Source organism: Leeia speluncae (genome assembly GCF_020564625.1).
Classification (GTDB): domain Bacteria; phylum Pseudomonadota; class Gammaproteobacteria; order Burkholderiales; family Leeiaceae; genus Leeia; species Leeia speluncae.
This window is the reverse complement of sequence record NZ_JAJBZT010000006.1, coordinates 57,672-173,014: the sequence shown is the minus strand read 5'-3', so window position 1 is coordinate 173,014 and position 115,343 is coordinate 57,672. Positions and strand designations below refer to the sequence as shown.

At 45.6% G+C, this 115,343-nt stretch carries 119 protein-coding genes, 2 tRNA genes, 2 pseudogenes and 1 riboswitch (2 of these 124 cut by a window edge); of the genes and pseudogenes, 40 read left to right on the top strand and 83 right to left on the bottom strand.

Features of this window, described 5'->3' with window-relative positions; all coding sequences use genetic code 11:
* The 5 genes from LIN78_RS12285 to surE all read right to left on the bottom strand — a co-directional run.
* A protein-coding gene (locus tag LIN78_RS12285; RefSeq protein WP_227181134.1) for a SprT-like domain-containing protein crosses the window boundary here: on the bottom strand, nt 1-577 show its 5' portion. 236 nt of this gene lie to the left of the window's left edge; the window shows 577 of its 813 coding nt (coding positions 1-577); its start codon is at nt 575-577; its stop codon lies beyond the left edge, outside the window.
* A gap of 458 nt (nt 578-1,035) precedes the next feature.
* The gene (rpoS, locus tag LIN78_RS12280; protein ID WP_227181133.1) at nt 1,036-1,977 is read right to left on the bottom strand and encodes an RNA polymerase sigma factor RpoS; all 942 of its coding nucleotides are present in this window, start codon (nt 1,975-1,977) and stop codon (nt 1,036-1,038) included.
* 277 nt (nt 1,978-2,254) lie between these two features.
* Complete coding sequence (locus tag LIN78_RS12275; protein ID WP_227181132.1) at nt 2,255-3,259, bottom strand: peptidoglycan DD-metalloendopeptidase family protein; 1,005 nt, start codon at nt 3,257-3,259, stop codon at nt 2,255-2,257.
* Nucleotides 3,260-3,383: 124 nt separating this feature from the next.
* Nucleotides 3,384-4,013: a protein-L-isoaspartate(D-aspartate) O-methyltransferase gene (locus LIN78_RS12270; RefSeq protein WP_227181131.1), complete on the bottom strand. Its 630-nt coding sequence runs from the start codon at nt 4,011-4,013 to the stop codon at nt 3,384-3,386.
* A gap of 19 nt (nt 4,014-4,032) precedes the next feature.
* Nucleotides 4,033-4,782 (bottom strand): 5'/3'-nucleotidase SurE, encoded by a 750-nt coding sequence (surE, locus tag LIN78_RS12265; protein ID WP_227181130.1) that lies wholly within the window; start codon nt 4,780-4,782, stop codon nt 4,033-4,035.
* Nucleotides 4,783-5,414: 632 nt separating this feature from the next.
* On the opposite strand from surE, the gene LIN78_RS12260 reads away from it, so the two are divergent.
* Nucleotides 5,415-7,691: an arginine/lysine/ornithine decarboxylase gene (locus tag LIN78_RS12260; RefSeq protein WP_227181129.1), complete on the top strand. Its 2,277-nt coding sequence runs from the start codon at nt 5,415-5,417 to the stop codon at nt 7,689-7,691.
* 73 nt (nt 7,692-7,764) lie between these two features.
* Here LIN78_RS12260 and LIN78_RS12255 read toward each other — a convergent pair whose 3' ends face one another.
* Nucleotides 7,765-7,989 carry a hypothetical protein gene (locus LIN78_RS12255; protein ID WP_227181128.1) on the bottom strand — a complete coding sequence of 75 codons (225 nt, stop codon included), beginning with the start codon at nt 7,987-7,989 and terminating at the stop codon, nt 7,765-7,767.
* 160 nt (nt 7,990-8,149) lie between these two features.
* Here LIN78_RS12255 and LIN78_RS12250 point away from each other — a divergent pair, with 160 nt between their 5' ends.
* Entirely contained in the window at nt 8,150-8,368 is a 219-nt protein-coding gene (locus tag LIN78_RS12250; RefSeq protein ID WP_227181127.1) for a hypothetical protein, read from the top strand.
* Between the two features lie 72 nt (nt 8,369-8,440).
* Here the strand turns inward: LIN78_RS12250 and LIN78_RS12245 are convergent, their stop codons facing one another.
* The 3 genes from LIN78_RS12245 to LIN78_RS12235 all read right to left on the bottom strand — a co-directional run bounded on the left by LIN78_RS12245 (nt 8,441) and on the right by LIN78_RS12235 (nt 13,579).
* On the bottom strand, nt 8,441-10,279 hold the full coding sequence (locus LIN78_RS12245) for a phosphoenolpyruvate carboxykinase (GTP) (RefSeq protein WP_227181126.1): 1,839 nt from the start codon (nt 10,277-10,279) through the stop codon (nt 8,441-8,443).
* A gap of 78 nt (nt 10,280-10,357) precedes the next feature.
* On the bottom strand, nt 10,358-12,328 hold the full coding sequence (locus LIN78_RS12240; RefSeq protein ID WP_227181125.1) for an aminotransferase class I/II-fold pyridoxal phosphate-dependent enzyme: 1,971 nt from the start codon (nt 12,326-12,328) through the stop codon (nt 10,358-10,360).
* 132 nt (nt 12,329-12,460) lie between these two features.
* Entirely contained in the window at nt 12,461-13,579 is a 1,119-nt protein-coding gene (locus LIN78_RS12235; protein ID WP_227181124.1) for an enoyl-CoA hydratase/isomerase family protein, read from the bottom strand.
* A gap of 296 nt (nt 13,580-13,875) precedes the next feature.
* Here LIN78_RS12235 and LIN78_RS12230 point away from each other — a divergent pair, with 296 nt between their 5' ends.
* Together LIN78_RS12230 and LIN78_RS12225 are read left to right on the top strand one after the other, a co-directional pair.
* Nucleotides 13,876-14,712, top strand: coding sequence for an HDOD domain-containing protein (locus LIN78_RS12230; RefSeq protein ID WP_227181123.1), 837 nt, complete (start codon nt 13,876-13,878; stop codon nt 14,710-14,712).
* Nucleotides 14,713-14,938: 226 nt separating this feature from the next.
* On the top strand, nt 14,939-15,871 hold the full coding sequence (locus LIN78_RS12225; RefSeq protein WP_227181122.1) for a DHH family phosphoesterase: 933 nt from the start codon (nt 14,939-14,941) through the stop codon (nt 15,869-15,871).
* A 74-nt stretch (nt 15,872-15,945) separates the two neighbouring features.
* Here the strand turns inward: LIN78_RS12225 and LIN78_RS12220 are convergent, their stop codons facing one another.
* Nucleotides 15,946-17,097, bottom strand: coding sequence for a methionine aminotransferase (locus LIN78_RS12220; RefSeq protein ID WP_227181121.1), 1,152 nt, complete (start codon nt 17,095-17,097; stop codon nt 15,946-15,948).
* A 211-nt stretch (nt 17,098-17,308) separates the two neighbouring features.
* Here LIN78_RS12220 and LIN78_RS12215 point away from each other — a divergent pair, with 211 nt between their 5' ends.
* The 4 genes and pseudogenes from LIN78_RS12215 (at nt 17,309) to LIN78_RS12200 (ending at nt 21,049) form a co-directional block, all read left to right on the top strand.
* Entirely contained in the window at nt 17,309-17,530 is a 222-nt protein-coding gene (locus LIN78_RS12215) for a ParD-like family protein (RefSeq protein WP_227181120.1), read from the top strand.
* The gene (map, locus tag LIN78_RS12210) at nt 17,527-18,321 is read left to right on the top strand and encodes a type I methionyl aminopeptidase (RefSeq protein WP_227181119.1); all 795 of its coding nucleotides are present in this window, start codon (nt 17,527-17,529) and stop codon (nt 18,319-18,321) included. Before LIN78_RS12215 ends, map begins: the two co-directional genes overlap by 4 nt.
* A 508-nt stretch (nt 18,322-18,829) precedes the next feature.
* Nucleotides 18,830-19,363 carry a DUF4405 domain-containing protein gene (locus LIN78_RS12205; RefSeq protein ID WP_227181118.1) on the top strand — a complete coding sequence of 178 codons (534 nt, stop codon included), beginning with the start codon at nt 18,830-18,832 and terminating at the stop codon, nt 19,361-19,363.
* Between the two features lie 646 nt (nt 19,364-20,009).
* Nucleotides 20,010-21,049 (top strand): annotated as a pseudogene (locus LIN78_RS12200) (IS481 family transposase).
* 139 nt (nt 21,050-21,188) lie between these two features.
* Here the strand turns inward: LIN78_RS12200 and LIN78_RS12195 are convergent.
* From LIN78_RS12195 to LIN78_RS12135, 14 genes are all read right to left on the bottom strand, one after another.
* The gene (locus LIN78_RS12195; RefSeq protein WP_227181117.1) at nt 21,189-22,550 is read right to left on the bottom strand and encodes a jacalin-like lectin; all 1,362 of its coding nucleotides are present in this window, start codon (nt 22,548-22,550) and stop codon (nt 21,189-21,191) included.
* A 120-nt stretch (nt 22,551-22,670) separates the two neighbouring features.
* Entirely contained in the window at nt 22,671-23,093 is a 423-nt protein-coding gene (locus LIN78_RS12190; protein WP_227181116.1) for a hypothetical protein, read from the bottom strand.
* Complete coding sequence (locus tag LIN78_RS18460) at nt 23,090-23,296, bottom strand: DUF7940 domain-containing protein (protein WP_444543521.1); 207 nt, start codon at nt 23,294-23,296, stop codon at nt 23,090-23,092. Before LIN78_RS18460 ends, LIN78_RS12190 begins: the two co-directional genes overlap by 4 nt.
* Before the next feature lies 1 nt (nt 23,297).
* Nucleotides 23,298-23,750, bottom strand: coding sequence for a CHAP domain-containing protein (locus tag LIN78_RS12185; RefSeq protein WP_227181115.1), 453 nt, complete (start codon nt 23,748-23,750; stop codon nt 23,298-23,300).
* A gap of 61 nt (nt 23,751-23,811) precedes the next feature.
* Entirely contained in the window at nt 23,812-24,789 is a 978-nt protein-coding gene (locus tag LIN78_RS12180) for a hypothetical protein (RefSeq protein ID WP_227181114.1), read from the bottom strand.
* On the bottom strand, nt 24,786-25,166 hold the full coding sequence (locus tag LIN78_RS12175) for a hypothetical protein (RefSeq protein WP_227181113.1): 381 nt from the start codon (nt 25,164-25,166) through the stop codon (nt 24,786-24,788). The genes LIN78_RS12180 and LIN78_RS12175 overlap by 4 nt, the downstream gene beginning before the upstream one ends.
* Complete coding sequence (locus tag LIN78_RS12170) at nt 25,166-25,576, bottom strand: hypothetical protein (protein WP_227181112.1); 411 nt, start codon at nt 25,574-25,576, stop codon at nt 25,166-25,168. Before LIN78_RS12170 ends, LIN78_RS12175 begins: the two co-directional genes overlap by 1 nt.
* Before the next feature lie 8 nt (nt 25,577-25,584).
* A complete protein-coding gene (locus tag LIN78_RS12165; protein WP_227181111.1) occupies nt 25,585-27,603 on the bottom strand; it encodes a hypothetical protein in 2,019 nt (672 codons plus the stop codon).
* 13 nt (nt 27,604-27,616) lie between these two features.
* Complete coding sequence (locus LIN78_RS12160) at nt 27,617-28,318, bottom strand: hypothetical protein (RefSeq protein WP_227181110.1); 702 nt, start codon at nt 28,316-28,318, stop codon at nt 27,617-27,619.
* Between the two features lie 60 nt (nt 28,319-28,378).
* Nucleotides 28,379-28,885, bottom strand: coding sequence for a hypothetical protein (locus LIN78_RS12155; RefSeq protein ID WP_227181109.1), 507 nt, complete (start codon nt 28,883-28,885; stop codon nt 28,379-28,381).
* Nucleotides 28,885-31,944, bottom strand: coding sequence for a tape measure protein (locus tag LIN78_RS12150; protein ID WP_227181108.1), 3,060 nt, complete (start codon nt 31,942-31,944; stop codon nt 28,885-28,887). The genes LIN78_RS12155 and LIN78_RS12150 overlap by 1 nt, the downstream gene beginning before the upstream one ends.
* 276 nt (nt 31,945-32,220) lie before the next feature.
* Entirely contained in the window at nt 32,221-32,547 is a 327-nt protein-coding gene (locus tag LIN78_RS12145; protein ID WP_227181107.1) for a hypothetical protein, read from the bottom strand.
* Nucleotides 32,548-32,612: 65 nt separating this feature from the next.
* Nucleotides 32,613-33,584: a BRO-N domain-containing protein gene (locus tag LIN78_RS12140; protein WP_227181106.1), complete on the bottom strand. Its 972-nt coding sequence runs from the start codon at nt 33,582-33,584 to the stop codon at nt 32,613-32,615.
* Nucleotides 33,556-33,717 carry a hypothetical protein gene (locus LIN78_RS12135; RefSeq protein ID WP_227181105.1) on the bottom strand — a complete coding sequence of 54 codons (162 nt, stop codon included), beginning with the start codon at nt 33,715-33,717 and terminating at the stop codon, nt 33,556-33,558. The genes LIN78_RS12140 and LIN78_RS12135 overlap by 29 nt, the downstream gene beginning before the upstream one ends.
* Nucleotides 33,718-33,838: 121 nt before the next feature.
* Between LIN78_RS12135 and LIN78_RS12130 the strand changes: the two genes are divergently transcribed.
* Nucleotides 33,839-34,099: an Arc family DNA-binding protein gene (locus tag LIN78_RS12130; RefSeq protein ID WP_227181104.1), complete on the top strand. Its 261-nt coding sequence runs from the start codon at nt 33,839-33,841 to the stop codon at nt 34,097-34,099.
* A 328-nt stretch (nt 34,100-34,427) separates the two neighbouring features.
* On the opposite strand, the gene LIN78_RS12125 is transcribed toward LIN78_RS12130, so the two are convergent.
* The 19 genes from LIN78_RS12125 to LIN78_RS12035 form a co-directional block, all read right to left on the bottom strand.
* Nucleotides 34,428-35,159 (bottom strand): phage tail tube protein, encoded by a 732-nt coding sequence (locus LIN78_RS12125; RefSeq protein WP_227181103.1) that lies wholly within the window; start codon nt 35,157-35,159, stop codon nt 34,428-34,430.
* Nucleotides 35,160-35,265: 106 nt separating this feature from the next.
* Nucleotides 35,266-36,681 carry a hypothetical protein gene (locus LIN78_RS12120; protein ID WP_227181102.1) on the bottom strand — a complete coding sequence of 472 codons (1,416 nt, stop codon included), beginning with the start codon at nt 36,679-36,681 and terminating at the stop codon, nt 35,266-35,268.
* Nucleotide 36,682: 1 nt separating this feature from the next.
* On the bottom strand, nt 36,683-37,027 hold the full coding sequence (locus LIN78_RS12115) for a hypothetical protein (RefSeq protein ID WP_227181101.1): 345 nt from the start codon (nt 37,025-37,027) through the stop codon (nt 36,683-36,685).
* Complete coding sequence (locus LIN78_RS12110) at nt 37,027-37,524, bottom strand: hypothetical protein (RefSeq protein ID WP_227181100.1); 498 nt, start codon at nt 37,522-37,524, stop codon at nt 37,027-37,029. The genes LIN78_RS12115 and LIN78_RS12110 overlap by 1 nt, the downstream gene beginning before the upstream one ends.
* A 7-nt stretch (nt 37,525-37,531) precedes the next feature.
* Nucleotides 37,532-37,720, bottom strand: coding sequence for a hypothetical protein (locus tag LIN78_RS12105; protein ID WP_227181099.1), 189 nt, complete (start codon nt 37,718-37,720; stop codon nt 37,532-37,534).
* Complete coding sequence (locus LIN78_RS12100; RefSeq protein ID WP_227181098.1) at nt 37,717-37,920, bottom strand: hypothetical protein; 204 nt, start codon at nt 37,918-37,920, stop codon at nt 37,717-37,719. The genes LIN78_RS12105 and LIN78_RS12100 overlap by 4 nt, the downstream gene beginning before the upstream one ends.
* A 59-nt stretch (nt 37,921-37,979) precedes the next feature.
* A complete protein-coding gene (locus LIN78_RS12095) occupies nt 37,980-38,333 on the bottom strand; it encodes a hypothetical protein (RefSeq protein WP_227181097.1) in 354 nt (117 codons plus the stop codon).
* A complete protein-coding gene (locus LIN78_RS12090) occupies nt 38,330-38,761 on the bottom strand; it encodes a hypothetical protein (RefSeq protein WP_227181096.1) in 432 nt (143 codons plus the stop codon). The genes LIN78_RS12095 and LIN78_RS12090 overlap by 4 nt, the downstream gene beginning before the upstream one ends.
* A gap of 2 nt (nt 38,762-38,763) precedes the next feature.
* Nucleotides 38,764-39,234: an HK97-gp10 family putative phage morphogenesis protein gene (locus tag LIN78_RS12085; protein ID WP_227181095.1), complete on the bottom strand. Its 471-nt coding sequence runs from the start codon at nt 39,232-39,234 to the stop codon at nt 38,764-38,766.
* The gene (locus LIN78_RS12080) at nt 39,234-39,551 is read right to left on the bottom strand and encodes a phage head closure protein (RefSeq protein WP_227181094.1); all 318 of its coding nucleotides are present in this window, start codon (nt 39,549-39,551) and stop codon (nt 39,234-39,236) included. Before LIN78_RS12080 ends, LIN78_RS12085 begins: the two co-directional genes overlap by 1 nt.
* Before the next feature lies 1 nt (nt 39,552).
* Nucleotides 39,553-40,098 carry a head-tail connector protein gene (locus LIN78_RS12075; protein ID WP_227181093.1) on the bottom strand — a complete coding sequence of 182 codons (546 nt, stop codon included), beginning with the start codon at nt 40,096-40,098 and terminating at the stop codon, nt 39,553-39,555.
* Nucleotides 40,099-40,100: 2 nt separating this feature from the next.
* Nucleotides 40,101-40,418 (bottom strand): hypothetical protein, encoded by a 318-nt coding sequence (locus LIN78_RS12070; protein ID WP_227181092.1) that lies wholly within the window; start codon nt 40,416-40,418, stop codon nt 40,101-40,103.
* 60 nt (nt 40,419-40,478) lie between these two features.
* The gene (locus LIN78_RS12065; protein ID WP_227181091.1) at nt 40,479-41,801 is read right to left on the bottom strand and encodes a phage major capsid protein; all 1,323 of its coding nucleotides are present in this window, start codon (nt 41,799-41,801) and stop codon (nt 40,479-40,481) included.
* An 87-nt stretch (nt 41,802-41,888) separates the two neighbouring features.
* Complete coding sequence (locus LIN78_RS12060) at nt 41,889-42,830, bottom strand: S49 family peptidase (RefSeq protein ID WP_227181090.1); 942 nt, start codon at nt 42,828-42,830, stop codon at nt 41,889-41,891.
* Complete coding sequence (locus LIN78_RS12055; protein ID WP_227181089.1) at nt 42,827-44,083, bottom strand: phage portal protein; 1,257 nt, start codon at nt 44,081-44,083, stop codon at nt 42,827-42,829. Before LIN78_RS12055 ends, LIN78_RS12060 begins: the two co-directional genes overlap by 4 nt.
* A 2-nt stretch (nt 44,084-44,085) precedes the next feature.
* Complete coding sequence (locus tag LIN78_RS12050; protein ID WP_227181088.1) at nt 44,086-44,241, bottom strand: hypothetical protein; 156 nt, start codon at nt 44,239-44,241, stop codon at nt 44,086-44,088.
* Nucleotides 44,238-46,019 carry a terminase large subunit gene (locus LIN78_RS12045; protein WP_227181087.1) on the bottom strand — a complete coding sequence of 594 codons (1,782 nt, stop codon included), beginning with the start codon at nt 46,017-46,019 and terminating at the stop codon, nt 44,238-44,240. Before LIN78_RS12045 ends, LIN78_RS12050 begins: the two co-directional genes overlap by 4 nt.
* Nucleotides 45,929-46,765 (bottom strand): hypothetical protein, encoded by an 837-nt coding sequence (locus LIN78_RS12040; RefSeq protein ID WP_227181086.1) that lies wholly within the window; start codon nt 46,763-46,765, stop codon nt 45,929-45,931. The genes LIN78_RS12045 and LIN78_RS12040 overlap by 91 nt, the downstream gene beginning before the upstream one ends.
* Before the next feature lie 159 nt (nt 46,766-46,924).
* The gene (locus LIN78_RS12035) at nt 46,925-47,290 is read right to left on the bottom strand and encodes an HNH endonuclease (protein ID WP_227181085.1); all 366 of its coding nucleotides are present in this window, start codon (nt 47,288-47,290) and stop codon (nt 46,925-46,927) included.
* A 781-nt stretch (nt 47,291-48,071) separates the two neighbouring features.
* Between LIN78_RS12035 and LIN78_RS18420 the strand changes: the two genes are divergently transcribed.
* Together LIN78_RS18420 and LIN78_RS12025 are read left to right on the top strand one after the other, a co-directional pair.
* Nucleotides 48,072-48,203 (top strand): YHYH domain-containing protein, encoded by a 132-nt coding sequence (locus LIN78_RS18420; RefSeq protein ID WP_227181084.1) that lies wholly within the window; start codon nt 48,072-48,074, stop codon nt 48,201-48,203.
* The gene (locus tag LIN78_RS12025) at nt 48,148-48,609 is read left to right on the top strand and encodes a hypothetical protein (protein ID WP_227181227.1); all 462 of its coding nucleotides are present in this window, start codon (nt 48,148-48,150) and stop codon (nt 48,607-48,609) included. Before LIN78_RS18420 ends, LIN78_RS12025 begins: the two co-directional genes overlap by 56 nt.
* A gap of 61 nt (nt 48,610-48,670) precedes the next feature.
* Here the strand turns inward: LIN78_RS12025 and LIN78_RS12020 are convergent, their stop codons facing one another.
* The 9 genes from LIN78_RS12020 to LIN78_RS11980 all read right to left on the bottom strand — a co-directional run bounded on the left by LIN78_RS12020 (nt 48,671) and on the right by LIN78_RS11980 (nt 53,724).
* Nucleotides 48,671-49,486: a BRO family protein gene (locus tag LIN78_RS12020; protein WP_227181083.1), complete on the bottom strand. Its 816-nt coding sequence runs from the start codon at nt 49,484-49,486 to the stop codon at nt 48,671-48,673.
* 76 nt (nt 49,487-49,562) lie between these two features.
* The gene (locus LIN78_RS12015) at nt 49,563-50,036 is read right to left on the bottom strand and encodes a hypothetical protein (RefSeq protein ID WP_227181082.1); all 474 of its coding nucleotides are present in this window, start codon (nt 50,034-50,036) and stop codon (nt 49,563-49,565) included.
* Nucleotides 50,033-50,359 carry a hypothetical protein gene (locus tag LIN78_RS12010; protein WP_227181081.1) on the bottom strand — a complete coding sequence of 109 codons (327 nt, stop codon included), beginning with the start codon at nt 50,357-50,359 and terminating at the stop codon, nt 50,033-50,035. Before LIN78_RS12010 ends, LIN78_RS12015 begins: the two co-directional genes overlap by 4 nt.
* The gene (locus LIN78_RS12005; RefSeq protein ID WP_227181080.1) at nt 50,352-50,525 is read right to left on the bottom strand and encodes a hypothetical protein; all 174 of its coding nucleotides are present in this window, start codon (nt 50,523-50,525) and stop codon (nt 50,352-50,354) included. Before LIN78_RS12005 ends, LIN78_RS12010 begins: the two co-directional genes overlap by 8 nt.
* Nucleotides 50,525-51,316: an ATP-binding protein gene (locus LIN78_RS12000; protein ID WP_227181079.1), complete on the bottom strand. Its 792-nt coding sequence runs from the start codon at nt 51,314-51,316 to the stop codon at nt 50,525-50,527. Before LIN78_RS12000 ends, LIN78_RS12005 begins: the two co-directional genes overlap by 1 nt.
* On the bottom strand, nt 51,313-52,107 hold the full coding sequence (locus tag LIN78_RS11995) for a DnaT-like ssDNA-binding domain-containing protein (RefSeq protein WP_227181078.1): 795 nt from the start codon (nt 52,105-52,107) through the stop codon (nt 51,313-51,315). Before LIN78_RS11995 ends, LIN78_RS12000 begins: the two co-directional genes overlap by 4 nt.
* Nucleotide 52,108: 1 nt before the next feature.
* Nucleotides 52,109-53,101 carry a primase/helicase family protein gene (locus LIN78_RS11990; RefSeq protein WP_227181077.1) on the bottom strand — a complete coding sequence of 331 codons (993 nt, stop codon included), beginning with the start codon at nt 53,099-53,101 and terminating at the stop codon, nt 52,109-52,111.
* The gene (locus LIN78_RS11985) at nt 53,094-53,279 is read right to left on the bottom strand and encodes a hypothetical protein (protein WP_227181076.1); all 186 of its coding nucleotides are present in this window, start codon (nt 53,277-53,279) and stop codon (nt 53,094-53,096) included. The genes LIN78_RS11990 and LIN78_RS11985 overlap by 8 nt, the downstream gene beginning before the upstream one ends.
* Nucleotides 53,269-53,724 carry a phage regulatory CII family protein gene (locus LIN78_RS11980; protein WP_227181075.1) on the bottom strand — a complete coding sequence of 152 codons (456 nt, stop codon included), beginning with the start codon at nt 53,722-53,724 and terminating at the stop codon, nt 53,269-53,271. Before LIN78_RS11980 ends, LIN78_RS11985 begins: the two co-directional genes overlap by 11 nt.
* An 80-nt stretch (nt 53,725-53,804) precedes the next feature.
* On the opposite strand from LIN78_RS11980, the gene LIN78_RS11975 reads away from it, so the two are divergent.
* The 10 genes from LIN78_RS11975 to LIN78_RS11930 all read left to right on the top strand — a co-directional run bounded on the left by LIN78_RS11975 (nt 53,805) and on the right by LIN78_RS11930 (nt 60,252).
* On the top strand, nt 53,805-54,029 hold the full coding sequence (locus LIN78_RS11975) for a hypothetical protein (protein WP_227181074.1): 225 nt from the start codon (nt 53,805-53,807) through the stop codon (nt 54,027-54,029).
* Between the two features lie 394 nt (nt 54,030-54,423).
* A complete protein-coding gene (locus LIN78_RS11965; RefSeq protein WP_227181072.1) occupies nt 54,424-55,215 on the top strand; it encodes a S24 family peptidase in 792 nt (263 codons plus the stop codon).
* Nucleotides 55,216-55,274: 59 nt separating this feature from the next.
* Nucleotides 55,275-55,997 (top strand): HipA family kinase, encoded by a 723-nt coding sequence (locus LIN78_RS11960; protein ID WP_227181071.1) that lies wholly within the window; start codon nt 55,275-55,277, stop codon nt 55,995-55,997.
* On the top strand, nt 55,994-56,803 hold the full coding sequence (locus LIN78_RS11955) for a DUF3037 domain-containing protein (protein ID WP_227181070.1): 810 nt from the start codon (nt 55,994-55,996) through the stop codon (nt 56,801-56,803). Before LIN78_RS11960 ends, LIN78_RS11955 begins: the two co-directional genes overlap by 4 nt.
* A gap of 775 nt (nt 56,804-57,578) precedes the next feature.
* Nucleotides 57,579-57,785: a crAss001_48 related protein gene (locus tag LIN78_RS11950; protein WP_227181069.1), complete on the top strand. Its 207-nt coding sequence runs from the start codon at nt 57,579-57,581 to the stop codon at nt 57,783-57,785.
* A gap of 282 nt (nt 57,786-58,067) precedes the next feature.
* The gene (locus LIN78_RS11945; protein WP_227181068.1) at nt 58,068-58,229 is read left to right on the top strand and encodes a hypothetical protein; all 162 of its coding nucleotides are present in this window, start codon (nt 58,068-58,070) and stop codon (nt 58,227-58,229) included.
* A 91-nt stretch (nt 58,230-58,320) separates the two neighbouring features.
* Nucleotides 58,321-58,752 (top strand): hypothetical protein, encoded by a 432-nt coding sequence (locus tag LIN78_RS11940; protein ID WP_227181067.1) that lies wholly within the window; start codon nt 58,321-58,323, stop codon nt 58,750-58,752.
* A gap of 2 nt (nt 58,753-58,754) precedes the next feature.
* Nucleotides 58,755-59,375, top strand: coding sequence for a 3'-5' exonuclease (locus LIN78_RS11935; protein ID WP_227181066.1), 621 nt, complete (start codon nt 58,755-58,757; stop codon nt 59,373-59,375).
* A gap of 38 nt (nt 59,376-59,413) precedes the next feature.
* The gene (locus LIN78_RS18415; RefSeq protein WP_373307756.1) at nt 59,414-59,650 is read left to right on the top strand and encodes a hypothetical protein; all 237 of its coding nucleotides are present in this window, start codon (nt 59,414-59,416) and stop codon (nt 59,648-59,650) included.
* 260 nt (nt 59,651-59,910) lie between these two features.
* Nucleotides 59,911-60,252, top strand: coding sequence for a hypothetical protein (locus tag LIN78_RS11930; protein ID WP_227181065.1), 342 nt, complete (start codon nt 59,911-59,913; stop codon nt 60,250-60,252).
* A 73-nt stretch (nt 60,253-60,325) separates the two neighbouring features.
* Here the strand turns inward: LIN78_RS11930 and LIN78_RS11925 are convergent, their stop codons facing one another.
* Complete coding sequence (locus tag LIN78_RS11925) at nt 60,326-61,012, bottom strand: response regulator transcription factor (protein WP_227181064.1); 687 nt, start codon at nt 61,010-61,012, stop codon at nt 60,326-60,328.
* An 891-nt stretch (nt 61,013-61,903) separates the two neighbouring features.
* Here LIN78_RS11925 and LIN78_RS11920 point away from each other — a divergent pair.
* The 3 genes from LIN78_RS11920 to LIN78_RS11910 are packed head-to-tail and all read left to right on the top strand — an operon-like array spanning nt 61,904 to nt 63,395.
* A complete protein-coding gene (locus tag LIN78_RS11920) occupies nt 61,904-62,824 on the top strand; it encodes a DNA cytosine methyltransferase (RefSeq protein ID WP_227181063.1) in 921 nt (306 codons plus the stop codon).
* A 60-nt stretch (nt 62,825-62,884) separates the two neighbouring features.
* Nucleotides 62,885-63,136, top strand: coding sequence for a hypothetical protein (locus tag LIN78_RS11915; protein WP_227181062.1), 252 nt, complete (start codon nt 62,885-62,887; stop codon nt 63,134-63,136).
* A gap of 28 nt (nt 63,137-63,164) precedes the next feature.
* On the top strand, nt 63,165-63,395 hold the full coding sequence (locus tag LIN78_RS11910; RefSeq protein ID WP_227181061.1) for a helix-turn-helix transcriptional regulator: 231 nt from the start codon (nt 63,165-63,167) through the stop codon (nt 63,393-63,395).
* Here the strand turns inward: LIN78_RS11910 and LIN78_RS11905 are convergent.
* The 3 genes from LIN78_RS11905 to smpB form a co-directional block, all read right to left on the bottom strand.
* Nucleotides 63,382-64,575, bottom strand: a complete 1,194-nt coding sequence (locus LIN78_RS11905) for a tyrosine-type recombinase/integrase (RefSeq protein WP_227181060.1) — start codon at nt 64,573-64,575, stop codon at nt 63,382-63,384. The genes LIN78_RS11910 and LIN78_RS11905 overlap by 14 nt on opposite strands.
* Before the next feature lie 308 nt (nt 64,576-64,883).
* A complete protein-coding gene (gene guaA, locus LIN78_RS11900) occupies nt 64,884-66,440 on the bottom strand; it encodes a glutamine-hydrolyzing GMP synthase (protein ID WP_227181059.1) in 1,557 nt (518 codons plus the stop codon).
* A 163-nt stretch (nt 66,441-66,603) separates the two neighbouring features.
* Entirely contained in the window at nt 66,604-67,059 is a 456-nt protein-coding gene (gene smpB, locus LIN78_RS11895) for an SsrA-binding protein SmpB (RefSeq protein ID WP_227181058.1), read from the bottom strand.
* Between the two features lie 824 nt (nt 67,060-67,883).
* Between smpB and aceA the strand changes: the two genes are divergently transcribed.
* The 3 genes from aceA to pdxH all read left to right on the top strand — a co-directional run bounded on the left by aceA (nt 67,884) and on the right by pdxH (nt 70,927).
* Nucleotides 67,884-69,182 (top strand): isocitrate lyase, encoded by a 1,299-nt coding sequence (gene aceA / locus LIN78_RS11890; protein WP_227181057.1) that lies wholly within the window; start codon nt 67,884-67,886, stop codon nt 69,180-69,182.
* Nucleotides 69,183-69,330: 148 nt separating this feature from the next.
* Nucleotides 69,331-70,188 carry a DMT family transporter gene (locus LIN78_RS11885; RefSeq protein WP_227181056.1) on the top strand — a complete coding sequence of 286 codons (858 nt, stop codon included), beginning with the start codon at nt 69,331-69,333 and terminating at the stop codon, nt 70,186-70,188.
* Nucleotides 70,189-70,288: 100 nt separating this feature from the next.
* Entirely contained in the window at nt 70,289-70,927 is a 639-nt protein-coding gene (gene pdxH / locus LIN78_RS11880) for a pyridoxamine 5'-phosphate oxidase (RefSeq protein ID WP_227181055.1), read from the top strand.
* Nucleotide 70,928: 1 nt separating this feature from the next.
* Here the strand turns inward: pdxH and LIN78_RS11875 are convergent, their stop codons facing one another.
* Nucleotides 70,929-71,831: a LysR family transcriptional regulator gene (locus LIN78_RS11875; RefSeq protein ID WP_227181054.1), complete on the bottom strand. Its 903-nt coding sequence runs from the start codon at nt 71,829-71,831 to the stop codon at nt 70,929-70,931.
* 198 nt (nt 71,832-72,029) lie between these two features.
* Between LIN78_RS11875 and LIN78_RS11870 the strand changes: the two genes are divergently transcribed.
* Entirely contained in the window at nt 72,030-74,195 is a 2,166-nt protein-coding gene (locus LIN78_RS11870) for a malate synthase G (protein WP_227181053.1), read from the top strand.
* Nucleotides 74,196-74,311: 116 nt separating this feature from the next.
* On the opposite strand, the gene LIN78_RS11865 is transcribed toward LIN78_RS11870, so the two are convergent.
* Nucleotides 74,312-74,515, bottom strand: coding sequence for a hypothetical protein (locus LIN78_RS11865; protein WP_227181052.1), 204 nt, complete (start codon nt 74,513-74,515; stop codon nt 74,312-74,314).
* Nucleotides 74,516-74,608: 93 nt separating this feature from the next.
* Nucleotides 74,609-75,505, bottom strand: coding sequence for an NUDIX hydrolase (locus LIN78_RS11860; RefSeq protein ID WP_227181051.1), 897 nt, complete (start codon nt 75,503-75,505; stop codon nt 74,609-74,611).
* A 132-nt stretch (nt 75,506-75,637) separates the two neighbouring features.
* Here LIN78_RS11860 and LIN78_RS11855 point away from each other — a divergent pair, with 132 nt between their 5' ends.
* Entirely contained in the window at nt 75,638-77,227 is a 1,590-nt protein-coding gene (locus LIN78_RS11855) for a methyl-accepting chemotaxis protein (protein ID WP_227181050.1), read from the top strand.
* A gap of 81 nt (nt 77,228-77,308) precedes the next feature.
* Here the strand turns inward: LIN78_RS11855 and thiD are convergent, their stop codons facing one another.
* From thiD to LIN78_RS11820, 7 genes and pseudogenes are all read right to left on the bottom strand, one after another.
* The gene (thiD, locus tag LIN78_RS11850) at nt 77,309-78,121 is read right to left on the bottom strand and encodes a bifunctional hydroxymethylpyrimidine kinase/phosphomethylpyrimidine kinase (RefSeq protein ID WP_227181049.1); all 813 of its coding nucleotides are present in this window, start codon (nt 78,119-78,121) and stop codon (nt 77,309-77,311) included.
* Nucleotides 78,118-79,197 (bottom strand): thiamine phosphate synthase, encoded by a 1,080-nt coding sequence (thiE, locus tag LIN78_RS11845; RefSeq protein ID WP_373307755.1) that lies wholly within the window; start codon nt 79,195-79,197, stop codon nt 78,118-78,120. Before thiE ends, thiD begins: the two co-directional genes overlap by 4 nt.
* Nucleotides 79,188-80,018, bottom strand: coding sequence for a thiazole synthase (locus tag LIN78_RS11840; protein WP_227181048.1), 831 nt, complete (start codon nt 80,016-80,018; stop codon nt 79,188-79,190). Before LIN78_RS11840 ends, thiE begins: the two co-directional genes overlap by 10 nt.
* 2 nt (nt 80,019-80,020) lie before the next feature.
* Nucleotides 80,021-80,218 (bottom strand): sulfur carrier protein ThiS, encoded by a 198-nt coding sequence (thiS, locus tag LIN78_RS11835; RefSeq protein WP_227181047.1) that lies wholly within the window; start codon nt 80,216-80,218, stop codon nt 80,021-80,023.
* Nucleotides 80,218-81,330, bottom strand: a complete 1,113-nt coding sequence (thiO, locus tag LIN78_RS11830; protein ID WP_227181046.1) for a glycine oxidase ThiO — start codon at nt 81,328-81,330, stop codon at nt 80,218-80,220. Before thiO ends, thiS begins: the two co-directional genes overlap by 1 nt.
* Nucleotides 81,327-83,129 (bottom strand): annotated as a pseudogene (gene thiC, locus LIN78_RS11825) (phosphomethylpyrimidine synthase ThiC); the annotation flags it as partial. The gene thiO and the pseudogene thiC, both read right to left, overlap by 4 nt.
* A 161-nt stretch (nt 83,130-83,290) precedes the next feature.
* Nucleotides 83,291-83,388, bottom strand: a riboswitch (TPP riboswitch).
* A gap of 52 nt (nt 83,389-83,440) precedes the next feature.
* Nucleotides 83,441-83,731 carry a putative quinol monooxygenase gene (locus LIN78_RS11820; protein WP_227181044.1) on the bottom strand — a complete coding sequence of 97 codons (291 nt, stop codon included), beginning with the start codon at nt 83,729-83,731 and terminating at the stop codon, nt 83,441-83,443.
* A gap of 345 nt (nt 83,732-84,076) precedes the next feature.
* On the opposite strand from LIN78_RS11820, the gene LIN78_RS11815 reads away from it, so the two are divergent.
* Genes LIN78_RS11815 through LIN78_RS11805 form a run of 3 tightly spaced genes read left to right on the top strand, consistent with a single transcriptional unit; the run spans nt 84,077 to nt 89,010 of the window.
* Nucleotides 84,077-85,129, top strand: coding sequence for an HD-GYP domain-containing protein (locus LIN78_RS11815; RefSeq protein ID WP_227181043.1), 1,053 nt, complete (start codon nt 84,077-84,079; stop codon nt 85,127-85,129).
* A gap of 17 nt (nt 85,130-85,146) precedes the next feature.
* On the top strand, nt 85,147-86,295 hold the full coding sequence (locus tag LIN78_RS11810) for an FIST signal transduction protein (protein WP_227181042.1): 1,149 nt from the start codon (nt 85,147-85,149) through the stop codon (nt 86,293-86,295).
* A gap of 18 nt (nt 86,296-86,313) precedes the next feature.
* Entirely contained in the window at nt 86,314-89,010 is a 2,697-nt protein-coding gene (locus tag LIN78_RS11805) for a hybrid sensor histidine kinase/response regulator (protein ID WP_227181041.1), read from the top strand.
* Between the two features lie 30 nt (nt 89,011-89,040).
* On the opposite strand, the gene LIN78_RS11800 is transcribed toward LIN78_RS11805, so the two are convergent.
* The 3 genes from LIN78_RS11800 to LIN78_RS11790 form a co-directional block, all read right to left on the bottom strand.
* A complete protein-coding gene (locus tag LIN78_RS11800) occupies nt 89,041-89,457 on the bottom strand; it encodes an EscU/YscU/HrcU family type III secretion system export apparatus switch protein (RefSeq protein ID WP_227181040.1) in 417 nt (138 codons plus the stop codon).
* A 111-nt stretch (nt 89,458-89,568) separates the two neighbouring features.
* A complete protein-coding gene (gene fliK, locus LIN78_RS11795; RefSeq protein WP_227181039.1) occupies nt 89,569-90,702 on the bottom strand; it encodes a flagellar hook-length control protein FliK in 1,134 nt (377 codons plus the stop codon).
* 13 nt (nt 90,703-90,715) lie between these two features.
* On the bottom strand, nt 90,716-91,072 hold the full coding sequence (locus LIN78_RS11790) for a DUF2802 domain-containing protein (RefSeq protein WP_227181038.1): 357 nt from the start codon (nt 91,070-91,072) through the stop codon (nt 90,716-90,718).
* Nucleotides 91,073-91,304: 232 nt separating this feature from the next.
* Between LIN78_RS11790 and LIN78_RS11785 the strand changes: the two genes are divergently transcribed.
* Together LIN78_RS11785 and LIN78_RS11780 are read left to right on the top strand one after the other, a co-directional pair.
* Nucleotides 91,305-91,380 (top strand) — tRNA-Glu (locus LIN78_RS11785).
* Nucleotides 91,381-91,401: 21 nt separating this feature from the next.
* Nucleotides 91,402-91,477: transfer RNA gene (locus LIN78_RS11780), tRNA-His, on the top strand.
* An 80-nt stretch (nt 91,478-91,557) separates the two neighbouring features.
* Here the strand turns inward: LIN78_RS11780 and LIN78_RS11775 are convergent.
* The gene (locus tag LIN78_RS11775) at nt 91,558-92,346 is read right to left on the bottom strand and encodes an AraC family transcriptional regulator (protein WP_227181037.1); all 789 of its coding nucleotides are present in this window, start codon (nt 92,344-92,346) and stop codon (nt 91,558-91,560) included.
* A gap of 342 nt (nt 92,347-92,688) precedes the next feature.
* Here LIN78_RS11775 and LIN78_RS11770 point away from each other — a divergent pair, with 342 nt between their 5' ends.
* Together LIN78_RS11770 and LIN78_RS11765 are read left to right on the top strand one after the other, a co-directional pair.
* A complete protein-coding gene (locus LIN78_RS11770) occupies nt 92,689-93,636 on the top strand; it encodes a dihydrodipicolinate synthase family protein (protein ID WP_227181036.1) in 948 nt (315 codons plus the stop codon).
* Nucleotides 93,637-93,739: 103 nt separating this feature from the next.
* On the top strand, nt 93,740-95,311 hold the full coding sequence (locus LIN78_RS11765) for an aldehyde dehydrogenase (NADP(+)) (RefSeq protein WP_227181035.1): 1,572 nt from the start codon (nt 93,740-93,742) through the stop codon (nt 95,309-95,311).
* A 117-nt stretch (nt 95,312-95,428) separates the two neighbouring features.
* Here the strand turns inward: LIN78_RS11765 and arsA are convergent, their stop codons facing one another.
* Genes arsA through LIN78_RS11750 form a run of 3 tightly spaced genes read right to left on the bottom strand, consistent with a single transcriptional unit; the run spans nt 95,429 to nt 98,031 of the window.
* Nucleotides 95,429-97,204 (bottom strand): arsenical pump-driving ATPase, encoded by a 1,776-nt coding sequence (gene arsA / locus LIN78_RS11760; RefSeq protein ID WP_227181034.1) that lies wholly within the window; start codon nt 97,202-97,204, stop codon nt 95,429-95,431.
* Between the two features lie 14 nt (nt 97,205-97,218).
* Nucleotides 97,219-97,578, bottom strand: a complete 360-nt coding sequence (gene arsD, locus LIN78_RS11755; protein ID WP_227181033.1) for an arsenite efflux transporter metallochaperone ArsD — start codon at nt 97,576-97,578, stop codon at nt 97,219-97,221.
* 12 nt (nt 97,579-97,590) lie between these two features.
* Nucleotides 97,591-98,031 (bottom strand): protein-tyrosine phosphatase family protein, encoded by a 441-nt coding sequence (locus LIN78_RS11750; protein ID WP_227181032.1) that lies wholly within the window; start codon nt 98,029-98,031, stop codon nt 97,591-97,593.
* A gap of 150 nt (nt 98,032-98,181) precedes the next feature.
* Here LIN78_RS11750 and LIN78_RS11745 point away from each other — a divergent pair, with 150 nt between their 5' ends.
* A complete protein-coding gene (locus tag LIN78_RS11745; protein WP_227181031.1) occupies nt 98,182-98,370 on the top strand; it encodes a hypothetical protein in 189 nt (62 codons plus the stop codon).
* Nucleotides 98,371-98,631: 261 nt separating this feature from the next.
* Here LIN78_RS11745 and LIN78_RS11740 read toward each other — a convergent pair whose 3' ends face one another.
* From LIN78_RS11740 to LIN78_RS11715, 6 genes are all read right to left on the bottom strand, one after another.
* The gene (locus tag LIN78_RS11740; RefSeq protein ID WP_227181030.1) at nt 98,632-99,456 is read right to left on the bottom strand and encodes an HNH endonuclease; all 825 of its coding nucleotides are present in this window, start codon (nt 99,454-99,456) and stop codon (nt 98,632-98,634) included.
* On the bottom strand, nt 99,453-101,201 hold the full coding sequence (locus LIN78_RS11735; protein ID WP_227181029.1) for an AAA family ATPase: 1,749 nt from the start codon (nt 101,199-101,201) through the stop codon (nt 99,453-99,455). Before LIN78_RS11735 ends, LIN78_RS11740 begins: the two co-directional genes overlap by 4 nt.
* Nucleotides 101,202-101,399: 198 nt before the next feature.
* A complete protein-coding gene (locus LIN78_RS11730) occupies nt 101,400-102,383 on the bottom strand; it encodes a hypothetical protein (RefSeq protein WP_227181028.1) in 984 nt (327 codons plus the stop codon).
* Nucleotides 102,384-102,788: 405 nt separating this feature from the next.
* Nucleotides 102,789-103,298 carry a flavin reductase family protein gene (locus LIN78_RS11725; RefSeq protein ID WP_227181027.1) on the bottom strand — a complete coding sequence of 170 codons (510 nt, stop codon included), beginning with the start codon at nt 103,296-103,298 and terminating at the stop codon, nt 102,789-102,791.
* 107 nt (nt 103,299-103,405) lie between these two features.
* Nucleotides 103,406-104,434: a methionine synthase gene (locus LIN78_RS11720; RefSeq protein ID WP_227181026.1), complete on the bottom strand. Its 1,029-nt coding sequence runs from the start codon at nt 104,432-104,434 to the stop codon at nt 103,406-103,408.
* A 33-nt stretch (nt 104,435-104,467) separates the two neighbouring features.
* Entirely contained in the window at nt 104,468-105,448 is a 981-nt protein-coding gene (locus LIN78_RS11715) for a DUF1852 domain-containing protein (protein ID WP_227181025.1), read from the bottom strand.
* Nucleotides 105,449-105,612: 164 nt separating this feature from the next.
* Here LIN78_RS11715 and LIN78_RS11710 point away from each other — a divergent pair, with 164 nt between their 5' ends.
* Both LIN78_RS11710 and LIN78_RS11705 read left to right on the top strand, forming a co-directional pair.
* Complete coding sequence (locus LIN78_RS11710; RefSeq protein WP_227181024.1) at nt 105,613-106,518, top strand: LysR family transcriptional regulator; 906 nt, start codon at nt 105,613-105,615, stop codon at nt 106,516-106,518.
* 96 nt (nt 106,519-106,614) lie between these two features.
* Nucleotides 106,615-107,085, top strand: a complete 471-nt coding sequence (locus LIN78_RS11705; protein ID WP_227181023.1) for a DUF4124 domain-containing protein — start codon at nt 106,615-106,617, stop codon at nt 107,083-107,085.
* 38 nt (nt 107,086-107,123) lie between these two features.
* Here the strand turns inward: LIN78_RS11705 and LIN78_RS11700 are convergent, their stop codons facing one another.
* The gene (locus LIN78_RS11700) at nt 107,124-107,753 is read right to left on the bottom strand and encodes a LysE family translocator (protein ID WP_227181022.1); all 630 of its coding nucleotides are present in this window, start codon (nt 107,751-107,753) and stop codon (nt 107,124-107,126) included.
* A gap of 317 nt (nt 107,754-108,070) precedes the next feature.
* Here LIN78_RS11700 and LIN78_RS11695 point away from each other — a divergent pair, with 317 nt between their 5' ends.
* Nucleotides 108,071-109,675 carry an esterase/lipase family protein gene (locus tag LIN78_RS11695; protein ID WP_227181021.1) on the top strand — a complete coding sequence of 535 codons (1,605 nt, stop codon included), beginning with the start codon at nt 108,071-108,073 and terminating at the stop codon, nt 109,673-109,675.
* Between the two features lie 72 nt (nt 109,676-109,747).
* Here the strand turns inward: LIN78_RS11695 and LIN78_RS11690 are convergent, their stop codons facing one another.
* The 3 genes from LIN78_RS11690 to LIN78_RS11680 all read right to left on the bottom strand — a co-directional run.
* Nucleotides 109,748-110,092: a cupin domain-containing protein gene (locus LIN78_RS11690; protein WP_206126642.1), complete on the bottom strand. Its 345-nt coding sequence runs from the start codon at nt 110,090-110,092 to the stop codon at nt 109,748-109,750.
* Nucleotides 110,093-110,193: 101 nt separating this feature from the next.
* Entirely contained in the window at nt 110,194-111,129 is a 936-nt protein-coding gene (locus LIN78_RS11685; protein WP_227181020.1) for a diguanylate cyclase, read from the bottom strand.
* Nucleotides 111,130-111,131: 2 nt separating this feature from the next.
* On the bottom strand, nt 111,132-115,343 hold the 3' portion of the coding sequence (locus LIN78_RS11680) for a PAS domain S-box protein (RefSeq protein WP_227181019.1). It continues 702 nt past the right edge of the window; only the last 4,212 of its 4,914 coding nucleotides appear in the window; its start codon lies beyond the right edge, outside the window; it ends in the stop codon at nt 111,132-111,134.

Genomic DNA, 115,343 nt, shown 5'->3' with positions numbered 1-115,343 from the left:
CCGGCGGCAAAGATACCTCCACTTCAACGCCCGCCGCTTTTAATGCCTCTTGCTTTTGTACTTGCACCTCAGGCATTGAAGGCAGCTGACGATCAAACCACGGCAACTCAAATCCGCCATCTACAAAAGATTTACACGCAGCCAAAAACTGCCCTTCCGGCAAAATGTAATGGCTCATGGTCCGACCGGTTTTTTTGCCACCTGGCAAACCATTATCTGATGGCATTAAGCCAATCGATTCCATTTTATTTGCCCATTCCTGATTATGAGCAGTGGATGGAGTGGCTGTACCAAAATGATGCTGCCAGTGGTGCACCATTTCGTGCACTAGCGTAGACAATACCGCCTCAACTGAACGCAGTGTAAAAAAACCTGGGTGCAACCCCATCTCATCTAGCATTTGCCCAGACTTTGAAATAAACCGATCTGCTTGATGATAACCATACACCCGACTAGAAGATCTTAGCGTGATCAAACAAGGTGGCAAGCTATTATCAAATAGTTGCTCATTAAAAAAATCGAAAGCAGATTGCAATGAACCATAGAAGTCCATTGTAGGGCATGCGGTAGCACTCATTCATTTACACCAAATCAAAAAACAAAAACCCGCACTTTGCGTGAGAGATGAAAAAACCGTGACGGAAGCCTTAATTATACCGCAGCAAATAGGTCGTGTTGCGATTTCACAACACGATTATCTCACAATGATGCATTGCACAAAAAGAACTGGACATTCAGTCAGATAAGGAGGAATATGGGAACCGTCAGAGGTTAACGCAAGTTGATGTCTGACAGTGTCTCCTCTTTTCTCCTTTGGAGTTTGTAGCGCAGTTTTCGGACTGCGCTTTTTTCTTTTGTACTCCCAGAATCCTTAACATTTAAAAATCCTATATCTATCAAGGTTTTACCTGCTTATCTAGCCATACAAATAAAAAACCCCGACAAGCTTGGCCGGGGATTTTAGCAGTAATATCACATTTACTTCATGATTAGAAAACAGCCGTTTCAATTACTATTTTCTTATTTTAGTAATTTTTACAGAAACGCTTCTTTAGTCACGCCATGACGTTTGAGCATTTTGCGTAATGTTGTAGTCGCTTCAATTTGAATTTGACGAACACGTTCACGTGTCAAACCAAGCTCAGCAGCCAAGTCTTCTAGTGTGTATACATCGTTATCATTAAAGCCGTAGCGTTTTTCGATCACAATGCGTTGGCGATCATTTAATTTCATCAACCAAGACTGAACCACTTCTTGCATTTCGCTAGAATGGAAAATATCCTCTGGTGAACCGCCTTGCTCATCAGCGATCGACTCACCAACAGTCAACATTGGATCAATATCTAATGGTGCATCTAAAGAAGTCACACGTTCATTTAGCGCAAGCATAGATTGCACTTCATCTACACTCTTACCCAATAAATGCGCAATATCTTCAAAACTAGGATCTTTGCCAGTAGTAGACTCTAAGTGACGTTGCGCACGTAAATAAACGTTTAGCTCTTTAATCACATGCACTGGCAAGCGAATAGTGCGAGACTGGTTCATGATTGCGCGTTCTACGCTCTGACGAACCCACCAAGTTGCGTAAGTAGAAAAACGGAACCCACGTTCTGGGTCAAATTTTTCCAACGCATGCATTAGGCCAATATTGCCTTCTTCGATTAAATCGAGAAGATTCATCCCGCGATTTGCATAGCGTTTTGCAATATTGACGACCAAACGTAAATTGCGTTCGATCATTTCGCAGCGAGCAGCATCGTCACCCTGAACTACACGGCGTGCAAGCGCCAGTTCTTCATGAGGTTTTAGCAGCGAATTCTGACCAATTTCATTGAGATACATTTGAGTCACATCACTTAATGCTTCAATCGCATATTCCTGCTCGTGATGCGCGACTTCTTCATCTTCATGAACTTCTGATAGCTCTGCTTCGTCTACCATTTCTTCATCAACCAGATAGAGATCCTTAGCCATGGTTCCCTCCTCCATGTGTAGCCTCGTTGGTCTTGGCGCGCATGCGCTGCTATTTCTGCACCTTATAAAAGGGTGACAGTTTTGACGATTATAATCCTCTCGAAATTAATTACTAGTGGTTTGATTAAATAATTTTAAAAAATTGATTTAACTCAATTCCTAATAATTAGCCTGCAAAATGTGAATTGGCAAAGTCTCACTACTTCTTTATTACATTTATTTCAATTGTTAATAGAATTAGAATTTAATTTATTAACAATAATAATTCTCAATATAACTATTTGTTTGGCAGCATTTTAGCTGGGTCTACCGGCTTACCATAGCGGCGAATCTCAAAATGCAGCTTTACTTGATCTGAGTCTGAATCACCCATTTCAGCAATTTTTTGTCCACGCGTTACTTTGGCTCCTTCTTTAACAAGCAGCTTATCGTTGTGCGCATAAACGCTTAAATAATCACTTTCATGCTTAATAATCACGAACTTACCATAGCCACGTAGTGAGCTACCGGAATACACCACCTTACCATCCTCTGCTGCAACAACGGGCTGACCTTTCTTACCAGAGATGTCTAGACCTTTTAATTGTTTAGACTCATTAAACTGCCCAACTACTTTACCGGCAGTTGGCCACATCCATGTCAGTCCATCCACGGTATTGGTTCCATTGCCTGACTTACCGTCAGTTGACACAGGCGTTGAAGCAGTTTTTTCCGGCTCTTTTGTATAGACAGGATCTTTAGCTGGCGTAGTTTTATTAATTACCGGCTTGTCTGACACCGCATTTGAATTACTCGCTTGAGCGATGACTGTTTTATTCGCTTCCGAATAAGGTAATTTAATTGCCTTCGGAGAATCAATATTTGAATTAGTAATCGGCTTATTAATGACAGGCGCATCAATTAAAGGTTTAGTCACCACACCATTGGCAGGAGGAACCAAAGAAAGCGTCTGACCAACCTTAATATCATTAATATTGTCGAGATTGTTCCACTCGGCTACATCACGGTATGCCAAGCCATACTCTAGAGAGATACGGTAAAGATTTTCGCCTTTTTGCACCGTATGCGTTTTAGGACGAGGATCTGTAGAAACTCGCTTCTCAGCGGATGCAGATTTTGCCACCACTGGCGCGGTTTTATTGACTATTGGAGTAGCTGCTTGCTCGTCCCCCGTACGCTTTCTAGATTCGATCGGAGCGGATTTTCCTGTATTTGAACAACCGGCTAACAGCATCCATGCACTACCAACCATCAAGGCGCTTTTGGCGAAACGAAAAAGCAAGGTTAACTCCTATTTAATATCTGATTAATATCTGAATAATAATCCCCTTGCCTAAATAGCCATTGTGATTTCAATACTATTCAATCAAATCAACGGGGATAGAAAATACCATTATCATACACCATTAACCTAAGCCAGGCAGTAATGGCACGAATTTGACGGGTTCCAATATTTGCTGTTGCAACCCTTCTTCGGTTAAATCAAAACAATGCAATTTTTGCTCATTCAGGCCAATCGGCATAATCAATCGTCCACCAGGAGCTAATTGGCTAACCAACTCTTCAGGCACATGACTAGCAGCTGCAGTCATCAAAATCGCATCATAAGGCGCCGCTTCCGGCAAGCCTAAGTGGCCATCAGCATGTTTTAATCTAACGTTTGTAAATTTGAACTCTCGCAATCGTAGCCGTGTACGATCTAACAAGGGGGCAATACGTTCGACTGAATAAACCTCTTTCGCTAACTTAGCCAAAATAGAGGTTTGATAGCCGCAACCTGTACCAATCTCAAGCACACGCCCTAGTTTCTTACCGTTACGTAGCAAACTAGTCATTTTGGCAACAATATAAGGCTGAGAAATCGTTTGGCCAAACCCAAGTGGCAATGACACATCGTCATACGCTCTACTCATCAATGCTTCATCGACAAATAAATGGCGAGGAAGTTCGGCCATCACCGCTAAAACCACCTCATCAGCAATTCCTTGCTGCCTAAGTCTTTCTACCATGCGCAAACGCGTGCGCTGGGAAGTCATTCCAATTCCTAAGGGCTGATTATTGGCCATTTGACAACCACTCATTCATTTCTGCTAATTGTTGCTTTGCGCTTAAATCCATTTGTAGCGGGGTAATTGATACTTTTAATTGGCTGATCGCATGAAAATCCGTTCCAGGGCCATTGTCTTGTTCTTTTCCTGCCGGGCCCACCCAATAAATGTCTTCACCTCTTGGGTTTTTAGCGCGAATCACTCCTTCTGCTTTATGCCGTTTCCCCAATCGGGTCACTTCAAACCCGGTTAGTTCATCAAACGGCACATCAGGGATATTGATATTCAGTAATCGCATTTCGGGGAATGGGTTATCCATCCACTTTTCTACCAAGATGGCAGCGACTCTGGCTGCTGTATCAAAATGGGTAGCGTGCTTTCCTACCAACGAGAATGCCATCGCAGGGATGCCCAGCAAAAAACCTTCGGTGGCAGCAGCAACCGTGCCGGAATACAAGGTATCGTCCCCCATATTGGCGCCATGATTAATACCAGACAACACAATATCCGGGGTAAGCTCTGGAAAACCGGTTACCGCTAAATGCACACAGTCTGTTGGTGTTCCATTCACATACTCAAAGCCATTACTGGCTTTTTTTAGCATTAATGGACGATCTAGCGTGAGCGAATTACTCGCACCGCTTCTATCTTGCTCTGGTGCGACGACCCTCACCTCTCCCATTACACGAACGGCAGAAGCTAAATGAGAGATGCCTGACGCAAAGTAACCATCATCATTACTAATGAGTATCTTCATGAAAATACCTAAGAGAAGAATTTACCTATATAACTAGTTATAACTTTTTTATATTGCATCTGTTTTGAGCAGAGGGTTTTCACTGCAAAAACAGAAAAATCGCCTATATTGAAGAAACAAATGACGATTGAGCGGTTTAGTCGGGAACTATTTACAAGTTGGCAGACTAATCACCTATATGAGCAGTTTGGTGGCATTGCTGATTCGATTCTACGAATAAAACCACCTCCCCAAGCGACCTTTCAGTTTACCAGAGTAGAACGAACGCGGGGATGATTCCGACCTAGATTTGTGCTTTTTTCCATCGTCACTGGTTTGAAATAGTTTGTAGGTAAGCTACTAAAACAAACTAAAATCTAAACAATTCATTAGCAAACATCGGCAACAGATTGCATCTCTTTAATCAACCGCTGAAAAACTAATCAAGTTATCGATTTTCTTCATTGATTCGCCGCAAAATGGCCTGCACAATTTCAGCCAAACGGAATAAAATTACAGATAATTGACCTATGCGCAACAGTAAATTGCAAGATTGATAATTTATCATTAAAAGGTCATGAAAGTATGACACAATCCGCGCGTTTCAAGACCCTCCATCTACAAGCGCAGTTCGCGATAGAAGGCTAGTAACCATGAAGTTTCGTTTCCCCGTCGTTATCATTGACGAAGATTTCCGTTCTGAAAATACAAGCGGTATTGGTATTCGTGCACTTGCACAAGCCTTAGAATCCGAAGGAATGGAAGTATTGGGCGCCACCAGTTATGGCGATCTTTCTAGCTTTGCACAACAACAAAGCCGAGCTTCTGCATTTATTCTGTCGATTGATGACGAAGAATTCGTGTCCGAAAAAGGAACCGAATCAAGTGCTTTACAAGCATTGCGTAGCTTTATGGAAGAAATTCGTTTCCGCAATGCAGATATCCCGATTTTCTTATATGGCGAAACGCGCACTAGCCGCCATATTCCTAATGAAATTTTGCGTGAATTGCATGGCTTCATTCATATGTTTGAAGACACGCCTGAATTCATGGCACGTACCATTATTCGTGAAGCGAAAAAATACCTTGATGGCTTAATGCCTCCATTTTTCCGCGCACTCACCAATTACGCACAAGATGGCTCTTATTCTTGGCACTGCCCAGGTCACTCTGGTGGCGTTGCGTTTCTGAAGAGCCCAGTTGGCCAAATGTTCCACCAGTTTTTTGGTGAAAACATGCTGCGTGCCGATGTGTGTAATGCGGTAGATGAGCTTGGTCAGTTACTTGACCACACAGGCCCTGTTGCTGCATCAGAACGTAATGCAGCGCGCATCTTTAATGCAGACCATTTGTTCTTTGTGACAAACGGTACATCGACATCAAACAAAATGGTGTGGCACGCAACCGTTGCACCGGGCGATATCGTGGTGGTTGACCGTAATTGCCATAAATCGATCCTACACTCGATTATTATGTGTGGCGCAGTGCCTGTCTTCTTGACACCAACTCGCAACCATTACGGCATTATTGGCCCGATCCCGTTAGATGAATTCCGCCCAGAAAATATTCTGAAGAAGATCGAAGCAAATCCGTTTGCTCGTGAAGCACTGGCTAAAAACCCAGATAAGAAACCACGTATTTTGACCATCACCCAAAGTACCTACGATGGCGTGTTGTACAACGTGGATATGATTAAAGAAGTGTTGGGCGACTTTATCGACACCCTTCACTTTGATGAAGCTTGGTTGCCTCATGCTACTTTCCACGATTTCTACCATGGCATGCATGCTATTGGTCGTGATCGTCCACGCAGCAAAGACCCAATGGTGTTTGCAACGCAAAGTACGCACAAACTACTTGCAGGATTGTCTCAGGCTTCCCAAATTTTGGTACAAGAATCTGAAACACGTCAGTTAGACCGTCATCGATTTAATGAAGCCTACTTGATGCACACATCGACTAGCCCGCAATACTCGATTATCGCATCTTGTGATATCGCAGCGGCCATGATGGAAGCACCAGGTGGAACCGCGTTAGTTGAAGAATCGATCACCGAATCACTAGACTTCCGCCGCGCAATGCGCAAAGTGGATGAAGAGCTAGGTGCAGATTCTTGGTGGTTCAAGGTCTGGGGGCCAGATTTCTTGTCTGACGAAGGCATGGCTGAGCGCCAAGATTGGGTACTGAAGGCTAACGAACGCTGGCATGGTTTTGGTAATCTGGCAGAAGGCTTCAACCTGCTAGACCCAATTAAAGCAACGCTGATCACCCCAGGATTGGATGTGGATGGCTCATTTGCAGATGAAGGTATCCCTGCGGCCATCGTGACCAAATACTTGGCTGAACATGGTGTGATTGTTGAGAAGACAGGTTTGTACTCGTTCTTCATTATGTTCACCATCGGTATTACCAAAGGCCGCTGGAACACCTTGGTGACCGAGCTACAGCAATTCAAAGATGCTTACGACCGTAACCAACCACTATGGCGCACCATGCCAGAGTTTGTGGCGAAATACCCGCAATACGAGCGTGTCGGTCTTCGTGATTTGTGTAACCAGATTCATGGCATTTACAAAGCAAACGATGTAGCCCGTTTGACGACAGAAATGTACTTGTCTGATATGGAGCCAGCACTCAAGCCATCTAAAGCATATTCTAAGATGGCACACCGTGAAATCGAGCGCGTTTCCATTGATGAACTAGAAGGCCGTATCACTAGTATCTTGTTGACCCCTTACCCACCGGGCATTCCGCTATTGATCCCTGGTGAGCGATTCAACAACACGATTGTGAAGTACTTGAAGTTTGCACGTGACTTCAATTCACAATTCCCTGGTTTTGAAGCAGATATCCACGGCTTTGTAGTAGAAGAAGTGAATGGTGAAAAGCAATACTTTGTAGATTGCGTGATGGATGACAAGGCGTTTTAATTAGCCTCATCACCTAATTTCATTGTAAAAAAATGGCAACGACGTGATTCGTTGCCATTTTTTTTAATTTATTCTACATCAATGGATTTAAAAGAGGATGCTCACCGAAAATCTCGCCTGAACGGCACTTCGCTTCCAATGCATAGGCTTCCTCACCAGAACTGCTCGTAGCAAACTGGAAACTTAGCTTTTCTAGAATATAATTTTTTGTCAGTTGATCTAGCGTTAATTCACCAGTAGCAAATGCAGCTAGCTGTTCCTTTTTTAATGCTGGTATAACTAAAGAAAAGCTTTTCATTTACTATCATGCCTATGAGAAGGTAAGGGGTACTTGTACAAATATACCCTATTAAAATATTCATTAACTCAAAAGATTTTGCCATTTCTTTGTAATATTAGCTTGCTAAACTTCTTTTCAATGATGCAGTGCAGCACAAGTGAATTGAAAAGGAATGCAAATGAAAACCCCATTTTTTTGGTTACTCGATATTTTTTCAAGATCTAGCCAGTCTTTTATTCGTCGTGACATGATGGTAAACAAAGTGACTAGCTATGGCTGGTTAAGCCAAACAGATGGCATGGTCATTGCCGTACATGAAGAATATGCTGAAGTACGTTGGCCTAGAGGTGAGCGTACTTTAGAACTTGTTCACCACTTACAACCAATCGTTGGTTAAGCTTCGTTGAACAAAAAAATCCCCAGCCAAGACTGGGGATTTTGTTTTAAAGCTTCGCAACTGCCGGTAACCTTACTTGGCAGCAAGACCTGCTTCTCTATCAACAGATAATGCAAGCAAATCACGTTTCAATGCAAAGTCTTTTGGTAGTCGATCTTGCAACTGATCAAACCATTCTTTGTGCAAAATCAGTTCTTTTTGCCAAGCAGCAACATCAACTTCGGTTAGCGCATTGAACTGTTCTTTGGTGACATCACTGCCAGTCCAATCGATATCTTCGAATTTTGGCATCCAACCTAACGCGGTCTCGCGTGCTGATACGTTGCCTTGGCAAATATCGACAATCCACTTCAATACGCGCATATTGTCACCAAAACCTGGCCACATAAATTCGCCTTTTTCATTCAGACGGAACCAGTTAACGCAGAAGATATTTGGCGCGTGCTCTACTTTGCTACCCATCTTCAACCAGTGGTTGAAGTAGTCACCCATGTGGTAACCGCAGAATGGCAACATCGCGAATGGATCACGGCGCACGACACCTTGCTGACCAACCGCTGCAGCGGTGGTTTCAGAACCTAAAGTGGCAGCCATGTATACGCCGAAGTTCCAGTTAAATGACTTGTAGACTAGCGGTACAGTCGTTGCGCGGCGGCCACCAAAGATGAATGCCGAGATTGGCACACCAGCTGGGTTTTCCCATTCAGGATCAATTGATGGGCACTGGCTAGCCGGGGCAGTAAAGCGAGCATTTGGGTGAGCCGCTTTGCGACCGCAACCTGGTGTCCAGTCTTTACCCGTCCAGTCGGTTAGATGCGCTGGCGCCTCTTTGGTCATGCCTTCCCACCAAACATCACCCTCTTCTGTTAACGCCACGTTAGTGAAAATCACATTTTCTTTTAGCGTTGCCATGGCGTTGAAGTTGGTCTTTTCAGACGTACCAGGCGCGACACCAAAGTAGCCATATTCTGGGTTAATGGCGTAAAGTTTGCCGTCTGCCCCCGGTTTAATCCATGCGATATCGTCACCAACGGTGGTGACTTTCCAACCGTTAAATGACTTTGGTGGAATTAACATGGCAAAGTTGGTTTTACCGCAAGCCGATGGGAAAGCCGCTGCGACATAGGTTTTCTCACCTTGTGGGTTTTCTACGCCCAAGATCAGCATGTGTTCTGCCAACCAACCTTCATCACGCGCCATGGTAGACGCAATTCGTAAGGCAAAACACTTCTTACCTAATAGCGCATTACCACCGTAGCCAGAACCATAAGACCAGATTTCACGCGTTTCGGGGAAATGTACGATGTATTTCGTATCATTACATGGCCAACGAGCGTCTTTCTGGCCTGCTTCTAATGGCGCACCAACGGTATGCAGACAAGGAACAAACTCGCCGTTTGAACCAAGTACGTCATACACCGCTTTACCCATACGGGTCATGATGCGCATATTTAGCACCACATAAGGGCTGTCAGACAACTCTACGCCGATGTGTGCAATTGGCGAACCGAGTGGGCCCATTGAAAATGGAATCACATACAGGGTACGGCCACGCATACTGCCTTTAAATAAGCCAGTTAGCGTTTGGCGCATTTCTGCTGGATCGGTCCAATTGTTGGTTGGGCCAGCGTCTTTAGGATCTTGAGAACAAATAAAGGTGCGGTCTTCTACACGTGCTACATCAGTAGGGTCAGACCACGCTAGATAAGAATTAGGGCGCAGTTCCGGATTTAATCGGATCAAGCGCCCTTCTTCAACCATTTGCTTTGCGAGAGAGTCGTATTCTTCTTGGGAACCATCTACCCAGTGAATACGATCAGGTTCGGTTAAGGCAGCTATTTCTGCTACCCATTGAATCAAACGTTCGTGACGAACGAACGACGGTACTTCAATCGTTGGACGTTGAGACATGATATTAAACTTCATGTAGTTAGGGGGAACCCATATTTTACTACATTTCAGTTACATCATTTACACCAATTTTGGCAATTATTCGACCAAGGGCTTAATTATTGATTCTTCTTCGGATTTCAATACTCTAATGGTCGGAACATAGCCATCAAAGACAACACCGTGCATTTCAGTACGCTTATGGCTTTTCATCAGCCCAAGCAAGAAGGTTAAAATTTCTTCTGTAATTTCTTGCCCAGGGACTAAAGCAGGGATTCCAGGTGGATAAGGAACGATTTGATCCGCGCAAACCCGCCCAAACATGGCTTGATTGGGATGATCATCCTCGTCAATCATCGGCATCATCTCGCCTTCGGCATAATATGCATCTCTTGGCAGAAATTTTAGACGGGTAAACCCGGCAATATCTGGCGCACGGTAAAGGCGACGTGGCGCACGTTTCTCCCGCGCAATCCGCATCAATGCGTCATATAGCCTAGAAACCTTACTTCTGGTTGTCCCAATTGTCAGCAATAAAGTGACAGTATTGAAGGTCGATTTTTCAACTTGAATGTTGTAACGCTGGAATAATTCTTTCTGAAACTCTTCTGTAGTATAGCCAGAACCCGAGATATCAATCGTCACTTTGGTTGGGTCTAACTGAACGCCATCGTGCTTCACCTCGTCCGGCAAAAGGTCTTCTAATTCAAGCGCACGGAATATGCCTGTGCTGTTAATGCTCTGGCGAAGCTCTTTAGCTAATTCCAGTGTGCGGTTGAGAAGCTTAAAGCCCTCCATGGTGGCTTGTTTACGTCCTACGTCCAAACTAGCCAACATACTGTACTGCGGGCTAGTAGAGGCATGCATATTGAAATTCTCGCGGAAGATATGCTCGTTAAAATCGGGATCATTCACATGGATCATACTGGCTTGAGAAAACGCCGATAACACTTTGTGGGTGGATTGTGTCGCGTAATCGGCCCCTGCTTCTAGCGCAGTTGGGCGAAATGCAGGGTGGAAACGGGCGCAACCATACCACGCTTCATCAATAATGACCTTAATGCCTTTTTCATGCGCAGCTTTAATAATGGGCGGCAAGTCATAGCGAAGGCCATCATAGGTACAACTAGTTAAAATCAATACTTTGGCATCAGGATGTTTTTCGATAGCATCAAAGATGGCTGCTTTAGGCACCGTGCCAAAAACACCGTAAGTCTTATTCACGGAAGAGTTTAAGTAGATAGGATGTGCGCCAGATAGCACCACACCATGGTGAACAGATTTATGGCAATTTCTATCCAACAATAACTTATCACCAGGTGTCAGCAAGGTCTGGAAAATTACCTTGTTAGCTGTTGACGTACCATTGGTAGCAAAAAAGGTACGTTTAGCCCCAAATGCCTTGGCGGCGAGTTGCTGAGCATCCTCGATCACGCCTTTAGGATCAAGCAGGGAATCAAGCATATCCACAGAAACGGAAAGATCAGCGCGGAAGATATGTTCGCCCATAAATTCGTGAAAATCGTTCACCCAAGGGCTGCCGCGTAGCGAATCGCCAGAAGAATGCCCGGGCGTATGCCAGGCATCTTTAGCCATTAGCACATAGCTATGGAGCGCATCATAAAATGGCGTGCGGGCTTTTTCACCAATTTGCGCATGTAGAATGCGGAACCAACCACGGTAGTCACGTTCTTCTCTATAGAAGTAACCGGCAATAGCCTCACTAAACAAGACATCAACCACTTCGTCTTGCTGAGCCTCATCAATCATGATGTAAATGCCCACTTCTGGGCGTAATTCATGGATGCAATGCACTAACTCTAATGCACTTGCTTGGCGGTTTTCATTCTGCCTGGCTAGCGCGTAGAGATTATCGTCAATGAGAACGGTTTGAATTTCACCATCTTCGGCCAAAACGTCGAGTGCTTCGGTGGCGGTGGTTGCCCCTGTAAAAGTGATTCCAAATGGATTATCAAGATGTTTTGCAGCACTATTTAACCCATTGGTTAAACTACGCAGCACCATTTTTTCATCATTAATTACCAGCACTTTACTAATTGGCTTTGCCATTGCACCCTCTCCCAAGGGATTGCAGTTAGAAACGCTATTGTTCTTCGCTGCAATCTTCGATCACTCTGTGAAGATAAATAAAACACCACACAGAAATTGTGCAACAAAATGCTCAAATGTGCAATATAACGCTCAATTTAAATTCATTAACGGATGGTTGATGTTGGAAAAATCTGGATTCAAAAATTGATCGAGCACTTCTGTAGATACACCAGCCAAGCTAGATGCTTGCCATTTAGGTTCGCCGTCTCGATCAATTAATAGCGCCCTTACTCCTTCACTATAATCCGGATAAAGGCAACAATTGACTGATACCCACCACTCCAAGCGAAACGAATCAGCCAACGAAGCATGCTTTGCCTTTTCCTGCATTGCAAAAGCAAGATGTTGCGACAATGGGCTGCCTTTCGATAACTGAGTAAGCGCCGCATCCAACCAAGGCGTCATGCCTTTTAGGGTTAAAAGCGCAGAAACGGCTTTTGTCACTTGCTTTGCATGTAAAGCCCGGCTAATTGCTTGCCTTACCGGGAAAATATTCGCATCTGGCAATTCAAATGATTCTACTGCCGCCAAATCATTCATTAACAAGGTGATTAGATCATGATTACTGGTGGAGTTATCCGACCAAGGCAAGGAGAGCAAATCTGTTAAGCAGACGTCTTTTTGGCGATTCGCAAGACAATAGTCTGCAATGCCTAAACGCATGATGTCTCTAGGAAAAATAGAAGTGCCCGTTAAGGCAAGGAACTTGCCTAAGTTTCCCGGTAAGCGAGACAGAAACCAACTGCCACCAGCATCTGGATAAAGCCCAATATGTACTTCTGGCATCGCCATACGGCTAGTTTCAGTAATAATTCGATGTGAAGCACCTGCAAACAGCCCCCAACCACCGCCCATAACAATACCGCCACCCCACGCGATAATCGGTTTTGGGTAACGATGCAATTCATACTCTAAACCGTACTCCACCGCAAAATAGTTTTCTGCAAACGCCTTCGCCTCTTCTTTTGGCAAAGACTTCACTTGTTGATACATTTCGCGAATATCGCCACCCGCGCAAAAAGCACGCTCGGTTGAAGACGCTAATACCACTGCGACGACATCTTTGCGGTCTTTCCATTGCAGGATTTGGCTGGAAATAGTTTGCATCATCTCAAAAGACAACGCGTGCAATACCTCCGGCCGATCTAATGTCAGAAAACCAACCACATAGCCATTTGTCGTTCTCTTCTCTGCTACTTGCACGGTCATGTTGATGTGTCCTCTTTTGTTATGTGCTCATATCATACTTCCAGAATCCAAATGAAAATGATTTTTTTACACTTACATAAAATTTCAATCCAATTGAAATAAGATCTTAGCAACCCTAAATACAATTATTTATGCTTCATAACACATTGATCTAAAAACGCTTTCCAGCTTAGCTTGCGATATGCTTTATTAAATATCTCAAAATAAAGCAAAAAAGACCTTGCAGAGCGCTAATTGGCTACCTAATATGGGCTTAGGGCCTGTTGAAAACTTTTATAAAAACGGAGTGCACCAACATGAATATGGCAAGCATCTTTGAAAAAACCCATCAGCTGCCAACCATTCCTAAAGTGGTTCAGGAGCTGATTGATAGTTTTAATCAGGAAGATGTAGACATCTCTTCCATTGCGAAAAAAGTTGCCTTAGACCAGGTGCTAACAGCTAAAGTACTGCGTCTTGCCAACTCTGCCCACTATGGTGCCTCTCGAACGATTGGCTCTGTAGATGATGCAGTAGTGATTCTAGGATTTAATAGTTTAAGAACCTTGGTGATTGCCTCTGGTATTACCGGCTCGTTTAATGCGATTCCGGGCTTTGATACTGCAGCCTTCTGGAAGCATTGCCTTCACAGCGCAGCCATTGCCAAGTGGTTAGCTAAACACGGCACGAAAAAGCTCAACCAAGAACTCGCGTTTACCGCTGGTTTAATGCATGGTATTGGTCAATTATTGATTCACATTGCCTATCCTAAAGAATCTGCCACCTTGCACAAAACAGATGGTATTGGTTCATTAGAAGATCGCATCAAACTAGAACAAGCAGCTATTGGCATTGATCATGCGCAAGTAGGCGCAGAACTAGCCAAACGCTGGAACTTCCCTCTTCATATTCAGCAAGCGATTGCACTTTATGCCACACCTACTGCGCCAGAAGCAGCAGAAGCACTGTATGCTCAACTAACCCATTTGGCTGTGTTCTTGGCTACAGGCATTGAACAAGAGAATATCGAAGAAAAGCTGAAAACAGAATTCCCAGCTGCCGTAGCAGAAGTGTTTAGTTTTAATAGTGGCATGATTGAAGCAGCCCTATCCGATCTAAAAGCACTGGCACATGATATGGATGGTTTACTCTAACCCTTGTAGTTAGTGCCTCCGCCAAAGAAGCCCTTGAAAAAACAAGGGCTTCTTTTTTATTTGCTAATCAAAACATATAGATTCACTAGTGGTATCTTTTGATACTAATCATAAGAACGTCATCCAACGAATAAAAAATGAAAACCACACTTGAAAGCCCATAGAATGGTTGTCATACTGATTTGATAAATTAAGTTAATTTGCCTGTTACGGAGAATGTCGCATTATGTCGAACCAGAAATTCCGCTTGGTCACTCGCAGTGATTTCGATGGACTCGTTTGTGCTGTGTTATTAAACGAACTTGATTTAATTGATGACATTTTATTCGTGCACCCAAAAGACATGCAGGATGGAAAAATTGATATTACTGACCGTGATATCACTACCAACTTGCCTTATGTTGCTGCAGCCCATTTAGCATTTGATCACCATTTATCTGAAACCATCCGTAATACAGGTGACAACAAAAACCATATTATCGAGGCGACAGCACCCTCTGCTGCCCGTGTGGTTTACAACTACTACGGAGGCAAAGAGCGCTTTCCTGCCATTAGCGATGAAATGATGGAAGCGGTAGATAAAGCCGACTCTGCACAGTTCTCGCTTGAAGAAATTCTCAATCCAGATGATTGGGTCTTACTCAACTACCTAATGGATGCAAGAACTGGTCTTGGTCGTTTTAGAGAGTTTAGAATTTCAAATTACGCCTTGATGATGGACTTGATTGCCTATTGCAAGAATCACACCATCAAAGAAATCTTGGCGCTACCAGACGTACAAGAGCGCGTTACCCTTTTCCGTGAACACGAAAGCAAAGCAAAAGCACAGATTGAACGTTGTGCGACGATTCATCAAAATCTAGTGGTGCTTGATTTAAGAAACGAAGAAATCATTTATGCGGCTAACCGTTTCTTGATTTACGCAATGTACCCAGACACAAATATCTCTATTCATGTGATGTGGGGGCGTGAAAAACAAAACACCGTCTTTGCGACTGGTAAATCAATTGTGAACCGTTCTAGCAAGACCAATGTAGGCGAATTGATGCTTACTTATGGTGGTGGTGGACATGCCAATGCGGGGACCTGCCAAGTAGATACCGACAAAGCTGAGCAAACGCTCGCTGAATTAATTAAGAGCATTAAAGCGGCGGGCTAATTGGCTTTCACTACAAAAGTAAAAAAGGCAGATTCCACATCTGCCTTTTTTACTTTCATCGCCGTTGATATGGTTTAAGCCAACTTCAATAACCTTTCGTTCGCCTTATCTAAGGTAGCAAGTTCTTTAGCGAAGCAAAAACGAACCACCTGATCATCTTTCCCGCTCGCATAAAACGCAGAAATAGGAATACACGCCACGCCAATCTCTTTCGTTAGCCACTCAGAAAATGCCACATCCGACATCTGAGGTTGAATCTGAGTGTACTTAGCCAATTGGAAATATGTCCCCTGCCCTGGGATTAACTCAAACCCTGCTTTGTTTAAACCATCAGCAAGTAGGCGTCTTCTTTCAGCAAAGAAGCTAGCTAAACCTTTCCAATGCGCAGGTTCTTCAAGATGCTTCGCTAATGCATATTGGCTAGGCGTATGCACCGAAAATACTAGATACTGGTGAATCTTTCTAAATTCAGCCATTAATGCAGCCGGTGCAACACAATAGCCCATCTTCCAACCTGTCGCATGAAAAGTCTTTCCAAACGAATAGATGGCAAAACTTCTGCTTCTTAATGCCTCATGACTTAGCACGCTATGATGTTTCGCATCATCATGCACCAAGTGTTCGTACACCTCATCGGCTAATACTAATAAATCGTGCTTTTCTGCAATCATCGCTAGCTGATTGAGATCCTCACTAGAAAAATTGGTCGTTGCCGGATTATTTGGGTTATTGATGATGAGAAGCTTCGTCTTGTTAGAGATAGACTGTTCTACCAATGACCAATCAATCTGATAACTCGGTGCAGATAATTCTACGCGTTTCACCACCGCCCCTTGAGCAATCACTGCTGGAGCATAGCTATCGTAAGCGGGTTCAATAATGATGGCTTCATCACCCGCGTGTAAGACAGTCGCAATGACCGTAAAGATTGCCTGTGTTGCCCCTGCAGTAATCGTTATTTCGGTATCCGGATTCACACTAATACCGTGCTGAAGCGATAATTTCTGGCTAATGGCTGCCCGTAATACGGGCACACCAGTCATCGGCGCGTATTGGTTATGACCAGCGTTAGTAGCCTCTGCTAACGCGGCAGTGAGATTTGGGTGACAAGGATAATCAGGAAAACCTTGGGATAAATTAATCGCTTGGTGCTGATTTGCCAATTGGCTCATCACCGTAAAAATGGTTGTTCCCACTTCGGGTAACTTAGAAACCAGCTGCACCATAAGAGATCCTGTGAAGAAGTTAAAAGTGATCGCACATCAAGAGCAACTATCTTACGGACTTTATGACAAATAGACTACACCCAGCCTTGGTTTTGCTGGGTAGGCAGCAAATTGCAAAAGTCTTTCTTTTAAAACGGAATGAGATGGACTATCATTTAGAAAGTATATAGACCATATATATTTCGTATAACACTCAGATTAGGAAATTCTTTTGGGTATCGTAAAGATTTCTGAAGAGATGCATGAGCACCTGCGCGTGACTAGCACCGCGCTTAGCCGCTCGATTAACTCTCAAGCAGAGCATTGGTTGCGTATTGGCATGTTGGCGGAGCTAAATCCCCATTTGCAATACCACGAAATTTGCCGAATGCTCATTAATACCGAATATCAAACCGAAACTGCAAAATTGCAGTTTGTAGAGAAAGCCTCATGAACAGCAAACAAAAAGTAAAAATTAATACGCCAGCAGATATTGAAAAAGCACGCGAAGCCGGTGCCCTAGCCGCCAAAGTGCTAGAAATGATTCAAGAACATGTAAAACCAGGTGTCACCACCAATGAGCTTGATCAACTTTGCCATGACTACATCGTTAACGAATTAAAAGTAATCCCTGCGAATATCGGCTACCACGGTTATCCAAAAACCATTTGTAGCTCGGTTAACCATGTGATTTGCCACGGTATTCCATCAGACAAACCGTTAAAAAATGGTGACATTGTCAATATTGACGTGGCCATTATTAAAGATGGCTGGTTTGGTGATACCAGCCGTATGTACTTTGTTGGTGAAAGCAGCATTTTGGCCAAGCGCCTAGTAAAAACCACTTACGAAGCCATGGTTGCTGGTATTCAGGCGGTAAAACCGGGTGCAACACTAGGTGATATTGGCCATGCAATTCAAACCGTTGCACATCGCGAAGGGTTTAGCGTTGTACGTGAATATTGTGGGCATGGCATTGGCCAGATTTATCACGACAATCCGCAAGTATTGCACTATGGCAAAAAAGGTGAAGGCCTTGTGCTAGAGCCAGGCATGTTGTTTACCATCGAACCAATGATTAACGCGGGTAAACCACATATCAAAAATCTACCAGATGGTTGGACAGTCGTAACGAAAGACCACTCGCTTTCTGCACAGTGGGAACACATGGTCACAGTGACTGAGACTGGATACGATGTGCTTACCCATTGGCCAGATGGCTATGGCGAATACCAAGCGATTTAATCGTATTAAGATCGTCAGAAAAACGGGCATATTTGCCCGTTTTTTTATACCCACTATTGATAAAACCACACTATTTATAAAAAATTAACAATAAAATTACTTTGTGTTTTCAATAAATTTACATTTCTTAACAATATAATTGTATTGATAATTATTTTTATTTATTAATTTATAAAAATAGTTTTTACATCGATCCCCTTCTCCGTCCAAAAATACCTTCTCCGAACCTTCAATCAAGGTAATATGCGGCCTAGAGAACAGACAAACCCATGGTGACAAACTAATCAACATCCCTCCCTCCTTTGCATCACATTATCCAAAAGAGTTATTTCTTATTCATTTCTATTTAGCAATAATAGGTTAAGCAAATTACAAAATAGCCCTATTTTGTAAAATGCCCATTCACTTGTAAAAAGGTATTTCAATTTAAGGCAACTTAAAAACCATCTCGTTATAATGGGTTCTAAATAGAAAGATAAATAAATTTAGATGTTAGAAAGGGATGAATATGAATACCAGCACGACAACCGCCAACACGAGCAAAGCCATCAACAATCCAGGCTTTTTAAAAAAGAACGCAACCCAATTAGTTGTTCCACTTTCGATCATCGTCAGCATTACTGGCTTGATGATGTTCTTCCACATTGCCCAAGATAGCATTGAAGGTGCTCACGAATGGCTGGGGATTGCATTCATGGTGGCGATTGGCCTACACATGGCCAGAAACTTTAAGCCAATGCTAAATGTAATTAAAACCAACCGCGCAAAAGCATTTATCGCCATTGCAATCATCGTACTAGGTGCGTTTGTCTTTACACCAAAGAGCAAAGGCGAAAACCCTTTCAAACAAACCACTACCCTACTAATGAGCGCCAAGATTAGCGATGCCGCACCAGTGTTTGGTTTAAGTAATGAAGAAATGACAAAACGCCTATCTGCCGTTGCTGGCACCGCAGTGACGGGACAAGACTCTATTCAGTCTATTGCAACAAAGAGCAACCACAACCCAGTGGAGTTACTCGGTGCGGTTGTGAAGAAGTAATAAGGGAAAATGGGTTCAGCAAAGCTAAGTAATCCGTCATAAAGATAAAGCCCGCAATTTGCGGGCTTTATCTTTTAATACTGACAGCAAGCAGTTAGTTAAATCACTAGGTGATTATTCCCACTCAATTATTTTTTACACCGTAAGATCAAGTATTCATGCGGACTTTGAAAGCCATCGCACTTGAGATACCATGAAAGATACCATAATCAGAAACTTCAACTCTTTTTTAGTTGAAATTTAACTGGTTAATGTTTCTACTTTACCACACCAGAGATAGAATGCCAGATAGCAAAAAAACACACTGAGCATAAATAGAAACCCAAAACCCACTCTGTCAAGCCTTTACAACAATAGAACGCGAACGCCATCTTAATAAAAGGCGGCGGTTTCAATTCCCGCCGCCTCCACCATTTAAGAACCGTTTTTACGTGGCATAATGCGGCTGCCAGCGGCGCAGAATCAGGATATTTGAACGATAAAGCAGCGCATAGAGGCGCAAAAGAGCGCCTCAATCGTCGCACTTATATCGCACTTTACTTGAATTAGTCTCGACTTGATCTGACACATCGCCTTGCAAAGGTGAGAGTTACCAGTTTTGATTGTGGGTGTCGAATCCTTAATCAAAACCAAAAAGGTAACTCTCATGCTCTATAGTAACAATCCCATTATCAAACACAAGACAGGTTTACTCAATCTGGCAGAGGAACTGAGCAACGTCTCCAGGGCTTGCAAAGTCATGGGCGTGTCATGTGATACATTTTATCGTTATCGCGAACTAGTAGACGATGGCGGAGTAGACGCACTGATCGAAAAAAGTCGCAGAACTCCTAATCTCAAGAATCGTGTCGAAGAAGCCCTTGAACAGGCCGTAAGAGATTATGCGATTGAATTTCCTGCGCGTGACCAACACAGAACCAGCAATGAACTGCGTAAGCAAGGCATATTTGTCTCTGGCAGTGGTGTCCGCTCTATTTGGTTGCGGTATGACTAGAGAACTTTAAGAAGCGCCTGAAAGCCCTGGAAGCCAAGGTGGCTAGCGATGGCATTCAACTGACGGATGAACAGATTGCGGCGCTGGAGCGAAAGAAACACTATGATGAAGCGAGTGGTGAAATTGAAACCTCGCATCCTGGCTACCTTGGCTCGCAAGACACGTTTTATGTCGGCAACCTCAAAGGTGTCGGTCGTATCTATCAGCAAACTTATGTCGATACGTACAGCAAGATCACTCACTGTAAGCTCTACACCACGAAAACGCCTATCACAGCAGCAGACTTGCTAAACGACAAAGTACTTCCGTTTTAAGCGTTGCAACAGTTGCCAGTGCTTCGCATTTTAACGGACCGTGGCACAGAGTATTGTGGCAAGGTTGAACACCATTATTATCAGCTTTATCTGGCGATTAACGATATCGACCACACGAAAACCAAAGCGATGTCACCGCAAACGAATGGCATCTGCGAGCGGTTCCATAAGACGATTCTGAACGAGTTTTATCAGGTGACCTTCCGGAAAAAGTTGTATCAAACGCTGGAGGAACTGCAAAAAGATCTGGACGAATGGCTGTCTTACTATAACAATGAACGAACCCATCAAGGAAAGATGTGCAACGGCAGAACGCCAGTTGAAACATTGGTGGATGGGAAACGGATTTGGGCAGAAAAGAATCTGACTCGAATCTAATCTGACAGACACCAGCACAAAACTGGTAACTGTCAGATCAAGTCTGAGCTAGTACACTTTACTTAACCTTATCCGCCTAACAATTTAGATTGAGTCTAAACAGCATACACAATTCTATTTAGACTCAAAACCAAACTACTTAGATCAGGCCGCAAATACCAATTTTATCAAGGTACACATCAGATCGCCCCCAGAAACCAGTAACAAACTTGCCATTTAGAGGGATTTCAAACGGTTCTCCACCATTCTCCCCACACTCAATGAAGTTATTTTTACTGGTTTCAATTCTAAGCTTATTTATATAATCCCCAGCTCTTCCAGTAATTTTTGTAATACGCTCACCTTCCTCAAGCGTTAAGGAAACCTCTTTCGTTCCCCCTGACCCGCCATAACGCTTTCCTGGAACAGGATTATTGGAACTATCTTTTCTATCAATCTGAATTGAATCTACATAAATGCCACCGCGTAGAGTTATTTTTAAGATTTTCGGTGCGTCACTGCTATAGTCAAGAAAAGGGACTCCACCATTTCCGCCGTGACCACTTCCGTATATTTCTGATCTAATTCCTAATGCATCAATTGCACTTGCTGCACGACCTTGAAATCCTAGAATTTTCTTCCCATATTTTGGCTGTAGAACAAATTCATCTGTACCACCTGAACCACCATACGGTCCAAAAACTCGGCCCTTATTAGTAAAGAATGATATACGATCAATGTATGCACCATATCTTCCTGCTACTTTTGTTATATATTCATCGGCCTCAAGTTCAAACATATCTTCCTTGCCATCAGTCCATCCTCCTCCATGTAAACTGCCTTTTACTTCATTTCCCGACGCATCTAACCAATCTGTCTGAATGCTAAGCACAAAAGAAGAATGTCTTATTTTTATTCTTTTTATTGATGTCATATTTGTAACATCATCAGCAAAAGGAGAGCCACCACCTCCACCGAACATTGGTGTTCCAACACTCAGAGCAATATCCGATGGTAGATAGTAGACAATTATTGCGATAATTAAACCAATGAGCGCTAAAACAGCGAGTATTGCAACAATCAAACTTGCAACAGCGGCAACGACAGTTGCCACCACAATAGTAGAAGCTGTCAAAGCAGCGATCAAGCCTGCAACTGCTCCAATAATACCTACGATAGCAATAACACCAGAAATGACAAGCCCAGACCAAAGACCAAGCTGAACCAAAATATCTACAACAACATTTTTTATTGTTGCCTCTTCATCGTCAGACAAAGTAAGTCTTGAAGAATTGTTCAGATTTGTTGCAATCCGTTTTATATCTTCATTTGCAATAGCACGGGTAATAATGTCTTGCCACTGTTGAGTTGTAATCGATGAAATTTTACTAACATCATTTTCGGTCATTCCAATGTTATCAATTCGCTGCGCAAAATTTAACGCAGCTAATGGCGAGTCTATTAATAATTTTAATGCATCTGCTGGGACTGCATTTTCAAAAACTTCTACTGCATTTTGCATTTTCAATCTCTACGAGTTGTTAATAGAAATTTAAGCTTAGATCACGATATTCCATTGCGATATAACAAAGGCATTAAATAAATGTAAATTTATGTAAACGACATTAATTGACAACAGAAACTACCTCTGCAAATCATCCGCATACTGATAACAGGCCTTCAGCGCGGCTTGGAGGCGGTCTGCTCGGGCAGATTCCCCGACAAGAAAACTTGCGTCCTCTCTTGAAAGCTCGGACCCAGCGGTTCCCTTGATGTGAGCACGGGCGGTTTCTGGCATACGGCTGGGGCGGTTGTGCAGGCTGACAAGAGCAGACTGCAAGCGATTACTAATATCAGTCCTGTCTTGCTGCAATTGATTGATCGTGACATTTGTGTTCTCCTGTTGCGTTTTAAATCGCTGCATCTCTGCTGCATACGCTTTCGCGTCTGTTAGCTCCCATTCAGTCATAACTGCGGAAGCTCCTTTTAGATAGGCGACTATAGCAACAGCCAGCATAAGCAACCCGATAACAGCCCACCGATATGGAGCAGGGATTAGATTCATTCCTTTGCTCCCTGCTGTACGTTCCTAGCCAGAATCGCAGCTACAGCCACCACAACATAAAGCCAACCAGGTATGTAATCTTTAATCACCGGCAAAGCTTCCTGCAGTCCCGCTAGGAGGGGGATAACAGCCATCAATCTGACAGACCAAAATCGATGTAACGTAGTCCAATTCGTAACTTTCTTTACCTTTGTATATTTCATTTCAGAACCTCAGGAAACCTTTACACTTTGCGATTGAGCGCACCCTGCGACACACCACATAACCCTCACGAGATCCGTCATCATTCGTATTGCCTTCGATAGTATGAATATTTAAACCCTCTACCCGCTCAACAATGCCTGTATGACCAAGGCCTTTCCCAAAATCCATAATAAAAACATCACCAGGCTGGGGCACTGTCACGCGGTTCGCTGTCGACTTGTTCCACATATTTAGCACGCCGCCTGTCTTCGGAACTGTGTTAGCTATCTTCATTGCCTTTGCTGCTTGATCGTGAGACCAATAAACAAAAGCTGCACACCAGCTAGCCGCGAAGTTAATGCCTACCGATTTTAAATATCCAGATACTTCTGGCCCCCAGTTACTCCCTTTAGGCTGCTCTTGAACGCCAAGCTGAGAAACCGCCACCGCTAAAGCTTTTATACCCATACCCATAATGGATTCTCCAAATAAAAAACCCGCACATGGCGGGCCTCATATCAAAAAATTTAGTCAATCAAACCCAACAAACAGCGCCATCATTAGATGTCTTTACCTCATCAGTCATTGGTTGATAACTAGCCTCAAGATTGAGTGCAGTCACCACACCAGGTACGACTCCACCAGCAGTTACCAAGCGATGCTGGCCATTACTGTAAAAAGCAACGCAGTTACCCGCAGGCACAAAGCCGGTTTCCTCATCTTGGTCACCTTGCAGCAAGGCACTGCCAGTCAAGTAATCAGACGCAACAGTTAAATGCTCTTGTCTGCCAATGTATTCCAATGATCCGGTTGATGTATTGGTTTCATAGCTCGCCATCCCATGCACAAAAGCAAACATCGGCACGCCGACTTGACTCAATCCTAAGTAGCAAACTAGTTTTAGGTATGGATAGACACCGGCAGCAGGCATTGAGCCAGTATTTGCCGCGCCAAGAATCTCTGGCAAAGAGTCTGGCACCATGCGTATCGGAGCAGAAAGCGTCATTAACCATCCATCCGTACTTAACGTGGCCGTATAAAATGTGCGCGGTGTCAGCCCATAATAGAAGACAATAGAACGACCATCGAATGAAGCCTCTCTTACTGCGTTGTATTGATATGGATAACCAGGCAGAGACAACCATCCATCAATTGGCGTATCCGTCTGACTCAAATTACCAAACTGCCGATAGTAAAGCTTCTTTGATTGCGGATAAGCTGCTATCAGCCAATTGCCATCATCACTTGCCATCAACCAGCAATTAGCAGCAGATTCTGCACCGTAATTGGGTAAGTTCAATTCTTTACCATACAATAACTTGCCACCAGAGATCAGCGCGTAGTCTAACAATCCATCGGAACCGCTATACGCTGGCTGCCCGGGCTTTTTGAACACCGTCACCCAGCCGTTTGTTGGTTGCACATGCGGGCGAGTCGAGCCATCCGCCAAATGTAATTGTCCTGCCTTGACCCACCCATGATAACGATGACCAAACTGAAGGCCACGAATCATGATGACACCGCTATATCGACCGTGGTCCCGTCACTATTCTGTAGATGAATAGCGGTCACCACATCCAAATTGAAAGTAAACACACCATCCGTGCTGGTAAAGGTTCTTGTCTCATGGCTAACAGAACCTCCGGTTACCGTGCCACCCGAGCCACTGCTAGAGCCTCCCGTACTGCTTCCATTCGTATTCGTCCCAGCATTGCCTTCACCCTGCGTCGAGTTACCAGATCCACCGCCTGCGACCCCTGTTTGTGCTGGCACCCCGCCTCGTGAAGCAACTGAGGGCAATGGGGCTTTGACAGATTCCGTTGGCCCCGCATTAATGACCGCCTTTAAGTCTGCAACTTGCTTGCCTGAGAAATTAATACCGTTACTCATTACATCTCTACCAAATCGTTGGTACTAAGCTGTAGATTGGTATATTGACCAGCAACGGTTTGCTGACTCGTGATCCGCACCCAAAAGCTCACCGCGTTTGTCGGACCACTGAGCACCTTATTTCCCAATTCAATCGATGCACCTGCAACGGCAGTCGCTAAGCCAGCTGCTGTATTCGCTAACCGAATACTACTCACTGACTCACCCGCTTCAACTGCCTCAATGGAAAGAATGATCGGGTCGATATCGGGTGCTGTTTGCGCATAGAGGGTCTTACCTGAAGCCGGTGACCCAAAAAAGACTCGTTGATCTACTGCAGGCAAAGTCTCGTTCATATCCTGTGCGGCTGACAGCATGGTGAAAGGAACGGTCAGCCCTGCATCCATGTAAAAAGCAAAACTTAAACTCATATCGATTCCTAATTAAAAGTGACCGGATCAAATGGGATCGCCACCAAATGTTCATAGCTGAAAGAGAGGTCCAATGGGTCGGTGTCCGCCGCATCAATGGCGGGCGTATTCACTGCAACGGTATTGGTATAGCGAGGCTGATCATCTAAGATCGGGATTTCTTTGACCTTTAAGCTAATTACGACCCCGCCTTTAGAACGCCAGATATGTTCAATTAATTCTTTTTGTTGATTCGTCACGGAGCTTTCCGGTTCGGCTGCTGTTGCAATGGTTGCTGCCGTTGCCTTTTGTACAACTGTCACTACAGGCACTTCCGGCGCAGCCAATGCTTCCTCTTCTATCGTCCCTACCGCGATATCCGCAAAAAGACTAATTCGCGTCTCTGTAGAAGCTTCTCCTGTCTCAATATCAAACAAATGGACTAGGCGTGAGACTTTACCTTTCCCTTGTAAATGTCGAATATCTAGCTGTCCGGTTTGGTCTACATCCACAAAGGGCATGCAAGCGGTTTTCCATGTCACATGCGTTTGGCGATGAGTTGATAACATACTAGCCTTCGCAATCGCAGCGATGGTCTGAATGGCAAGATTCGCATCTTGGCGAGTCGCATCGGTTATTTCGGTTTGGTCGATCAAACTTGCTGGCAAACCTTGGCTATTCATTTGCACCCGAATACCGCCTTCCGACCAATCGGTGTAACTGATTGGTATTGAGGTGGTATCACTAAAATCAGACTCCCACGTACTGCTATCAAACGCTGCTTCTAAATTTCCACCAGAAACCTCGCCCTCCAGCTTGCCAAACTTATTGATGGAATCGGTCGCCTCGACACTAATTGCCCACGTTTCTGTGACGGTTTGCGCGACCTTGTGATTCAGTACAAGTCTCGCCCCCCAACAGTTAGGATCATCTGCAGCCGTGTAATGATTGACCCAGGCAAGACTGTAATCCCATACCGTCCAATCAATCGGCACAGAGATAATTTGCGAAGGCGGTTGTGACCGCCAGAACGCAGCAGACAAATGCCAAGAGGTAGAATCCACCGCACTAGTAAACAATTCCCTAGTGGGCGTTAACCACTTTGGCTGTAAGGCATACTGTGTCCCTGCAATCCTTTTCTCATAGACAAGGAAGTCGCGTAGGCTTATCCCCATATCCCATGAGACCTCATGACGATAAGTTCGCAATCGTTGATATCGATATTGAAACGCTGCTGTCACAGAATTCTTCATTTCTGCACGTCGAGAGAACTCAATCACGGGTTCCACATCTCCCCAAATGAGTGACTCATCAACGGTAAAGTGAGGGGTAACCGCCGATTGCCAGTTAGTGAGACGCGGTTGGCCATACACATCCAAGTCAAAGGAAGCCGCAACCGTCGATAGCCGATCCTCTGCATATTGGAGACTATTTGCCTCACTAGAAAATACGGCAGGAGACCAATACCCCCCCAACCATTCGGCAAGTGTTGCTCTATCTGCATTTGCCAATAATTTACGGCGATTATCTACACAAGAAAGCGTAATCACTTGCTGAGAGATGGCTAACTCGGGCAATTCCACTGATCCAGAAAACAAGCGGATACTACCGCCAGTTTTTAGCAGATCAAGTACGACTGATTGACCGGATAAGGATGCAATATCTTGTGGCCCTTCCAGTTGGCATTGCATGACCCTCTGGGTTCCTTCCTCCATCTCGACTCGACATTGGCCGATAAGATGAGCTGAGAAATCAATACCACCAATCAGCAAACGAAGAGACCAAGCCTGTGTCTCCGCCAACGCTTCTGGCGGTAACACTTGCAGCGCAATCGGCAACGTTAACTTACCTGATTGCGGTACCGTGATGTGAATCGGGAGCGTTAGACGACCATAGCGGTGTAACTGTATCGACAATGGCAAGCTTGATCGTCCATGCGCAGAACCGACAAATACAGCGAGTGGCAATACTACTTTAGTCGATCCGCCTGCATTGCTTTCTGGATAGCCATTCAATGGGGCAATGAGTAATCCACCACTGTTTAACATGATTGACCTTTACTTATAGATACAAAAGCGTATCAGGCAGCGCAATTGCTTGTGTCACGACAAATAAACTTGCAGGCCCATAACGCATCAATGGCACACCTTGCACAATCACCCCTGGCAATTGCTCACTAAATATCCATGTCCATGGAGAACCATCTGACTGAATCAGGCCGCTAGGTGGGCCATTTTGATCATCAAAGAAACTGTAAGACTCTGTACCTGCAGAGGCATCCATTAGGCACCAATCTAACGTCGAAGCCGGCACAGTGATTGGCAGATATAACCCACCGATATTTAGGCGATAAGCCCCTTGAGGCGACAGATCAACTCGCCCATTGATGGGAGTTAGTTCATTCTGCCAATCAAACTTAGGTAGACTAGCAACGGCATTCTCTAAATTCGCCAACACCACTTGCGGCATATCGCAATACACCTTGCTACCTGCCGGAAAGTCAAATGGCCCAACCGATCCAATCCAATCTGTACTGATCCGATCCGCTTTACGGGTGAGTGTAGTCCCATCCCAAAGCACCACCTCTTTCAAACTGTTATCGGGTGAAACAATCGTTAACCAGACTTGATAGTCGCCAGCTGCATTCACGAGCATGGTTTCCACTTCTGATTCAGCAAGTAGCCCCGTCAAACTTGTTGCACCAGCTAGTAACTCTGCAGATAACGTGGTTTGATAGTTGTTCATCCAAACAGACATAACCATGGAAAACTCCAAATAAAAAACCCGCACTAGGCGGGTTTCATTTCGTTCATTTATTTACGCTTACACTTCTTCTAAGGTCAATTGCCAACTGTAATCCCCACTCGCATGATTAAATGCTTCAGAGACATCCATGACACAAACCAATAGCTCTGGCCAGTACATCACCCGATAGGAAGTAGCTGCTATATTCTCGTCGACAAGAACACTTTGTCCTGATTGAGAAAAGCCAATAGGCAAGTATTCACCATTTACCTGAGCAAATGCCTTAATACCTTCATCCATTCGCCTAGCTAAAGGAATCTCAAAAGTGCGTGCAAGACTATCTATCGCCCTTGGCTGAATGCAGGAAAGTACAACTTGCCGGCCTCGATACATCCCACTATCAGATGGCCTCCAGCCATTTCCTGAGATAGTTGTTTTTAGCTTTTTCCACAAAGAGGTGACGGATAGCCGGCCATTCAATGTCCGCACAGACTTCATTCCACCATCTACATTCGCATAGTTCTGTTGAATATCATGCAAAGTATCCAGAGGAACACCTATACCATCGAATTTTAGCGAAATCATCAGACCCCCAATCTTAATCGCGCTAATTTGATCGCCCTACCCAACTCACTCGCTTGATCTGGTGTTGCACTGAGAGAAATTGAATCTCCAGAAGGCAACGTCAAATGAATTGGATGCAATGCTGAACTAGAATTCGCACCGACCATCTCAGGAATATCAGGCATTGCCGAAGCAATTCTTGATACAAGCGAAGGCGCAGAACGAACTAGCCCACCCACGGCAAACTTTGGCAACGAACCATAGCGGTTGATGTATTCCAAAGCACTTCGCCCAAGAGACGATACACTAGAGGCTTTTACGACATATTCACCGTTTGATAGCCACGATAGAATCTTGTCATCGGTCGGTCCTCCCTCCCCTGAAATATAGCCACCAGTTGCATTTTTTTGTGCAGCAGGAGTAGACGAGGCACTTGATTGCTGAGCTGTAACAGGAATCGTTATCCCAGCACCGACTTTTTCTTTAAACTTCTGCATGATCGAGTCCAGATCAAGCATTGCTTTTTCTGTACTAAAACCGATTTGGATATTCTTCACCACCTCCAACTTGGTTTCGATCTCTTTAATCATCTCAGTCGCTTTTTCTACCTGGGTTTTAGCGTTATCCTCTTGCTTTGCACCAATTTGGTCTTCAAGTTTTGCGGCTTCTTTTGCGTACTCACCTAAAATATCTGATCCAATTTTCCCAGCCGAATTGGCATCTTGAATCATCTTGGCCAGCGCATCGAATTGCTGCTTAGCTTTCTCAATATCTTCAGTTGAACCGCTTTGGTTAGCCGCTACCGCCGCCGATCGCGTCTTAGTCATTTGCTCTTGAACATCAAGAACATTGAGTTCATCGGCACTTTTTCCACCACCAGTTAAATCAGCGGAAATGGACTTCCAACGATCTGCAGCCTGCTTTCTCGCATTCACTGCATCAGATAACTGCTGCGTCGCTTTATCAAGCTGCTTTTTCTCAGCAGCCAATGCCGCTTCAAGACCGGAAATCATCCCTTTACGAATAGCATTCACACCATCCGCATACTGCGATTCCATTTGGACTCGCTTAGTCTGGTAACTACCGAGATCCTGTAGCGCCTGAGCGTATCTGGCGCGCTCGGTATTCGCCGCTGCCCATGCCTGATCATCGCCTTTTGCAATCGCCTGCTGCATCGCATTCAGGTAAAGGTCATACTTTGCTTTCAGACCTTGCCGGTATTCCGTTAAGTCCGCGCTAGTCATTGAAGAAAACTGACTTTTATCTAGAATGGCTCCGCCATAACTATTGTTATCAAGCTCCTTATGCAGTCGAATAAAATCATCGGTTAGTTTATTAATCTGCTTTTGTAGCTCGATTGCACGATCTGCCGGCCCTTTTAATGCCACGCCAAGGCCAACCACCGCCCCAACAGTCACTACCAGCGGCCAACTAGCTAGCGATGCTCCGAATAAAACCGCAGATCTAACCGCCGAACCGATCATCACACCAGCGCCACCAGATGCCGATCCGATCGCTTCAACACCAATCACCGCCCTAGCCAAGCCAGTACCAAATTGCGCCAACTTGGCTACCCCAAAAGCAGTCGCCAAAGTTGCCACGGCTGGCACAGCATAAGATGAGGCCCCCGCTAGTGCTACAGCCCCTTTTGCAAAAGTTTCAACGACAGTGACCGCCCCACTAACCGCATCACTAATTTTCTGAGCCCATTCTTCTAATTCACCGGAATCCTTTAACTCTTTGAACTTCTGAATCAGCTCATTCAGGATGTCTTTTAACTCTTTCAGCAAGCCCGCCTTGCCGATTGCATCTAAAAACTCATTCCATAAATCAATCGCATTACTGACCAAGCCATTCCATGTCGCCATCTGGTCATTTGCCGCACCTGCGGAAGCCTTACCCATTTCAGCCAGCAGTTTCTTGATTACATCGCGACCAAGCTCACCGTTAGCACTTAAGGTCATCAATTCTTCAGAGGTTTTTCCTGTTGCCTTGCTAAGCAAATCCCAGACAGGAACACCTCGCTCGACAAGCTGCATGATTTCCTCACCCTGCAACTTACCTTTTGCCCATGCCTGACCAACCGCTAACGTAATACCATTTAGGGTTTCCATGCCACCGCCAAGCTTAGCGGACTGATCTGTAATGACCTGCATGGTGCCGTCCATCGGATCTAGCCCAAAGCTACGCAACCGATTAAATGCATCTGCAACCTCAGTCACCTGAAAAGGTGTTCTAGCTGCAAAATCCTTTACCCATGCGAAGGCTTGCTGACCAGCGGCAGCAGACCCCATCACTGCCTTCATGCGGATTTCTAATTGCTCGAACTGGGCGGCAACCTCTACGACCTTCTTAACCGCATTCAATGCAGGCATCAACGCAAAATATGCGGTCGTCACCCCTAGAATTGTTTTTTGCAGTTTAGTAAAGCCTAACGTGACCGCATTTACTGGCTCAGCACCACCATTTAATTCTTGATAAAGCGTCTTTAAACGATTACCACCCGCCTCTTGAGCCCTTGCCAGCTCTTTCCAATCGGTCGTATTCGCTCGAATTAATGACTGCGATTTAACTAGGTAATTGATTTCAGCCTGAATATCCGCTGTTGATCGAATACCTAAGGCACTTCTAGCATCAGTCAATCCAAGAGGTGCAAGCTTTAACCCCTCCATTTTTGACTTTACTTGCGTGATTGCATCGGAATAGCTCTTGGTATCGATCCCCGCCGCTTTTAACTCTCCACGCAGCGTTGTTAACGCTGTTTTTTTACGATCAAAGGCGGCCTTAGCCTTTTCCGCTTCTGCCGCTGCTTTATCAATAGCTGCATTCAAAAAAGGTATGTCACTACCCGTTTTAGCCGCAGCGTCATTTAAGGCTTGAAGCTGTTTTTTTGCTTCAAACCATACATTTGCAGCAGCCCTTGCATCAGTTTGCAACCGACCATACAATTGTAGTTTTTTTAATGATCCGGACAAACTCGCCATGGTTGAATCATAGCTAGACTCGACAACCTTTAACGCCTTGGTAAAATCAGAAGCATCACCTGTCAGTCTTACCGATACAGCCAATTCTTTACTCATAAAACACCATGCCTATCATTCTTCTTCCATTTATTTTTGCTACGATACTTTTTGCGGGGTCAGCGGTTTACTTTCTCTTTAGCTTGATTGGTATCCCACCATTTGCAACCAGCATCATCATTACCGCTTGCTTTTTAATGAGCTTCAAGAGAAAAACCAATCAACGCACACACTATTGAGAACGCTGCAAAAACTCTAACGCACTCAAAAAAACATCGAATGGATATGACCAAGCATTGATATGGCCTTGGCTGATTAGATAGAAGACTGAATGAGCTAATTGCCGCCCAAACTCGTTTCTCGATCCACCGCGACCATGTTCCGCACTCGATCTTTCAAAGCGAAAAAACGCGGGTTTAGCTTGGTTAATTGCTCCTCCAGCGCATCTAGATCCGTTTGTGTTAACGCTCCAAAATCAGGACTACCCTCGACCATATAAGCCAACTCTGATAGCGTAAATTTGTCGGAGATTAGTGAGCCAACTAAATCAAACTCGCCCTCATGTGAATCGGCGTTTTTAATCATTGCCTGAATTTCTTGTACGGTCATTTCCTTTAAAAGTAACTCACCAGCATTCGTATTTAGCGACTCAACTTTACGCATTTCCTACTCCTAAAAAGAAGAAAGGCCCGGATTAATCCGAGCCCTATCAAACAACTTGTCCAATCCTAAAGGATGGGTATGATGTCAACTGACTTTCGATAAAACGGCTCGCAACTCAACTTGACCCGATGCAAGACCTTAGCTGTGGCATATGGTTCTACATATGCTGATTTCATCCTGCCAGCTAAGGGAGAGTGCAATATGCTCAAAGCTCTATAAACCTCGTCATGAACTGGCTTTACTATTTCGATGATGGACAGCAAGCAATACAGGTTGTGCGCATCATTAGCAGAGATACTGACAGTTAGTTCGGCTGTCTCTTTTGGCAAATACTCACCAAACACCGCCTCACGACTCATCAAGCTAATCACTTCTGCGAAATCATCGGGCGGCACTTCTTTATAACTAACACCAAACTTGCTTTTTACAGATGACCACAAGCGAATCGCCAGCCGTGCCTGCTTGTCTTTTGGTGCAGCTAGGACCAATGTGCGGTGATGAGCCTTAACCACCTCTTGCTGCTCAATGGTTAATCCGTTCGGTAACGCTTTACGGGTTTCTGCCTTGCGGTAGTTCGGATTAACTGCCACACCTTCATTTACATACTGATCCAGAATATCCAAGACCCACTTGCGGAAAGCTTTTGCAACAGTGGTACGGGCAAACATAGACAGTAAGTGAGCACCGCGAAGAGAGAAAATTCGCACAGTTTTGTACTGTAACTCCTTGTTTTCATTACTGACGGTCAATTTGACCGTCTGGGTCATCTCGGGAGAAAACTCATCATAATTGCGGTCGTAAATGCGACGAATTGAACTATCATCCTTATAGCCAAGAGCATTGGCAATATCCACAGACTGCAACCACTGCTGACCATCACGCTGAACTACATCAAAAGTTGTGTTGCCAAAAGTTAGTGCTGTGGTATTATTCATCTCATAGTTTCCTTTAGTCGGATACTTTGCATTCAACGCCTCACCGGTTGCCGCCAGTGGGGCGTTTCTCATTTCAGGCCGCTTGTTGTTGCTTCGCTTCATTTTTCATTGCCTCCTTGATCAAATTTCGAACGATCCAGTTCATACTTCTTTCTTGTGCATCGGCTTGCTTTTCAAGCCACTCTTTCTCTGTTTCAACTAAACGCAGGGAAAATGGTGTTTCAGGCTTCTTCATTTTAATATCCTTTTTTAATGGATCACCGTGATCCATGAATGCACTATACACTCACAATGAACCACGTGCAACACCACGGTGGTTTATTTATACGTCTAGAATATACGTGTACTATAGCTACATGACTCGCGAAGACCCTCAATTTAAACTACGCGTCCCCCAGGGGTTGCGGGATGCCATTGAAAAATCGGCAAAGCTCAACAAGCGCTCAATGAACGCCGAGATAATCGCTCGCGTTGAACAGTCGTTTTCAACAAAACAAGCTACAGGACTTGACGGCGACATTCATGAACTAATGGCCGCGCTACTTGAGAAGCTCGGACCACAGTACAAATTATCAATCAGCCTTATCGACGAAAAAGACGACTGGAAAAAACTTTAACCGTGATATAAATCACCACCATCGGATGGCATATACGAGCTGTGCAAGGCACAATAAAATCACTGCGATACCTATCAAAAGACCGAATCTATCGGCTCCAGAACTAGACATACGACCTCCTAGTTTTACATCTAACTTTTTGATAAACTTAAACAAGTTTCTAACCTTTGCTTTGGAAGGGTTGGAAAACAAAAACCCCTGTGCTGTGTCAACAGTCAGGGGTTTTGCTTTTGGGGCTGACTGTGATGAAAATTTATTCATCACAGTCTCGCTATTCCTTCCGATGCAAAAAAGGGGGGTAAAAGCAGCGATTACCGAATCCCTTACATCACACCAACTGAGAGGCCTTAAAGAACTGGCTTAACCCAGGCTGCACAATAGTCGTGTCTTTCAACACCTCACCCTTGAGTTTTAGGGTCGCGAAATCGTCACCAATAAAATCAATTGAGTCGGTTGGCGACAACTTAATGCGGTAAACCTCTACCACAACAGGCGAACCACTGGCAGCTTCGTTCATACCGTCGAACAGCAACGAAATTTCCTTACCCGACGCCGCCAGCGCCTGAATAACCGCTTGTTTCGGATACGAGTACGACACGGTTAGCGAATCGCCACTTGCAATAGCACCACCGGTCAACGGCTTAATACCTGCGCCAGTTACCACATAATCCGTACCCGCCACATAAGCAGCACCGCCAGCGGATGGCGTCACCACCACAGTGGAGGCGCCAATATGAGCAAGCGGATGCAGACAATCCAAGCCCACCACAAGCACCACTTCCGACGCCACGTTTCCGGCCGCATAAATAGAGCTTTCACCAAAAATCGCCAGCGCAAGATTCTCTGCGCTCAGTTCACGCAAATCCATCTCTACCGTGACATCTTTAATCCGGGTCACGCTAGCAGCGTTACCGCCACCGGTAGAAGTTGAATCAGCAACCGTCTTTTTGTCCTCAGAAAAACTAAACTTCAGACTTGAGCAGTTGCCGAATTCGCGAAAGCCGCGAGCGCCCACAGTAGAAGCAAGGACTTTACCCTTACCGATATAATGCTTTTCCATCACATCTCCTAGAAAATAAAAAAGCCCGCTCAAAGGCGGGCTAAATACATTTATATAAAAAACAACAACCGAGATTCAACGAGTGACACAGCCGTTATCTCAACTTCTATTGAAAATACCCTTCAATATTCACCATCCCTGCGATGACTTGCGAAGCAGTGGCCGTTGCTACCGGCATCCGCAAAATAACATCCAGATAACGACCAGCAGCGCAGGGAACTGGGGTTACAAACGATTTGCTAATACGCTCCGCTTTTGCACCAACAGCAGCACCAACAGCAAATTGTTGTGCACCCAAACCAATCCTGCTTCCCGTTGTGGTTGCCAGCGATACAGCGGTAAGATTCGTCGCCAACCCCCATGTTAATAAAGTTGGTGTTGTCGCGACTGCCGCACCGGTGTTCCATGTTTCAATGTCTACTCCTGTGATCATCAAGTCGGCAGGGGTTGGAATTTGCATCCCGAAAAGTGCATAGTCGGTGACCGCCCCTGCTACTGCTGCAAATTGGAATCTCCCCCCAAGGGTCGCATAACCGGCAGCCGTATTACCCAGAACCGCTGATGCAGGTTCTGCAGAGTTTGACCATTGAGCCAGCTGAGCCCCTGAAAATGGGTTACTTGAAGCATCGCGGTTCTGACACGCCGCCACTTGTGCAGCGGTCATTCCGAGCATTGCATCAAGCCCTGCACAGTAGACATCGGAGACAACTAAGGTTGCTGCTGTGGCAGGTGCTGTGCCAGTGTTATAACTGCGCAACATTAATGGTAGTTTTGTAATGCCAACCAGTCGTGGACCTGTTTGAGGTACTTTAATTGCCTGCTTACTCAAGATGCGACCCGTGCTAGTGTCTTGTACCGTAAAGACTGCTTCGTCGTCATCCATGAACACATCCCAAGTGTAAAACTTGGTGTTATCTACCAATGTTCGAACATCTGCACCTGTAATTTGAGAACCGTTATAAATTACTACCGGTACAATGGCTCCGGTTGCTGCCGCCTGCCAAAGCACACCATTGGTGTTCGCGGTATTAGAAGCTCCTGCATCACCAAAACCAATTTCTTGCACTGCATTTGCAAAGTGATTAAGTCTTGCTCGAATCTTTGCGTGCAAAGGCTGACGCTGAGTCTTCTGAAAATACCGGTTTGAGCGAAGTAAGTAGCCTGTGTTGATGGTGGTAATGTTGCCAGAGTTAACAACCAGACCAGCGGCAGAGGACTGCGTTGCTGCCATTGTGGCGGCAATGATAGTCCACCGAATCGGGTTTATTGTGGCGCTCTCAAAAGATTCCGAGTACAGCGGAGAATGCAGCGATGAGGCAAGCGAACCAAATCGGTCTGCCCTAGCTGGCAAGGCCATTTCATCATTCAACCCCATCATGAGCATGCCTTGGCGCTCTTGCGTAGGCTGCTCATCCTCTCGATATAGCAACGGGTTACCATCTAGGTCATACAGCAACACCCGTGCTGAGCCGAAGGCATCCATCTTTAATTTGTTACCATCAATGTCTTGAATAATTGCCATGTCATTTTACCAAATAAGTAAATGTGTGAATGCCTGCGACTGGCCCTGGGACAGCGGTTGCAGTCACTGTCATGCCACCATTGAATGTGGTGTATGAATAAATAACACAGTCCATGTCCTCTTCTCCTTGCTGAGTGATCGCTGTGATCAAGACTGAGGAGCCAATAGAGAGTGCTGAATCATTAATCACCGTTGTCACGGTATCTAGCGCGCCACTACCAAAATCTACAGAACCCAAACTGGGGGGAGAACCTCCTCCAGAGAGTCCAGCCATTTCCAGTCGCACAGTTTTTATTTCCAGTGCGATTCGCGCCGAGAGCGCTTGAAAAGCGCCAACGAGGGACATTACAGAAGTCCTGCTTCAAAAGTTGCGACAAAGTCAGCATTGACATCTCCAACGTCCGCAACACTCACTGCACCAATATTGTCTCGAGCCTGCTGTTGTTGAGTGGCATTTAAGCCCTGCGCATCATCAAATCGAACCCGGTTTCCCACCGCTGTGAGTAAGCTACTAAGTGCACTTTGGTCATTAGCAAGCTGGCTTGCAATCTCGAGTAATGTATCAAGAGCTTCTGGTGCTCCATTGATAATTGCATTTTTGGCGGCGTTTATTTCACTAATAATCTTGTTTGCAGACCATGTATGAGATGTATCGCCAGCTGCTGCTGAGTCAAGGATTTGAGTCGCGGACCCAAACACGGTAAACAACTCATTAATTGCCGCCACCAATGAACTTTTGTCCGTGGTGGACAATGAACTCAATGGACCTACACTGACTTTCAGGGACTTGCATTCTGTTGCAATCCGGAGGGCTAGGTTATTAACTTGGGTTTGTAAACTCATATTGTCCTCACACTAGTGCATTCTCAAAAAGCAAGACGGGGTCAGGATCTGCTGGGGCGACCTGACCATCATATACGCCGGGGTCACCCTTATCCCCCTTAATCCCCGGATAACCTCTTACACCAGGAGGCCCTTGCTCAATCACCTCAACTACCACCACCTGATCAAAATCAATCACAACATTAATGTCACTCACTTGATCACCCCCAAACGGTTGAAGTAGTACCAGAGGGCAACCAGCAGGCACCCCATCAGCACCAAGCCCTTTTTAACAACACCCTTACCAATTTCGGCATAAATCTGAGAAGTCATCTCATCTACCGTTTTCTTTGCTGCCCGTTCTGCGATTTCATTCAGTTGCTTTTCCGTCAGCACGAGCTGATCTTCTTGCGCCATGGTTTTCCCCATAAAAAAAGCCGCTTCTCAGCGGCTCGATTAAGAAAACTTCGTTATATTTACTGCACCAATACCTTGCCAGTTAGGTACTTACGATCGACCCCACCAGGGTGAGACACCAGCAAGTCATAAAGTACAACCACCGGAAAAGTATCCACTACCGTAGCATCAACTGCCGCAGTAATTTCACCTGTGATCAAATCAACCTGAATATCACCCGCACCGCTTGTCAATGACATGAACGGCGGACCAGCAATGGAGCGGCGCAAATTCAATTGAATAGAACACCCCGTCAAGTCAACTGGCGCATTTGATTGACGTTGCTTTAGGCGGACCTTAAAAAGAAAATCCGCACCTCTATCGATGCGGATTGCCATTCTTGCAGCGGTCATGTTTGCAATTGGATCACTCACAACTTACCCCACTCCCCACGCACGTAGAATTCATACGCCTGATCAATCTGCATTAGCTCATAGTCTGGCAACGGCGTTTGGGTCACACCTGGATCAATCAACCGCACCCGACTAACCGTCCCTGCAATCGGGACACTATCCATTAATAGATCATGAATTTGCTTTGCTCTCGCGGATCGATCTTCAAAAGAGGTTGCCGCGCCTGCCAAGGTTACAAAACTAATCACCACTAGCGGATTGCCAACATCATGTGCTTCAGCGCCCTCAGGAAATGCATTCATTAAGGTTGGAATAACGGCAACGGTTTTAATCCCTTGACTTCCAACCGCCTCAGGATTAAGCGAAAAGTATTGCTCGACGGCTAAATCTGGCAGCACAGGAGACAACACATTAAAAACGGCTTTAATAACTTTTTCAGCTTTTGTCATCGTTATAACTTACCTAATACGGCAACAGATTCTTCAACCGCTCGATCATACATAGCGGTCAACGTGGCATTTTCTGACGCGGTAGCAGCTGGCACCATAAAAGGCCTTGGCTGAATATATTTGGTACCGAATTCAAGAAACCGGCCATACCAAGGTACAACATAAATAACTTTTTTACCTTTACGCCTACCAGCCAGCTTCTTACTCAAAATGCCGCGATTTTCGACCCTTGCCCGATCAATCTTTGGCCCCACCTTTACAAGCACATCACCATCAGCAGATTTTGGCACCCATGCAATAATAGATCGACTCAAGCGACCAGTTAAACGTGGTGCCATTTGCATGGCCTCACGCTTAATCACTCCGCCACCCGCCAAGCCAACACGCTTTAATGCCGCTTTTGACAGCGCCATTTCCGGCAAAGGTTTTAAGGTATCAAAAACCCGTGTAGATTCAGCCGAAACCTTGAGCATTATCGAACCCTCTCACACATCAGAATCAACTCGCGGCGGCGGCCATCAGGATCTTGAGCTGCGACGATGTTATAAATAACACCGTTATAAACAACACGGCAGCGCTCATCTATATCAGGCCGGTACCGCATCATGATTCGGCTAGTAATCTTTGCCACCTCAATGATTTTTTCAGCGACCTCTCGCCCTGATAAATCAACCAACTCCACCCACGCAGAAGCAAATGCAACCCATTGTACTATCGGCTCACCAATACTACTTTTGCCGGTTTGTTGTCGCTCAAAACTTACTCGGTTTCTTCGTCTTCCGGCTCGCATATCAGATCTTTACCATTTTGAAACGGGAAATCAAACGATCAGTAAAAGGCACCGATGACACATTACCAACGACAGACGCCTCTCGAAACTCTGAGAAACTACCAATCTGCAATTTCATCCATTGCTTGATACTTGGTGGAACATCAGAATCATACACCCCGAACCCCGCTGTATATCTAACCTGAATCTCTACACCATCAGGCCAACATGATCTAGGCTCAATACGCCCTTCATACCCAATCACAACAAACTCATAATCAGTAAAGTCATGCCAACCATTCTGATCACGATAACGAACAAACTCAGGAGGCTGAGGCCTAGCCCACTCAAGAAACAATGGAAAACCTTGCTTAGGCACCATAGAAAACTGATCGCCTTTGGTATTAATCAAAGGACCAGACAACTCGCTTTCTGCCATGTCACGCGCTGAAACAATCCATGCTTCAATCTCAGGCTCTTCGTCAGCACTGGATAATCTTAGATGATTCACAACATCGTCAACGGATAACGGCTCTAGCAGCGACGACTCTACGATGATCATTGCCATGGTTAACCCTCAAACGGCTTAGCCTTACCCTGCTTAATCAAGCTTGCCGCACGCTCAGGTTCAAAACCGGCAATCTCACCATCGGTGTAAATACCCCAGCTACCAACCACAATAACCGGAACACGCTTAGGTACAGCATCCAAATCAATCAAGTGAAGATCAGAATCAACCGGCGTAACACCACCAGCACCCACATCCAAAAGACCAGCAGACTCCTGCCCTACAGGCTCAGCGGCAACAACAGCCTCGGAGCCCTGACCAAGAGATTGATCAGCCCCTTCATTACCCACCACAGAAACATCATTAGCTCTCTTTGCCATCTCATAACCTCCAGACAATAAAAAAGCGGGGAATCACCCCGCTTTTTCAATCAATAATGATTAATGCCACTTCACACCAGTAATCACTGACACTGATTCAGCATGTCGCAAACCGAAATCATGCTTAGTCATTACACGGATCAAGGTTTGATTTTTCTGGAAAGCCGAAACCATATTGCCCTGGCTATCCTTGTATGCAGCATCTTTCGAGTAGTCGATGGTCATGCCCAAGTCTTCGCCGATGTACGCTTCGGCGAAATCAGCAAAATAAACCTCTGACTCATCACTGCTAGCACCTAGATTACTTGGCACTTGAGTGGTGCGACCCACTGGATAGCCTTTCAGCAAGCCAGCCTCTAGCTCTGGGTAAACCTTATTACCATTACCATCGCGCAGAGAATCCAAGAAACGGTAAGTGGTTGGGCTCATCACCCAGCCAGGACTTACCAGCGCCACATCAGAATTCTCAAGACGCAGAATAGCTTTATTCAAGTCTGCATCAATGTTGGCAAGGTTTACCACGGCATTTGCAACAAAGGTATTGGCAGGCAGCACCCAAGAACGCAAACCTTTTGGCAGGTTGGCCGTGCCGTTGTCACGAATAAACGCCTTGTCTTCACGCGCCGCGATTGCACTAGTCAAATCACCAATCACGATCTGATCAACGCTCTGATTTGTGCCCGCCACGCGCAGCAGATCATTACCAATAGGCACCAGTGCGTTCAATGTCTTGCTAGACAACTCCAGATCACCGAAATCAAGGCCAGTTGCAGCCGCCTCATCATCAGCGCCTACATAACCAACAACCGCACCGCCTTGCACGCGCGGAATAGTCATTTTGCCATTCACCAACGGCACGGTACGCGCACCAAGGCGACGCACAACCGCCTTTGGACGCAACACCTCAATCACTTCAGACGATAATGACTGAGGAATTAAAATACCACCTGCACCCGGCGTAGTGGTAGATAGCGCCATCGACACATCATCACCGTAGCCACGATCCGCAGCGATTTTTGCCGCCACATGACTATTACCTCCCGCCGCCGCCAATGCAACTGCCATACGTGCAACCTTAGCACCCGCCACCTCAGGCACTCGCGGAGTGGCTGGTACTGTAGAACGGCTTGCCTGCGCTTCTACCGGAGGCGCTGCCTGACCAATACCCATAGCAACACGGTCTACCGGCTGAGCCATCTTTGCATTCATTTCCTCAACCGCTTGCTCAGCCTGAATCAATTTGGTTAACTCACCAAATCGCGCATTTAGCGACTGAAATTCAGCCTGCTGTTCAACGGTCATTTCACCAGTCGCACTAGCAATTGCCTGTGCTTTTGCATGAACCTCTGCACGCTCGCGGAGATAATTATCTAACTTACTCATACTGCCCTCACAAAAAAGACAACCAATAAAAAACCCGGCACTAGGCCGGGCTAACAATCCCCACGAAGAGGAAAACAACTTTAAAAACTACATCGCCATTTTCATGGCCATTTCATCAGCTTGCATTTGCATCCGGGTACGACTCTTATCAGCCCGCTTTGCACGCATCGCAGCAACCTCATCAACTACTCCGTTAATCGCATCCTGCGGAGCCTCCAACTTATCAGCCAGCCCCTTATCAATAATGGCCTGACCGAAGTAAACCTGAGCTTCTGTAGCTACAACATCCTCTACTTTCATACCGCGATACAAGGCAACTGCTGCAGTAAAGTCTGCATAACTGCCTTGCACCATGTCATTCAGCCATTGCAGTGCTAACTCAGAAATTGGCTCTGCTGGAGACAGGTTATTTTTGTGCGCCCCCGCGTAAACAGTCGTAATCTTTACGCCCTGTTGATCAAGCGCTGCACTTAAGTCAGCGTGCTTAGCAATCACACCAATCGACCCTGCAATTGATGTTTGACTCACAATAATTCGACCGCATGCAGATGCAATCAGATACCCAGCAGAACAAGCCATGTAATTTACAATTGCGGTAGTTGGCTTGATGCTTCTAGCTTCGTAAATCATTTTTGCCAGCTCAAAGCACCCCGGCACAGAACCACCAGGGCTATCAATATCAAAAACGATATGCTCAACCGCCACATCATTTAAAGCAGCCTGAAATTGCTCAGCAATTCGGTCATAACTAGTCATGACTTCACACGGATTCAGCTGCCCCGCCCGGCTAACCAAAATCCCATGCACGGGAATAACCGCCACACCATTATTACCAGCATCAGAAGCCGCCGACCGCTGACCGAAACCACTGGCGGCCATATCTGCGGACTCACTACTTGCAGACGGAAACGCATTCACAATATTGATTTGTAGCTCTTTTTTAGCCCAGCTAATAACCGAATCCATCACGACCGGCATGACCATTTGCGGCATATTAAAAATCATGCCCGCGATTCTCGGATGCTTCATTTATCCACCTCGTACTGATTACTTAGAATTTTTTCAACCTCATCAACCGAGGCCTTTGTCGGTCCCGTATTACCCGTAGGCAACTTTGTCGCATCAACCATGTTCAGCGGTTGCAAATAGGTTTCACCACCTTTTACCGGCGACATATTTTCCAATCGGCGAATATCATTCACCGACAACCACCCCCACTGGCGACCAACGGCATAAGCCTCGTAACGAGTTTTCAAATCACCGCGAAGCAGACCAGCAACATTGCACTCAATGTACAAATCAGCATCCGAATCCAGTAGGAAATCACGCATCATTGCCTGCTCATGCCGTTTGACCCACGGCAGTAAGCAGTAAATAACAAACTGGATAGCTTGATGCTCAATATTGCTAAAGGTCGCCTTTTCCAGATCACCGATCATATGTGGCGGAACTTTGAAAATACGGGCAATCTCGGTCACACTCATCTTGCGTGACAAGATCAACTGAGCATCTTCATTAGTCATCGCCAGTGCCTTGAAGGTCATACCCTCTTGCAGCAATGCTGTCTTACCTACGTTATCCAAACCGCCTTGCCGCTTTGCCCAATCATCCAGAATGCCATCAATGACCGCACGACTAGCAATTGGTGCAACATCGCTTGGTCGCTCGATCACCCCGGATAAGGTCGTACCATTCTGAAACATCTTGCTTGCGTGCTTATCGACGGCTAGTGCCAAACCAAGTGCGTTTTTATGCAGGTCAATCGGCGACATCCCGATATATGAGTTTGCAGAAGACCACCGAACATGGTGAATCAAGCGCATTGGCAAGACCTCACCCGTCTCTATCAGCCGATAATACGGCATCAGATCAGTGCCTTTCAGCACCTGAACACGATCAGGATCAAGCACCGTAAGGCTTTCAGGATACCCATCCTGCCCCATTTGCTTGAATACATACGCATTTCCGCGCAAACCGAGCGACAACTGCTTTTGCTCGATATGCTCAAAGCTGGTCTGAAACGCATTTGGTCGTGCCAACAACCTAGCTACCGGATGATCAAGTACTAATTCACGGCCATCTTTGTCATTTCTACGATACAGCGCTACGGGCAATTGCCCGATCGACTCGGCCAGCAACGTCACGCAGGCCTGCACGGCAGTCAACCCCATCGCCGTATCCGCATTAACAAGCACACCAGCGTCACTTGCCCCACCAAAAACGCTTGATAACCAGCCACCACTAGATGCAGCTGGCTGGCTAAACATGCCTCTAAAAAACACAGCTACCCCCTAGCGACAGCATAAGACCACCACATCAGCGATCCACCTAAAAAAATCAGGCTCGCACCAGGAGAAAAACAAGCAATTCCACCAGTAACGAGCCCAACCCCCACCAACCCAATAAAAAAGGTCAGCACATCAACTTTTCGCAGTTTCAAATACCAACCCCCATTTCATACACAGACTGAGCAGGCGCAACCGACATTTCAGCACGATTAATCGCCATAATCGTAGCCACAACACCGTCAATACGCTCTCGCGACTTCTTTTTGTTTGGTCGATAGTTATCATTTGTGTCACGAAGCAACGTCACATTACCGGCGTTCCAGCGCAGCACCGGATGGCCGTTATGCTGAATCTTTTTCTCCAACACCAACCCCTCTAGCTTTTTAGTTGGCGTAGACAAATTCCCGAAGTTTTGAGGTAGCTTCACCATCATTAAGCCAGCCTCGGTGAGTTCCACCGATATCTTGGCCGCGTTCCACTCATCGTAGCCGACCTCAACAATGTCAAACTTAGCTGCATCGTCAATAACCTGATCACGAATCATGTCCTGATCAACCATTGCACCAGGTGTAGCGATCAAAAAGCCCTGATCACGCCAAGCAAGATAAGGCACCCTGTCTTTTCTTGCCCGTAGCTGAATGTTTTCTTCCGGCACGAAAAAACGCGGCAACACATACCAATTCGGGTCGCCGTCCTGCGGAGGAAAAATCATCACCCATGCAGTTAAGTCAGTTGTGCTCGCCAGATCAAGACCACCGTAACACCGCTTACCTTTGAGAAAATTTTCGTCAAACGACTGGCTTGCACCCGCGTCCCAATGGTCGAGAGACAACCAAGTTTCGTTTGACTGAGTCCAAAGATTCAGACGCTTGGTCAGGAAGTTAGCTAGCGCAGCGGGAATGGCTATAGCCTTGCGACATGCATTCCGCAAGTCATCGGCAAACACTGAAATCCCAAAATTCGGATTGGCTTTAGGCCACATCCGCTCGTCTCGCCAATCGTCCTCGGCATCAAGGGTATAAATTACCCCACCAAAAGAATCATCTACCTCATGCCCTTCAAGGATGCTGATCAAGTAATTTCGCTGTTCAAGACAAATTGATTCACCCTGATTGAAACCAGCAGTCGTGATGGCATACATCAGAGAACACTTACGAGCACCACGAGCAGTATCCAGAACGTCCCATAAATCCCGATTCGGGTGTGCATGGAGTTCATCGACAATCGCACCATGAACGTTCAGACCATCACTTGTCTGTGCATCCGCCCCCAGTGGCACATACTTGTTTGATGTCCCTTGGATGAATAGCTTGTTTTTCTGGTTACTGATCAGCGCCCGAAGCTGGGGCGACTGTCTAACCATCATTTCAGCTTCAGAATGGGTAATCTTTGCCTGCTCAAGCTTGGTAGCCGCTGTGTAAACCTCGGCCCCCGGCTCTTTATCCATCGCAAAAAGATAAAGACCTATACCCGCTAGCTTGGTAGATTTCCCATTCTTCCGGGCAACTTCCTCATACCACGTTCGAAAACGGCGTCCACCGTCAATGCGGTACCAGCCAAAACACACCGCAATCCAAAACTTTTGCCAACCCTCCAAGCGGATCGGCTCACCAGCAAACCCCGCACCCTTCGAATGCCGGCAAAACCCGAAAAACTTGATGACGTGATCGGCTAAATCAGGCCGCCACACCAACCCCTTTGACCCAGCTGCCAGCAAATCATCGTAGTGCCGCTTAACGGCCAATCGCGTATAACGACAAACAAGCACTTCACCGGCCATCACCGCAAAGCCATATTCATCCCATGGCTGCTTTACATATCCAGCAGGAACCAACCCGCTCAATCCGGCCGCATCCGAACAAAATCCAGAATTTCCGCCAAGTCTGGACTCACGATCTGCCCCTTTGCTATCACCTTGTTCTGTGCGCATGACATCACCGTCATTCCATTCTTTTTCAGCAACTCCCGAATTTGTCGGTCAATTTTTACTCGGTTGTAACTGGCAGAGACTTCATAAGTCCGCCTAGTCTCTTCTGAAGTAGCAAAACAACGCCCACCGTTATCAGACAACCAGACCTTGCAGGAAAAAGCATCCGAAAGCGCAGCGGCCAACAGACCAAGTGATACACTCGCAGTCGAATAATCTCCGGTCGAGTACGCCAGCGATGCAACAATATCCTTCCATGCCTTCTTCTCACCGCCACGCATCGTCCAAGGCGGCGACTCAGGCAACCGAACAAGCGGCCCAGTTTCTGGAATTTCGATCTTAAATGGATCACCAAACATATCGGCTTGCTCTGCCAACCGATTGATCGCACGAATTCGACCCGCTGAAATCACACTGAGCGCCGCTGGGTCTAAGTCTTTGATGACCTCACCGCGAGCTCGCCGCTCAGCGCTAGACTCATCCGACTCCAGCGAACCGCCATTTCTGTCACGCTCATAACGCAGACCCGCGTTCAATGGCGAATGCAGCTGATCCACATACTCGCGCCACTGGTCAATCTTATCCGCGACCCGCGCCAAGTGAATGACACTGGATGACCAATCAAACGAGGCATCCTGCAAACTGCTAATCAGGTATTTGAAAATATTTTTAGATCTGGCCGACTTTAAAAAGCTAGGCGGTTTAGGTAGCCCAGAAGTCGCGCCAGCAAACGATGTTTTCCGGCTCACCACGACCTCCAAAACAAACTGGAACGAAAAAAAACAAAAAAAAGAAGAATTGGTCTCTGAGGGGGCATTTATACCCCCCCCTATGAATTTTAGTCCCGCGTAAAAAGAGAGGGGAACGTTCGGTCTTGGGGCGAAAATCCTATAGGGATACCCTACCCCCTACCCACCGGTACGACCATTCGCAGCCTCTTTTGCCGTTTTCGACTTGTGGCAGCTATCGCAAATCGCTTGCAAGTTAGACAAGGCATCAGTACCACCCGAAGACTTAGGCAAGATGTGATCGACCGCAGTAGCTGGCATCGTGTAGCCAGCCGACTGGCAAACCTGACACAAACCACAGTCACGCTCCATGACTTGCCGCCGAAGCTTCGCCCATTGCCAACCATAGCCACGCGAAGCAGATGAACCACGACCACGATCCGCAAACCGATTCATATGCGGATGATCATCACATCTTGATTGACCCACCGCCACCAATGTTCGGCAACCAGGATAAGTACAGGGCTTACGTGGTGCAGCTGGCATTGCAATATCTCCAAGCCAAACTGCAAATGAAAAAGCCCACCAGTGTTTAGCTGGCGGGCTCTAGGAATTCTAGACGAAAAAAGGCCGGAGCAAGACTCCCACCTATCGAACACCCTGCATGTGCAGTTGTTGACGTCATTCAAATTGATGAGCTGAAAGATACCACCACTTATTTTTATTCGCAAGCAGTTTCAATTTATATCTTATCCGCCAATTGCTACAACCAAGCCAACCACTGAAGTTTGAATTTCCCATGCGCGATAGTTAGTTAGTAGTTAGTTAACGAATACGTCTACGACTACGTCTAGGTGAACGGCTGTAAACAGTTGTTTACAGGTGTTTACAGCGACATCAAAGATTTACAAAAACAAAACAAATTCAAACACTTACATTAATTGATGTGCCAGATTTTAATTTTTAGTAAAACACAGTTGAAAACAACTGTTTGCAGATGTTTTCACTTGATTGCATAAAAGAAAAAACAGCTCAGATACAGAAAAGACAGTCAGTTTTAAATCGCATGAATGGTATGTTTTTTTGGAGGTTTATTTTTAAACATCCACATTGGTGACCCACTAGTCATAAGATAACATCATCCCTTTTTGTAAACACCGGTAAAGCAATGGAAAAAATTACTTCCATCATGTTGGCCTTGGGCGCCACGCTGATGTTCATAGCAGCAAAGTACTTAACAGGTTTTAAATGAAGAAGTTGACGGCCTTTTTGGGACATTGAGCACTTAATTGACCGGCTAAGAGCCTAGAGTAACAGGGGATGTAAATTGAAGTATGTAATAACACTATCTTTAGCATTACTCACAATCGTCGCATCAGCCCATTCTGGCAGAACCAACAAGAATGGCTGTCATCACGACCGCAAGCACGGCGGCTACCACTGCCACAACAGTAAGTAGACAAGTACATCCAAAGAAGCTTAGCTATTCCATGGAAGTAAAAATAGAGAAGCTCATCTTATTACGCAGATGCAAATCAATGCAACGCGCAAAGGCCTATGTTAGAAGCAAAGAAAAGAAAGGGGGAATGATGGAAGAGTGGTTATATTTAAATTTACTGCAATATAAGAGGACATTACTTACCCTAGCTATTGGAGCATTGATAACTGCAATTGCTTGGTGCTATGCCACATATCAAGTACAAAATATCCATACAACAGGACTAATACCCCTGTTTGACGCAGTTTTTCAGGATAAAGCCCAAAGCAAGGTAAACAAATCCATCTGGGGGTTAATTGCATTTGTTCTAGCCTCAACTTGGAGAATGTATAAACGTGATCGCAAGCGAAACCCATTTGGGGTATAGACAAAATAAAACCCGCCAATGCGGGTTTAAACTTAAAAATTAAAGCAATTCATTTATAGACTTATTTTTTGGGTTTATCTATTTTTTTCATTTCACGATTTGCTGACTTTAATTGCTTCTTAACATCATGAATGTTTTCTTCAATCTGAAGATTCTCAGGTTTTGACCCCGAGTTCTTTATCATCATTGACCTAACTTCTTTACCCACATCACGTGCAGTACTTGTAAGACTAATAGATCCTTTGATATTTTGGCTTTTAATTCTCTCAGCTGTTTGAGTAACACGAAATAAATTACCAGCCAATTCTGTTAAGCCCATGAAATCATAAAGAACGGCTTTAGGGTCCTTTAAACCTTTGTGAGCCTTTAAATCCGCAAGGCTCATATTATACATACCTCTAAAGCCAGCATCTTTAAAAAGACCAAATTTACTATCTTCAAGCCCTGCATTTTTAGCCACTGCAGCCATGATTTTTTCGCCAGACTTTAAGTCCTCCCTGGTTTCAAGTCGAGCCAAACTACTTTGATCAAGAGCTTGTTGCACCAACGCATCCGCAACGGCAGCAAGAGCTGTTTTTGCTTTGGCAACTTGGGGCTTTTTTGAATCCGCATGCATTGCAACAAGAAAGCATGCAAACCTTGAGAGCTTATATGTATTTACCTGCTTGCCATTATAATCAAGGACTGTTGTTTCAAATGCCTCTGGAATTTGAATACCCAGTTGAACACATGAGGAAATAGCCTTATTGATTACCTGACTAAAGGATGCATATGACTCGTACCCAAGTGCCTCCATAAATTCATGAGCGATCCAGTATCTCATGCCATTTTGCTTGGACGCCGCCTCAAATGTATCTATATCAAAAAAATCAGACATGTATCACCTACTATCTTTTAATAGATGTATTTTAGCAAACTTCATGAATGACATTTAAATATTTATTGAAATATATTCAACACAAGAGAACAACGCGTTCAATCAAATCAGCCGGAACCTTAGCCATAATTTTCTTAACACCTCCAGCAACAAATGGCAGTACCTCCTTAGAATCCATACCCAGCTTGCGAGCACAGAACCTAGAACTATCCCCCTTAATGTACCACATACCCAATACTTTTCGCTCAGAGACTGTAAGTAGATCACTACGAATAACAGCCTGCACTTCGTCATACACTTTACTAGCTGCAGCATCTACATGACGTACATCTCTCCCAGGCACACGCATCATGCACGCCAATTGACTCTGTACTGACGAACCAGCTTGCACCCCACGATTCTGCCCCATTGCCCATACCTGCATTACTCGCTCATGACGTGGATCGATAAAGCATTTTTCTTTGTATCGCGCCTCATCGGCTTCTCTTTGCTTTTGCGCTAGGCCAGACAGCTGCTGCCGTAATAGCCGGTCAATTCCACTACTCATCATGCAACCCTTCTACCTAGAATACGATTAATACCACTCATTCGAGTGCCACCATAACTAACAACCTCATCCACAGCCGAAGAAGCATTTAGATCCACATTGGGATCATTTACCGCTGATTGATTGGCTTTGCGGATAGCCATCGCCTCTTCATACAAACCATCGGCAAATGCTCTCGCTTTTACTGGATCAGCAAACCGGCAATCTGCCATGCGCTGCAAACGCGCCCTCATCTCTTTTGCGCCACTACAATTTCTTAACAACCCATGCAGCACATCAGATTTTTCCGATTTACTTACCAAGTCATAAACATAGACTTCATGCATTTGGTGGTAACTCAGTCAAATACTTAAAGATGGAAACCACTAATAAGACTGGCCAGAGAAAGAAGCAAAAAGACAAATACAAGGGCTGCCAGCCACCTTTTGCGCGCTCAAAGAACACAATCAATAGTGCAATCAATATATAAAAGAGGATCGGCACCCAATCCATTACGCCACCTCTCCAACGTGCCCACGGGCTGAAGGCCAATCAAACGTTACACAACTTCCACCATCCTCTTTAATGCGGTCATAGACCCGATAGCCGATACATTCCTGAATACCTTTTCTATCCAAATTCGATAACAAAATAAAAGGCCGACGGTTTTCATAACGTTCATTCAGAACATCAAACAAGATATTGCGCTCAGTCTCAGAGCCGAACTGCACACCCACCTCATCCAAAATCAATAGATCGCAGCTGGCAAACATAGACACAACATCGGCACCTGAGGATTGCGAACCACGCTCCCAAGTTTGTTTAAAGAGTCTGGTCATACGAAGAACAGACGTATATAAAACTGTTCTATTTGCGCTCAATAGGGCCATGCCAATTGCAGCAGCCAAATGCGTTTTCCCCGTACCTACCGCACCGCTAAAAATGGCTGAACGGCCAGTAACATAGGCATCATCAAGAAATGTTTCTGCATAACGCTTAGCAAAATCAAATGCAATTTGCTGACCTTGGCAAGTCACTCGATAGTTTGCGAAAGATCGATCCTGAAAACGTGCAGGAATACCCGCCTGCCCCATCATCGCCGACCAACGTTGTTGACGAACTTCAGCACGCTCACGCAATTCAGCTTGTTCACGCAGTTCAGCAGCCTGAGCCGCGCAAGCAGGGCACTTAGTCCAAATGCTCATTCCATAGTTTTTACTTGTGTATTGGCCATGCAATTCGCAACTGGCTTCTCGCGTTGCTGGTTCACCACTCATTTGCAGCATCTGTTCTAATGACTTCATAAAACCCCCACGCCAACTTGACCATAATCACGACTATCAACAACACTCGCCCGCTTACGCCCACCGAAAGGCTTGTCTACCCGATCTGGCTGGCGACTTCCAGCCAACAGCGACTTCCGCCGAGATAAACTACCTAACAAAGCACGCTCCCACTCCGACTGGCGCCGCTTGTCTGGACGGTCAAGCCAATACATTCGAAACTCAGCTAACACCTCGTTAAATAATTCACTCCCAAGACGAGCAACACCGGCAGTTCGACAATGAATATCCATACCAGCCGTTGGCAACCACGCTGCTTGCATCGCAAATGCTTGGCTAGCAGGTGGAGGAACCCACATTGCATGCTCTTCCAACTCTTCGAGTAAACCCACCTGAACAGGCGCCTTCACTTCATCAGTCATTGACTCATCAACCGCACATTCAGTCGCCACATGCCCAGCAAAAGCGCTGAGATCAATCTCATCCGCTTCATCTGGCAATGGATACTTTGGGCTAGATCTTGCAGCCCATCTCGTATCTACCATCTGTAAATACGGCTTACCTTTGACGGCATATACAATCACCAAACCAGCTTCGACACACTCAGATAATCGAGAGGCAATATCCACCTCACTAACTTGATCCAACCGAAGCGGGTACAACTTAGCTCGCAAAACAGAAGTCCGTGCATCAGCCAAACCATGGTCATCAACAATACTCATCAAGCGACGATAAAAATTCTCGCCCGCCTCGGTTAGCTGATCCACTCGGTCGCTAGTTAATATCCCTTCACGTATTAGTCGCGTTGGCATATCACTTCCTAAATAAGTTATGAATAAATCGAATAGCATCACGACACTGCGATCTCACCGTTTCGATTCCTTCAGCTACATGCAAATCATTAAAATCCGTCAGCCTTGGCAATACATCACCTTCTTTAGCCGCCGCACGAGGCACAGAAAACTTAGGCATAAAGGTGTACGCCTTACCAATCTTTGACGCAGCAAAACGCGCTGACAACGCACCATCATGGTCAGTTAAATAATCATCATCAGCGCCAAAGAGCACTGGTACGTTCGGAAATACAGCTCTAATATCCCGCGCAACTGCCAACAAATTGGCCGCGTCCATCGCTACAACGACAGGCACAGACCAATCCATTGCCTCAGCCAAAGAGCAACCAGTTGCCCAACCTTCACAGACAGCGATCAGATCTGGCGTAGTCCCCTGCAACAAACTAGAACCAATCACCACGCAGCTACCCTGCTTTGCCATCCCTTTGTTATATAACTTCTCAAACCCAGCTTCAGGGCTGATTTTCTGTGAGCCAACCAAACGCAAACTGCCAAACCGACGAAGAGGAATAATCAACCAACCTTTTTGCGAGTCATCCGTAATCACTCTTACTGCAGCAGGCTTAATTTGCTTTTCAATCACATAAGGATGCTGGGATGCAGTCCCCGTTTCAGCTCTACGAAATTGATTCTCAGCACGAGAGGCCGCTGCCAACGCATCTCGTACTGCCCTCTCTCTTTCCGCCTTCTCGATCGCTTCACGCTCTTGGCGAAAGCGGTTCAAATCATCTTCAGAAAGCTTTTCTGAATCTGGCTCAATAGGCCACCATGCAGCTTTATATCCACCCCAACCATGAATAATTCGCTCACCAGTCGCACTGATAAATTCACGCAAGCGGTACCATGCTTTTTTCTTTGGCCCGAACGTCACTTTGCGACCGAAGCGAAGAGGCAAGGAAGGAGCTGGACACCCTCTCGCCTCAAATTGACTAGCAATTGCCAGTTCATTCATTTACTTTTTCCCTTCGCTCTTTTTCGATCGCCTCTTGAAGACGCTTGGTTGCCAGCAATAAATCTTTAATTGCATCCAAACAAGTTTTTGCCGATCCATCTTTTCCATGTAAACGCTTAGCCGTTCTACCCGCCCAGCGCATTCGCTGGCGGCGGTAGTAGTGGTCATCAGCCGCCATACTCGCTGCCAATTTCTCTAGCCACGTAAACGGCTAGCTGTGCCAACTCCATTAATTCACGCTGTAATGTCACCGCCTTTTCACGACCAAGACCGGTAGATTTATGCAACTGGATCATCCCTGGCACACAATCAGAGAACTCTTTTGTTAACCGCTCTAAAGTGCCACTAGCAGCAACCAAACATTGATCAGTAGAAACAGGAAGCGTAGTTCGATCGCAAAGCGCAGCCATTGCGTCTACAATTTGTGGGTTTTGGGTGTAAGCGGTGATAGCCGCCGCCTCTCCCAATGTCAGGACGTGGTGATCGCAATTTGGGTTAAGCTTCATCCCTAACACGCGCTCACCAGCACCAATTGCACGAGAAATTTGTGAGATCCCACCAGGAGAGGACTTACAAACCATTTGGCTAATCGCCTCTAACTGCAATCGACAATCTTTGATCATTGTTAACCCCACCTTTAAGCACACGTAACAAAATTTCGTACAACGTCTAAACTTCAACTATTCCCAATGAGGACACCGCAATGAACGATCAGGAATACGAATTACTAAAATCAACCGCCACCACAGCTAGCGCCAATATGGTGTTAATTGGTCTGTTGATTGACTCACTAAAAAAGACACATCCAGAAACAATCAATGAATTAAGCACACAGTTAACAAAGCTATTGGCCGACAACACAGACATGGCTCAAGAAACAAAAGCATTACTGGAAGGTGATTGGCTGCCTTCAATATCAGGGGAATGAAAACCCCCGAATAAAAACGGACGTTTACCGTCCTGAATCCATCGGCCATACTGAAATCACTCTCCCCAGAGCGATGTATGGCAACTATTGATTAAGAGGCTTTTCGCAAATATGCCCAGTCAACACCAGGACAGAGCTGCTCAACTTTCAATCGACCGTCCGATTCACGTTCCAGATCGACGGCCAACTTTGCGGAGCAACTCTTCCCGTAGACAACATTTCTAAGATGCGCGTAAGTAGTCCGGCACTTAACAGCCAGAGCTTTACGGTCATCTTCAGATAGGCTTAACCAAAGTTCTCTTAATTTCATAACCACACATTAACCGAGCGGTTATTTTTTATCAATAACCGCTTGGGGATTTATTCGCGTACGCAGGCATGATTGAATAACCAAATGGACATTTACAGCATCCGCAAGGAAAATCTTGCCCATCTTATCCAGACAAAATTTGATGGTCGGCAGGTACAACTTGCTGAAAAGATGGATATCAAACCGCCAATTATTAGCAGGTGGTTATCAAGCACAACTAAAGATGGAAGAAACATCACCGAGCATTCTGCAAGAGCTATTGAGTCAGCAGCAGGGCTACCTAACGGATGGCTTGATCAGAGGCAAACCGACAGCGACCAGCCAGAAATAACCTTTGGTGTAGCAGAAGAGTCAGCACCATACTTATCACCGGCACTCGAAACAAAAATAAAGCCGATTGGCATTCGTGTTGACTCCAGCTCAAGCAAATCCGGCTTCTATTACCTTCGCCAGTTCACTATTGGCGCATCAGCAGGCACAGGACAAGTCAACTACGATATAAAAGAAGAAGACCCATTTGAGATCAGTAAAGCAGAGCTGATAGCCCAAGGCATCAATCCAGAGACTACTTATGTGATTTATGTAGAGGGGCCTTCGATGACTCTACCTGGTCATCAGAACAGCATGCCTGATGGCTCTTTAATTGGCTTCGATAGGTCAAAGACCAAAATTATCAGTGGTAAATTCTATGTCGTCAGAATTGGTGATGAGTTGCTTGTGAAGCAGGTTTTCCAAGATCAGTTCACAATTCAACTACGCTCTTTGAATCCAGACTTCCACCCATTCGACCGGGTATTGAATAAGTCTGAGGGCTGGCAAGATGTTGAGATTCTTGGTCAAGTGAAATTGATGCGCCCCGCCCTGAAGTTCTTTTAGCACGCCCAAAGTATTTACAATGGCAACAGTTCGTCAACAAACAATCAGATAAATAGGCGATGACGATCCAGATTTTAGAAATTCAAAGACAAGCACAGCAAGGGATGTCAGGCCCACATGTTTGCAAAGGGGAAGATGGCCATATTTACTATGTGAAAGGTCTAAACTCTACTCGCCGGTCTCAAATCGCAGAATGGATATGTGCACATATCGGAACAGCATTTGGTCTGCCAATCCCCCCATTCAAAGTTGTAGAGATCAGCGAGTTGCTATGGGAAGAACTACCGCATGACAAAAAGGTTATTGGCTATGGACCAGCCTTCGGTTCTAGAGGCGCACCACTTCCAAGATGGTTTGGCACCAACGATATTTCAAAAGTAGGCCAGCAAACCAGAGTAGACATTCTCGTTTTTGATTGGTGGATTAAAAACGCTGATAGATCAGACCAAAATCCAAATCTTCTCTGGAGTGAAAGCAGTGATGAGCTCGTAGTGATTGACCACAACAGTGCATTTGATGAGGAATTTTCAGCCCCTGACTTTGTTGCCACACACGTTTTCCGAGACGAATGGCCTTTGCTACGTGGTGATTTAGTAACAATGGAACACTATCGAGAAAAATGCGCCGCCGCGCTAGATGTTCTAGATCAGGCATGTAATAATTTACCTCCCGAGTGGGCTTGGGACAATTTAGAACAAGACATTGCTTGCTCTTTTAGCATTGATGCTTGTAGAAACACCCTTGAACGGGCTATTGGTAACGAATTTTGGAGGATGGAATGATGAATTTTGCATGTCGCTATTCCATAATCCGGTTTATGCCCTATCCTGAAACAGGCGAATTTGCGAACATAGGCATTCTATTAGCCTGCCCTAAAACTGGATATATAGACTTCCAAATTGATGATAGGCGCTATGCACGGATTACTGACTTTTTCCATGAACTGGGGAAAGACAGCTATCTAAGTTCAGTCAAGAGATTTAAAGCGGAACTACAAAATTACACTCAGCAAGAGTATGAAAATCCAGATGTAGTCAGAAACCTATTTGACCACATTACGCTAGCCAAAGAAACCATTCTACAGTTCAGTGAGTCTCGTGTTTTACTAACCAATGACCCAAAAAAGGCTCTGCGGGAATTATACTCTTACTATGTTATGAGAAGCTTCATACAAAAAGAGCAACATACAGAACAGCTGGAGCGCAGAGTCTCTGCAATGATTAAGGCACTAGCGTTACCGAGACCTTTTAGAAGCGAATCGATTGGACCTGATGAGTTTAAGGTTAATTTCCCATTAGCTTTACATGATGAGGATGGTCATTTAGTTAAGCTGATTAAACCTATCTATCTAGGGCATCCAGAACCGAGCAAAATTTATGAGCACGGTGACAAATGGACAACCAAAGTTAGGCGCTTAAAAAGGTTTTCAGCACTACCTGATCAGGTGCTATTTGCAGCAGAAAAACCTGCAAACTCTGAAAAATGTATCACTGCATTCAACGAAATTCGTGATGAACTACTTGATTGCGGCATCACATTTTTGCTTGCCAATCAACAGGCCGAGATTCAGAATTTTGCTACCTCATAACAAAACCCGCTTCGGCGGGTTTTTCTTTAGCTAATCACAGATCAACTTAGCACTTCCCCATCCTCATATCGTTCTCGATATGAGCAATGCACTGCCGCTCGTCAAACAAACCACCTCTAATCTCGCTAAAACTAACGGCGCATCACTCAACGATCACCCACAACACCCTCACCAGCCCTCAGCGTCAAGTCACGTAACTAAACATCCATTCCGAAAGTCATTCCCCCATACCACATGCAATCAATTGTATTTTCCTCACGAATGCAACACATCACCAAAAAAAATAACCGTTCGAATATTGCAAAATATTAACCGTATGGTTATTATTAACTTAACCAAACGGTTCTGATCTTTAATAACTTAACCGATAAACAGCAGCAAAGGCACTTGCCAATAGCTGCCTACCCGACTCCACTAGCGGTAGAAGCAAAAGCTAGTGAATAGAACTTCGTGTCACTGACTGAGATGCGGGGAGCTTAGGCGGCGCGTCCTAACCTAAGCCCATTCAGAGATTAACCAGCTTTGACCAGTCACACACGATGCAGCGCCACGACTCTCAGCGTATAGGAAGAGAGTTCATCCTTCTGGCGGTTCATGTTTATGTGAGAAAACGACTTAGCGGTAAGTTGAATTTAGAAGAGCCGCCAGAAGAATGAAGCGAACGGTAATGACGTTTCATTGGGTGAAATCCTGCACCGCCGACCTGATAGGGTAAAGAACGAAAATCCCAAAATGCGGTAAATCAGGCACAAACCACTAAACAACCGGAGGCTATATGCCAGATGTCACTTTAGAAAACCACCAACAACGCGTAGTAGAAGAGAAAAACGAACTACAAGAAAAGCTATCAAAGCTAAACGAATTCCTTGCTAGCAAAGATGTTTTAGAACTTAGTTTGAAAAATAGACTTCTCATGACAGAACAAGCTGAGTGGATGAGTAGATACCTTGCTGTTTTAGAAAAACGCATTGCTCTTTTTTAAGTAACGCGCTACTGGCATACCAGTCACCACATTTATATAACCGGAAAACGCTAGCAGCAAAGCCGGTTATCTCTTGCCAGCCAGACGCCGGCGCGGCGGCGCAAAACAGCCCGTACCTATTGAGTTAGGAGCAAACCACTTGCCGCTGGGCAAGGACTGGCAACCCAGCCCCAATTCATTACTTGCAGCAATCAGCAGCAATATTTACCGCCTCTCTCCTCTGTCCAGCTTGTGGACAATTATCGCCCGGCCTAGTGCCAGGTATTTTTTCGGAGTTACATCATGGTCAAATTTCCAGATCTGAATAAAAGCCTTCCAGAACTTCAAGACGAAGCAGCTGCTGCAGGCGGTATCCTCCAACACAATCTAAAAACCGGCCAAGCCATTATTGCTGACTTTATTGTTTCTGGCTTTCGCCCTCTGCCTGTAGTGTTTAAATCATGAAGCAAAAGCTAATCACTCTGGCACTAGCTAGCGTCATGCTAATGATGTTTATCACCGCCCAGGCATTAGATACTTTTCATAGGGTTTAATCATGCTAATGAGAAAACCACCTCGGCAAAATCCTACAACCCAACAAGTTAAAGCAGCGTTTTCAATAATGGATCGCTTATTTGCCCAATTAAGAACTGGTGAGATAGACACGATTGGCGACATACCAGTCATAAAGAGAGTCGAAGGTATCTATTCTGATTTGCGGCCCCCTCTTCTTGGCTGGATAGATACATGGGAATTCATTCTTAAAGAAACCGGCGATAGCATTGATCTAAAGCCCCTATTTGAGATTTACCTATGCCTCCAAGACGACAAGCCAATGACTAGACAGATGGTAAATGAAGGCGAAAAGGTTCAGCGGCGACTTAGGCACATTTATAGCCAGCAAGATATACATCTATTCGCTCGCATCGCCCAGCAACGACAAACCGCCTACGCCATTAACAAACATTTTTACCTTGAGAGCGAATAGCAATGCTTAACCTTTTACCTTTATGGAAGTTCATCTTCCCGACCTTCAAACCATTAAAAAAACTTACAAAAGCCATGATTGATATTGAAACAGCAGGTAAAGCCCCTGGCTGTATCGTGCTAACAATGGCTGCTGTCCTCTTTGATCAAAACGGAAAAATTTCTGAAACATTAGAACTTGCGATCAGCTATGACGAATCTAGTAGCGTTGGCCTAACCTGCGATGCAAACACCCAAGCATGGTGGCATACCCAAGCGGCAGAAACATTTAGGCTTGTTTGGGAACCAGAACATGTAACAGCAGGCAAAGAGGCTTTTGAAAAGCTATTTGAATTCTGCCAGTCTGCAGACGAAGTATGGTCTAAAGGATCTGACTTTGACTTTCCTATTATCAAAGCAGCGGCCCAAGCATTTGGGTCTGACACGAGTCTCATGTGGGACTACTGGAAGCAACGCGACCTTCGCACGATGATCAAGCTACTACCGCATGTAACACATACAAAAACAAACATTGCACATACAGCTTTAGGCGATGCCATCGACCAGACAAAACACCTTCAGAAGCTACTAGCAGAACTGAAGAAATTGACGCCTAGCAATCTTTTACACTCACTCTTCAGATAATATTAAAATCTAAAAATCTGTCCAGCTATTACCGGCCTATGAAAAAGATTACTCACATCCTGCCCAAAGATTTTGACACAGCAGCCCTAAGAAAGAGTCTTGGACTACGCCAAGACGAGTTTTGGGGGCCTGTAGGAATAGAACAGTCTCAAGGATCTAGATATGAGAGTAATCGTCGCTTACCTGATCCACTTAGGCTACTTTTACCAATTGTCTATGAATTAGAAACTCAACAGTTAGAGGATTTTAGACCAAAAACCTTACGAAAGAGATAAATCAGAACATTTACGACTGTGTATGCGCATATAGCTATACAACAATGTAACCACAAGCATTTTACATATAAAAAAAACCGCTCTGCCCCAATTTTTTTTATTTCATTGATCCCTAGCGGAAAACTAACACTCTTGGGTTGGCTAGAAAAGAAAAGGAACTAAAAAATTACAGCAATTTCAGTTTAGTGCACTTGCTCCTTATTGAAATAACATGCTATAAAAGATCAATAAGTTATATTTCTGTAATCTGGAGGCAAATGATGTCTGCTAGAAATACACACACTAACGATACAAGAGCACGACAAGCAAACGACCAATATGCTAGTGCGATTGCGAATGTCAGAGTCTCACATCATTTGTCTGATGAAATACAATATCTTGGTATAGCCATTTATTCAATTGATACAAATGAATACATAGCCACTTATCATGATGATAGCTACAAAATCCGCGTAGGATTCAGCCAGTCTCCCACAAATGCAATGATATTTGACTCTCCAGAAGAGGCTATGTTGATCGCAAAAAATATAACTTATGAGACGACACTAGCTTTCATTTTTGACACACAAAAAAAGATAATTGCTATCATTCAATATCTTTAGCAAGAATTAAATGCTTTACATAAATCACCGAATCAGCCAAAAGGTGGCTAAACGGCAATTTAATAAAACGTATTCAGATTGCCTCTAATCTATAACCATAGTTATAAACAGACTTAAGTCTTAAATTATGGGCCGAGCCAATATGCAACTTTTGCCGAAGTCGAGAAATATGCGCATCAATAGTTCGACTGTCCTCAGAACTTTCAACGCCCCATATTCGTTTACCGATATAATCTCGTGAAATAGATTTTCCTACATTCCGAAAGAAAATCAATGCAAGGTCAAATTCTTTTTTGGTAAGTGGCACTATTTTTTCATTGATTTTTGCAAAGCTACTCTTTGCACTGAACTGGTAGTCACCAAAGACAAAGTCTTTTTCTTGAAATTGGTAATGATGCGAGCGTCTATGTAACACCTTAATTCGCATTAACAACTCGCCACGGTGAAAAGGAGCCTTTACGACATCATCAGCTCCTGCTTCTAAAAATTTAACTGCAATTTCTGGATCGACCAATGGAGTAATAACTATTACCGGAGAAAAATTCATAGACTGCTGACGCATGCTGCGCAGCAGATCAAGACTCGGGTGTTGATTTGAACAAACTGCAAGTAAGATAATCTCAAATGAATTTGCAAACAACAAACTACGGCTGCAGTCAGCCTGCCCCCGAAATACCTCAATCAGTTCAACATGATCAGCAAGAAGTGCTTTTAGGTCATTAAGACATTGATCACCAAATTGAAGAATAGCGATTCTCATTTTTTACATAACCTTTGCTCTATACATAAAAAAGCAAGGCATAGTAAGTGAATAATTGCATAGATACCCTGATTCATTGCCTCATTAGCAAGATAGCATGGTAATACCATTTAACAACAGAGCGCCTATATAGATTGTTACACTCTTTAACATTTTTAAATCCAAAGAGTTTACTTCAAGCCACCAGCAACTAAGTTGCAGCCCCGATCATTACTACGATAGAACAAGAAATACCCCCGCCAAGGAAAGAAAATAAATTTTAAGAGAGATACTAAAATTGAGAACAAAATATCAGCAGCAAAAACTTAAATGTCTTCAATCATTTAATGAGCAAAATCTAGATAAATTAAGATTGTTCAGCAAAGGTTGATTAAAATCTAAAAAAAATATGTTGCAATGCAATAAATACGCTTGCTTTATCGTGTTTATAAGTGGAGAATTCACCTAGCATCATCAATAAAGCAATTGATGTTGTTTGTGTCTCCTCTTTTCTCCTTTGGGAGTTTGCAAAGCAGCCGTCTGGCTGCTTTTTTTTACCCAATAATCTCCACCTGCATTCAAACAAATTTAGTCATTACTCATCACTGATAAAATTCCGCGCTGATCAATCGCCCCTTTTTGAAGTGATGACTCAACGAATAGATCAATTAGACGCTCAAGCCAAGAGGGGTTTGAAGCGAATACAATTAAAACTCAGCCAAGTTTAAACAAGTCCAAATAGGGTATATCCAATGAATTACTACAGACAATCTAGATAGCCCTTGGACAAACAGCAACCTGTTTGCAGAAAACAAAAGCGAGGATGAGTTCTGAGTGCAAAGACGAGATCAGAACACATTTCCCCAATACCAAAGCCCCGACCAGATCGGGGCTTTTTCATGGATATTTGACATGCAATCCACTGCAATTGACCTTTTTGCAGGCTTAGGAGGTTGGTCTACCGGTGCAAGAATGGCGGGCATAAATGTACTTTGGGCGGCAAATCACTGGCCAGAGGCGGTTAAATGGCATGCAGAAAACCACCCTACCACAGCACACATTTGCCAAGACCTACACCAAGCTGATTGGACAGACGTTCCAAAGCATGACCTGCTACTAGCCTCACCATGCTGCCAAGGCCACTCAAAGGCCAGAGGAAAAACATCAGGAAACCCGCAACACGATGCAAGTAGATCCACCGCTTGGTCGGTTATCTCTGCAATTGAATTTCACCGACCACCGTTTGCTATCGTAGAAAACGTGGCTGAGTTTCTAGGTTGGGCACTTTACCCAGCATGGCTTTCAGCAATGAACGCCTTAGGCTACCAGGTGGCAGAACATGTAATTGATTGCGCAGACCTTGGTGTACCTCAAAACAGGATTCGCTTATTTCTTGTTTGTACAAAAAGCAAATCTCCTCTGCATTTGCGCCTTGAGAAACTAGAGCATGTCTCAGCCACCTCGTTTATTGATCTGACAGCGGGAAACTGGTCGCCAGTCGAGAAGCCCGGCAGAGCCGCAGCAACACTAGCCCGAATCACGTCAGGAAGAGCCGCTTACGGCGAGCAATTTGTTTTTAGCTACTACGGCAATACGAAGTCAGGGCGGTCACTGCTGCGTCCTATTGGCACTATAACGACCCGCGATCGATGGGCAATTGTAAATGGCGACAAGATGCGCATGCTAACAGCAGCCGAAACGCTTGCAGCCATGTCATTCCCTCCCGAAACAAAAACACCAAACAACCACCGCTTAACCGTACACATGGCGGGCAATGCAGTCCCGCCAGTAGCGGCCGCTCGAATTATCGAGGCAGCCTTAAAGGCGGCGTAACCAGACAATAGAAAGGCAGCAGCATGAGCACAACAAAACGAAAACTAACAGGAAATAACCATGAATCAACTTGAACATCTGGATGAAATCGCCCGCGAAGCGTGGCACGGCAAATATGATCGCATCGGCGTTTTGTCTAGCGGAGAACGCCGTTATGTCGCGCTGGCATCGGGCCGCATGCGTGAGATTTGCCCTGAAGACTCCATCGCCTACGCCGTGGACACGCTGGAACCGGAGTGGCTGGAACACATGACTGCGATTTGGCGCAACGCCTCACAACCGAAAGACAGCCACGTACCTGCAAAAAGGTAAAAGATAAGCTAGTAAAGGAGCAAACAAAATGAACTTTAAAACAATGATCGACCGCAAGACCCTGTTAACAATCGTTCCTTACTCAGATAGATCTATCTATAACATGGAAAAAGAAGGAAGATTCCCAAGACGAATTGCTCTAGGTGCCCGCAAAGTAGTTTGGGACTTGCAAGAGGTCGAAGCTTGGATTGAGTCACGCAAGCAATCTGGTGACAAAATCCAATCCCCAGGTACTAAGCCTTTTGTTAAGGCCGCTTAGCCCATCCATCAATCATGTTTGCCCAGTCTTGCAGCATCTCTCTCCGCTGCTCTGCATACTCCGCCCTATTGTAAACAGCCCTGACGCCTTTCTGCTCGTGGGCTAGACACTTCTCAATCCAATCACTGTTATACCCAGCCTCATGGAGCAATGTGCTTGCCGTGCGCCTTAGATCGTGCGGACCAAACTTGCCCAGGGGCTGGCCGTCCTTCTGTGCCTGTTCGTGCACAAGCGTAAGCACCCTATTTAATGTCGCACTGCTCATTGGTTTATCGCTATCGTATCTGGATGGCAGCACATAATCAGAGCCTCCAGAAAACGTCTTTAGTGCAACCAGTATCTCTATTGCTTGATCAGACAGGTAGACGATGTGCGCCCTTTTGGCTTTCATCCTTGCCTTTGGAATTGACCAAGTGGCATCGGTAAAGCTAATTTCTTCCCACTTCGCATTGGTTAACTCTGACTTGCGCACCATGGTCAACAACAGAAATTTTGCCGCCGATCGGATGATTGGCGTGGTGCCGACCTTTTCGAGATACTTGTACATCAGCCCGATTTCTTCGGGTGACAGCGCCCTTTCCTTGGGCTCAAATCTGGCGATCGTACTTGGCCTTACATCTTCCGCTGGATTTCTAACCTTCTCCCCACGCTCAATCGCCCACCGGAAAACATTGAGAATTACCTCACGCGCATGCACGGCAGAAGCTGGAGCACCACGCTCGACAATCGCAGTGGTAACCGATCGCACATCATCGGCAGTGATTTCGGCCATCTTCCATGCGCCAAATTTTGGTTTTAGCTCACGATTATAGATTGATCGGCGCATGTCTCTGGTAGATTCTGCCATCTCATAGCCTTTCAGCCACTTCTCAGCCCACCCACCAAAGGTATCAGCCTCTCTGACCTTATTCTTTTCTCTAGCCTTGGCCTTGGCTGGGGATTTCCCTTCCGCCAATAATCGCTTTGCCTCTCCCAGCATTTCCCGAGCCTCAGCCAAAGTGATGCCTCCGATACCATAGCAACCAAAAGTAATCGTCTCTTGGCGTCCGTGAATCGAGTAGTTATATCTGAAAGATATAGATCCAGCCTTGGTTACAGCAACATACAACCCGTCCCTATCTTGAACTTTATAGATCTTGTCTTTTGGCTTTAGGCTTTTTAACTTGGTATCGGTAAGCATGGCAATCACTCAAAACAATGTTTTGATACCATGATTTTTTAGTGTGTTTTTTGACGTATAAAACCTTTTATAATCAATAGGCTACATCAAAACGATACCATGTTCAGAGCAGAAAGCACTTCATGGCATTACCAAATGTATTCATGGCATCTATATGATAATTCCATGAATAGTACCAAGAAAAAACGATGCTTAACAGTGCCAGAGCTTGCCAGAAAATGCGAGGATAAAAATGAGAGAAGCCCGCTAGAATGCGGGCTTCAGGGGTGTTGCTTGCTTAGTGGTTCATGTCTTTGCTAGACAGAAAACTATTCCCACTCAATCGTTGCTGGTGGTTTACCAGACACATCATAAACCACGCGGTTGATACCACGTACTTCGTTGATGATACGGTTAGACACACGGCCTAGTAGTTCGTATGGTAGTTCTGCCCAATGCGCGGTCATGAAGTCGCTCGTTACGACTGCACGAAGTGCTACTACGTAATCGTAAGTACGGCCATCGCCCATCACACCCACTGATTTCACAGGCAGGAATACAGCAAACGCTTGGCTAGTTTTATCGTACCAACCAAAGTTACGCAGTTCTTCGATGAAGATGGCATCTGCACGTTGTAGTAGACCAACGAATTCAGATTTCACTTCACCCAAGATACGCACACCTAGGCCAGGGCCTGGGAACGGGTGGCGATAAACCATGTGCGGAGGCAAGCCTAATGCCACACCTAGTTCACGTACTTCGTCTTTAAACAACTCACGTAGCGGCTCTAGCAGTTGTAGCTTTAGTGTATCTGGCAAGCCGCCCACGTTGTGGTGGCTCTTAATGGTGTGGGCTTTTTTGGTTTTGCTACCAGCCGATTCAATCACGTCTGGGTAGATTGTCCCTTGTGCCAACCATTTTGCGCTTGGCAATTTGGCCGATTCTTGCTGGAATACTTCCACAAACTCACGACCAATGATTTTACGCTTTTGTTCTGGATCAGACACACCTTCTAGATGCTTCATGAAGTCTTCTGCGGCATTCACGTGAATTACTTTCACGCCTAGGTTGCCAGCAAACATTTCCATTACTTGTTCTGCTTCTTTGTAACGCAACAAACCGTGGTCTACAAACACACAAGTGAGTTGATCGCCAATGGCGCGGTGAATCAGCGCAGCAGCAACAGAAGAGTCCACGCCACCAGACAAGCCTAGAATCACTTCATCAGAACCCACTTGCTCACGAATACGAGCAACCGCAGTTTCAATGTAATCTTTCATTACCCATGATGGTGCAGCACCAGCAATTTCTAGTACAAAACGATTAATCATCGCTGTACCTTGTTTGGTATGCGTTACCTCTGGGTGGAACTGTACTGCATAGAATTTACGGTCTTCGTCAGCAATCGCAGCGATTGGGCAAGAATCGTTACTTGCAATCACTTTAAAGCCTTCAGGCACCGCTGTTACTTTATCGCCATGGCTCATCCAAACATCTAACAAACCATGACCTTGGTCATTGGTTTTGTCTTGAATGTCACGGAATAAAGCAGAGTGGCCACGTGCACGGATTTCTGCGTAGCCGAATTCACGAACATTACCGCTTTCTACTTTACCGCCCAGTGATTGCGCCATCCATTGCATACCGTAGCAAATACCTAATACTGGTACGCCTAGTTCAAATAGCGCTGGATCTGCTTGGTAATCACTCTCGTAAACTGAGTTAGGGCCACCAGATAAGATGATTGCTTTTGGTGCAAAATCACGAATGAAGTCAATGGTGACATCAAATGGGTGAATTTCACTGTAAACGTGAGCTTCACGAACACGGCGAGCAATCAGTTGGGTAACTTGAGAGCCGAAATCAAGGATAAGGATTTTGTCCATAACGGGTGATCCAATCATACTGAGCAATGTCGCTCGGGTTTTTCAAGAACAGCGATTAGCAAATAACGACAATTTACCAATCATTTACTTTTTGATTATGACAAGCATTTTGGCTTGCCATAATGACAGTGCCGGGATAGCCCGGCACTGTGTTCACCATGCATTAATCACGGTTTCTTGCATTCTTCATGACGCGATCAATTTCTCTTTTCGCATCTTTCTCTTTTTCTGTATCACGCTTGTCGTGTTGTTTTTTACCACGTCCAAGGCCAATTTCTAGCTTGATACGGCCACGTACATAGTGCATATCTAACGCCATGAGCGTATAGCCTGCACGCTCTACTTTGCCGATTAGCTTTTCCATTTCACGCATATTCAGTAATAACTTACGATCACGCGTGGAGTTTGGAACAATGTGGGTACTAGCGGTTTTTAGTGGCGTAATGTGCGCGCCCACTAAGTAAAATGCGCCACGAAGCCATTTTACATATGACTCTTTTAGCTGCACTTTTCCTTCACGAATCGCTTTTACTTCCCACCCTTCTAGGACGAGACCCGCTTCGTATTTCTCTTCAATGAAGTAGTCGTGAAATGCTTTTTTATTAGATGCAATGCTCATTTAGCACTTTTTCTTGGCGTAACAGTGTAAAAAAACCACTGAAATAAAAAGATAATTTTAACAGATTTCTGTTTTTCTCGCATCAACCTTAGTGGTTAACACGCATACATCAAAAAAATGTTGCAGTGCACTTTTTTGATGTTTAGTTGTCTAACTAATCAAAGCACGCCCACCCAATTGGCTTATCTGTTAGGAAACACGCCAATTTAGCCATTTTCTTTCGTCAACTAAGTATCGCAAGTTTTGCAACAGACTATTTTAGTTAGCCAACTTAGGTTTAGCAGGCTGATATTTTGATAAATTTTTCAAATACTTAGCATCAAACTCTATGATGATGTTGCACTGCACATTTCGTATTTTTTTGTGTAATAATGAATTCACTATCTAAACAGACACACGTGCAAATGATCTGTTTGCCATGTGTTTTAGGTAGCGCAAACGCAACCCGCTCGCGCCCCTAATAGGACGCCGGATGAGACCTCCGGCCCCCTGTGAAGATTTGCAGTGCTGTGAACCAAACGGTGCTTTATATAGATTGTATTTCTGAAACCTAGTTTCGCATTTTGTTTAGTTAGTGATTGTTTGTAATTGCAGTGCAATCAATCCATGAAAAGCTAACAACTGTTTTGAAGTACAAAGTAATGAAGCAACCGACATTGTAAAAAGCAAATGCTGCAGTCGGCATCGATGCTGGCTAGCTACCGTTTCTAGACAATCTCTATAAACGTGTACGAGACAGCAACGTGCCGTAGCGATACAAGACCCCCTCTCACCCGTCTTGTATTGGTTAACGACTGACATAGCAACCAAAAAAGGGGTTTCAGATGACTACACGTGAACAACAAATCGCCGCGCTAGAAAAAGACTGGGCAGAAAATCCACGCTGGAAAGGGATCAAACGCGGTTATTCCGCTGCTGATGTCGTTCGTCTACGTGGTTCTTTGCAAGTTGAATATACATTGGCTCGCCATGGTGCAGAAAAGCTATGGAACTTAGTCAATAACGAACCATATATTAACTGTCTAGGCGCGTTGACCGGTGGTCAAGCAATGCAACAGGTTAAAGCAGGTATCAAAGCGATTTACTTATCTGGCTGGCAAGTAGCTGCAGATAATAACGAATACGCGGCGATGTACCCAGATCAATCTCTATATCCAGTGGATTCTGTACCTAAAGTGGTTGAGCGTATTAATAATGCGTTTACCCGTGCAGACGAAATTCAATGGTCTAAAGGCCTAAATCCTGGCGATAAAGGTTATATCGATTACCACGCTCCAATCGTGGCAGATGCAGAAGCTGGTTTCGGTGGCGTACTAAACGCATTTGAATTAATGAAAGCGATGATTCGCTCTGGTGCGGCTGGTGTGCACTGGGAAGATCAGTTGGCTTCAGTGAAAAAATGTGGCCACATGGGCGGTAAAGTATTGGTGCCAACACAAGAAGCGGTACAAAAACTGATTGCAGCGCGTATGGCTGCAGACGTTTACGGTGTACCAACCCTAGTGATTGCACGTACGGATGCAGAAGCAGCTGACTTGCTAACTTCTGACTACGATGAAAACGACAAACCATTCTTGACTGGTGAGCGGACAGCAGAAGGCTTCTACAAAACCAAAAAAGGTTTGGAACAAGCGATTTCTCGTGCTGTAGCCTATGCTGACTACGCCGACTTGGTATGGTGTGAAACTGGTACGCCAGATCTAGAATTTGCGCGCAAATTTGCAGAAGCTGTTCATGCAAAACATCCAGGCAAAATGTTGGCTTACAACTGCTCTCCATCATTTAACTGGAAGAAAAACTTGGATGACGCAACGATTGCGAAATTCCAACGTGAATTGGGCGCAATGGGCTACAAATATCAGTTCATTACTTTGGCTGGTATTCACAACATGTGGTACAACATGTTCGATTTGGCTCAAGACTACGTTGCACGTGGCATGTCTGCTTACGTGGAAAAAGTACAAGAGCCAGAATTCGCCGCCCGCGACCGTGGTTACACCTTCGTATCACACCAACAAGAAGTGGGTACTGGTTACTTCGATGATGTAACAACCGTTATCCAAGGTGGTGTTTCTTCTGTTACTGCACTAACCGGTTCTACCGAAGAAGAGCAGTTCCACTAAAAACACAGCTACCTCATACATGCCTCACCGCTAGTTTTGTGCGGTGAAGCAGCGTAGAATATCAATTCCCCCGGCGCATGTAATGTGCTGGGGGTTTTGTTTTTATACCTTATGTATTAACTCTCCCCCATTGATAAGCTGATTTAGCATGAGCCATAAGCATTCGATAGAAGCGGATTTACTAATGATCTTAGTGACATTAATTGCCGCAGCGGGATGGATTTTTTCTTTAAAAACCATGGAAGTGATGCCCCCATTATTGTTTTTAGGGGTTCGGTTTTTAATTGCAGGGATAGTAGTTGGCAGTTTTGGTTGGAAACAATTTGCCACGCTCAGCAAAACACAGCTGAAATTTAGCTTTCTGATTGGCGGGATTATGTCTCTCGCCATGATGTGCTGGATGGTCGGTCTTTACCATGCCACACATGTTGGTGTTGGTGCCTTTATTACTAGCCTAGGCATGGTGATTGCCCCCATCCTAGGCATGATGATGTTTAAAACCAAGCTATCTACCCTAAACTGGGTGGCGGCTGCAATTGCAGCCGTTGGCCTTGGTTGCCTATCGCTTTCTCGAGGCATTAGCCTTTCATTTTCGGATACGCTCTTTTTAGCAAGTGCGTTTGGCTTTGCGATTCAGTTTAATCTGAACTCCCATTACGCCAAAGGGATGCCGGTAACTTGCTTAACAGGCATTCAGTTAGCACTGACGGGTTTGGTTTCTTTAATTTGTGGCTCATTCACAGAAACATACCCTGCCCATTTTGGTCACGAAACCTTACTTTGGTTGTTGGCGAGTATTTTAGTGGCAACTAGTCTGCGCTTTTTCTTGCAGATTAAAGCGCAAGGCATGACGCCAGTAAAACATGCAGCGCTGATTATGACTTTAGAACCGGTATGGACTAGCTTGCTGGCCGCCTGGTGGTTGCACGACAAAATGAACGGCACACAGGTATTTGGCTGTGTGTTGATTTTTGTCGCCTTACTCGTTGGCAGATTGGGTAGATAATTAAACTAAACCAGCAAGTGTTTTCGTATTAGTACTTGCAGACACCTATTGAAGGCAGGACAATATTTGCCTTCATCTCCCCCTATTTTGAGGATTTCCTATGTCCTTAGCGTTAGCAGATATTCGTAAAGATTACTCCAGACAAGAATTGTCACCAGAAGATTGCGCCAGCGATCCTATCTCTCAATTCGAAAAGTGGCTGCAAGAAGCCATGAGTGCAGAAGTACCTGAACCAACCGCGATGAATGTCGCGACGGTTGGTGCAGATGGCCGCCCATCTTCGCGCATTGTGCTGCTAAAAGGCGTAGAAAATGGCCAGTTCCAGTTTTACACCAACTACAGCAGCCGCAAAGGCCAGCAGATAGATCACCTACCATTTGTGTCGATTACCTTTTTCTGGCCAGAATTAGAGCGCCAAGTCCGTATTGAGGGCAAAATCGAGAAGCTAGCGGAAGCAACATCAGATCAATACTTTGCCAGCCGGCCTTATGCAAGCCGCGTCGGTGCTTGGGCTTCTGAACAAAGTACAGAGATTTCTTCTAAATCGGTATTAGTGACGCGCGCGGCAGAGTTTGGTTTGAAATACCTTACCCATGTCCCACGCCCTCCGCACTGGGGTGGTTATGGTGTAACACCAGACCGCGTCGAGTTTTGGCAAGGAAGGCCCAGCCGTTTACATGATCGCGTCGTCTATTTGTTGGCGGATCAAGCGTGGAATAAAGTAAGGCTGGCACCTTAACTTACTGCTGCATCCAGTCTTGCTCGCCAGCAAAATGTGCTTTTAAGAAGTCGACAAACAGCCTAACCCGCAATGGTAATTGCCGTTGCGGGAAGAGTATATACACCCCAGTTGGCGGCGCAGCATACGCATCTAATACTGTGTGTAGCCGGCCTGATTCAATATCTTTACCAACTTCCCACCAACTACGCCACGCCAGCCCCAAGCCAGCTAGCGCCCATTCATGCAGCACGGCACCATCATTACATTCAAGTACCCCGCCTACTTTAACGGTTTGTACATCGCCCTCTTGTTGAAACATCCAGCCACGATGTTGGCTACTACCAGATAATAATAAGCATTGATGCTGTGCCAATTGCGCAGGGGTTTCTGGCACGCCTTCTCTTTCTAAGTAAGCGTGACTCGCCACCACCACACGGCGATTTTCTGCGAGTTTCACGCTAACCAAATTCGAATCAGGCAAACCGCCTATGCGAATAGAACAATCAATCCCTTCATTCACCAAATCGACAAGTCGATCAGTTAACTCTAGGGAAATACTGACTTCTGCATGCTGACTAGAAAACGCATGAACAAGCGGCGCGATAAAACGACGCCCAAACCCTGCAGGGGCAGAGACGCGCAAATGCCCTCTGGCCTTCACTCCGCCGAGCGTTACTGCCGCTTCGGCATTGGATAAATCCAATAAAATCCGCTGGCAATCTTCTAAAAACGCACTCCCCTCTCTGGTTAATGTCGTTTTTCGCGTCGTCCGGATTAATAATTTAATCCCTAATCTTGCTTCTAAGGCATCTAATCTTCGCCCAATAATGGAAGGCGTCACCCCTTCATCTCTTGCGACAGCAGATAAACTTCCTTTGCTTGCCACCCCGACAAATGAAGCAATTTGAACAAAAGGATCCATGTATTTCCCTTGGGTAACGGTTGATTCATTTTATACTAAAAGTAAAAGATTATTTGACCAAAATCTGACTTCCGCTTGACAAGAAACGAGCATAGACTTGCTGCAATGCAACTAAAATAGATATGTAAAGTCAGCTAATTAAATACCCTACTTTACGAGATGCGACGGATTCGACACTTCCAGGAAAGCGAGCACAACATGACGCAACGTATTACCAAACATCGTTTGAAAATTGCTGAAAACTTAGTTTCGTTTGTTGAAAATGAAGCCTTACCTGGAACAGGTGTGAATGCCACTGCATTTTGGGCGGGTGTGGATGCCCTATTCCACAATCTTGCACCAAAAAATAAAGCACTATTAGCTGAGCGCGATCGTTTACAAAGCGTGATTGATGATTGGCACCGCCAACATCCAGGCCCGATCCAAGACATGGCGGCCTACCAAGCATTCTTAACTAGCATTGGTTACTTAAAACCAGTACCTGCTGATGTCAAAGTAAATACACCGAATGTAGATAGCGAAATCGCGATGCAAGCAGGCCCACAGCTAGTGGTACCGGTGATGAATGCACGTTACGCCCTCAATGCAGCGAATGCACGCTGGGGCAGCCTATATGATGCGCTCTATGGCACGGATGCTATTTCTAGCGAAGGTGGCGCTGAATTAGGCAAAGATTACAACCCTGCACGCGGCGCAAAAGTAATCCGTTTTGGCCGCGACTTTTTAGATAGCACCATTCCACTGGCTGCTGGCTCTCATACAGAGGCGACAGCATATTCCGTGGTGGATGGCAAATTGGCTGTCACGCTAGAAAACGGCAAAACCACTCACTTACTTTCTTCATCTGCCTTCGTTGGCTTCCAAGGGGATGCTAACGCGCCGACTAGCTTGTTATTTGTTCACAATGCACTGCATTTTGAAATTCAAATTGATAAGCAAAACATTATTGGTGCACAAGATTTGGCTGGTGTTAAAGACATTATTATGGAAGCGGCTGTTAGCACCATTATGGATTGCGAAGATTCCGTTGCAGCCGTAGATGCCGACGACAAAGTGGTGGTTTACCGTAATTGGTTAGGGCTAATGAAAGGCGACTTAACAGAAGAAGTCGCCAAAGGTGGAAAGACCTTTACTCGCCGCTTAAACGCCGACCGTACCTTCCAAATGCCAGCCGGTGGTGAGGTGACCTTGCATGGCCGTTCGCTATTATTTATCCGTAACGTTGGTCACCTGATGACTAACCCAGCGATTTTGCTTGAAGATGGAAGTGAAGTGCCAGAAGGCATTATGGATGCAGTGGTTACCACGCTCATTGCATTACACGATATGCAACGCAAAGGTAACTCTCGCACCGGCTCGGTTTATATCGTAAAGCCAAAAATGCATGGCCCAGATGAAGTCGCTTTTGCGAGCGAAGTGTTTGCGAGCGTGGAAGATCTGTTAGGCCTCCCGCGTAATACCATGAAAATGGGCATTATGGATGAGGAACGCCGCACCAGCGTTAACCTAAAAGCATGTATTGCTGCGGCTGCTTCTCGTGTTGCGTTTATTAACACCGGCTTCTTAGACCGTACCGGCGATGAAATGCACACCTCGATGGAAGCAGGTGCAATGGTTCGCAAAGGCGATATGAAAAAAGCCAAGTGGATTGCTTCTTACGAGCTAAATAACGTACAAACCGGCCTAGATTGCGGACTACGTGGTTATGCACAAATTGGTAAAGGCATGTGGGCCATGCCAGATCTAATGGCAGATATGCTTCAACAAAAAGTAGTACATCCAAAGGCAGGTGCAAACACCGCTTGGGTGCCATCTCCTACTGCTGCGGTATTGCATGCACTGCACTATCACCAAATTAATGTGCAAGAAATCCAGACTTCGCTAGAGAAGCAAGCCAAAGTCGATTACTTGGCTGATTTGCTCACGATTCCAGTGGTAGAAAAGGATATTTGGAGCAAAGAAGAGAAGCAGCAAGAACTAGACAATAATGCGCAAGGTATCTTGGGCTATGTGGTTCGCTGGGTTGAGCAAGGTGTTGGTTGTTCTAAAGTGCCAGATATTCATAATGTTGGCCTAATGGAAGACCGCGCTACCTTACGTATTTCTAGCCAGCACATTGCTAACTGGTTGCGCCACGGTATTGTAGAGACAGAATTAGTCACCGAGACGCTAAAACGCATGGCAAAAGTAGTGGATGAGCAAAATGCGAATGACCCTGCTTACCAACCAATGTCTGCAAACTTTGAGAAATCAATCGCGTTTAAAGCGGCTTCTGATCTCATCTTTAAAGGGTGCGCTCAGCCAAGCGGTTACACAGAGCCATTGCTACATGAATGGCGCCAAGTAGCAAAAGCAGCCGTCTAAGCACCGCTTTTCTCGTTTGAACAAAAAAGCCACCAATTGATTAGGTGGCTTTTTTACATTTACAGCAGTTTAAAGCACATGCATGTGTGTACTACGCATACGCATTAAGAGAAAGCTTATGCTGCGCGGCTAGCACCTGCACCATGCGGGAAAGAGGCACGCAATTGAGACAACAATGATTGCAAGTCATCTACACGACGCTGGGTGAATGCGCTAAGTGGCTGTGTATTCCAGAATTTTAATTCTTTTTCTACGGCATGAACGCGGGATTTCAGAAAGTTACGTTCTTCACGGGTCAGAGGGGTAGTTTGAGCTGACATGTTTGGACTCCTTTTCGATTACCGACTTTACAAACGCCAGTTGGCGATACGTTAACTGATGTTCTGTATTAAGCAATAGCCGTGCCAGCTTTATCAAAAACGTCTCAAACCCGCTATTTTCCTAGCTTCCAGCCAATTCACCCATTCCGTCTTACTTTCTGACGCACCAAAGCGATGCACCAAACTAGAGACAATCGTTAAGGCTGCATCCCTTGTAAATGCACCATTTTGAATCTTTTCGATTACATCAGAGAGTGGCAAGCACTGAAAATCGCTCACTTCCCCATCTTGATTCTCTGGTTGCCAATTGGCATCTACCTCGACATCTTGAATCCACAACCATTCGCGGTGTAACCCTTCTGGCAACACACGCAGCGCAAGGCATTCATGACATAAAGGGAGACTAGTGGGTAGCGTTAACCCTGCCTCTTCCCACGCTTCACGAAGGATGGCTTCCGAGATAGATTCATTTCCTGCGACACCTCCTGCCATCGTATTGTCTAATTTGCCAGGGTCTACTTGCTTGCGTTCGCTGCGTTTCGCCACCCACAAATAGACTTTCTCACCCTTTTTTACCCACGCATTTAGATGAACAGCTCTACTGGTTAATCCAAGCGATCGAAATAAACCACGTTCTAACTGAAGCTCTGCAGTTAAAGCGCCTTCTCTTTTTATGTCTGGCGGTAATACGGCAAATCGCTCATTTCGCCATTCGATAAACGCACCCAATTTGTGCAATGGGAAAATTGTTTTTTCAAAAGCCAATAAAGTGGTTTGATTCCACTCTTTTTGAAAAACAAGACGCCCTACTTCATCGGTTTTCCACCATTCATTTAAAGCGGGCCATTTTGCTAATTGTTGCTGACTAATCCAACCCATTAATTGGTTCTGAACAAACCAAGGCGTCAGCGAAAGCTGATCGGCTAATTGCTGATCTGCAGTATCTTGCTCAGTTAACCAATCAAATAAAAGTGGCCAAGAAATATTCATCCAATTTCTTTCTAATACAGGTAGTATCTGTCAATTCTTGCAAAGATTATTCACTGCCAAACGCTACTCAAGGGAAAAGAGTTTGGTTAAACTTTGTAAAGACAACAACAAGATAATAATACGGAAGTCCACATGAAAAAAAACCTGCCAGTCACCACAACGGAGCGGTTTGTTCATCCAAGCCAGCCGATTGTGACCAAAACGGATTTAAAAGGGCGAATCACTTACGTTAATCAGGCCTTTTTGGATATTAGCGGTTATTCAAAAGAGGAGTTGATTCGGGAGCCTCATAATATTGTGCGACATCCAGATATGCCACCTGCAGCATTTCAGGATCTTTGGGATACCTTAAAACAAGACAGCCCATGGAAAGGCTTGGTTAAAAACCGAGCTAAAAATGGTGATTTTTATTGGGTAGAAGCTTACGCCAGCCCAATTAAAGAAAACGGTCAAACGGTTGGTTATGTCTCGGTCAGAAATACGCCAAATCGTGCGGATGTTGACGGTGCGGAAAAACTCTACCAAGCCGCCAATGCAGGGCAAGCCAGTATTCCAAAAACACAGGTTCATCACGGCTTACCGATTGCCGCCTATTTATTTGCGTCGGTCTTTGTGAGTTTACTCACCATGGGCTTACTGCTGCTGCCTTTACAAGATGGCTGGCGTGATGCAGTGGTGGGAGTTGGCGCCTTACTCACCGTCATTACGGCAGTAGTGATGCATAAGCTAATTACCCACCCGATTAAACAAGCGGAAGCGGCGATTCAGAAAATCTCGGAAAGCAATCTGAAAGAAAATATCGAGATTACGGGGTTTAGAGAAATCGCCCGTATGCTCACTTCTTTGCAGACAATGCGAATTAACCTGCGCGCGACCTTCTGCGATGTACTGCAGGCGGCAAACCGTGTGCATGATGATGCAGAAGCATTAACGAAACAAGCAGCAAAGATGGATGTAGAAACCGAAGACACCATTTCTGGTATTAACCAGATTGCAGCATCTTTAGAAGAACTAAGTACATCTATTTCTGAAATTTCACATGCGACCCAATCGAGTGCGACAGAAGCAGAAAAAACCAAAGCAATTGTTGAGCAAGGTAGAACCCATGTCGACGCGTCAATTGCATCGGTTTCTGATGTATTAAATGTAGTAAATGCAACGCATCAACAAATGGATGGATTGCAACAAGCAGCAGACCAAATTAGAACACTGACCACCACAATTAGAGAAATTGCCGACCAAACAAACTTGCTGGCGTTAAATGCGGCGATTGAGGCGGCACGTGCAGGTGAGCAAGGCAGAGGGTTTGCGGTAGTTGCTGATGAAGTGCGAAAACTAGCGGAAAGAACATCCAATAGCACCGTAGAAATTACCGCGACTATTCAGCGAATTTTAGAAGGTGTACAGCAAACCATTACCCACATTGATCACGTTGTGAATGCAGTAGAACACAGTACGGGATTAATTCAGGGTAACAAAGAGAACCTGGCAAAGATTCAAGAGGCAAGTGATCTGGTGAATGACAAAGCGAAAGATATTGCAAGTATGCTCGCTCATCAGTCTAGTACGTCAAATGAAATTACAACCAGCATGGTAAGCATCAACAACCTATCGGATAACCATATTGCAACTAGTAGCCAAATTAACCAAGCGGCGCTCGATTTAGAAAAAACCTCTGAATCACTAAATGATCTGCTAGACCACTTTAAGAAGTCGCTATAAGCCGAGTGTAGTCTCTTACAAAACAAAGCCCCAATAGATCGCTCCATTGGGGCTTTGTTTTTGTTGCATGTATTCAGTTTTTTATCGCCGCATAAACCCGCCATGGCCATGACCATTCCAGATGGTTTGGGACGCTAGTAACGATTCTGTCACGTATTGTTTCGCCCGCGTGACAGAGTCAACCATCGATTCCCCTTTTGCCAAATAGGTGGCTATCGCGGAAGACAAGGTACAGCCAGTGCCATGATCATTTCTAGTTTCCACCCGATTTGCTCGCAGCCAAATCGGCGATTGGATGTCTGTACGAGAAAGCAGCAAATCGACAACTTCTTCGCCTTCTACATGCGCCCCTTTAATTAGCACATGCGCTAACCCCATCTCGATCAACGCCTTTGCCGCCTTCAGCATGTCTTCTGGTTGAGTAATCTCGATACCGGTTAATACGCTCGCTTCTATGGCGTTAGGGGTTAATAATTCGAAATACGGGAAACAGGCGATTAATGAATCAAGCGCATCTTCAGACAATAAGCGTTTACCACTACTAGAAACCAGCACTGGATCACAGACAATCTTGCATAGCACATTATTAGATGCCCATGCTTGAAAGCTGTCGAGGAGCAGATTCACCACCTCTGTATTACCTAGCATGCCTAGTTTAATTGTATGCGGTGGCGCATCTTCCATTAACAAGGCGAGTTGCGCCTGCAAGAGATCGACAGGCAAGAGATGTACCGCATGAACGCCTAAGGAATTTTGAACCGTCAGCGCGGTGGGAATCGCCATTCCATAGGCACCAAGTAAAGCAATGGTGCGTAAATCTGCTTGAATGCCTGCTCCACCACTAGGATCAGAGCCGGCAATCGTTAATACTCTAGGAAATTCTGCTTGAATCATCCCTCGACCACTTGCTGCAATTGTTTCACCGCCTGCGTCAAATCTTCTGCCTCGGTGACTGCACGGACAACTGCGATGCTTTTCACTCCACTTTGCTTAACCAATGGCATTTCCACCAGAGAAATCCCGCCAATCGCCACTAATGGATAATGCGACTCCATTAGTTTGACATACTGCCCCAACTTGATTACCCCTTGTGGTAGTGTCGGCATTGATTTTGTTGGCGTGGCATAAATTGCCCCCATGGCGATATAGCTTGGTTTGAGTGCATGTGCTCTCAGCATTTCTACATAGCCATGCGTAGAGACACCAAGCCGCAAGCCGGCTTCTTGAATGATTTCAAGGATCGCAGTTTGTAAATCCTCTTGGCCAAGGTGCACACCGTAAGCCCCGAGTTCAATCGCCAGCTGCCAGTGATCATTAATAAATAGTCTGACCGGGTCATTCGGTGCATCGTATGCTTTGGCGAGTTGGACCGCTTTTGTCACTTCTTCACGGACAACGCCAGGATCAGGATGCTTACACCGCAATTGCAATGTTCTAACCCCTAATGCTAATAGCTTTGCAATCCAGTCGCTACTAGGGACAACAGGGTATAAACCTAACGCGTTAGGACAAGTCGCAAACGGTTTTTCACTGGTGGTTACCCCCTGTAGACTTGGGAATTTTGCTAACTCATCTGGCCAAGTTTCACCACAAGAGGCCATTGCTAGGGCAACCGCATCGTGCAGATCATAGTCATGCAATAGAAAGGCAGCGACTTTCTCAGGTGACAGTAATTTTTTAAAACGTGTAGTCTTTAATTGGTAGCGTTGCCCCTGATGGTAACAACAAACTTGTAAGCCATCTTCAAGCAACTGTTGGCAAACTGCAGAACCTCCCTCTAGACACCATCGGCTGTAATCGACATTTTTGTCGGTCACCCACCAAACCGCTTTGGTATTTGTTTCTACTAAGGTCGGTTTTTCAAAATAAAAAGACCAATTCGTCGAGCACAAAGCTGGCAGAGGCGCTAAATGGCTAGCTATCGCCCATGCCTCTTGAGAGATCGACTTATCTTCAAACATTACGGCCATGCACGGACCTCTTCTAAAGACTGCTGATGCCAAAACGGAGTGCCAAGCACAGGCGTACTCGGTGCAGCAGCCCTTTGTACCGGCATAGGGCCCGCCATCCAAGCATCTCGCCCGGCTTGCGTTGCGGCAGCAAATGCGCCAGCCATTTTCACCGGGTCTACCGCTCTTGCCACTGCCGTATTAAGTAGCACGCCATCAAAACCCCATTCCATGACTTGGGTCGCATGCGAAGGCAATCCTAAGCCTGCATCCACAATTAGGGGAACATCTGTAAAGCGCTCTCTTAAAGTTTGCAACGCCTCAGGGTTTCTCGGCCCTTGTCCTGTGCCAATCGGTGCAGCCCAAGGCATTAAGACTTCACAGCCGACATCCAATAGACGACGGCACAACACAAGATCATCTGTGCAATAAGGTAATACATGGAAGCCTTGTTTGACTAGATATTCTGCTGCTTCCACTAGTCCGTATGGGTCAGGTTGTAGCGTTTCATCGTCACCAATCACTTCTAGCTTAATCAGATTCGTCTCAAACAACTCCCGTGCCATTTCTGAGGTAGTAATGGCTTCTTGTACAGAATGACAACCCGCTGTATTTGGCAACACAGGAATATCCATCGCTTGAATCAATTGCCAAAAAGGCTGCCCTTCTTCCCCTCCGGCAAGCTGCTGACGACGCACAGAAACCGTTAACATTCCCGGTTGTGCAGCGGTGACAGCATCTGCCAATTGTTTCGGCGACTGGTATCTCGCTGTGCCTAGTAACATTCGGCTTTTCAGCACCTGTCCGTAAACCACAAATTCATCTTTTGCTAATGTATTCATTTTCACCCCCCTGCCATCGCCTGAACAATTTCGATTGCGTCGCCATCATTCATCGTCAAGGTTTGGTACTGACTGCGTGGCACAAATGTTTGGTTCACCGCAATTGCGTAAGGTGGCTTTGCGCCAATACTGTCCAAAATAGAAGCGAGTGCTTGGTCCGACGCAAAGGTTTGCCACTCGCCATTAATCATCAGCTTCATCACACCACCTTCTCTAATGCTGCACCATAAAGGGTTGGCCAAGCAGTGGCTTGCTGTCGGCTAGCCGTCGCCAACTCAGCCCCCTTATCTAAGGTTTCATTTACTAAAGCCACCACTTCATCTGACACCACAGGTGCAAGCAAGAATCCATGCCGGAACAAACCATTAGCTTGAATCACGATTTGCTGATTGCGCTCATGACATTCAATTGCAGGATGGTTGTCTGGTAATGCTGGTCGGCATTGCGTACTCATTTCTTCAATTCGTGCTTCTGCTAAACCCGGATGAATAGAGTACGCAGCAGACAACATCTCTAATGCAGAACGCACACTCATTGGCGACATATCTTCAGACTCGAGACTAGTTGCCCCCATCACAAGACGGCCATTCTCTCTAGGAACTAGATAAAGGCTATAGCGTGGATGAAGCAAGCGCACCATGGCAGATAATTCAACCTCTGGCGCATAGAGCCTCAGTACCTCGCCACGAACACCGCGCAAACCCTTCCATGCATCTTTCGCCCCTAGCCCACGGCAATCAATCACCATATCAGCGATTGGCCAATTGTCTTTCGATATTGGGGTGTACCAGTGGCACACAACGCCCGCGATTTCCGCCGCATTGGCTAACGCAGATAAGACCTGACGGTTGTCTACCTGACCTTCGTCTGGCAAAAAGTAGCCTTCACGGAATTTGCCCGCTAAAACAGGTACTTTATCTGCCACACCATTGGCATCAATCGGCTGGATAACGCCCGGCAGTGATCCCGTCAACGAGTGTTGATGAATCATGGCGGCAAATTGTCTTGCTTCTGCCGCCTCTTGTCGGTGCCATACCACTAAAGTACCGTGATGTCGAAAAAAAACCGGATCGCTTAGCTTAGCCAAGAACTGTGGCCAACGTTTCAGACTTTGAAACCCCATTGCGACAATGGCATTGTCTGCCACTGCCGCTTCTGCCATTGGGGTAATCATGCCGGCTGCTACATACGCAGCAGCCGCTTCTGCTTTTGGCCCCGCCGCGTCATACAACGCGACGTGTTTGCCTTCTAATGCTAATTGCCAAGCAGTTAGCCTCCCTAAGAGGCCACCACCGACGACCGCAATTTTCAAGATGCATCTCCTGTCAGATACACTTCGCCACCCTTCTGACGGAATTCAATACTCTTTTGTTGCATCCCTTCAAATTGCCCTGCCGCTGTTGCTTCACGAATATCTTGGGTAATTTTCATCGAGCAAAACTTTGGTCCACACATAGAACAGAAATGCGCGGTTTTCGCACCTTCTTGCGGCAAGGTAGCATCGTGATATTCACGCGCGCGCTCTGGGTCTAGGCTTAGGTTAAACTGGTCTTCCCAACGGAATTCAAAGCGAGCCTTAGATAGCGCGTTATCTCGCATTTGCGCACCTGGCCAACCTTTTGCCAAGTCAGCCGCATGTGCAGCTACTTTGTACGTCACAATCCCGACGCGCACATCTTCTTTATCTGGCAAGCCTAAGTGTTCTTTTGGTGTCACGTAACACAGCATTGATGTACCGTACCAACCAATTTGAGCGGCACCAATACCACTCGTGATATGGTCGTAACCTGGGGCGATATCGGTTACCAATGGGCCAAGTGTGTAGAACGGTGCTTCAAAGCAATGCTTCAGTTCTTCATCCATATTTTCACGAATACGCTGCATTGGTACGTGGCCAGGTCCTTCAATCATTACCTGTACATCATGTTCCCACGCCTTTTGGGTAAGTTCGCCCAAAGTACGCAGTTCAGAGAATTGTGCTTCGTCATTTGCGTCATACACCGCACCTGGGCGTAAACCATCGCCCAAGCTAAACGACACATCGTAAGCCTTCATGATTTCGCAGATTTCATCAAAGTGCGTATACAAGAAGTTTTCTTTATGATGCGCCAAACACCATTTCGCCATGATTGAACCACCGCGAGACACAATGCCAGTTAGGCGACGAGCGGTCATCGGGATGTATGCCAAACGAACACCCGCATGAAGGGTGAAGTAATCCACGCCCTGCTCTGCTTGCTCGATCAAGGTATCGCGCACCAATTCCCAAGATAGTTCTTCCGCTTTACCGCCCACTTTTTCTAATGCTTGGTAAATGGGTACGGTGCCAATCGGTACTGGCGAGTTACGCAAAATCCACTCGCGCGTTTCATGGATATGCTTACCAGTCGATAAATCCATGATTGTGTCGGCACCCCAACGGATACCCCACACCATTTTGTCTACTTCTTCAGCCAAAGAAGAAGTCACTGCAGAGTTACCCAAGTTACCATTAATTTTCACGCGGAAATTACGGCCAATAATCATCGGCTCTAATTCTGGGTGGTTAATGTTGGCAGGAATAATCGCGCGGCCAGCGGCAATTTCCTGACGGACAAATTCAGCAGTAATGTCATCTGGAATATTCGCGCCCAATGGTTGGCCAGCGTGCTGACGTAGCAAACCTTCATAACGAGGATCCGCACGCAACTCGGCTAGTTTTAGCGATTCGCGAATCGCAACGAATTCCATTTCAGGAGTAATAATGCCTTGTCTTGCATAGTGCATTTGAGACACGTTTTTGCCAGACTGCGCCCGACGTGGCTCACGAATATGAGAAAAACGTAGATGGGCGGTTGCTGGGTCAGCTTGTCTGGCTTGGCCAAATTCAGAGGTTGGGCCAGAGAGTAATTCGGTATCGTTACGTTCATCGATCCATTTCGCACGTAGCGCTGGCAAGCCTTCAGCCAAATCCACCGCCATGTTTAAGTCGGTATACGGGCCAGAACAATCGTAAACAGGGATCGGTGGGTTTGCTTCTTTGCGTTCGCCAATGCGTGTTTCGGTTTGGGTAATTTCGCGATAAGGAACACGAATATCAGGGCGGCTTCCGCTAAGGTATTTTTTTTCAGACGCAGGAAGTGGCGTAGGGCGAATTAGGTGTTCGATGCTGGTTTTGGAAAAATCATTCATATTGCTCTCCTGTTAGTGTGAACGGAAACAGGGAGCAACCAAGACCTGAGATTCAGGATTTGAAAGCAACAGCAGCAGTAAAAACTTGTTTGCTAGTTGCCAAGGCGGCTTCGAAAACTTCCCACGCTGGTATTATCCAGATCGGGTGCAAAGGGTAACATCTCAGCCCCACCAAAGTGGAGCACCCCTGTTTCATGTGGCTGCGATTAAAGCATGCAATGAAGATGCATGGCAAGCAAATTGATTAGCAATTAGGCAGTACGCAATTTAATAACAGAAGCAGGTTTTGCCCTAAACGCTTTATTGGCCGCATCTGCAGCCAACATATGGGGCATTTGATCATGGGCATCTAACGCCGCCTGATTTTCCCATTTTTCCATAATTACAAACGCATTCTCATTCGATTGGTCTGCCATTAGTTCGTAATGCAAGCACCCACTTTCCGCTAATACATGGGGTCTGAGAGACTCAAATGCGGCAATTTGCTCATTACGTTTTCCGGGTTGCACTTCAATCATGACTAATAAATGTAGTTCAGACATGGAAACCTCTTTTCTATGTTAGGCATTATATTGCACAGACAATCTCATCATACAACAATCAAATAAATGCACAAAGCATAAATAAAGGAATGATTCAGCAAATATTCATTTTTGTTGATCCACCTTGATGATCCAATGGCAAAGCAACAAAAGCCGCCACTTTTTCACTGAAAAGACAAAGGATATAAACTCTTCCGACCATTCGGTTGATAAGCTGACGATATTTGCTATAGTTCACTCAACTTCGATAAAAATTTAATAAGTGTTAGCCAGCATCCGTGGCAGAATGGTTGCAAATTTTTTGCACAGACAAACGCAATACGGATCAGCCGAACCGAGGTAAACATGCAGGTTGTCATCGTTGACGATACAAATATCAACTTGGTCTTGATGTCTCATCTAGTGAAAAAACTAGATGGCGTAGAAGCCATCACCTTCCAAGATGCAAAAGAAGCACTTCACTGGTGCAAAGCGAACCCTTTTGATTTACTCATTCTTGATTACATGATGCCAGACATTAATGGTCTGGAATTCATGGCAGACTTTCTAGAGAGTAAAGAAGGCGATCTGAGCTGCCCGCCCATTTTAATGGTGACCGCTAGCCACGATGTAGAGATTCGCCACACTGCACTAGAGTCTGGCGCGACAGATTTTCTCACCAAGCCAATTGATAAAATTGAATTCTTGGCGCGTACCAAGAACATGCTGCAACTACATCGCGCCAATATCTCGTTGCTTAACCAAACCAGCTGGTTAGAAGACGAAGTCAAAAAAGCGACGGCAGCGATCTTGGAAAGAGAACAAGAAGCTATTTTGCTACTGTGTAAAGCATCAGAATATCGTGACCCGGAAACCGGCGCGCATATCCAAAGGATGGCGCACTACTCTCAGATGATTGCCAAGCATTTAGGGCTAACTGAATCTGAGCAAGATTTAATCTTACGCGCAGCACCAATGCACGATATTGGTAAAGTAGCGACGCCTGATCACATCCTTTTAAAACCGGGTCGTTTAACCGATGAAGAAATGGTGATCATGAAGCAACATGCAGACATCGGATATCAAATTCTGGTGCAAAGTAGCGCCCCACTCATGCAAGTAGGGGCAGAAATTGCGCGTAGCCACCATGAAAAATACGATGGTGGTGGCTACCCACAAGGCTTAAAAGGAGAAGACATTCCGTTGGTTGGCCGAATTGTAGCGGTTGCTGATGTCTTTGATGCGCTAACTAGTGAACGTCCCTACAAGAAAGCTTGGCCATTAGACGAGGCAAAAGAGTTTCTTGTCAAAAACAGTGGCTCACATTTCGATCCTAAATGCGTTGATGTCTTTTTAGCGCATTGGGAAGATGTGTTAGCAATTCGTAACGAATTCCAGGATGACTCTGAACACGAGTAAATATCCAAGGAGGCCATATGCAGGTTCAGCAAGTGCTGATCACGCCATCCACACTGCAAGATGCGTCGTTGTGGTCTCCGCTTTATGCCTTTTCTCCAGATTTATTATTGGTTTTTGCTAACCGAACCATCTTACAAGATCCTTCATTTTTAGATTACATCAATCGTTTTTCTCGCCACACCACCATTGTTGGAGGCTCTTCTGTTGGAGAAATTTATAAAGAGGGTTGCACAGAGAATCATGGCATTCTCACGGCGATTAAATTTGAACGAAGCCAAATTACCTCTCACACCATTTCATTAGAAAACCAAGACTCTTTTGAAGCGGGCAAACAGCTAGGATTAGCTTTTCAAGCACAACCACCTAGTCATCTATTTTTACTCGCACCAGACCATCTCACCAATGGAGAAGCCTTTGTTTTTGGGGTTCAGACAGCCCTCCCAAATACCACGCTAATGGGTGGATTGGTTGGAGATGTTGTTGCCCCTCGTATTGGCCTCACACTATTTAATAATCAAATTTCACAAACCAATGCGGTAGCCGTTGGGTTTTCTGGTGATTTAAAAGTGCTCTATGGCGCAGCAGGCGGTTGGAGCCGGTTTGGACCTGCCCGCAAAGTCACTAGTGCGGATGCTCGGTATTTATATACATTGAATGGAGAAGGTGCTTTAAGCCTTTACAAGCGGTACTTAGGCACCTATGCTGCAGAACTTCCCTTTTCAGGCTTATTTTTTCCCTTATCTTTATTAAATGATCAACACGAAGAGGTCGGCATTATTCGGTCTGTGTCGGATGTGGATGAAGAAAAAGATGCCATTATTATGGCGGGGACAGTAGCGGGTTACTCTCATGTACAAATGATGTGTGCAAGTACAGACGCACTAGTCACCGCTATTGAGCATACCTGCCATCAGATGGCGGAAGAGATGCCAAACACGTCATCGGATTGCTTAGGGCTGATGATTAGTTGTATTGGCCGAAAAATAGTGATGGGCGGTAGAACCGAAGAAGAAGTAGAAGCAATGACCAACGCATTTGGGCAATCACATTATTATTGTGGTATGCATGCGTTTGGTGAGATTTCTCCAATGAGACTAGATGCAAAAACAGCTGATCACAGTCTTTTTTATAATCAAACAGCGACAATCGCTTTTTTGCATGAATAACGGGATTGAGCCTTTCCAATGACCCATCCACTATTATCCAGACAACTAAGACGGAACTTCGGTATTAATGAAACCGAAGAGTTAGTGGCTGCGCTGAGTAAGCTCATGCCAGACCCGCAGGCCTGTGCACCACTGTTACAGTCTTTAGAAAATTTCTGCCAAGCAATTGATCAAAGCTACATTCAGTATGATCGAGATATTGCGATACGCACCCACAGCATGGAAGTCAGCTCTGCAGAGCTCTTAGCGGCGAATGATTCGCTAACAGCAAAAGCCACTCAGCAAGAAGAAGTACTAACGCACATTCGCAATACGCTCAATCATTTATCACCAGAAGAACCTACCGATCAACAATTAAACATTAATATCAATGATCTTCCGGTGTTAACTGCAAGGCTAGAAGAACTCACCCAAAATCGGTACTTAACGCAAATTGCCTTAGAACAGCAGCAAGCATTAACTAGTCTGATCATGAATCGCCTACCCATCGCGATTTTCTTACAAGATAAAGAAGGCAATATTTTTCATTGGAATAATCAGTTTGATCGGTTTGCCAATGAATGGAGCAATCAGAACGATAAATTTGCATGGGCAAAAAATCCGAAAGATGAGACCCGAGCTTGGCAAACGGGCCAATTAATTATCTCCGAATGCTATCTAGACCATTTAGCCCTACCAGTTCATGTACAACTCAGCCGTATTTTGGTTAGCACCCCAGGACACCCAGAGTTTTTACTCAATTTCGCGATCGATATTACAGATCAATTAATCGCTGAAGAGGCGATGATTCGTGCCAAAGAATCTGCGGAAAACTCCAACCGAGCAAAAAGTGAATTTCTGGCCAACATGAGCCACGAAATTAGAACACCAATGAATGGCATCATGGGCATGACCGAGTTGGTGCTAGATACCGATCTCAATCCAGAACAAAAAGAATATTTATCACTGGTAAAAACCTCTGCCGACAGCCTACTCACCATTATTAACGATATTCTCGATTTCTCGAAAATTGAGGCCGGTAAACTCGATATTGAAACCATCACGTTTGATTTGCACAAACTGATGAGTGAACTAGCAAAAACCGTTGCGCTAAACGCGCATCAAAAAGGGCTAGAGCTCCTGTGCGATATTGGTGAAGGCGTACCTAGGTTTGTGAAAGGCGATCCAGTCCGTTTACGCCAAGTGCTGCTAAACCTGGTTGGCAATGCGATTAAATTTACCCATGAAGGCGAAGTGCTACTTGGGGTGAAGGTCATCCAGCAAGGCAAACAAGAGTGCCTACTGACCTTTAATATTGAAGATACAGGGATTGGTATCTCCCCGGAAAAACAAGCACATATTTTTGAGGCATTTACCCAAGAAGACACCTCAACCACCCGAAAATATGGTGGAACTGGGTTAGGGCTTACCATTAGCAGCCGCTTAGTCACGCTAATGCAAGGCAAGATGGAGTTAAGAAGCACACCGGGTATTGGTACAGTTTTTGATATTACCCTGCCGCTTACCCTAGCAGATGCATTTGCAAGTAACGACCCAATCAAACTCCAACTACATCATCACACGATTTTAGTGATTGACGATAACCCGACCAATCGGCGGATTGTGGAAGGTATGTTGCAGCTATCAGGCGCCAAAGTCATTATGTTTGATAATGGCCCAGCGGCAATTACCTATCTAAATACCCAACCTGCCCCTTCTGCTATTTTGCTAGATGGCATGATGCCGACAATGGATGGCTTTGAAACCGCCGCCCATATCATGGGGAACCCGCATCACCCACCCATCATTATGCTGACGTCTACCGATAGAAAAGAGGATCAGCAAAAAGCGATAGAAATTGGCGTTGCAGCCTATTTAGTCAAGCCCGTTACAGGAATGGAATTAATCCAAACCATTTACGGCATCTTACATCCGAACCAAGAAAATGCGACGGAGGAAGAGAATAGCGCGCCAGCAACCCCAATCAATACGCCACAGAAAAAAGCCTTTAAGATTTTGCTGGCAGAAGATAACCCGGTTAATCAACAATTAGCGATTCGCTTATTTGAAAAACTAGGGCACCAAATTTCTATTGCCGAAGATGGACGTACCGCCTTAACACGGTTACAGGAAGAATCCTTCGATTTAGTCTTTATGGATGTGCTCATGCCAGAATTAGATGGCATTGAAGTGACAGAGCAATTTAGACAAACCGAACTAAACACGGGTCACCACACCCCAATTATTGCGATGACCGCCCATGCCATGCAGGGTGATAAAGAACGCTGCCTAGAAGCAGGCATGGACGATTACCTTTCTAAGCCAATCCGAATTGATGATTTAAAACAAGTACTTGCCCAATACGAACCAGCAGAAGAGGTTGAAAGTGAACACTACCAACTCGATTGGGATGCCGCATTAGATCGCCTAGATGGCGAAGAAGAATTGCTTCTAGAGTTGGCCAATATTTTCGTTAAAGAAGCGCCCATTCAGTTTGAAAGACTCCGCAAAGCGGTAGAACAAGAAAACTTCCCTGTCGCCTCCAGAGAAGCGCATAGCATTAAAGGCTCGCTACTCAATTTTGGCGCTAACCGCGCCTCTCACAAAGCGGAAGCAATGGAAATACTCTGCCGCGCAGGTCAAAACCATGCGGATATTCAAAAATTCTTGGAAGATATTCGGCACGCTTTAGATCAAACCTACATCAGCCTGCAAATCAAATTGCAAACCAAATAAAGGTGATCAACGCTAGCGATTCAGCCGACTCTATGGCTTATCGCTAGAGGTGGGCTTTGCGTCAGTTGGCGACGTGCCTTGTGGTGTTCTTCTAGCGGGAGGACGCTTTTCCAATTCCTCTGGCAACGCCGCTTTACCTAATACCGCCGTTGCCGCATCCATGGTACTGCCATGCTCTAGCAAATACACAAAGGCGAGAATTTCCGCGACCGCACGATATAGCTCTGGTGGGATATGCTGGTCGAGATCTACCTGCATCAGCAGCGCGACCAATTCTTTCGATTCATGCACAAACACACCAGCGGCTTTTGCTTGCGCAATAATAGCTTCTGCGATCAGCCCTCTCCCTTTGGCGACCACTTGCGGGGCCGCAACCTCTCCTGCTGAATACGAAATCGCAACAGCTAAGGGGTTCACACTAGGGCGGTATTCTGATTCGTCTGCCATTACCGAAAGAAGATCCTGTTTGTGATGAGGACAAGCGGATGTTAATCCGCGTTAAATTCATTGGTAATGTTAATGGGAATTGCCTGTAAACAGCAAGTTTAGGATAACAAACTATTGCTGGTCTGTTGGTGCTACTTCGTCAGATTTTGCTTGTGCTTGGGCAAGCCGTAAGCCAGCTGAATCCATTTGGGTAAGTAAGCGACCTTTTTCTTGGTTAATTTTGCTGACAGTATCCGGGTTAGGCGAAACAAAATTCACCCCGACTTGATTACCGGTTAAGCTAACCGAAATAGTCATTTGGCCCAATTGCGGTAATGTCAGTTTCAATTGAGAGTACCAACTACGGCCATCGCCCTCTTCTGCAGATGGGCTACCCTCATCTTTTACCGACCATTCCATCTCTTGGTTATGCCAAACCTCACCCTGCCAAGCGAATTGACGATGATCCAACACCTGCAATTGCTGCTTCACCATTTGCTGAATCTGCTGATTCGCATCAAGCGTGTTCATTTGCTGGTCTTGGCCACTTAGCGTTTGATTCGCTAACTGATTAGAAGAAGATAAATTCTGATTGGCCTGCACCGCATCGTTTTTTAGCAAGGTGCCAGATTGCTGCGCAATTTCATTCGATTCTGTTGCAATCGCCTTACCTAGCATCGCTTGCGGCTCTTGCTTTAATGCCTGCAAGCTACGGTCGCCTGATACCCACTCTTTTTGGTGAGACTCATAAAATAGACCGCTGGTTTCTACTTTATTTTGTAATTGCTGAGATAGCTGGCTGGAATCTAGCTTTTCTAAATGCTCCCCTGTTAATACAGGGTTAAGCGGCTGGCCATGAACTTTAGCCATGCCTTGCTGCTGAGCATCGGTCGACAGTGCACTCAGCATTTTGCCTTGGTTAGATAAGCTAACTTGTTGGCTAGGAGTTTGCGATTCTTCAACCGGGACTTCTGGTTTTGTGTTTGTACTTGGAAAAGTAAGAACTAACTTACCTTTACTTTCTACCACTTCTAGATCAATTAAATCCCCCGGCTGGGTATTTCTAGGTAAGTTTAAATCGAGGGTCTGATCTTTGATATCAACTTGAAAGCGGCCATTCGGTAAATAAGCCAGCACATGGGCTTGGACTTTTTCACCCGGCATAAACTTGGGCGCGTCAGGTAAAGTATCGCTAACCTCTAGAACCGGTGGGCTATAGGTTTTAACTAGCGACTGAATCGAACCAACTAAATCATTACCTAACATAACGGCTTATTTCCTAACCGGCATTGGACTTATATAAAGAGATGATGAGATCAGCTTCGCCACGAGAGATACCACACTGCGCAGCAACGGCATCCGCGCCATAGCCTTGATTCACTAATTGAATCGCTTTGGCGTAAGGAGAGGTATCTTCTGGATGATTCACCTCATCAAATAAGGCATTCACTTCCAGCGTGGCAAGATCGGTCGCTGTCAATTGCTCTCGCAACTGACGAATTTCCGCTTCCATATTGGCAGAGCGTGCTTGCAGCTTCTGTAATTGTCTTCTTAAGCCAATATGTAATACAAGGAGGCTAAGCACAATAAAAGCCGATACACCCACTGCAATTGCCAGCATCTGATAAGAGTCCATGGCGCTCAAGTTCCCTGTTAGTCTTAGCAAATTGAATGGTAAAACAGTTACTTGCAATCTTCATTACAGATTGCTTACTTTAATCGTACAACTCAAATCGCCCTTTGGCAAAAGAAAGAAGTAACTATTTTTGAATTATTTTTCAAAAAGTGTTTGACAAGATACCGCCAGAAGCCTTATAGTACGCGCCTTGCCACGATTCATCGGCAAGACGAAATAAAAAAGTTCTCAGGTCCCCATCGTCTAGAGGCCTAGGACATCGCCCTTTCACGGCGGTAACCGGGGTTCGAATCCCCGTGGGGACGCCACTCAGTTAATGAGTGATTATGGTGGCTGTAGCTCAGTTGGTAGAGTCCAGGATTGTGATTCCTGTTGTCGTGGGTTCGAGTCCCATCAGCCACCCCAAAAATTTTAAAAGCCTGAACAATGTTCAGGCTTTTTTCATTTCTAGCGTCGGAAAATAGATTCACCAACGCCCCTCCCTACTACTCTTCAACTTGCCGCCCAGTTGCCTGACGATACTGCCGGGGGGTAAATCCGGTTAATGATTTAAATTGTCGGCTAAACGCACTGTGATCGGTATACCCGCAATGCAAGGCGACATCGGTAATCAGCATATCGGTATGCAATAATCGGTGCGCATTTTCTAGACGCGTTTTTAGAATCATCTGTCTTGGGGTAAGGTGAAACACCCGTTTGCAGTATCTTTCTAGCTGCGCGGCAGATACCCCTGCAATTTTGGTTAATTCAGAGATTGCAATTGCCCGATTAAAATGCGAGCGGATATATTCGTCTACCGCCACCAAGCGCTGATACGCTGGGTGCGTATTGGTTGCAGACTGCAGATCGACCGAAATCCCCATTAGCCCAATAATTTTGCCCTGCTGATCTTTTAACGGCCATTTATAAGTCAGACACCAACCGGGCTCTCTACTTTTATATAGATGCAGTTCTAATTGTTTTTCTAGTAATTGCCCATTTTCCAGCACCAGCCGATCTTGCTCTGTATAGCCCGGACCAAACTGCACGGGAAAAATCTCGGCACTGGTTTTGCCTAACAAGGGCTTTAATTGTTTTAAGCCACATCGCTCTACTAGCGTTTGGTTGGCAAACAAATACCTTGCCGCCGCATCTTTAATAAATATCGCCGCGTTTGGAATCACATCTAGCATCGGCAATAGCGGGCTAATGCCTCGCAACAGCGACTCTATCGAATCTGCGCGTTGAAAATCTTCTGCTTTAAATAACTGTGCAATGGCGTGTGGCGTTAGCATGCGGACTCTTTATCTACGGTATTCAACACCATCTTGCGATTGACGAGCAAATCCCCCTGAAGCAATCACCGATAGCGAACAGCGATATTGTGATAGAGATTCATCCAATCCGCTATGTCTTTTGGGAGAAACTATGCCGATTTCGTCATCCAGATTGTAGATTACAATCAAGATTCTGCTTTGGCGAAGGGTTATTCTATATCCCATCAAGTGACATACCGACCTTGGTCAAACCAGCGCATCACACAGATTAATGGAAATGAATTGGTGTGATAGTGACAGTAGAAACGAAGGCGGCCCCCTTACTTCATTTCAGCGATTGTGCTGTTTTAAGGATATAAAATGAGCGATAACATCTTCACCGGTTGTATTCCTGCACTAATGACCCCTTGCACACCAGACCGCAAGCCAGATTTTGACGCGCTGGTTAAAAAAGGTCGCGAGCTAATCGACATCGGCATGAGCGCCGTGGTGTACTGTGGATCGATGGGGGATTGGCCACTGCTGACCGAAGCAGAACGTCAAGAAGGTGTTGCTCGTTTGGTGGCGGCTGGCATCCCTACAATTGTAGGTACTGGCGCAGTAAATACCCGTGAAGCGGTTTCTCATGCTGCTCACGCAGCAAAAGTGGGCGCACATGGCCTGATGGTGATCCCACGTGTGTTGTCTCGTGGTGCTGCACCAGCAGCGCAGCGCGCACACTTCTCTGCCATCTTGAAAGCAGCACCAAACCTACCAGCAGTGATTTACAACAGCCCATACTACGGCTTTGCGACCCGCGCAGATTTGTTCTTTGATCTACGCAATGAATTCCCGAACCTGATCGGCTTTAAAGAATTTGGTGGCGCGGCAGATATGCGCTACGCCGCAGAAAACATCACCTCTAAAGATGATCAAGTGACCTTGATGGTGGGTGTAGATACACAAGTAGTTCACGGCTTTGTGAACTGCAATGCCACCGGCGCGATTACTGGTATTGGTAACGCCCTGCCACGCGAAGTATTGCAACTAGTGGCACTGAGCAAAAAAGCTGCAGCAGGCGATGCAAAAGCCCGCCGCCAAGCACGTGAACTTGAAAACGCATTGGCCGTGTTGTCTTCTTTTGATGAAGGTTGCGACCTAGTGTTGTACTACAAACACCTAATGGTGCTGAATGGCGACACCGAGTACACCCTACACTTCAACGAAACCGACGTGCTAAGCGATTCTCAACGTCGTTATGCTGAAACCCAGTACGCACTATTCCGCGAATGGTACAAAAACTGGTCTGCCGAGCAAAACGTTGCTTAAGGTAACGCACTAAAGAATAGGCGATGCCCACTGTGCATCGCCTTTTTTCTTTTCCCCACGCACAAATGGTTGTGAGTCTCTCTAGCTACCAGAAGGACAAAAAATGAGCTTAACCGGAAACATGTTGATTGCTGGCGCCGCCACACTGGGCGACAGAGAAGTGATTCAGGGCATTAACCCTGCTACCAACGAAAAACTCGCCCCAAACTACCCGGGCGGCAATGCCACCCACGTAGACGCCGCATGCGAAGCCGCTTGGGCAGCGTTTGATAGCTACCGCGAAACCAGCATCGAAACCCGCGCTGCATTTCTGGACGCGATTGCGGATGAAATTGAAGCAATTGGCGACGCGCTGATTGACCGCGCAGTGGAAGAAAGCGGATTACCCCGCGCCCGTATTCAAGGCGAACGCGGCCGTACTTGCGGACAACTTCGTACCTTCGCCCGTACCGTGCGTAGTGGCGAATGGCTAGACCCGCGTGTAGATAACGCCCTGCCAGAACGCCAGCCATTGCCAAGAGCCGACCTACGCCAACGCCAAGTGGCGGTTGGCCCTGTGGCGGTATTTGGTGCCAGCAACTTCCCGCTTGCTTTCTCTGTGGCGGGTGGTGATACGGCATCTGCCCTAGCAGCTGGCTGCCCAGTGGTGGTAAAAGCACATAGCGCCCACCCAGGCACCAGCGAGCTAGTCGGTAACGCCATTGCCCGCGCTGTTCAAAAAGCCGGTTTGCCAGCCGGTGTGTTCTCTCTACTATTTGGTTCTGGCCGTGAAGTAGGTATTACGCTAGTAAACAACCCAAGAATTAAAGCCGTCGGCTTTACCGGCTCGCGCAGTGGCGGCATGGCGCTATTACGTGCAGCACAAGCCCGCCCAGAGCCCATCCCTGTTTATGCGGAAATGAGCTCGATTAACCCGGTGTTTTTATTCCCAGCCGCCCTAAAAGCCAGAGCAGAAGCATTGGGCAAAGGCTTTATTGGCTCTCTGACCCTTGGTTCTGGCCAATTTTGTACCAACCCGGGCTTAGTGATTGCCTTAAAGGGTGCTGACCTAGACCGCTTTATGACGAGCGCCACTGAGACCATTGCCAATAGCCAAGCGCAAACCATGCTCACCCCTGGCATTTTTGCTGCTTACCAATCTGGCGTATCAGCCATTGAATCTCACGCCAGCAAAGTCGCCAATGGCCAAACCGCCACCGGCCCTAACCAGTGCCAGGCACAGCTATTTACCACCACTGCCGCAGAGTTTTTGAAGAATGAAGCACTGCAAGCAGAAATTTTTGGCTCTTCTTCGCTAGTGGTACAGTGCGACACCGAAGCGGAAATTCGCCAAGTGGCAGAGCATCTAGAAGGCCAACTGACCGCCACGCTGCAAATTGATGAAGCAGATATCCCGGCCGCAAAGCAATTAGTGCCAACGCTAGAAAGAAAAGCTGGCCGCTTGCTGGTAAACGGTTGGCCAACTGGCGTAGAAGTGTGCGATGCCATGGTGCACGGCGGCCCCTTCCCTGCTACGTCCGACACCCGCACCACCTCCGTCGGCACGGCAGCCATCTTGCGCTTCTTGCGCCCGGTTTGTTATCAGGACTTCCCGGACAGCCTGTTGCCAGACGCTATCCAGCACAGCAACCCGCTTGGATTACGTCGCTTGGTAGATGGGGTAAGAGAGGCTTGATGGTGGGCTGATCACCGATTGGCAGATGCTGACGTAGTTGGTGTTTGCTAAAAAGGTGCGCTAAATGCTTCGTCAATCCATGAAGCATTTAGCGCATTTTGTCTTTTATGGCATTGCCTATTCACTAGTGGCTGGCTGTGGCCGCGCTAAGGCTTGTAGACGATCTAGCCCGACAGGTTCTTGGTGCAATAAGGGAATCACGGCATATTGCTTAGCATGTACCGTCGCCACCAATTCGATTTCTTTCTGTTCATTCAATGCCCTTTGGCGTAGCAAAGGAGATTGCGAATATGAGGCTGCAACACTGTTATTTACCACCCACGCCCAAGGTTCAATCCCTGCACGTCGCAAGTCAGCTTGAAGGTTTGCCGCCTCTAAAACGGGTGTTGTTTCAGCCAATGTAACAATTAGCACCTTGGTTTGCTTTGGGTCTTGCAATTGCATCATCGGCGTCGTGAAATGCACGCCCGTGCCACCCATTTGTCGGCTGACTTCACGATGATAAGCGCCGGTGGCATCCAGTAGCAGCAAGGTGTGCCCGGTTGGGGCGGTATCCATCACGACAAACTTTTTACCCGCTTCACGAATCACTCTGGAAAACGCCTGAAAAACCGCGATTTCCTCTGTGCAAGGTGAGCGCAAATCTTCTTCCAGCAGGGCTCGACCTTGCGCATCCAGTTTTGCCCCCTTCGTGTTTAAGATATGTTGTCTGTATCTTTCTGTTTCTGCATGCGGATCAATTCGGCTCACCGTCAAATTCGGCAATGATCCAGAAAGGGTATCGGTGAGATGCGCCGCAGGGTCAGAGGTCGTCAGATGAACAGGTAATCCTCTTTGGGCAAGCTCCACGGCAACGGCTGCCGCCATCGTCGTTTTTCCAACGCCGCCCTTCCCCATCAGCATGATCAAACCATGCTCGTCCGCCGCAAGCCCATCCACCAGAGACGCCAAACTTGGTGCGTGGATTGCAACCGCCTCCCCCTGTAACACCGATTCACTAGGGTGAACATCCGTCAGTAGCAATTGATGAAGCGCATCCAAACCTACCAAATTAAATGCTTTTAATGGAATCTGATCACACGGCAGTGCTTTCAGTATATCTGGCATCTCATTTAGCGCGGCCAACTCGCGTTGGTGGATGGCGTTAGCGAGGACATCTTGCTTGGCTTCCGCTTCTGGCAACACCCCATTAATAATCAGGAATTGCTCTGATAACCCAATGGAGGCAAGCTCGTCATGCGTGCGCGCCACTTCGCGTAGGGTTGCCCGCTGCGCCCGCGCCACCAGCACCATTCGGGTTCGCGCAGGGTCGGCAAGGGCGGCAACCGCCGCTTTGTACTGTGCTCTTTGCTTTTCCAGCCCGGCCAATGGCCCTAAACAAGAAGCATCTCCTTTGCCTTCCTCAAGGAAACCACTCCATGCACCGGGTAATTGCAGCAAACGAATGGTATGGCCAGTGGGCGCCGTATCGAAAATGATGTGCTGGTAATCTGCCGTTAATGCAGATTCCACCAGTAGTTCGGTAAACTCATCAAAGGCAGCGATTTCAGTCGTACAGGCACCAGACAGTTGCTCTTCAATCCCTTTGACAACTGCATCCGGCAATACCCCTCTGACCGGGCCAACAATCCTATCCCGATACACTTGCGCCGCTGCTTGCGGATCAATCTCTAGCGCAAACAGATTAGGCACTGCCGCAATAGCCTTAATATGATTGCCAATGCTTTCGCCAAATACCTGCCCCACATTAGAAGCAGGGTCTGTACTCACCAGCAACACCCGCTTGCCCTCGGCAGCCAGTTTGACCGCCGTTGCACAGGCAATCGACGTTTTGCCGACGCCACCTTTGCCGGTAAAGAAAAGATAGCGAGGTGGGCAATCCAGAAAGCGCATGGCAATCTCCTTAGTTAGCAGCAACTACTACCCGCACAGCAATTGCTTTGCGGTTTTGACTCGTTCACAAGATTAATGCCTGCCCAACGTGCTAATTCGCCACGAGTTGGGTAACGGCCAGCAAGGGCAACTTCACCATCTACTAAAATCAATGGCAATGCATCGGCGCCAGAGCGCTCTAAAAAGGCTTTCACCGTCGCATTTTCTGCAAATACAAGTGGTTGCTGAGCCAAATTAAATCGCTCGATCTGCGCGCCATTTTGTTTTGCCCAATCAACATCCGCAGCAAAAGCCACCAGCATCTGGTCTACATCTATACCACACACGCCAGTACTACAGCACAGCGCAGGGTCAAACGTCTGAATAGTTGTCATGTTTTTCTCTCTTTACTTTGATGTTGGGTAAAGTTGTTCCAGCGCTTTACGCTGATCCGGTTTAAGACTAATGAGGGGGCGAATACTCTTGGCCATTAACTCGGCCTCATCTAGCTGTTGGCAAACACCAAGCTCTAGCAGCACACCCACCGCTACCGTACCGGTACGCCCCTTGCCACCCCCACAATGAAAAGCGACTTTCTTACCATCACGATAAGCAGCAACCACGGTTTGTATTGCCTCTTGAAACAATTCAGACTGAAGCGCGCTTGCCCCATCGCCAAGGGGAATCTGCTGCCAGACCAGATGATCATTACTAGCTGCGCAACCGGTAGATTCTGCGCGTAAATCAACAACCACCTCGATCTGCTCTTCATCCGCCATCTGCTGAATATCATCAGCCCCACCAAAATAAATATGATCAGGAATCAATGCTTGATAAGGTTTTTGCATGGCTAGTCTCACTGTTTTGTCGATCTACAAATCAACTATACAAGAGTTGTTGAAATATTGAAATATAAATTTAGAAGCGACATCCATTCATCTACTTGGTCAGCTTAGGAAGATTGGGGATAGCCAAACCAACCGACGTATTGGTATGCGATGGTACTAGGCGGCCCCTTCCCTGCTACGTCTGACACCCGCACCACCTCTGTCGGCACTGCAGCTATCTTGCGCTTCTTACGCCCGGTTTGTTATCAGGACTTCCCGGATAGCCTGTTGCCAGACGCAATCCAGCACAGCTACCCGCTCGGCTTGCGCCGGTTGGTGGATGGAGTGAGAGAGGCTTGATAGTGGGCTGATTGTTGTTTGGCAGATGCCAGCAAGATTGGCGTCTGCTGAAGGTGTTCTCAGAATGCGCTGAAAGCCTTGTGGGTAAATGAGATTTTCAGCGCTTTTTTGGGGGATGCGAATAAGTAATGGTAGCTGTTGTTCAACCTAGCAGAACTTCATATCTTAGTTATGACGATAGTAACTTTCATGCTAGAAGCAGTCCAAGTGGAATTTAATCAATCTTAAGAGAGTTCACTTTCTCCCCGTATAGCGCAGAGTCTAATAGAGGATATCACTTGGTGTGTTACATAGCCATTGCACCGCGTTATCATCTGCAATGAGACCGCGAAAAAAGATTGAGTCCCAAGAGTTAGAGCCGGTTGTTTTTTGATAGATTTTGAGTTTGTTCACGATTTTCGCCATTGCATCTTTCTGTGTTGCGATTCCGCTTAATTCCGCGTGCATTTCCTTCCAAAGTTTATTGGCAAGCCATCTATTGAGCTTTTCTTTATCAAAACAAATCTCTATTTGACGCTCAAGACGCCTGATAATTTTTTGTGAAAATGGTCCAGGACAAGTTACGGGAACAAAGCTCACAGCAGAAAAAGGTGGAACAATGAGCACACTAAAGAGATTCTGAGTAAAAAGCATTTCCTCGTAGTACGGGTGTACTAATGTCATTTCTTCCATTGGAGCGTGAGCATGGTGTCCTCTCTTTGGGTTACAAATTGCACAAGTTGGAACAAGATTCCAACTAAGCAGTGTAAATTCTGGATAATGGGCTCTTGGGAGGTAGTGCTCTAATTGGCTGGGATTAGGCGATCCGCATAGCGGACAGTACGTCTGGTTTGGGGCATTGCGAAACTTGCCGATCCATTTCACTTCATATTTTTGAGTTTCACCTTGGTAAATATCATAAAGGGCATTACGCTCTGCTTCAGTTAAAGTAAGAGGAACAAGAGCAGCTGGATGCCCTTTATGAGCATGGTAGTTTAAATATGCATTTCGAAGCAATGGTACTGTGGTGGCCATTGCTGGTTTCTGGGTTTCTATCTGCTTTAATACACGGTTATTTGAAACGCGTATAGGTATTACATTACTCATTCAGCACCCGCTGCAGATTTATCCTTGTATAGCTTGCTCGCTACCTGAGAAAGCATTTCTGGGCTTACTAATCCAGCATATACCTGAATTAGCTCATCGATTGTTTTTCCCTCAGAGCCCATAATGCGCACAAGACGCTGATGAAATTTTTTTACATTTGAGTCCGCGAATATTGCTTGTGAGATGCTTTCAACACTTGCTCCCAGTGTTTTTAGAGATACAAATTTTTCAGATGGTATGCGGTTTTCATCGATGCTATATACGTGTGCGCAGTGGGTGGGTACTTCACGAATCACGTATGCTGAGTGTGTTGCAATTAAAGCAATTGAGTTTGTGGGCGTTAGTACGTCGTATAGCAAGTTCATGAAGTCACACACCAAATTGGGGTGCAAGTGGGTTTCTGGCTCATCGATGACTAGGACATATCCTGAATCGATAAAACTTAAGAGATTTAAAGCAAATCTGAAATACATTCGTTCGCCGGAGCTAGGACTTATTTCTTTACCCTCGCTTATAAAAGTCACTTCTCGGGATAGGTCGAGCATCCCAAATAGTTCAAGTGAGGACTGCTCCCCGATTGACAGGAGAGTCGCGGCACTCACCCACTTTAGTCCATCCAACGTAATCGCTCGTCCGTGGTTCACATCATCTAGCAAAGGCAAATATATATCTGAAATATTAATGTAACCATAAAGTGCCTTTTGGAAGATCTGCCAGCGGCTATTTTGCCCAATGAGGTCAGACGCACGCATGAGGTCAACAAGGAGACGAGTGGAAATGTTAGTCCCACCTTCCCGGATCTCAGATCTGTGTAGGTTGATGAGATAGTATTCAAATCGTGAATCACTCCGCACAGCTGTGGGAAAATTACTCTCTGCATCTGATGATATCGCTATGACTCGCGAATAGTCTTGTCCGTCAAACTTAAACAAATCATCTCGCGCGGTTGATTCAAAGTTGTCAATAAATGGCGGGACCGTCTCGTCCGATGCGGCTGAATTTCCAACCGCTAGGATAAACTCGCGAAGCAACCTACTTTTTCCGGTTCCATTTTGGCCAACAAGACAATGAATTCTGTCTGAAAGTAACTTATTATCGATGAAATCAACCGAGAGTGAATGCGGCTTACCTTGAAAACCTCGAAGAGGACATAGAAAGCTAAAGGAACTACGTGTATCCATTTTTTGGGGAGACTTGAAGCCCCCCATGAGGTATCGTTGCCCACGATGAATCCCTCGAAATGCAGATCCTGTCCGCATGACGCCAAGTTGAAATTGCAGGGTCTGCATAAGCAATTCAGTAAGAGGTTCAAAATGCTTATTATGTCGAAGAAAAACTAAATCGTTCATCTTCGTTAGAATCTCAGCACGAAGTTGCTGGTCATCCACTATTTCCGCAAGTTGGCGATATGCCGTTTCCCCTTGCAATAGCGTTATGAACCTAGGGTACTCATCATTAACAAGATCAGTCTCCGCATTTATCCATCCCTTGCTTGATATTGTTAGTTCTGCTTTGAGCCATTGATCGAAATTATTAGAAAGTACAATTTCCTTTCCATCATAACTTTTGATAGGAATGACTTGGGCTTGCAATTCAAGCGGCGTTTTTCCGTTGCCAAAATTGATATAGACATTTGCATGATAGTTGTAGCCAAAGTCATTCCAGCGAGTGTTTGTAGGCTGAAGCGACACACAAGGTTTCACCGTTTCACCATGTCCGCCCAAATTGAGTACTACCGTAACCATACTTTTTCCATCAGGATAAATGTAAAATTAAAGAGGATTTAACTAGCTGAATGTTTTGGTGTGTTGCCAAACCCATGAGAAAAGATCAAATGTACATGCTTCGCTAGCCCGTAAAGCGGCGCAAACTAGCAATGAAGATATCAGACAAAGGTTAACATCGGTGTTTATTTGATAGAGTTGTAGACCGCCTAGTACAAACTAGAAGAGACTGCGTTGGCTTTGTATGAGTTTTTTGTAGGCTCGATGCTTCTTCCCTTGTGGCATTTCATGTGTATTACCTCCATCAGTCTTATCTAGCACAGTGACAACGGAATAGCCTGTAATTTCAACATCACCAACTTCATTTAGCTTCTGATGAATTTGAAGAACGCAGTTGATGCTGCTTCCGTGCTGGAAAGCCACATTCTCTAAACGCACAGCGTTTTTAAACTCTGCATCGGTCATAGAAAAACTGATTGACTCACCTTCATAAATGCCTTTCCATTTATAGTTACCTTCCTTTAGGACTGGAGCAACTATCTCAATAGTAGCCCCATCGATAGTTTCTGTTGGAAAGCTGTTATCTGCCAATACGTAATTGTGGAAATCAGAGCGAGGAACCCAATGTTCCTGGACAACCTCTTTGTTTGCCGAATCTAAGGCAGAGAAGCCGACTGCAGTGACTTTGTCGTAGTTACTCAACTGTCGATAAAAGTTTGATCTTCGTGATTGAATCTTTAGATTAGACTCAACCGACTTAGCCGCTTTTTCAATAGTTTCAATTGCTGGATGACCGTCTTTCATTTCCTTCTTGAGTTTTTCGAGATTGATGCGCCGCTCTTCTATAGTTAGACGCTTCTCCTCGATTGTTAACTCTTGGATCATTTTCTCTCTTTCTTCCTTCTCTGGATCAGAGATAGGAATGCGACTCAGAACAGTACTTATAACTGAAATAATGATGGCCAGCAGGGTCAGGGTAGTATTAATTTGAACAGAATTTTCCCCATAAACCTTCCAGTACTCACGCAAACCACCATGCTCTTGGGGAATGCTCTCAATTCGAATCGAAGTCCCTAGTATTGTGCAGACCTCTTGGAATATTGCAAGTAGCTCGGTTTCGCATTTGTTGCGAATGAACGCATCCATCGAATGTGATTCGTTTGCTAAGTAGTAATGAATTTGAAAGCGATCTGCCTGCACCATATTTTATTCACATAGAGGATGGTCTAGTTAGTAAACAGACGAGGAATATAAACTTTTACAGATGTATATATTTTCTGACTTTAATTGGTTCACATATTATAACTAATACATAATACCTGAAATTATAATTTATTTACTAAAGTAGCAATACGAACGTTGACGTATTATGTGCACTCCGACTTCAAACAAATGACGGGGTGCAATAAATTAAATATATGCACTTACAAATCAATAATATTTACCCCTAGCAAGAACAATTGAACAGGACAATCCTTGACTGCTTTATGCTATGAATATTATTTCATCCAATTACATGTAGACCGCCACTCTGACTTGGTCTAAAAAAACAAAACGCCCATCTTCGGGCGTTTTGTTTTGCGACTCTAAAACCACTACTACCCTACTTCACGCCGGGCTTAGCTCTGGCAAAAAACAGTATTGGCCTTTGAAGTACAGCAGTGGTTGTGCATCGGCGACTTTGGTTTGTCCCATGCTTTTTACTTCACCAATCACAATCAGGTGATCACCGGCTTCGTGTTCGGCGTAGATTTCGCAATCTAGCCACAGCAGCGTATCGGCAATAATCGGGTTGCCTAATTGAGAATTGTTAATTTTAATGCCGCTGAATTTATCTGCGCCTTGGCGGGCAAATTGGTTAGAGATGCTTTCTTGTTCGCTGGTCAGTACATTCACGGCAAAGCGCCCTGCCTGACGAATCTTTGGATAGCTAAAAGAAGTCTTCATCACACTAAAAGACACCAGTGGTGGCGTGGTAGACACGCTGTAAAACGACTGGCAAGTAAAACCAACTGGCTCACCCTCTAGTTGCGAGGTGATGATGGTGATGCCAGATGCGTAGTGCCCGAGCGCTTCGCGAAAACGTTTTGGCTCGATGGCAGTACTAGGATGCGACATGGTGAGTCCTAACTAATAGATACATCTCAAAAACACGTGAAGGCAAAGTAGCCCGATTGGGTGATGCAAACTCAGTAAACCGTGCTACTTTGCTAAACGACATTGCACTAGTTAGAGAGTTCTCTTCGGACGATTTCTGCACCTGCACTTAAAGCATTTAACTTTGCACGCGCTACACGACGAGACAAAGGCGCCATGCCGCAGTTGGTACAAGGGCAAAGCTTGTCTGCATCGACAAATCGTAACGCATTACGCAGTGTATTTGCTACTTCTTCTGGTGTTTCAATGGTATTACTGGCCACATCAATGGCCCCCACCATGACTTTTTTACCACGAATGAGTTCGAGCAAGTCCATTGGTACACGAGAGTTCTGACACTCTAGGGAAATAATGTCGATATTAGACGCCTGTAGTTTGGGGAAAATCGCCTCATATTGTCGCCACTCCGACCCCAATGTTTTTTTCCATTCGGTATTGGCCTGAATCCCGTAACCGTAGCAAATATGGACGGCGGTTTCGCACTTTAGGCCTTCAATGGCACGTTCTAAAGTGGCAATACCCCAATCGTTTACTTCATCAAAAAACACGTTAAAGGCGGGTTCGTCGAACTGGATAATATCGACGCCTGCGGCTTCTAGCTCTTTTGCTTCTTCATTCAAAATTTTGGCGAATTCCCACGCCAATTTTTCGCGGCTTTTGTAGTGGGCGTCGTATAGCGTATCAATCATCGTCATCGGGCCAGGTAGCGCCCATTTGATTGGCTGATTGGTTTGCGAACGCAAGAATTTTGCGTCGTCTACAAACACGGATGTTGGGCGGCTAACCGCACCGACCACCGTTGGTACGCTGGCATCGTAACGATTGCGGATTCTTACTGTTTCGCGTTGGGCGAAATCCACGCCATCTAGATGTTCGATAAAAGTGGTGACAAAGTGCTGACGGGTTTGCTCGCCATCGCTCACGATATCGATGCCTGCTTGTTGTTGCTCTTGCAAAGACAAGCGAAGCGCGTCTTGTTTGCCATCGATTAGTTCATCGTCTTGCAGTTTCCAAGGCGACCATAGTTTTTCTGGCTCTGCTAACCAAGACGGTTTTGGCAAGCTACCTGCGGTAGACGTAGGCAATAATTTTTTCATCTTAACTGACCTTATTCTTCTATTTTTATGGGATTAACGTGCGTAGTTGGCAGACCATTGCTCAAGAATGGTGTGGTACGGTTTGATGAAGTGTTCTTCTGCAAACCGGCCCTGCTGCACAGCTAAACGGCTGCGTTCTTCACGGTCATAAACAATCTTGGTTAAAGAGTGGTCCTGATTTCTCAAGTTTGGCTGATACAACGCGCCAGCCGCTGCATGGGCGTTATAAATTTCAGGACGATAAATTTTCTGGAAAGTTTCCATGGTGCTAATGGTGCTGATCAATTCCAGATTGGTGTAATCATTCAGCAAATCGCCATAGAAGTAGAACGCAAATGGCGCAACGCAGTTAGCAGGCATAAAGTAACGCACTTCCATGCCCATTTTCTTGAAGTAGCTCTCGGTGAGCGAGCACTCGTTAGGTAGATATTCCACCCCTAATACCGGGTGCTGGTTTTCGGTGCGGTGGTAGGTTTTATTATCGGACACGCTGAGGCAAATCACCGGTAATTTGGCAAAGTGCTTCTTGTATACTTCCGAGCGAACAAAGTGCTGGAATAATTTACCGTGTAGATCACCAAAATTTTCCGGGATGGTGAATTGTGCTTGGTTTTTATTGTGCTCTAGCAGCAAGACGCTGAAATCGTAGTCGCGAACATAAGAAGAGAAGTTATTCCCCACGATGCCTTCGATGCGCTCGTTGGTTTTCTTGTCCAGAATATTGGTTTTTAGGATTTCGATGGCGGGGAAGGTTTCGCCATTGCCTGCCGCTACATTCATATCAACAGAAATAATTTCTAGCGATACCGAGTAACGATCGCCTTTTGGGTTATCCCAATTTGCCAAGGCATTAAAGCGGCTATCAATCATCCGTAGTGCATTGCGCAGGTTTTCTTGACGCTGCTGGCCTCTCGCCAAGTTGGCAAAGTTGGTCGTCAGACGGGTGCTGTCTGCGGGTTGGTAATGTTCATCAAACGTGATGCTCTTGATCGTGAATTGGAAATCGTTGCTCATGGTTATCTCTCATATTTTAATGTTGGATCCACTCACGAGATTCACTGTTGAAATCAGGTGAGTGGCGGGTTTCTTTTGTATGAGAGCATCCTACCGTCTACCAATCATGAATAAAAATGGTATTATTTCATTAATCCATGAATATTATTCACACATAAAACATCATGCCCATTTTAGAACGCATCCATCTCGCCATTATTCGTGAAGTTGATCAGCACGGTTCGTTAACCGCAGCGGCAGATCGGCTTCACCTGACGCAATCGGCACTTAGCCATACCATCCGCAAACTAGAAGACCAACTGGGTGTGTCTATCTGGCGGCGCGAAGGCAGAAGCTTGATCCCAACCCAAGCGGGGGAATACCTACTAGCAGTGGCTAACCGGCTTGTCCCGCAACTGGCGCTGGCCGAAGAACGACTACAGCAATTTGCCAAAGGCGAACGGGGGGCACTAAGAATCGGGATGGAATGCCACCCGTGTTATCAGTGGCTATTAAAGATTGTGTCGCCGTACTTGGCAGATTGGCCAAGTGTGGATGTCGACGTGAAGCAGAAATTCCAATTTGGCGGGATTGGCGCATTGTTTGGCTACGAGATTGATATTCTGGTCACGCCAGACCCGCTCTATAAACCGGGGCTGCAATACCAACCGGTTTTTGATTATGAACAAGTGCTAGTCGTCAGCACCAATCACCCGCTTAGCCAAGTGGACTATGTACGGCCAGAGCAACTCACCGAAGAAACGCTGATCACCTACCCGGTAGAAACCGATCGGCTAGATATCTACAGCCAATTTCTGATGCCTGAAGGCATTAGCCCCAAGCGTCACAAACCCATCGAAACCACCGATATCATGCTGCAAATGGTGGCAAGTGACAGAGGCGTCACCGCCCTGCCCCGCTGGTTAGTAGAAGAATACGCAGAGAAGCTAAACATTAAAGCGGTAAGGCTGGGGCCAAAAGGCATTGCGAAACAGATTTTCTTGGGTACAAGAGAAGGAGATGCCAATATTGATTATCTGAGTGCATTTGTGGAATTAGCAAAAAATAACCGAGCGTTTCCTACGGAATAGATTTAACAATTAAATCATCAAGCAATTCGCATACGCCAATAGAATAAAGAGGGAGTTACGTGTTAATCTAGGTAAAAATCAAACTGGATTACACCATTGAATTACCCTCTTATTCTTGCCATTGCTAGTTCGTTTTTTTTGCAATCTACCGCTTATGCTGAAATGTATAAATGCAAAAATGCACAAGGCAAAACCACCTATACCGATTTACCCTGCCAGAAATTAGGTGCGACTACGGTAAAAGCCGTTGAAGCCCCAACGACGAGTGGTTTATATGATGGTGAAGCCATAAAAAAATCGAAAAATGGCTATTTAAATTCGCCAGCAAAACCGACCACTACTTATACCCAACCTGCTGTCACCACGACTTATCAAGTAGATGGAAAAACAACGTCAGAGAAGGAATACCACGCAGCTATCTGCAAGGGTTATCGGCAAAGACTTGAAAATGTTGAAAATAGACTCCGAGCGGGCTACAAAGCATGGGAATCTGATTATTTACACAAAGAACAAAAATATTACTGGGACAAAATAGTTGCAGAATGTAAAACGGGAGAAGGGATATAACGCCCCTTCCCCTTTTTGCGTATTAGCGAATTTGCTAATTAACGCGATGAAGAGGCGGCTAACTTTAAGCCAAACGCAATAAATACAAAGCCAGTTAGTCTATCTAGCCATTTCACGGCAGCTGGTCGGCGTAAAAATTGCCCTAATGGAACCGTCGCCATAATTAAGATAGCGAACCATGCAAATGATAATAAAACATGGACGCACGCCAACATAAATGAATAGGCAGCAATATTCGCCCCGGCTGGGACAAACTGCGGCAAAAAGGTAATATAAAAAACGCCGACCTTAGGGTTAAGAATGTTTGTAATGAAGCCTTTTAAAAAAGCTTCTCGGCTACTGGTTTTTCGGTTCTGTTCTTCATCTACGCTGATTTTTTGTCTAGGGGCACGTAACAATTTGATTCCTTGTAGGACCAAATAGCCGGCACCAACAAATTTCACGATGTTATAAGCGACTTCTGAGGCTTGCAGAATTGCGCCCAACCCTAGCGATACCGCCGCTCCCCAAATTAAACATCCCAGCACCACGCCTAAGCCAGCCATTGCAGCTGGCTTTCTGCCACCCATCGTCGCGGCACGCAGCACTAATGCGGTATCTACTCCAGGCGTAATCGTCAGGACAAAAGCAGCGGCGATAAAAGCAAACAATAAAGGAATGTCGATCATGTTGGGATTGCCTTTAAGAAGGTCGATGGTTGCTTCACTATGGATGATTGTAATTGGATAGCAACTAATTTTGAAATACGTATTCCCACGAGGAAATATTCATACAGAATTGCCGTTAAAAAAAGGAAAACACTCAAAAATACCCTATCCACATATACCCCATTTTCATAACCAAATACCCCAGCATTTTTTACTCCTTGCATCTCGATCATCCCTTTCTACAATCAAATTAAGGGCACGTAGATTCGTTATTTAACATCCGGAAAATTATAAAAACGTTTGGGAAATTTTCATCTTGATGAGTTGGAGATGAGCGCATGAAGATCGATCGTTTTTCCTACTTACCTACGGTGATACGTGCCTGCCTGCTAGGGTGTGCTCTTTTTTTGTTGGCTAGTTGTGGTCTGGTGAAACAAAGTTGGAATCAATCGCAATCTAGACAGATGGGCGAGGTTTCTGGCGCGGTGTATGTTTCTCATGGCGAGAAAAGCCACTTGGTGGTTGTGGCGATGCCTTCAGAGCAGACTCATTCTGCGCCGCTACGCGAATATCAGCTTTTAGATGGCCCAGGAAATTATGCGCTAGCATTAGCGGCGGGCAATTACCTGCTATTTGCGTTTGAAGATAGTAATCAGAACCTGACTTTTGATCAGGATGAATTGCATACGCGTGAATCCGTCCCCCTTAGCATTCAAGCCGGTAAAACCATCCAACTCCCTCCCCTATATGTAGAAGATAGCCAAACCCCACCGGCAAATCAGGAAACCCAGCTTGCGGCAAGGTCATCTACTCGTTACCAAGCCACCAATGCTGGTGCCATTGCGAAACTGTCTGACTATGTCTTTTCTACCGAGTATGCGGCGGATAAAGGGTATTGGGAGGGATTAAAATTTAATCAGGAAGTTGGCAATAACATCTACTTTCTCGATGCATTTGACCCTAATCGCATCCCCGTTTTATTTCTGCACGGCGTACGCGGTAGCCCGCAAGATTTAGCTTTCTTGATGAAGTCAATCGACCAGAAAAAGTATCAGCCTTGGGTGTATTACTATGCTTCTGGCCCCTCTATGCGGTTGGCGAGTGAGGCGTTGCATCATAAATTATCTGAATTGCAATCGAAATATCACTTTCCGAAAATGCATTTGGTTGCATATAGCGCAGGCGGGCTAGTGGCAAGGGATATGCTGATTCAGCATGGAGAGGCGCACCGGTACATTCAATCTTTCATCTCCATTTCTACCCCATGGGGTGGTGAGAAAATGGCAGAAAATGGCGTGAGATACTCCCCTGTTGTGCTCCCTTCTTGGGTGGAAATGCAGCCAAGTGGTGCATTTATACAATCGCTATTTGCCAAGAAGCTACCTAGTTGGATTGATTATCACCTTCTGTTTAGTTATCAAGGAAAAACGAATCGCAACGGCGACAATACAGATGGGGCAGTCACACTCGCGAGTATCTTGGATAAACGCGCGCAAAACGAAGCAAAAACCATCTTTGCCTTTAATGAAAACCATGAAAGCATTTTGCAAGATCAGTTGGCTTGCGACAGAGTGAATGATTTACTAGACCAAGCAGATAATGAGGATGACCTCATTGCAAGAGGTAACCTGCAATTAGAATTAAAATCTTTTACCCCATTACAGCTAGTGGCTATGGGGGTAGAAATTACGCTAAAAGATCAAGCAGGCCATCGTACTACGCTGCCAATCTACCCCGGCCTAACCAGCCAAACCATCCCGCAATTGGCGGTTGGGGAATATCAGATTATTACGCGGTCTAAACAGGGAAATAGCGAGCAAGTGATCTCTGCCCCAGTTATCAATGGCAGAACCACACAGATTGAAATACAGATGAGTGGCGGACTGATTAAAACCGCGTTAAGGATGGCTTCGCCAGATGCCACGCACATGACATCTCGTTAAGAGATCATCCATGCCGCTATCTATTTTTAGATGTATAGCGGCATGGATGACATAGGTAGTCAGATGATCTGATTACGCAAATACAAAATACTTACGAACGGTTTCTACCACTTCCCAAGTACCTTTCATGCCAGGTTCGATCACAAATACATCGCCTGCTTTCAGGTGTTTTGGCTCTTCGCCTTCTGGGGTGATGATGCAATAGCCATCTAAAAAGTGGCAGAACTCCCACTTTTCGTAATTCACTTCAAACTTACCAGGGGTACAAATCCAAGTGCCCATGATCTTGCTACCATCTTTAGATAGGTAAGCATTAAGGTTCACCGTATGTGGGTCGCCGCCAATACGCTTCCATTTAGTTGCATCCACAACCGGTACCGGGCAGGTTTCACGCAATACAGTAATAAAGTCAGACATATTTGCTCCATCTTATTCAGTGAAAGGATGAAGGCAATTATAGGTAGGCTAGAGGGGTGGAATTGTCTGGTTCCGACCTAGATTGGCAAGCAAAGAGAAACTTAGCGATTAGAATAAAACGAGTTTCTGCCAGCCTTTTTCGCGAGGTACAGCATTTCATCCGCTTTCCCGACAAGCTTGTCTGCATCTTGTCTAGATTCAGGGATGGTGCTGGCAACGCCAATACTAATGGTAACGACTTCTGCGGCTTCAGAATCTGGGTGCGGCAAGGCCAATTGCCGAATTTCTTCGCACATTCGGCTAGCGACCAATTCAGCAGCAAATAAATCACAATTCGACAAGACGCAGCAGAATTCTTCACCACCAAAGCGGCTAACAATGTCTCGTGGCCGTTTGACAGATAAATTTAAGCTTTGTGCGACTTGCTTTAGGCATTCATCGCCCTGCAGATGGCCGAAATGATCGTTGTATCGTTTAAAGAAATCCACGTCGATCATCAACACAGAGATGGGTCGTTTTTCGCGAAAGCAGTCTAGGTAAAAGACTTCTAAATACTTATTTAGCCCAAGTCGGTTATAAAGCCCGGTTAGACCATCTAGTAAAGTTGCTCGACGAAGTAGATCGGATTGCAATTTATTCACCAAATGGGTGAATACACGCGCTTTCGTCACTTTGGCATGAATGGGCTTCGTTATAAAGTCTACCGCCCCTTCATCAAACGCATTTTCTTCACTTTCAATATCGTTATTGCCGGTCAGAAAAATGGTCGGGATATCGCTCGTTGCAGGGGTATTTTTCAGTTTTTTTATTAACTGATGCCCATCCATTTTGGGCATATTAATATCAAGCAAAATCAAATCTGGCAACACATCCATTGCAATCTCGAACGCTTTTTCACCATCTAGTGCCATATAAACTTGGCAGGTATCTTGAAAAAGTTCTCCAAGCATGATGATGTTCGCAGGAACATCATCTGCTATTAAAAGCTTGGGTTTTGTGCCGATTTGAGCAATCAGCTGCTCGATTTTGCTATGCATTGTTAACTTCTTTTACGGTCTTTTAATAGGCTAAGTGCCGCATCAAACTGTAAGATGCTGACGGAACTCATTGCTTGCTGAAGTGTTTTATCTGATGAGTCGATTAATCCGGCCAGCTCTTCTGCTAGCTTTAAAGCTTCGAGATTATTATTTTCTAATAAGACGACTAGTGATGCTATTTTTTCCTCTACTTCACTAGAGCTTAGACTACTTTTCTCTGTCTTGTTAGATTTTTGTTTGGTTTTAATGATTGGATCTAGTTGTTCAAACAATGCGTTAACAGAATCTTCAATTAGGCTCGTCGTCTTTTCTATATCTATCTGTGTAAATAAACTGGCCGCCGTTTCTTTATTGTTTTTAGCGAGCTTTTCATTCTCTGAAGCGAGTTGGCTAAGTTCACTCGCCCCAATGGTAGCGGCCACCCCTTTTAACGCGTGCCAGGCACCTGCCATCAAATGATGGTGATTATTCTCAATCGCAAACACCACGTCACCTAGTAGCTGATCTTTCGAGCTAACAAACGATTCTAATGTACGCAGATAGATGTTTGCATTATGTCCATATCTACCCAAAATCGTTTTAATAGGTTCAATCAATCCTCGTTGGGATGCGTTCTCTTCTACTTCCTGTGGCTTACTTAGCGATTTTGTATTCGCAATTGGCGCAACAAGATGAGTGTATTTCGAAACCACCGAAACCACCTGCTCAATATCAATTGGCTTACCAATATGGTCATTCATGCCCGCATTCAGGCAATCCACCTTATCGGACAAGGCCACATTCGCTGTCAATGCAATAATTGGTATCTCTTGATTAAATTCGCGAATCCGTCTGGTTGCCTCATAGCCATCCATATCCGGCATTTGAACATCCATCAAGATGAGATCAAACGTTTCGGCCTGCAATAGCTTATCAATCGCGATTTCCCCGCCCTCTGCCAGGGTAACAATCGCGCCTTCACCTTCGAGCAGCTCACTCGCTACTTGGCGATTCAATGGGTTATCTTCCACCACCAGAATACGAACATTTTGTAAGGAGGTGGTATTTGGAATGGCAGAGAAGAGTAGCGGGCTAGCCTCTCCTTGAATAATGGCTACTGCATCAAGGAATTGCTGCGGCGTAAATGGCTTGGTTAAATAACCATCAAATGGCGCACTACCAGAGCCTTCTAGTTCAACAAAGGCTTCTGTGCCATGCGCGGTACTCATGACAATATGCGTAGTTGCGCCAATCTCAGGGAGGGCCTTTATGGCGTAGGCGGTTTCAATGCCATCCATCTCTGGCATCTCCCAATCCATCAAGACCACATCAAATGGGTGCCCATCTTGATAGGCAGACTGCAACATATCTATCGCCAATCGCCCAGAATGTGCAATGGCCGCGCCTTTCCACTCTTTTGGAAGGCAACTCATTAACACGCCTGCGGTAAGCGTATTGTCTTCCACAATCAACACTTTCAAGAGTGGTTTTGCTAAGACATTCAGATTTAAGATGGACGCTCTTGTACCAATCGGTAGGGTTAACTCAAACCAGAAAGTACTACCTACGCCAACTTCGCTACGAACTAGCAATTCCGCATTCATCTGATCAATTAGGCGCTTACTAATCACCAAGCCTAAACCTGTACCACCATATTTGCGCGAAGTAGAGGATTCTGCTTGAACAAAACTTTGGAAGAGTCGTTGCAATTGCTCTTCAGAGATACCAATCCCCGTATCAACGACCGAGAACCGCATTTTTGCCTGTTGGCTGTCTGATTTAAGTAGTTCTACCGCCACACTGACAGAACCTTGTTCGGTGAACTTAATGGCGTTCCCAGCTAAGTTAATGAGCACCTGCTTAATGCGGACAGAGTCTCCAATCAAGTTAAGCGGTACTTTAGGGTCAATCGCATATAGCACCTCGATTGGCTTACCGCCTTGGTAGGCCACCAACACATCCGCTAATTCTCGAAGTAGGGTTTCTAGAGAGAACTCTTCATTCGCTATCTCCATTTTCCCTGCTTCAATCTTAGAGAAATCGAGAATATCGTTTAATAGGTCAAGTAGGGATCGTGCAGAAGAACGGGCTTTGGTGGTGTAGTCTGCTTGCCTTGCCGTTAACTCTGTTTTTTGTAGTAGTTGTAATAGCCCTAATACGGCATTTAGCGGGGTACGGATTTCGTGGCTCATATTGGCCAAGAATTGGCTTTTAGCAATACTACCTTGCTCTGCTAGTTGCTTAGCCTCTAATAGTGAAGACTCGTAATTACGTTCTTTGGTGATATCAATGTTAATCCCCACTACCGCAATCGCATCTTGGTTTTGGCTATCATGCACTACATAAGAAAGCGCTTTTAGGGTTCGCACCTCGCCGGTTGGCAGCACAATCCGGTATTCAAGATCCATTCCCCCTTCACCGGTTAAGGCTGGCTCAAAACTAGCGGTGACCATTTGGTAATCATCGGGGTGGATTCTGGCAAACCAGTTTTCTTGAGTTAACTCTTGCGGAGTTAAAATGGTGTGATAGCCGTAGATGTTAAACATCTCATCATTCCAGCTGAGTTGCTGGCTATGCATATCCCATTCCCAAATGCCTAGTTTGGCAACTTTGGCGGCTAGCTCCATTTTTTCAGCGACTTTCACCAGCATCGCTTTTTGTTCTTGCTCTTGGGTAATATCAATGGCAACGCCTAAGTAACCAATAATCTTACCGCTAGAATCCTTATTTGCTGTAACACACAGCATGACCTTTATGTGAGAACCATCTTTACGCACATAGGTCCACTCACGGTTTTCCGCGCCTTCTAATTCTGGGATATGGACAAATGCTCTAAACCCTTCGATCGTTTCACCAAATTGCTCGGATAATTCATTTCCGCGTTCAATCACTTCATTTCTGAGGTGCACAACGGCTGGTGTTACCTTGCCCACCATTTCTTCTTCGGTATAACCCAGCATCCGCTGCGCGCCCGTATTAAAGACGGTGATTACCCCTTCTAAATCGGTCGCGATAATCGAAATCTCAGAGGCTGCGTTCAACACACCTTGGAACTGAGCGTTCAGGCGTTGAATACGCTCGTCTTTTTGGCGGCGTTCTGTCGTATCAATTCCAATAAAAAAGTAACGAAGATCGTATTTTTGGTTACCCGGCAAAGAGGCAATCACGGCATCAAACCAAACCTCATGTCCATCTTTAGAACGTGTACAAAACTCGCCATGCCATGCGCCATTTTCTGCAACGTCGGTCCACAAATCGTCCCAGAAGTTGACAAGATGAACATTGGCGCCAATCCGCTGCAATGATTCGCCAATCATTTCCTCTCTAGAGTAGCCCAGCACATTACATAAGACTTCGTTCACGTCGAACATCACACCTGCTCGGTTCGTCATTGCGTAGAAAAACTGGGATTTAATCGTGTCTAACAACACCGCATTTTCACGGTTAGCCAAAGTGAGTTCTTTGGTTCTTTGCGCTACTTTATACTCAAGCTCTGCATTAATCTGCGCAACTTTTTGTTCGGCTGCTTTTTGATGAGTAATGTCTCTCGCGGTTTTAGATGCACCAATAATACGGCCATACTCATCAAAGATGGGTGCCACGGCAATAGATACCGGTAGTAAAGTTCCATCTTTTCTTCTGCGGGTCGTTTCAAAAGGAGGAAGGATTTTCCCACTTCGGACTTTATCCAGAATCTCACTCTCTTCGCCCAACATTTCGTGAGGAATAATCAGTTTTGCAATCGAGTTCCCAATAGCTTCTTCAGCTGAGTAGCCAAATAGTTTTTCTGCACCCGCATTCCAAGAAATCACCCTGCCGTCTAAATCTTTACCAATAATCGCATCTGTCGAGCTATCTACAATTGCCGCTAATTTGGATTGCCCTTTCAAAACTAACCGTGCTTTCCATTGTGCGGTTTGCCAGCTAAACCAACCCAACGCAGATAAGATAGATAAAATTGCCCCAATCCCAGCAATCCCTGCAATTGAAGGTAAGTTTAACCGCTTAATAAACAGTGGTTCTGCATGATAAATGATGCGCCAATCTCGGCTAAATACACTCACCTGCTTCGTAAACGTATCGCTTCCTGCAAAAAACAAGCTCTGATGCTCGCTCTGATTTTTATGAGTGGAGAGATAAAAACGTGAAGGATTGGCCTCATCAGTCACATCGATAATTTCAACCTGTTCTTGATTCGGGTCGATATCAATACCTTGCAAAATATCGGCTATCGA

Coding starts and splice junctions, on each gene's coding strand:
- LIN78_RS11690 (WP_206126642.1), bottom strand. CDS start 110,092: ATGTCTGACTTTATTACTGTATTGCGTGAAACCTGCCCGGTACCGGTT.
- LIN78_RS18460 (WP_444543521.1), bottom strand. CDS start 23,296: ATGAAATATACAAAGGTAAAGAAAGTTACGAATTGGACTACGTTACAT.
- LIN78_RS12220 (WP_227181121.1), bottom strand. CDS start 17,097: ATGGTGCAGCTGGTTTCTAAGTTACCCGAAGTGGGAACAACCATTTTT.
- LIN78_RS11765 (WP_227181035.1), top strand. CDS start 93,740: ATGAGCTTAACCGGAAACATGTTGATTGCTGGCGCCGCCACACTGGGC.
- LIN78_RS11910 (WP_227181061.1), top strand. CDS start 63,165: ATGAACTTTAAAACAATGATCGACCGCAAGACCCTGTTAACAATCGTT.
- LIN78_RS11800 (WP_227181040.1), bottom strand. CDS start 89,457: ATGGCAGACGAATCAGAATACCGCCCTAGTGTGAACCCCTTAGCTGTT.
- LIN78_RS11810 (WP_227181042.1), top strand. CDS start 85,147: ATGCAGGTTCAGCAAGTGCTGATCACGCCATCCACACTGCAAGATGCG.
- LIN78_RS12025 (WP_227181227.1), top strand. CDS start 48,148: ATGGCTGTCATCACGACCGCAAGCACGGCGGCTACCACTGCCACAACA.
- LIN78_RS11725 (WP_227181027.1), bottom strand. CDS start 103,298: ATGTCGCATCCTAGTACTGCCATCGAGCCAAAACGTTTTCGCGAAGCG.
- LIN78_RS12195 (WP_227181117.1), bottom strand. CDS start 22,550: ATGCAAAATGCAGTAGAAGTTTTTGAAAATGCAGTCCCAGCAGATGCA.
- guaA (WP_227181059.1), bottom strand. CDS start 66,440: ATGGACAAAATCCTTATCCTTGATTTCGGCTCTCAAGTTACCCAACTG.
- LIN78_RS12020 (WP_227181083.1), bottom strand. CDS start 49,486: ATGTCTGATTTTTTTGATATAGATACATTTGAGGCGGCGTCCAAGCAA.
- LIN78_RS11745 (WP_227181031.1), top strand. CDS start 98,182: ATGGTACTAGGCGGCCCCTTCCCTGCTACGTCTGACACCCGCACCACC.
- LIN78_RS11740 (WP_227181030.1), bottom strand. CDS start 99,456: ATGAGTAATGTAATACCTATACGCGTTTCAAATAACCGTGTATTAAAG.
- smpB (WP_227181058.1), bottom strand. CDS start 67,059: ATGAGCATTGCATCTAATAAAAAAGCATTTCACGACTACTTCATTGAA.
- LIN78_RS11885 (WP_227181056.1), top strand. CDS start 69,331: ATGAGCCATAAGCATTCGATAGAAGCGGATTTACTAATGATCTTAGTG.
- LIN78_RS12000 (WP_227181079.1), bottom strand. CDS start 51,316: ATGAAGTCATTAGAACAGATGCTGCAAATGAGTGGTGAACCAGCAACG.
- LIN78_RS12180 (WP_227181114.1), bottom strand. CDS start 24,789: ATGATTCGTGGCCTTCAGTTTGGTCATCGTTATCATGGGTGGGTCAAG.
- LIN78_RS12130 (WP_227181104.1), top strand. CDS start 33,839: ATGACTCGCGAAGACCCTCAATTTAAACTACGCGTCCCCCAGGGGTTG.
- LIN78_RS11770 (WP_227181036.1), top strand. CDS start 92,689: ATGAGCGATAACATCTTCACCGGTTGTATTCCTGCACTAATGACCCCT.
- LIN78_RS12185 (WP_227181115.1), bottom strand. CDS start 23,750: ATGGGTATGGGTATAAAAGCTTTAGCGGTGGCGGTTTCTCAGCTTGGC.
- LIN78_RS11860 (WP_227181051.1), bottom strand. CDS start 75,505: ATGAATATTTCTTGGCCACTTTTATTTGATTGGTTAACTGAGCAAGAT.
- LIN78_RS12100 (WP_227181098.1), bottom strand. CDS start 37,920: ATGGCGCAAGAAGATCAGCTCGTGCTGACGGAAAAGCAACTGAATGAA.
- LIN78_RS11950 (WP_227181069.1), top strand. CDS start 57,579: ATGCCAGATGTCACTTTAGAAAACCACCAACAACGCGTAGTAGAAGAG.
- LIN78_RS11775 (WP_227181037.1), bottom strand. CDS start 92,346: ATGCTAACGCCACACGCCATTGCACAGTTATTTAAAGCAGAAGATTTT.
- LIN78_RS12140 (WP_227181106.1), bottom strand. CDS start 33,584: ATGAAGCGAAGCAACAACAAGCGGCCTGAAATGAGAAACGCCCCACTG.
- LIN78_RS11840 (WP_227181048.1), bottom strand. CDS start 80,018: ATGAATACATTAGCAAAAGATGAATTTGTGGTTTACGGACAGGTGCTG.
- LIN78_RS12230 (WP_227181123.1), top strand. CDS start 13,876: ATGAATATGGCAAGCATCTTTGAAAAAACCCATCAGCTGCCAACCATT.
- LIN78_RS11875 (WP_227181054.1), bottom strand. CDS start 71,831: ATGGATCCTTTTGTTCAAATTGCTTCATTTGTCGGGGTGGCAAGCAAA.
- LIN78_RS12075 (WP_227181093.1), bottom strand. CDS start 40,098: ATGGCAATGATCATCGTAGAGTCGTCGCTGCTAGAGCCGTTATCCGTT.
- LIN78_RS12120 (WP_227181102.1), bottom strand. CDS start 36,681: ATGGCAATTATTCAAGACATTGATGGTAACAAATTAAAGATGGATGCC.
- LIN78_RS12070 (WP_227181092.1), bottom strand. CDS start 40,418: ATGGCAAAGAGAGCTAATGATGTTTCTGTGGTGGGTAATGAAGGGGCT.
- LIN78_RS12175 (WP_227181113.1), bottom strand. CDS start 25,166: ATGAGTAACGGTATTAATTTCTCAGGCAAGCAAGTTGCAGACTTAAAG.
- LIN78_RS11905 (WP_227181060.1), bottom strand. CDS start 64,575: ATGCTTACCGATACCAAGTTAAAAAGCCTAAAGCCAAAAGACAAGATC.
- LIN78_RS11920 (WP_227181063.1), top strand. CDS start 61,904: ATGCAATCCACTGCAATTGACCTTTTTGCAGGCTTAGGAGGTTGGTCT.
- arsA (WP_227181034.1), bottom strand. CDS start 97,204: ATGCGCTTTCTGGATTGCCCACCTCGCTATCTTTTCTTTACCGGCAAA.
- LIN78_RS12260 (WP_227181129.1), top strand. CDS start 5,415: ATGAAGTTTCGTTTCCCCGTCGTTATCATTGACGAAGATTTCCGTTCT.
- LIN78_RS12085 (WP_227181095.1), bottom strand. CDS start 39,234: ATGCTCAAGGTTTCGGCTGAATCTACACGGGTTTTTGATACCTTAAAA.
- LIN78_RS11790 (WP_227181038.1), bottom strand. CDS start 91,072: ATGGACTCTTATCAGATGCTGGCAATTGCAGTGGGTGTATCGGCTTTT.
- LIN78_RS11985 (WP_227181076.1), bottom strand. CDS start 53,279: ATGGCGGCTGATGACCACTACTACCGCCGCCAGCGAATGCGCTGGGCG.
- LIN78_RS12080 (WP_227181094.1), bottom strand. CDS start 39,551: ATGCGAGCCGGAAGACGAAGAAACCGAGTAAGTTTTGAGCGACAACAA.
- LIN78_RS12160 (WP_227181110.1), bottom strand. CDS start 28,318: ATGGTTATGTCTGTTTGGATGAACAACTATCAAACCACGTTATCTGCA.
- LIN78_RS11820 (WP_227181044.1), bottom strand. CDS start 83,731: ATGTCTGAACTACATTTATTAGTCATGATTGAAGTGCAACCCGGAAAA.
- LIN78_RS12115 (WP_227181101.1), bottom strand. CDS start 37,027: ATGTCCCTCGTTGGCGCTTTTCAAGCGCTCTCGGCGCGAATCGCACTG.
- LIN78_RS11815 (WP_227181043.1), top strand. CDS start 84,077: ATGCAGGTTGTCATCGTTGACGATACAAATATCAACTTGGTCTTGATG.
- LIN78_RS12255 (WP_227181128.1), bottom strand. CDS start 7,989: ATGAAAAGCTTTTCTTTAGTTATACCAGCATTAAAAAAGGAACAGCTA.
- LIN78_RS11715 (WP_227181025.1), bottom strand. CDS start 105,448: ATGAGCAACGATTTCCAATTCACGATCAAGAGCATCACGTTTGATGAA.
- LIN78_RS11915 (WP_227181062.1), top strand. CDS start 62,885: ATGAATCAACTTGAACATCTGGATGAAATCGCCCGCGAAGCGTGGCAC.
- LIN78_RS12235 (WP_227181124.1), bottom strand. CDS start 13,579: ATGACCGTGCAAGTAGCAGAGAAGAGAACGACAAATGGCTATGTGGTT.
- rpoS (WP_227181133.1), bottom strand. CDS start 1,977: ATGGCTAAGGATCTCTATCTGGTTGATGAAGAAATGGTAGACGAAGCA.
- LIN78_RS12110 (WP_227181100.1), bottom strand. CDS start 37,524: ATGAGTTTACAAACCCAAGTTAATAACCTAGCCCTCCGGATTGCAACA.
- LIN78_RS11945 (WP_227181068.1), top strand. CDS start 58,068: ATGGTCAAATTTCCAGATCTGAATAAAAGCCTTCCAGAACTTCAAGAC.
- LIN78_RS11960 (WP_227181071.1), top strand. CDS start 55,275: ATGACGATCCAGATTTTAGAAATTCAAAGACAAGCACAGCAAGGGATG.
- LIN78_RS11870 (WP_227181053.1), top strand. CDS start 72,030: ATGACGCAACGTATTACCAAACATCGTTTGAAAATTGCTGAAAACTTA.
- LIN78_RS11855 (WP_227181050.1), top strand. CDS start 75,638: ATGAAAAAAAACCTGCCAGTCACCACAACGGAGCGGTTTGTTCATCCA.
- LIN78_RS11750 (WP_227181032.1), bottom strand. CDS start 98,031: ATGCAAAAACCTTATCAAGCATTGATTCCTGATCATATTTATTTTGGT.
- LIN78_RS12035 (WP_227181085.1), bottom strand. CDS start 47,290: ATGCCAGCTGCACCACGTAAGCCCTGTACTTATCCTGGTTGCCGAACA.
- LIN78_RS12135 (WP_227181105.1), bottom strand. CDS start 33,717: ATGAAGAAGCCTGAAACACCATTTTCCCTGCGTTTAGTTGAAACAGAG.
- LIN78_RS12170 (WP_227181112.1), bottom strand. CDS start 25,576: ATGAGTTTAAGTTTTGCTTTTTACATGGATGCAGGGCTGACCGTTCCT.
- aceA (WP_227181057.1), top strand. CDS start 67,884: ATGACTACACGTGAACAACAAATCGCCGCGCTAGAAAAAGACTGGGCA.
- LIN78_RS11735 (WP_227181029.1), bottom strand. CDS start 101,201: ATGGTTACGGTAGTACTCAATTTGGGCGGACATGGTGAAACGGTGAAA.
- LIN78_RS12065 (WP_227181091.1), bottom strand. CDS start 41,801: ATGAGTAAGTTAGATAATTATCTCCGCGAGCGTGCAGAGGTTCATGCA.
- LIN78_RS12245 (WP_227181126.1), bottom strand. CDS start 10,279: ATGTCTCAACGTCCAACGATTGAAGTACCGTCGTTCGTTCGTCACGAA.
- LIN78_RS12015 (WP_227181082.1), bottom strand. CDS start 50,036: ATGATGAGTAGTGGAATTGACCGGCTATTACGGCAGCAGCTGTCTGGC.
- LIN78_RS11935 (WP_227181066.1), top strand. CDS start 58,755: ATGCTTAACCTTTTACCTTTATGGAAGTTCATCTTCCCGACCTTCAAA.
- LIN78_RS11965 (WP_227181072.1), top strand. CDS start 54,424: ATGGACATTTACAGCATCCGCAAGGAAAATCTTGCCCATCTTATCCAG.
- LIN78_RS12250 (WP_227181127.1), top strand. CDS start 8,150: ATGAAAACCCCATTTTTTTGGTTACTCGATATTTTTTCAAGATCTAGC.
- LIN78_RS12060 (WP_227181090.1), bottom strand. CDS start 42,830: ATGAAGCATCCGAGAATCGCGGGCATGATTTTTAATATGCCGCAAATG.
- LIN78_RS18415 (WP_373307756.1), top strand. CDS start 59,414: ATGAAAAAGATTACTCACATCCTGCCCAAAGATTTTGACACAGCAGCC.
- LIN78_RS12045 (WP_227181087.1), bottom strand. CDS start 46,019: ATGCGCACAGAACAAGGTGATAGCAAAGGGGCAGATCGTGAGTCCAGA.
- LIN78_RS11925 (WP_227181064.1), bottom strand. CDS start 61,012: ATGAGAATCGCTATTCTTCAATTTGGTGATCAATGTCTTAATGACCTA.
- LIN78_RS11730 (WP_227181028.1), bottom strand. CDS start 102,383: ATGGTGCAGGCAGATCGCTTTCAAATTCATTACTACTTAGCAAACGAA.
- surE (WP_227181130.1), bottom strand. CDS start 4,782: ATGAAGATACTCATTAGTAATGATGATGGTTACTTTGCGTCAGGCATC.
- LIN78_RS12155 (WP_227181109.1), bottom strand. CDS start 28,885: ATGATTTCGCTAAAATTCGATGGTATAGGTGTTCCTCTGGATACTTTG.
- LIN78_RS12010 (WP_227181081.1), bottom strand. CDS start 50,359: ATGCATGAAGTCTATGTTTATGACTTGGTAAGTAAATCGGAAAAATCT.
- map (WP_227181119.1), top strand. CDS start 17,527: ATGAACAGCAAACAAAAAGTAAAAATTAATACGCCAGCAGATATTGAA.
- LIN78_RS11720 (WP_227181026.1), bottom strand. CDS start 104,434: ATGAAAAAATTATTGCCTACGTCTACCGCAGGTAGCTTGCCAAAACCG.
- LIN78_RS11865 (WP_227181052.1), bottom strand. CDS start 74,515: ATGTCAGCTCAAACTACCCCTCTGACCCGTGAAGAACGTAACTTTCTG.
- LIN78_RS11975 (WP_227181074.1), top strand. CDS start 53,805: ATGAACGATCAGGAATACGAATTACTAAAATCAACCGCCACCACAGCT.
- thiS (WP_227181047.1), bottom strand. CDS start 80,218: ATGAAGCTGATGATTAATGGCGAGTGGCAAACCTTTGCGTCGGACCAA.
- LIN78_RS11995 (WP_227181078.1), bottom strand. CDS start 52,107: ATGCCAACGCGACTAATACGTGAAGGGATATTAACTAGCGACCGAGTG.
- thiD (WP_227181049.1), bottom strand. CDS start 78,121: ATGATTCAAGCAGAATTTCCTAGAGTATTAACGATTGCCGGCTCTGAT.
- LIN78_RS12150 (WP_227181108.1), bottom strand. CDS start 31,944: ATGAGTAAAGAATTGGCTGTATCGGTAAGACTGACAGGTGATGCTTCT.
- LIN78_RS12240 (WP_227181125.1), bottom strand. CDS start 12,328: ATGGCAAAGCCAATTAGTAAAGTGCTGGTAATTAATGATGAAAAAATG.
- LIN78_RS12125 (WP_227181103.1), bottom strand. CDS start 35,159: ATGGAAAAGCATTATATCGGTAAGGGTAAAGTCCTTGCTTCTACTGTG.
- LIN78_RS11805 (WP_227181041.1), top strand. CDS start 86,314: ATGACCCATCCACTATTATCCAGACAACTAAGACGGAACTTCGGTATT.
- LIN78_RS11980 (WP_227181075.1), bottom strand. CDS start 53,724: ATGATCAAAGATTGTCGATTGCAGTTAGAGGCGATTAGCCAAATGGTT.
- fliK (WP_227181039.1), bottom strand. CDS start 90,702: ATGTTAGGTAATGATTTAGTTGGTTCGATTCAGTCGCTAGTTAAAACC.
- LIN78_RS12165 (WP_227181111.1), bottom strand. CDS start 27,603: ATGTTAAACAGTGGTGGATTACTCATTGCCCCATTGAATGGCTATCCA.
- LIN78_RS12205 (WP_227181118.1), top strand. CDS start 18,830: ATGAATACCAGCACGACAACCGCCAACACGAGCAAAGCCATCAACAAT.
- pdxH (WP_227181055.1), top strand. CDS start 70,289: ATGTCCTTAGCGTTAGCAGATATTCGTAAAGATTACTCCAGACAAGAA.
- LIN78_RS11940 (WP_227181067.1), top strand. CDS start 58,321: ATGCTAATGAGAAAACCACCTCGGCAAAATCCTACAACCCAACAAGTT.
- LIN78_RS11710 (WP_227181024.1), top strand. CDS start 105,613: ATGCCCATTTTAGAACGCATCCATCTCGCCATTATTCGTGAAGTTGAT.
- LIN78_RS12225 (WP_227181122.1), top strand. CDS start 14,939: ATGTCGAACCAGAAATTCCGCTTGGTCACTCGCAGTGATTTCGATGGA.
- LIN78_RS11930 (WP_227181065.1), top strand. CDS start 59,911: ATGTCTGCTAGAAATACACACACTAACGATACAAGAGCACGACAAGCA.
- LIN78_RS11990 (WP_227181077.1), bottom strand. CDS start 53,101: ATGAATGAACTGGCAATTGCTAGTCAATTTGAGGCGAGAGGGTGTCCA.
- LIN78_RS11700 (WP_227181022.1), bottom strand. CDS start 107,753: ATGATCGACATTCCTTTATTGTTTGCTTTTATCGCCGCTGCTTTTGTC.
- arsD (WP_227181033.1), bottom strand. CDS start 97,578: ATGACAACTATTCAGACGTTTGACCCTGCGCTGTGCTGTAGTACTGGC.
- LIN78_RS12005 (WP_227181080.1), bottom strand. CDS start 50,525: ATGGATTGGGTGCCGATCCTCTTTTATATATTGATTGCACTATTGATT.
- LIN78_RS12270 (WP_227181131.1), bottom strand. CDS start 4,013: ATGACTTCCCAGCGCACGCGTTTGCGCATGGTAGAAAGACTTAGGCAG.
- LIN78_RS11955 (WP_227181070.1), top strand. CDS start 55,994: ATGATGAATTTTGCATGTCGCTATTCCATAATCCGGTTTATGCCCTAT.
- LIN78_RS11685 (WP_227181020.1), bottom strand. CDS start 111,129: ATGCATAGCAAAATCGAGCAGCTGATTGCTCAAATCGGCACAAAACCC.
- LIN78_RS12190 (WP_227181116.1), bottom strand. CDS start 23,093: ATGAATCTAATCCCTGCTCCATATCGGTGGGCTGTTATCGGGTTGCTT.
- LIN78_RS12090 (WP_227181096.1), bottom strand. CDS start 38,761: ATGACAAAAGCTGAAAAAGTTATTAAAGCCGTTTTTAATGTGTTGTCT.
- thiE (WP_373307755.1), bottom strand. CDS start 79,197: ATGGCCGTAATGTTTGAAGATAAGTCGATCTCTCAAGAGGCATGGGCG.
- LIN78_RS12145 (WP_227181107.1), bottom strand. CDS start 32,547: ATGCGTAAAGTTGAGTCGCTAAATACGAATGCTGGTGAGTTACTTTTA.
- LIN78_RS11695 (WP_227181021.1), top strand. CDS start 108,071: ATGAAGATCGATCGTTTTTCCTACTTACCTACGGTGATACGTGCCTGC.